At 65.8% G+C, this 112,730-nt stretch carries 118 protein-coding genes, 3 pseudogenes and 1 riboswitch (2 of these 122 only partly in view); of the genes and pseudogenes, 43 read left to right on the forward strand and 78 right to left on the reverse strand.

Annotation, left to right across the window (positions count from 1 at the left end; all coding sequences use genetic code 11):
* Nucleotides 1–14: the 3' end of an amino acid ABC transporter permease gene (locus ACIA48_RS06160; RefSeq protein ID WP_396728755.1), read on the forward strand. 886 nt of this gene lie to the left of the window's left edge; the window shows 14 of its 900 coding nt (coding positions 887–900); its start codon lies beyond the left edge, outside the window; its stop codon occupies nt 12–14.
* 8 nt (nt 15–22) lie between these two features.
* On the opposite strand, the gene ACIA48_RS06165 is transcribed toward ACIA48_RS06160, so the two are convergent.
* From ACIA48_RS06165 to recA, 3 genes are read right to left on the reverse strand one after another with little or no spacing between them, the layout of a single operon-like run.
* Nucleotides 23–847 carry a TIGR03560 family F420-dependent LLM class oxidoreductase gene (locus ACIA48_RS06165; protein ID WP_396728757.1) on the reverse strand — a complete coding sequence of 275 codons (825 nt, stop codon included), beginning with the start codon at nt 845–847 and terminating at the stop codon, nt 23–25.
* Between the two features lie 39 nt (nt 848–886).
* Nucleotides 887–1,411, reverse strand: coding sequence for a recombination regulator RecX (gene recX, locus ACIA48_RS06170; RefSeq protein ID WP_396728759.1), 525 nt, complete (start codon nt 1,409–1,411; stop codon nt 887–889).
* Complete coding sequence (recA, locus tag ACIA48_RS06175; protein WP_396728762.1) at nt 1,377–2,432, reverse strand: recombinase RecA; 1,056 nt, start codon at nt 2,430–2,432, stop codon at nt 1,377–1,379. Before recA ends, recX begins: the two co-directional genes overlap by 35 nt.
* A gap of 265 nt (nt 2,433–2,697) precedes the next feature.
* On the opposite strand from recA, the gene ACIA48_RS06180 reads away from it, so the two are divergent.
* From ACIA48_RS06180 to ACIA48_RS06255, 16 genes are all read left to right on the forward strand, one after another.
* Nucleotides 2,698–3,027: a hydrogenase maturation nickel metallochaperone HypA gene (locus ACIA48_RS06180; RefSeq protein WP_396728764.1), complete on the forward strand. Its 330-nt coding sequence runs from the start codon at nt 2,698–2,700 to the stop codon at nt 3,025–3,027.
* A 2-nt stretch (nt 3,028–3,029) separates the two neighbouring features.
* Nucleotides 3,030–3,839, forward strand: a complete 810-nt coding sequence (hypB, locus tag ACIA48_RS06185; protein ID WP_396728766.1) for a hydrogenase nickel incorporation protein HypB — start codon at nt 3,030–3,032, stop codon at nt 3,837–3,839.
* Between the two features lie 111 nt (nt 3,840–3,950).
* Complete coding sequence (locus ACIA48_RS06190) at nt 3,951–5,006, forward strand: hydrogenase expression protein HypE (protein WP_396728768.1); 1,056 nt, start codon at nt 3,951–3,953, stop codon at nt 5,004–5,006.
* Nucleotides 5,007–5,036: 30 nt separating this feature from the next.
* Entirely contained in the window at nt 5,037–6,833 is a 1,797-nt protein-coding gene (locus ACIA48_RS06195; protein WP_396728770.1) for a nickel-dependent hydrogenase large subunit, read from the forward strand.
* Nucleotides 6,834–6,836: 3 nt separating this feature from the next.
* Nucleotides 6,837–7,793: a NifU family protein gene (locus ACIA48_RS06200; RefSeq protein WP_396728772.1), complete on the forward strand. Its 957-nt coding sequence runs from the start codon at nt 6,837–6,839 to the stop codon at nt 7,791–7,793.
* Nucleotides 7,793–8,443: a DUF5947 family protein gene (locus tag ACIA48_RS06205; protein ID WP_396728774.1), complete on the forward strand. Its 651-nt coding sequence runs from the start codon at nt 7,793–7,795 to the stop codon at nt 8,441–8,443. The genes ACIA48_RS06200 and ACIA48_RS06205 overlap by 1 nt, the downstream gene beginning before the upstream one ends.
* Entirely contained in the window at nt 8,440–9,108 is a 669-nt protein-coding gene (locus ACIA48_RS06210; RefSeq protein ID WP_396728776.1) for a DUF6084 family protein, read from the forward strand. The genes ACIA48_RS06205 and ACIA48_RS06210 overlap by 4 nt, the downstream gene beginning before the upstream one ends.
* Nucleotides 9,105–10,493 carry a hypothetical protein gene (locus tag ACIA48_RS06215; protein WP_396728778.1) on the forward strand — a complete coding sequence of 463 codons (1,389 nt, stop codon included), beginning with the start codon at nt 9,105–9,107 and terminating at the stop codon, nt 10,491–10,493. The genes ACIA48_RS06210 and ACIA48_RS06215 overlap by 4 nt, the downstream gene beginning before the upstream one ends.
* Nucleotides 10,490–10,612, forward strand: coding sequence for a DUF6893 family small protein (locus ACIA48_RS06220; protein WP_396728780.1), 123 nt, complete (start codon nt 10,490–10,492; stop codon nt 10,610–10,612). Before ACIA48_RS06215 ends, ACIA48_RS06220 begins: the two co-directional genes overlap by 4 nt.
* A 19-nt stretch (nt 10,613–10,631) precedes the next feature.
* Nucleotides 10,632–11,123 (forward strand): hydrogenase maturation protease, encoded by a 492-nt coding sequence (locus ACIA48_RS06225; protein WP_396728782.1) that lies wholly within the window; start codon nt 10,632–10,634, stop codon nt 11,121–11,123.
* Nucleotides 11,124–11,126: 3 nt separating this feature from the next.
* On the forward strand, nt 11,127–11,405 hold the full coding sequence (locus ACIA48_RS06230) for a HypC/HybG/HupF family hydrogenase formation chaperone (RefSeq protein ID WP_396728784.1): 279 nt from the start codon (nt 11,127–11,129) through the stop codon (nt 11,403–11,405).
* Nucleotides 11,402–13,717: a carbamoyltransferase HypF gene (hypF, locus tag ACIA48_RS06235; RefSeq protein WP_396728786.1), complete on the forward strand. Its 2,316-nt coding sequence runs from the start codon at nt 11,402–11,404 to the stop codon at nt 13,715–13,717. Before ACIA48_RS06230 ends, hypF begins: the two co-directional genes overlap by 4 nt.
* Nucleotides 13,718–13,733: 16 nt before the next feature.
* Nucleotides 13,734–14,048 (forward strand): HypC/HybG/HupF family hydrogenase formation chaperone, encoded by a 315-nt coding sequence (locus ACIA48_RS06240; protein ID WP_396728788.1) that lies wholly within the window; start codon nt 13,734–13,736, stop codon nt 14,046–14,048.
* 4 nt (nt 14,049–14,052) lie between these two features.
* Nucleotides 14,053–15,153 carry a hydrogenase formation protein HypD gene (hypD, locus tag ACIA48_RS06245; RefSeq protein ID WP_396728790.1) on the forward strand — a complete coding sequence of 367 codons (1,101 nt, stop codon included), beginning with the start codon at nt 14,053–14,055 and terminating at the stop codon, nt 15,151–15,153.
* Complete coding sequence (gene hypE / locus ACIA48_RS06250; protein WP_396728792.1) at nt 15,146–16,225, forward strand: hydrogenase expression/formation protein HypE; 1,080 nt, start codon at nt 15,146–15,148, stop codon at nt 16,223–16,225. The genes hypD and hypE overlap by 8 nt, the downstream gene beginning before the upstream one ends.
* A complete protein-coding gene (locus ACIA48_RS06255; RefSeq protein ID WP_396728794.1) occupies nt 16,226–16,924 on the forward strand; it encodes a DUF6390 family protein in 699 nt (232 codons plus the stop codon).
* Nucleotides 16,925–16,942: 18 nt separating this feature from the next.
* Here the strand turns inward: ACIA48_RS06255 and ACIA48_RS06260 are convergent, their stop codons facing one another.
* Together ACIA48_RS06260 and ACIA48_RS06265 are read right to left on the reverse strand one after the other, a co-directional pair.
* Entirely contained in the window at nt 16,943–17,137 is a 195-nt protein-coding gene (locus ACIA48_RS06260) for a DUF3046 domain-containing protein (RefSeq protein ID WP_396728796.1), read from the reverse strand.
* Nucleotides 17,138–17,146: 9 nt separating this feature from the next.
* Nucleotides 17,147–18,319, reverse strand: coding sequence for a glycosyltransferase (locus ACIA48_RS06265; protein ID WP_396728798.1), 1,173 nt, complete (start codon nt 18,317–18,319; stop codon nt 17,147–17,149).
* Between the two features lie 41 nt (nt 18,320–18,360).
* Between ACIA48_RS06265 and ACIA48_RS06270 the strand changes: the two genes are divergently transcribed.
* Together ACIA48_RS06270 and ACIA48_RS06275 are read left to right on the forward strand one after the other, a co-directional pair.
* Nucleotides 18,361–18,801: a limonene-1,2-epoxide hydrolase family protein gene (locus tag ACIA48_RS06270; RefSeq protein ID WP_396728800.1), complete on the forward strand. Its 441-nt coding sequence runs from the start codon at nt 18,361–18,363 to the stop codon at nt 18,799–18,801.
* A 30-nt stretch (nt 18,802–18,831) separates the two neighbouring features.
* Nucleotides 18,832–19,248: a DUF5313 domain-containing protein gene (locus ACIA48_RS06275; protein ID WP_396728802.1), complete on the forward strand. Its 417-nt coding sequence runs from the start codon at nt 18,832–18,834 to the stop codon at nt 19,246–19,248.
* Here ACIA48_RS06275 and ACIA48_RS06280 read toward each other — a convergent pair.
* The 4 genes from ACIA48_RS06280 to pgsA form a co-directional block, all read right to left on the reverse strand.
* Nucleotides 19,245–20,009, reverse strand: coding sequence for a hypothetical protein (locus ACIA48_RS06280; protein ID WP_396730643.1), 765 nt, complete (start codon nt 20,007–20,009; stop codon nt 19,245–19,247). The two genes, ACIA48_RS06275 and ACIA48_RS06280, sit on opposite strands and share 4 nt — an antisense overlap.
* Before the next feature lie 72 nt (nt 20,010–20,081).
* A complete protein-coding gene (pspA, locus tag ACIA48_RS06285) occupies nt 20,082–20,900 on the reverse strand; it encodes a phage shock protein PspA (RefSeq protein ID WP_396728804.1) in 819 nt (272 codons plus the stop codon).
* Between the two features lie 128 nt (nt 20,901–21,028).
* On the reverse strand, nt 21,029–21,361 hold the full coding sequence (gene clgR / locus ACIA48_RS06290; protein WP_396728806.1) for a transcriptional regulator ClgR: 333 nt from the start codon (nt 21,359–21,361) through the stop codon (nt 21,029–21,031).
* Nucleotides 21,362–21,489: 128 nt separating this feature from the next.
* Complete coding sequence (pgsA, locus tag ACIA48_RS06295; RefSeq protein ID WP_396728808.1) at nt 21,490–22,086, reverse strand: CDP-diacylglycerol--glycerol-3-phosphate 3-phosphatidyltransferase; 597 nt, start codon at nt 22,084–22,086, stop codon at nt 21,490–21,492.
* Between the two features lie 41 nt (nt 22,087–22,127).
* Here pgsA and ACIA48_RS06300 point away from each other — a divergent pair, with 41 nt between their 5' ends.
* A complete protein-coding gene (locus tag ACIA48_RS06300) occupies nt 22,128–22,637 on the forward strand; it encodes an amino-acid N-acetyltransferase (RefSeq protein WP_396728810.1) in 510 nt (169 codons plus the stop codon).
* Here the strand turns inward: ACIA48_RS06300 and ACIA48_RS06305 are convergent.
* A complete protein-coding gene (locus ACIA48_RS06305; protein WP_396728811.1) occupies nt 22,634–25,093 on the reverse strand; it encodes a DNA translocase FtsK 4TM domain-containing protein in 2,460 nt (819 codons plus the stop codon). The genes ACIA48_RS06300 and ACIA48_RS06305 overlap by 4 nt on opposite strands.
* A gap of 98 nt (nt 25,094–25,191) precedes the next feature.
* On the opposite strand from ACIA48_RS06305, the gene ACIA48_RS06310 reads away from it, so the two are divergent.
* From ACIA48_RS06310 to ACIA48_RS06320, 3 genes are all read left to right on the forward strand, one after another.
* A complete protein-coding gene (locus ACIA48_RS06310; RefSeq protein WP_396728813.1) occupies nt 25,192–25,641 on the forward strand; it encodes a DUF2834 domain-containing protein in 450 nt (149 codons plus the stop codon).
* A gap of 81 nt (nt 25,642–25,722) precedes the next feature.
* On the forward strand, nt 25,723–26,037 hold the full coding sequence (locus ACIA48_RS06315; protein ID WP_396728815.1) for a putative quinol monooxygenase: 315 nt from the start codon (nt 25,723–25,725) through the stop codon (nt 26,035–26,037).
* The gene (locus ACIA48_RS06320) at nt 26,037–26,849 is read left to right on the forward strand and encodes a mycofactocin-coupled SDR family oxidoreductase (protein ID WP_396728817.1); all 813 of its coding nucleotides are present in this window, start codon (nt 26,037–26,039) and stop codon (nt 26,847–26,849) included. Before ACIA48_RS06315 ends, ACIA48_RS06320 begins: the two co-directional genes overlap by 1 nt.
* A 72-nt stretch (nt 26,850–26,921) precedes the next feature.
* Here ACIA48_RS06320 and ACIA48_RS06325 read toward each other — a convergent pair whose 3' ends face one another.
* The 3 genes from ACIA48_RS06325 to thyX are packed head-to-tail and all read right to left on the reverse strand — an operon-like array spanning nt 26,922 to nt 30,281.
* Nucleotides 26,922–28,601 carry a ribonuclease J gene (locus ACIA48_RS06325; RefSeq protein WP_396728819.1) on the reverse strand — a complete coding sequence of 560 codons (1,680 nt, stop codon included), beginning with the start codon at nt 28,599–28,601 and terminating at the stop codon, nt 26,922–26,924.
* Nucleotides 28,601–29,503 (reverse strand): 4-hydroxy-tetrahydrodipicolinate synthase, encoded by a 903-nt coding sequence (gene dapA, locus ACIA48_RS06330; protein WP_396728821.1) that lies wholly within the window; start codon nt 29,501–29,503, stop codon nt 28,601–28,603. The genes ACIA48_RS06325 and dapA overlap by 1 nt, the downstream gene beginning before the upstream one ends.
* 25 nt (nt 29,504–29,528) lie before the next feature.
* Nucleotides 29,529–30,281 (reverse strand): FAD-dependent thymidylate synthase, encoded by a 753-nt coding sequence (thyX, locus tag ACIA48_RS06335; RefSeq protein ID WP_396728823.1) that lies wholly within the window; start codon nt 30,279–30,281, stop codon nt 29,529–29,531.
* 130 nt (nt 30,282–30,411) lie between these two features.
* On the opposite strand from thyX, the gene ACIA48_RS06340 reads away from it, so the two are divergent.
* Both ACIA48_RS06340 and ACIA48_RS06345 read left to right on the forward strand, forming a co-directional pair.
* A complete protein-coding gene (locus ACIA48_RS06340; protein ID WP_396728825.1) occupies nt 30,412–30,711 on the forward strand; it encodes a DUF4193 domain-containing protein in 300 nt (99 codons plus the stop codon).
* 35 nt (nt 30,712–30,746) lie between these two features.
* Nucleotides 30,747–31,334, forward strand: a complete 588-nt coding sequence (locus ACIA48_RS06345) for a nucleoside deaminase (protein WP_396728827.1) — start codon at nt 30,747–30,749, stop codon at nt 31,332–31,334.
* Here the strand turns inward: ACIA48_RS06345 and ACIA48_RS06350 are convergent.
* From ACIA48_RS06350 to ACIA48_RS06365, 4 genes are read right to left on the reverse strand one after another with little or no spacing between them, the layout of a single operon-like run.
* Complete coding sequence (locus tag ACIA48_RS06350) at nt 31,327–32,076, reverse strand: alpha/beta hydrolase (protein WP_396728829.1); 750 nt, start codon at nt 32,074–32,076, stop codon at nt 31,327–31,329. The two genes, ACIA48_RS06345 and ACIA48_RS06350, sit on opposite strands and share 8 nt — an antisense overlap.
* Before the next feature lie 54 nt (nt 32,077–32,130).
* Nucleotides 32,131–33,342, reverse strand: a complete 1,212-nt coding sequence (locus ACIA48_RS06355) for a winged helix-turn-helix domain-containing protein (RefSeq protein ID WP_396730644.1) — start codon at nt 33,340–33,342, stop codon at nt 32,131–32,133.
* Nucleotides 33,343–33,373: 31 nt separating this feature from the next.
* Nucleotides 33,374–33,859 (reverse strand): dihydrofolate reductase, encoded by a 486-nt coding sequence (locus ACIA48_RS06360; protein WP_396728831.1) that lies wholly within the window; start codon nt 33,857–33,859, stop codon nt 33,374–33,376.
* 7 nt (nt 33,860–33,866) lie between these two features.
* Entirely contained in the window at nt 33,867–34,667 is an 801-nt protein-coding gene (locus tag ACIA48_RS06365) for a thymidylate synthase (protein ID WP_396728833.1), read from the reverse strand.
* A gap of 42 nt (nt 34,668–34,709) precedes the next feature.
* Between ACIA48_RS06365 and ACIA48_RS06370 the strand changes: the two genes are divergently transcribed.
* From ACIA48_RS06370 to ACIA48_RS06380, 3 genes are all read left to right on the forward strand, one after another.
* Entirely contained in the window at nt 34,710–35,447 is a 738-nt protein-coding gene (locus ACIA48_RS06370; protein WP_396728835.1) for a dienelactone hydrolase family protein, read from the forward strand.
* 42 nt (nt 35,448–35,489) lie between these two features.
* The gene (locus ACIA48_RS06375) at nt 35,490–36,407 is read left to right on the forward strand and encodes an HpcH/HpaI aldolase/citrate lyase family protein (protein WP_396728837.1); all 918 of its coding nucleotides are present in this window, start codon (nt 35,490–35,492) and stop codon (nt 36,405–36,407) included.
* Between the two features lie 68 nt (nt 36,408–36,475).
* Nucleotides 36,476–37,762, forward strand: a complete 1,287-nt coding sequence (locus ACIA48_RS06380) for an HNH endonuclease signature motif containing protein (RefSeq protein WP_396728839.1) — start codon at nt 36,476–36,478, stop codon at nt 37,760–37,762.
* Nucleotides 37,763–37,825: 63 nt separating this feature from the next.
* Here ACIA48_RS06380 and ACIA48_RS06385 read toward each other — a convergent pair whose 3' ends face one another.
* From ACIA48_RS06385 to ACIA48_RS06410, 6 genes are all read right to left on the reverse strand, one after another.
* Complete coding sequence (locus tag ACIA48_RS06385; protein WP_396728841.1) at nt 37,826–38,290, reverse strand: hypothetical protein; 465 nt, start codon at nt 38,288–38,290, stop codon at nt 37,826–37,828.
* Between the two features lie 58 nt (nt 38,291–38,348).
* Entirely contained in the window at nt 38,349–38,831 is a 483-nt protein-coding gene (locus ACIA48_RS06390) for a nitroreductase/quinone reductase family protein (protein ID WP_396728843.1), read from the reverse strand.
* 30 nt (nt 38,832–38,861) lie between these two features.
* Nucleotides 38,862–39,269, reverse strand: coding sequence for a flavodoxin family protein (locus tag ACIA48_RS06395; protein WP_396730646.1), 408 nt, complete (start codon nt 39,267–39,269; stop codon nt 38,862–38,864).
* A gap of 62 nt (nt 39,270–39,331) precedes the next feature.
* A complete protein-coding gene (locus ACIA48_RS06400; protein WP_396728845.1) occupies nt 39,332–39,796 on the reverse strand; it encodes a hypothetical protein in 465 nt (154 codons plus the stop codon).
* A complete protein-coding gene (dapB, locus tag ACIA48_RS06405) occupies nt 39,796–40,530 on the reverse strand; it encodes a 4-hydroxy-tetrahydrodipicolinate reductase (RefSeq protein WP_396728847.1) in 735 nt (244 codons plus the stop codon). The genes ACIA48_RS06400 and dapB overlap by 1 nt, the downstream gene beginning before the upstream one ends.
* 21 nt (nt 40,531–40,551) lie before the next feature.
* Complete coding sequence (locus ACIA48_RS06410) at nt 40,552–41,067, reverse strand: Lrp/AsnC family transcriptional regulator (RefSeq protein ID WP_396728849.1); 516 nt, start codon at nt 41,065–41,067, stop codon at nt 40,552–40,554.
* Between the two features lie 90 nt (nt 41,068–41,157).
* Here ACIA48_RS06410 and ald point away from each other — a divergent pair, with 90 nt between their 5' ends.
* Nucleotides 41,158–42,273 (forward strand): alanine dehydrogenase, encoded by a 1,116-nt coding sequence (ald, locus tag ACIA48_RS06415; protein ID WP_396728851.1) that lies wholly within the window; start codon nt 41,158–41,160, stop codon nt 42,271–42,273.
* A gap of 5 nt (nt 42,274–42,278) precedes the next feature.
* Here the strand turns inward: ald and ACIA48_RS06420 are convergent, their stop codons facing one another.
* From ACIA48_RS06420 to ACIA48_RS06450, 7 genes are all read right to left on the reverse strand, one after another.
* Nucleotides 42,279–42,692, reverse strand: a complete 414-nt coding sequence (locus ACIA48_RS06420) for a YchJ family protein (protein WP_396728853.1) — start codon at nt 42,690–42,692, stop codon at nt 42,279–42,281.
* A 199-nt stretch (nt 42,693–42,891) separates the two neighbouring features.
* On the reverse strand, nt 42,892–43,698 hold the full coding sequence (bla, locus tag ACIA48_RS06425; RefSeq protein WP_396730648.1) for a class A beta-lactamase: 807 nt from the start codon (nt 43,696–43,698) through the stop codon (nt 42,892–42,894).
* A gap of 99 nt (nt 43,699–43,797) precedes the next feature.
* Nucleotides 43,798–45,138, reverse strand: a complete 1,341-nt coding sequence (locus tag ACIA48_RS06430) for a M16 family metallopeptidase (RefSeq protein ID WP_396728855.1) — start codon at nt 45,136–45,138, stop codon at nt 43,798–43,800.
* Nucleotides 45,116–47,410 carry a polyribonucleotide nucleotidyltransferase gene (locus ACIA48_RS06435; protein ID WP_396728857.1) on the reverse strand — a complete coding sequence of 765 codons (2,295 nt, stop codon included), beginning with the start codon at nt 47,408–47,410 and terminating at the stop codon, nt 45,116–45,118. Before ACIA48_RS06435 ends, ACIA48_RS06430 begins: the two co-directional genes overlap by 23 nt.
* Nucleotides 47,411–47,729: 319 nt before the next feature.
* Entirely contained in the window at nt 47,730–48,221 is a 492-nt protein-coding gene (locus ACIA48_RS06440) for a hypothetical protein (RefSeq protein WP_396728859.1), read from the reverse strand.
* 10 nt (nt 48,222–48,231) lie between these two features.
* Nucleotides 48,232–48,501 (reverse strand): 30S ribosomal protein S15, encoded by a 270-nt coding sequence (gene rpsO / locus ACIA48_RS06445; RefSeq protein WP_396728860.1) that lies wholly within the window; start codon nt 48,499–48,501, stop codon nt 48,232–48,234.
* 158 nt (nt 48,502–48,659) lie between these two features.
* Nucleotides 48,660–49,640 carry a bifunctional riboflavin kinase/FAD synthetase gene (locus ACIA48_RS06450; protein WP_396728862.1) on the reverse strand — a complete coding sequence of 327 codons (981 nt, stop codon included), beginning with the start codon at nt 49,638–49,640 and terminating at the stop codon, nt 48,660–48,662.
* A 107-nt stretch (nt 49,641–49,747) separates the two neighbouring features.
* On the opposite strand from ACIA48_RS06450, the gene mntR reads away from it, so the two are divergent.
* A complete protein-coding gene (gene mntR, locus ACIA48_RS06455; protein WP_396730650.1) occupies nt 49,748–50,419 on the forward strand; it encodes a manganese-binding transcriptional regulator MntR in 672 nt (223 codons plus the stop codon).
* A 4-nt stretch (nt 50,420–50,423) separates the two neighbouring features.
* Here mntR and ACIA48_RS06460 read toward each other — a convergent pair whose 3' ends face one another.
* The 6 genes and pseudogenes from ACIA48_RS06460 to ACIA48_RS06485 form a co-directional block, all read right to left on the reverse strand.
* Nucleotides 50,424–51,359, reverse strand: coding sequence for an alpha/beta hydrolase (locus ACIA48_RS06460; protein WP_396728864.1), 936 nt, complete (start codon nt 51,357–51,359; stop codon nt 50,424–50,426).
* 47 nt (nt 51,360–51,406) lie between these two features.
* A pseudogene (locus tag ACIA48_RS06465) lies at nt 51,407–51,490 on the reverse strand (hypothetical protein); the annotation flags it as partial.
* An 8-nt stretch (nt 51,491–51,498) separates the two neighbouring features.
* Nucleotides 51,499–51,897 (reverse strand): DUF6632 domain-containing protein, encoded by a 399-nt coding sequence (locus ACIA48_RS06470; protein ID WP_396728866.1) that lies wholly within the window; start codon nt 51,895–51,897, stop codon nt 51,499–51,501.
* 67 nt (nt 51,898–51,964) lie between these two features.
* Complete coding sequence (gene truB / locus ACIA48_RS06475) at nt 51,965–52,846, reverse strand: tRNA pseudouridine(55) synthase TruB (RefSeq protein ID WP_396728868.1); 882 nt, start codon at nt 52,844–52,846, stop codon at nt 51,965–51,967.
* Nucleotides 52,843–53,523 (reverse strand): 4'-phosphopantetheinyl transferase, encoded by a 681-nt coding sequence (locus tag ACIA48_RS06480; RefSeq protein WP_396728870.1) that lies wholly within the window; start codon nt 53,521–53,523, stop codon nt 52,843–52,845. The genes truB and ACIA48_RS06480 overlap by 4 nt, the downstream gene beginning before the upstream one ends.
* The gene (locus ACIA48_RS06485) at nt 53,520–54,470 is read right to left on the reverse strand and encodes a metallophosphoesterase family protein (RefSeq protein WP_396728872.1); all 951 of its coding nucleotides are present in this window, start codon (nt 54,468–54,470) and stop codon (nt 53,520–53,522) included. The genes ACIA48_RS06480 and ACIA48_RS06485 overlap by 4 nt, the downstream gene beginning before the upstream one ends.
* Before the next feature lie 156 nt (nt 54,471–54,626).
* On the opposite strand from ACIA48_RS06485, the gene ACIA48_RS06490 reads away from it, so the two are divergent.
* On the forward strand, nt 54,627–55,214 hold the full coding sequence (locus ACIA48_RS06490) for a DUF3558 domain-containing protein (protein WP_396728874.1): 588 nt from the start codon (nt 54,627–54,629) through the stop codon (nt 55,212–55,214).
* Here ACIA48_RS06490 and ACIA48_RS06495 read toward each other — a convergent pair.
* Nucleotides 55,204–56,265: a hypothetical protein gene (locus tag ACIA48_RS06495; RefSeq protein ID WP_396728876.1), complete on the reverse strand. Its 1,062-nt coding sequence runs from the start codon at nt 56,263–56,265 to the stop codon at nt 55,204–55,206. The two genes, ACIA48_RS06490 and ACIA48_RS06495, sit on opposite strands and share 11 nt — an antisense overlap.
* Complete coding sequence (locus ACIA48_RS06500; protein ID WP_396728878.1) at nt 56,255–57,388, reverse strand: sulfotransferase family protein; 1,134 nt, start codon at nt 57,386–57,388, stop codon at nt 56,255–56,257. The genes ACIA48_RS06495 and ACIA48_RS06500 overlap by 11 nt, the downstream gene beginning before the upstream one ends.
* Nucleotides 57,389–57,431: 43 nt before the next feature.
* Between ACIA48_RS06500 and ACIA48_RS06505 the strand changes: the two genes are divergently transcribed.
* Both ACIA48_RS06505 and ACIA48_RS06510 read left to right on the forward strand, forming a co-directional pair.
* Nucleotides 57,432–58,046 (forward strand): TetR/AcrR family transcriptional regulator, encoded by a 615-nt coding sequence (locus ACIA48_RS06505; RefSeq protein ID WP_396728880.1) that lies wholly within the window; start codon nt 57,432–57,434, stop codon nt 58,044–58,046.
* 10 nt (nt 58,047–58,056) lie between these two features.
* Nucleotides 58,057–59,735 (forward strand): annotated as a pseudogene (locus tag ACIA48_RS06510) (CocE/NonD family hydrolase).
* 124 nt (nt 59,736–59,859) lie between these two features.
* Here ACIA48_RS06510 and ACIA48_RS06515 read toward each other — a convergent pair.
* From ACIA48_RS06515 to ACIA48_RS06525, 3 genes are all read right to left on the reverse strand, one after another.
* Nucleotides 59,860–60,093, reverse strand: a complete 234-nt coding sequence (locus tag ACIA48_RS06515) for a hypothetical protein (protein ID WP_396728882.1) — start codon at nt 60,091–60,093, stop codon at nt 59,860–59,862.
* A 136-nt stretch (nt 60,094–60,229) separates the two neighbouring features.
* The gene (locus ACIA48_RS06520; RefSeq protein WP_396730652.1) at nt 60,230–60,781 is read right to left on the reverse strand and encodes a DUF1802 family protein; all 552 of its coding nucleotides are present in this window, start codon (nt 60,779–60,781) and stop codon (nt 60,230–60,232) included.
* Between the two features lie 8 nt (nt 60,782–60,789).
* The gene (locus ACIA48_RS06525) at nt 60,790–61,071 is read right to left on the reverse strand and encodes a DUF2277 domain-containing protein (protein WP_396728884.1); all 282 of its coding nucleotides are present in this window, start codon (nt 61,069–61,071) and stop codon (nt 60,790–60,792) included.
* A gap of 22 nt (nt 61,072–61,093) precedes the next feature.
* Between ACIA48_RS06525 and ACIA48_RS06530 the strand changes: the two genes are divergently transcribed.
* Nucleotides 61,094–61,861, forward strand: coding sequence for an enoyl-CoA hydratase (locus tag ACIA48_RS06530; protein WP_396728886.1), 768 nt, complete (start codon nt 61,094–61,096; stop codon nt 61,859–61,861).
* Nucleotides 61,858–62,424 carry a class I SAM-dependent methyltransferase gene (locus ACIA48_RS06535; protein WP_396728888.1) on the forward strand — a complete coding sequence of 189 codons (567 nt, stop codon included), beginning with the start codon at nt 61,858–61,860 and terminating at the stop codon, nt 62,422–62,424. Before ACIA48_RS06530 ends, ACIA48_RS06535 begins: the two co-directional genes overlap by 4 nt.
* A gap of 1 nt (nt 62,425) precedes the next feature.
* Here the strand turns inward: ACIA48_RS06535 and ACIA48_RS06540 are convergent, their stop codons facing one another.
* The 8 genes from ACIA48_RS06540 to rimP all read right to left on the reverse strand — a co-directional run bounded on the left by ACIA48_RS06540 (nt 62,426) and on the right by rimP (nt 70,533).
* Nucleotides 62,426–62,878 carry a hypothetical protein gene (locus ACIA48_RS06540; protein WP_396728890.1) on the reverse strand — a complete coding sequence of 151 codons (453 nt, stop codon included), beginning with the start codon at nt 62,876–62,878 and terminating at the stop codon, nt 62,426–62,428.
* A gap of 10 nt (nt 62,879–62,888) precedes the next feature.
* The gene (locus tag ACIA48_RS06545) at nt 62,889–64,220 is read right to left on the reverse strand and encodes an MATE family efflux transporter (RefSeq protein WP_396730654.1); all 1,332 of its coding nucleotides are present in this window, start codon (nt 64,218–64,220) and stop codon (nt 62,889–62,891) included.
* Nucleotides 64,217–65,215, reverse strand: coding sequence for a bifunctional oligoribonuclease/PAP phosphatase NrnA (locus ACIA48_RS06550; protein ID WP_396728892.1), 999 nt, complete (start codon nt 65,213–65,215; stop codon nt 64,217–64,219). Before ACIA48_RS06550 ends, ACIA48_RS06545 begins: the two co-directional genes overlap by 4 nt.
* The gene (rbfA, locus tag ACIA48_RS06555) at nt 65,190–65,696 is read right to left on the reverse strand and encodes a 30S ribosome-binding factor RbfA (RefSeq protein ID WP_396728894.1); all 507 of its coding nucleotides are present in this window, start codon (nt 65,694–65,696) and stop codon (nt 65,190–65,192) included. Before rbfA ends, ACIA48_RS06550 begins: the two co-directional genes overlap by 26 nt.
* Nucleotides 65,697–65,730: 34 nt before the next feature.
* Nucleotides 65,731–68,472: a translation initiation factor IF-2 gene (gene infB / locus ACIA48_RS06560; protein ID WP_396728896.1), complete on the reverse strand. Its 2,742-nt coding sequence runs from the start codon at nt 68,470–68,472 to the stop codon at nt 65,731–65,733.
* Nucleotides 68,473–68,539: 67 nt separating this feature from the next.
* Entirely contained in the window at nt 68,540–68,920 is a 381-nt protein-coding gene (locus ACIA48_RS06565; RefSeq protein WP_396728898.1) for a YlxR family protein, read from the reverse strand.
* Nucleotides 68,921–68,995: 75 nt separating this feature from the next.
* Nucleotides 68,996–69,997, reverse strand: coding sequence for a transcription termination factor NusA (gene nusA, locus ACIA48_RS06570; protein ID WP_396728900.1), 1,002 nt, complete (start codon nt 69,995–69,997; stop codon nt 68,996–68,998).
* A complete protein-coding gene (rimP, locus tag ACIA48_RS06575; RefSeq protein ID WP_396728902.1) occupies nt 69,994–70,533 on the reverse strand; it encodes a ribosome maturation factor RimP in 540 nt (179 codons plus the stop codon). The genes nusA and rimP overlap by 4 nt, the downstream gene beginning before the upstream one ends.
* 166 nt (nt 70,534–70,699) lie before the next feature.
* Here rimP and ACIA48_RS06580 point away from each other — a divergent pair, with 166 nt between their 5' ends.
* Together ACIA48_RS06580 and ACIA48_RS06585 are read left to right on the forward strand one after the other, a co-directional pair.
* On the forward strand, nt 70,700–71,209 hold the full coding sequence (locus ACIA48_RS06580) for a hypothetical protein (protein WP_396728904.1): 510 nt from the start codon (nt 70,700–70,702) through the stop codon (nt 71,207–71,209).
* Complete coding sequence (locus tag ACIA48_RS06585) at nt 71,206–71,715, forward strand: ferritin-like domain-containing protein (protein ID WP_396728906.1); 510 nt, start codon at nt 71,206–71,208, stop codon at nt 71,713–71,715. The genes ACIA48_RS06580 and ACIA48_RS06585 overlap by 4 nt, the downstream gene beginning before the upstream one ends.
* Before the next feature lie 34 nt (nt 71,716–71,749).
* On the opposite strand, the gene ACIA48_RS06590 is transcribed toward ACIA48_RS06585, so the two are convergent.
* The 8 genes from ACIA48_RS06590 to ACIA48_RS06625 form a co-directional block, all read right to left on the reverse strand.
* Entirely contained in the window at nt 71,750–73,504 is a 1,755-nt protein-coding gene (locus tag ACIA48_RS06590; protein WP_396728908.1) for a proline--tRNA ligase, read from the reverse strand.
* A 27-nt stretch (nt 73,505–73,531) separates the two neighbouring features.
* Entirely contained in the window at nt 73,532–75,010 is a 1,479-nt protein-coding gene (locus ACIA48_RS06595) for an MFS transporter (protein ID WP_396730656.1), read from the reverse strand.
* Between the two features lie 137 nt (nt 75,011–75,147).
* Nucleotides 75,148–76,728 carry an MFS transporter gene (locus tag ACIA48_RS06600; RefSeq protein WP_396728910.1) on the reverse strand — a complete coding sequence of 527 codons (1,581 nt, stop codon included), beginning with the start codon at nt 76,726–76,728 and terminating at the stop codon, nt 75,148–75,150.
* Between the two features lie 33 nt (nt 76,729–76,761).
* On the reverse strand, nt 76,762–77,958 hold the full coding sequence (cobA, locus tag ACIA48_RS06605; RefSeq protein WP_396728913.1) for a uroporphyrinogen-III C-methyltransferase: 1,197 nt from the start codon (nt 77,956–77,958) through the stop codon (nt 76,762–76,764).
* 9 nt (nt 77,959–77,967) lie between these two features.
* On the reverse strand, nt 77,968–79,347 hold the full coding sequence (locus ACIA48_RS06610) for a cobyrinate a,c-diamide synthase (protein ID WP_396728915.1): 1,380 nt from the start codon (nt 79,345–79,347) through the stop codon (nt 77,968–77,970).
* Nucleotides 79,348–79,573: 226 nt separating this feature from the next.
* Entirely contained in the window at nt 79,574–80,188 is a 615-nt protein-coding gene (gene cobO / locus ACIA48_RS06615) for a cob(I)yrinic acid a,c-diamide adenosyltransferase (RefSeq protein WP_396728918.1), read from the reverse strand.
* A 32-nt stretch (nt 80,189–80,220) separates the two neighbouring features.
* The gene (locus ACIA48_RS06620) at nt 80,221–82,062 is read right to left on the reverse strand and encodes a magnesium chelatase subunit D family protein (RefSeq protein ID WP_396728920.1); all 1,842 of its coding nucleotides are present in this window, start codon (nt 82,060–82,062) and stop codon (nt 80,221–80,223) included.
* A complete protein-coding gene (locus ACIA48_RS06625) occupies nt 82,059–82,505 on the reverse strand; it encodes a GNAT family N-acetyltransferase (protein WP_396728923.1) in 447 nt (148 codons plus the stop codon). Before ACIA48_RS06625 ends, ACIA48_RS06620 begins: the two co-directional genes overlap by 4 nt.
* A 181-nt stretch (nt 82,506–82,686) precedes the next feature.
* Here ACIA48_RS06625 and ACIA48_RS06630 point away from each other — a divergent pair, with 181 nt between their 5' ends.
* The 3 genes from ACIA48_RS06630 to ACIA48_RS06640 are packed head-to-tail and all read left to right on the forward strand — an operon-like array spanning nt 82,687 to nt 85,933.
* Nucleotides 82,687–83,700 (forward strand): alpha/beta hydrolase, encoded by a 1,014-nt coding sequence (locus ACIA48_RS06630; protein ID WP_396728925.1) that lies wholly within the window; start codon nt 82,687–82,689, stop codon nt 83,698–83,700.
* The gene (mtr, locus tag ACIA48_RS06635) at nt 83,697–85,112 is read left to right on the forward strand and encodes a mycothione reductase (protein WP_396728927.1); all 1,416 of its coding nucleotides are present in this window, start codon (nt 83,697–83,699) and stop codon (nt 85,110–85,112) included. Before ACIA48_RS06630 ends, mtr begins: the two co-directional genes overlap by 4 nt.
* A complete protein-coding gene (locus ACIA48_RS06640) occupies nt 85,109–85,933 on the forward strand; it encodes a siderophore-interacting protein (protein WP_396728929.1) in 825 nt (274 codons plus the stop codon). Before mtr ends, ACIA48_RS06640 begins: the two co-directional genes overlap by 4 nt.
* A gap of 1 nt (nt 85,934) precedes the next feature.
* On the opposite strand, the gene ACIA48_RS06645 is transcribed toward ACIA48_RS06640, so the two are convergent.
* The 17 genes and pseudogenes from ACIA48_RS06645 to ACIA48_RS06725 form a co-directional block, all read right to left on the reverse strand.
* On the reverse strand, nt 85,935–86,204 hold the full coding sequence (locus ACIA48_RS06645) for a hypothetical protein (protein ID WP_396728931.1): 270 nt from the start codon (nt 86,202–86,204) through the stop codon (nt 85,935–85,937).
* 36 nt (nt 86,205–86,240) lie between these two features.
* A riboswitch (cobalamin riboswitch) is annotated at nt 86,241–86,389 on the reverse strand.
* Nucleotides 86,389–87,123, reverse strand: a complete 735-nt coding sequence (locus ACIA48_RS06650; protein ID WP_396728933.1) for an energy-coupling factor ABC transporter ATP-binding protein — start codon at nt 87,121–87,123, stop codon at nt 86,389–86,391. (Overlaps the previous riboswitch by 1 nt.)
* Entirely contained in the window at nt 87,120–87,893 is a 774-nt protein-coding gene (gene cbiQ, locus ACIA48_RS06655) for a cobalt ECF transporter T component CbiQ (protein ID WP_396728936.1), read from the reverse strand. Before cbiQ ends, ACIA48_RS06650 begins: the two co-directional genes overlap by 4 nt.
* A 2-nt stretch (nt 87,894–87,895) precedes the next feature.
* Nucleotides 87,896–88,243 carry a PDGLE domain-containing protein gene (locus ACIA48_RS06660; RefSeq protein WP_396728938.1) on the reverse strand — a complete coding sequence of 116 codons (348 nt, stop codon included), beginning with the start codon at nt 88,241–88,243 and terminating at the stop codon, nt 87,896–87,898.
* Nucleotides 88,240–88,920, reverse strand: coding sequence for an energy-coupling factor ABC transporter permease (locus tag ACIA48_RS06665; protein WP_396730657.1), 681 nt, complete (start codon nt 88,918–88,920; stop codon nt 88,240–88,242). Before ACIA48_RS06665 ends, ACIA48_RS06660 begins: the two co-directional genes overlap by 4 nt.
* Nucleotides 88,921–89,012: 92 nt before the next feature.
* Complete coding sequence (locus ACIA48_RS06670; RefSeq protein WP_396728940.1) at nt 89,013–89,849, reverse strand: class I SAM-dependent methyltransferase; 837 nt, start codon at nt 89,847–89,849, stop codon at nt 89,013–89,015.
* 88 nt (nt 89,850–89,937) lie between these two features.
* Nucleotides 89,938–90,207 carry a hypothetical protein gene (locus ACIA48_RS06675; protein WP_396728943.1) on the reverse strand — a complete coding sequence of 90 codons (270 nt, stop codon included), beginning with the start codon at nt 90,205–90,207 and terminating at the stop codon, nt 89,938–89,940.
* Between the two features lie 136 nt (nt 90,208–90,343).
* A complete protein-coding gene (locus ACIA48_RS06680) occupies nt 90,344–93,220 on the reverse strand; it encodes a BTAD domain-containing putative transcriptional regulator (RefSeq protein WP_396728946.1) in 2,877 nt (958 codons plus the stop codon).
* 386 nt (nt 93,221–93,606) lie between these two features.
* Nucleotides 93,607–94,308: pseudogene (locus tag ACIA48_RS06685) on the reverse strand (PGRS repeat-containing protein); the annotation flags it as partial.
* A 639-nt stretch (nt 94,309–94,947) separates the two neighbouring features.
* The gene (locus tag ACIA48_RS06690) at nt 94,948–97,395 is read right to left on the reverse strand and encodes an FAD-dependent oxidoreductase (RefSeq protein ID WP_396728948.1); all 2,448 of its coding nucleotides are present in this window, start codon (nt 97,393–97,395) and stop codon (nt 94,948–94,950) included.
* A complete protein-coding gene (locus tag ACIA48_RS06695; RefSeq protein ID WP_396728950.1) occupies nt 97,395–98,318 on the reverse strand; it encodes a phosphotransferase in 924 nt (307 codons plus the stop codon). The genes ACIA48_RS06690 and ACIA48_RS06695 overlap by 1 nt, the downstream gene beginning before the upstream one ends.
* 10 nt (nt 98,319–98,328) lie before the next feature.
* Nucleotides 98,329–98,670, reverse strand: coding sequence for an ArsR/SmtB family transcription factor (locus ACIA48_RS06700; RefSeq protein WP_396728952.1), 342 nt, complete (start codon nt 98,668–98,670; stop codon nt 98,329–98,331).
* A 74-nt stretch (nt 98,671–98,744) separates the two neighbouring features.
* On the reverse strand, nt 98,745–99,467 hold the full coding sequence (locus tag ACIA48_RS06705; RefSeq protein WP_396728954.1) for a FadR/GntR family transcriptional regulator: 723 nt from the start codon (nt 99,465–99,467) through the stop codon (nt 98,745–98,747).
* A gap of 5 nt (nt 99,468–99,472) precedes the next feature.
* A complete protein-coding gene (locus tag ACIA48_RS06710) occupies nt 99,473–100,249 on the reverse strand; it encodes a 3-oxoacyl-ACP reductase (protein ID WP_396728956.1) in 777 nt (258 codons plus the stop codon).
* Nucleotides 100,246–101,610, reverse strand: a complete 1,365-nt coding sequence (locus tag ACIA48_RS06715; RefSeq protein WP_396728958.1) for an aldehyde dehydrogenase family protein — start codon at nt 101,608–101,610, stop codon at nt 100,246–100,248. The genes ACIA48_RS06710 and ACIA48_RS06715 overlap by 4 nt, the downstream gene beginning before the upstream one ends.
* On the reverse strand, nt 101,607–102,353 hold the full coding sequence (locus ACIA48_RS06720) for a gamma-glutamyl-gamma-aminobutyrate hydrolase family protein (protein WP_396728960.1): 747 nt from the start codon (nt 102,351–102,353) through the stop codon (nt 101,607–101,609). The genes ACIA48_RS06715 and ACIA48_RS06720 overlap by 4 nt, the downstream gene beginning before the upstream one ends.
* The gene (locus tag ACIA48_RS06725; protein WP_396728962.1) at nt 102,340–103,707 is read right to left on the reverse strand and encodes a glutamine synthetase family protein; all 1,368 of its coding nucleotides are present in this window, start codon (nt 103,705–103,707) and stop codon (nt 102,340–102,342) included. The genes ACIA48_RS06720 and ACIA48_RS06725 overlap by 14 nt, the downstream gene beginning before the upstream one ends.
* 202 nt (nt 103,708–103,909) lie before the next feature.
* Here ACIA48_RS06725 and ACIA48_RS06730 point away from each other — a divergent pair, with 202 nt between their 5' ends.
* From ACIA48_RS06730 to ngg, 3 genes are all read left to right on the forward strand, one after another.
* Nucleotides 103,910–105,478, forward strand: a complete 1,569-nt coding sequence (locus ACIA48_RS06730; RefSeq protein WP_396728963.1) for an amino acid permease — start codon at nt 103,910–103,912, stop codon at nt 105,476–105,478.
* A 73-nt stretch (nt 105,479–105,551) separates the two neighbouring features.
* Nucleotides 105,552–107,354: an N-acetylglutaminylglutamine amidotransferase gene (locus ACIA48_RS06735; protein ID WP_396730659.1), complete on the forward strand. Its 1,803-nt coding sequence runs from the start codon at nt 105,552–105,554 to the stop codon at nt 107,352–107,354.
* The gene (ngg, locus tag ACIA48_RS06740) at nt 107,351–109,117 is read left to right on the forward strand and encodes an N-acetylglutaminylglutamine synthetase (RefSeq protein ID WP_396728965.1); all 1,767 of its coding nucleotides are present in this window, start codon (nt 107,351–107,353) and stop codon (nt 109,115–109,117) included. Before ACIA48_RS06735 ends, ngg begins: the two co-directional genes overlap by 4 nt.
* Before the next feature lie 2 nt (nt 109,118–109,119).
* Here ngg and ACIA48_RS06745 read toward each other — a convergent pair whose 3' ends face one another.
* The 4 genes from ACIA48_RS06745 to map all read right to left on the reverse strand — a co-directional run.
* The gene (locus ACIA48_RS06745; RefSeq protein WP_396728968.1) at nt 109,120–109,683 is read right to left on the reverse strand and encodes an alpha/beta fold hydrolase; all 564 of its coding nucleotides are present in this window, start codon (nt 109,681–109,683) and stop codon (nt 109,120–109,122) included.
* Between the two features lie 62 nt (nt 109,684–109,745).
* Nucleotides 109,746–110,408, reverse strand: coding sequence for a hypothetical protein (locus ACIA48_RS06750; protein ID WP_396728970.1), 663 nt, complete (start codon nt 110,406–110,408; stop codon nt 109,746–109,748).
* On the reverse strand, nt 110,405–111,898 hold the full coding sequence (locus ACIA48_RS06755; protein ID WP_396728972.1) for a cobyric acid synthase: 1,494 nt from the start codon (nt 111,896–111,898) through the stop codon (nt 110,405–110,407). The genes ACIA48_RS06750 and ACIA48_RS06755 overlap by 4 nt, the downstream gene beginning before the upstream one ends.
* On the reverse strand, nt 111,895–112,730 hold the 3' portion of the coding sequence (map, locus tag ACIA48_RS06760; protein ID WP_396728974.1) for a type I methionyl aminopeptidase. The gene runs 22 nt beyond the window's last position; 836 of the gene's 858 nt are visible here — the last part of the coding sequence; its start codon lies off the right edge, out of view; it ends in the stop codon at nt 111,895–111,897. The genes ACIA48_RS06755 and map overlap by 4 nt, the downstream gene beginning before the upstream one ends.

Here is a 112,730-nt window from a genome sequence, read left to right on the forward strand (position 1 = left end):
AACCCGGCCAATAAATCTTTGCCTAGATCAATTCTGCGCAGCGCTCCATCTGTGCCGCCGTCGGCGGCTGGTAGAACGACAGCACCACGTGGTCGCAGCCGAGGCTGTCCAGCTCCGGCAGCCGGGCCAGCTGCTCTTCGACATGACCGTCCTTGGCGGGCAGGACGAACAGTTGTATCGAGCGTCGGATCCCGGCGGGATCGCGGCCGACCTCAGCGCAGGCCTCGTCGAGAAGTGCGCTGGTTTTCACCCAGGCCTCGACATCACCGTGACTGGGAACATTCCATTCGTCGGCGTGACGGGCGATGACGCGCAACATCTTCGGCTTCTCGCCGCCGACGACGATCGGCGGATGGGGCTTCTGCAGCGGTTTCGGATTGGCCAAAGCCTCCTGCAAGCGATAATGGCGGCCCTCGAAGCTGACGGTGTCCTCGGTCCACAGTCGCCGGATGACGGTCAGTGCCTCGTCGAGCATCTCCACCCGCACGCCCGCACTCGGGAACTCGAGACCGTATCCGCGGTGTTCCTCTTCATGCCAGCCCGCACCGAGCCCGAAATCCAGTCTGCCGCCACTGATGTGGTCGACTGTCACCGCCATTTTCGCGAGGATCGCGGGGTTGCGGTAGGTCACGCCGGAGACCATGCAGCCGACGCGGGCCCGCGACACCACGCCGGCCATTGCCGCCAGCGACGTCCACCCCTCGTACGTCGGGTCTGATAGATCGGCCAGCCCGTAAAAGTGATCGTAGTTGGCGACGGAGTGGAACCCCAGCTTGTCGGCGCGCGCCCAGAACTCGTGGAGCACCGGATAGTCGAATGTCGGGGCGATCTTCGCCGATAACAGCATGTGCGCAACGTACCCCGCGCCGCACGCCGTGCTCGACGACTACACCCGCCGCCGCTCCCGTTCGCTGGCCAACTCAACGCTGACCACGTCGAACGCCATCGACTGGTGATAACCGCGACGGGCCAGCATCCCGACCAGCCTGCGCGTCAGCTTGGCGTGATCATCGTCGCCGAACTTCTCGCGGCGCAGCTTGTCACGGACCAACTGCTCGGCGCGCTGACGTTCGGCACCCGCGTCGACGTCGGCCAGCGCGGCGGTGATCACCTCGTCGTCCACACCTTTGTTACGCAACTCGGCGGCCAAGGCACGCTTGCCTTTTCCGGCGTTGACGCGTCGCGATCGGACCCACTGTTCGGCGAAGTCCACGTCATCGACCAACCCGACGTGCGCCAGCCGGTCGAGCACCGCGGTGCTGACGTCGGCGGGGTAACCCCGCTTGGTCAGTTGAGCCTCGAGCTCAGCGCGGGTGCGTGCCCTCGCGGTGAGCAGACGCAGACACAATGCCCGCGCCTGCTCCTCGCGAGAGACCTCAGAAGTCGACGGGGGCGGGCAGGATTTCGTCATCGGACGGAGCTGCTGCGGTCACGTCGGCACCGATGCCGAGCTTTTCCTTGATCTTTTTCTCGATCTCGTTGGCGACGTCGGGGTTCTCCAACAGGAAGTTGCGCGCGTTCTCCTTGCCCTGGCCCAATTGCTCACCCTCGTAGGTGAACCAGGAACCGGACTTGCGGATGAAGCCCTGCTCCACACCCATGTCGATGAGCGAGCCTTCCTTGCTGATGCCCTTGCCGTAGAGGATGTCGAACTCGGCCTGCTTGAACGGCGGAGACACCTTGTTCTTGACGACCTTCACCCGGGTGCGGTTACCCACCGCGTCCGTGCCGTCCTTGAGGGTCTCGATTCGCCTGACGTCCAGCCGGACCGAGGCATAAAACTTCAACGCTTTTCCGCCCGTTGTCGTTTCGGGCGAACCGAACATCACGCCGATCTTCTCGCGAAGCTGGTTGATGAAGATCGCGGTGGTGCCCGAGTTGTTCAGGGCGCCGGTCATCTTCCGCAGCGCCTGGCTCATCAAGCGGGCCTGCAGGCCGACGTGACTGTCGCCCATCTCGCCTTCGATTTCCGCTCGCGGCACCAGCGCGGCCACCGAGTCGATGACCAGAATGTCCAGTGCGCCGGAGCGGATCAGCATGTCGGCGATCTCCAGCGCCTGTTCACCGGTGTCGGGCTGGGACACCAGGAGCGAGTCGGTGTCCACACCCAGCTTCTGGGCATAGTCCGGGTCCAGTGCGTGCTCGGCATCGATGAACGCCGCGATGCCGCCCGCGGCCTGGGCGTTGGCGACCGCGTGCAACGCGACGGTTGTCTTACCCGAGGATTCCGGACCGTAGATCTCGATGACACGGCCGCGCGGCAGCCCGCCGATGCCGAGCGCCACGTCCAGGGCGATCGAGCCGGTGGGAATGACCGAGATCGGCGGGCGAACATCTTCCCCGAGCCGCATCACCGAGCCTTTACCGAAGTTCTTGTCGATCTGTGCGAGCGCCAGTTCGAGGGCTTTCTCGCGGTCAGGTGCCTGTGGCATGGGTTGTCTCCATCCTCGTGCGTGATCGGTTCTCGATCGGTTGGCCGTGACGCTAGAGGTCGGTACCGACAAGTCGGCGTGACCAGTGTCCCGCGCTGTCATCAGCGTAGACGAACACCTGTTCGATTCAAGTCTGACACGCCGTGCGCTCTGACGAGTCGGGTCCATGGGCATGGATCGGCGCCCCGAAGGGATTCTGCTTCCACTCGCCCGGAGCAGGATCCCGCGCCTATGGTGGGTTGATACCGCCCAGATTGGGGCAAACGTGCACGAGATGGCGCTGACACAAAGTGTTGTCGAGGCGGTGTGCGAACACGCCGCAGGGCGTCGCGTGCACAGCGTCAGGCTGGAAATCGGCGCGCTGTGCGCAGTCATCCCCGATGCGATGACGTTTTGCTTCGAACTCGCGACCGAGGGCACTGTCGCTGATCACGCCAGCCTCGAGGTTGACTTGCGACCCGGTCAAGCATGCTGTCGCAGCTGCGGCGCCGACTTCGAGCTGGACGACTTGATCCTGCTATGCCCCTGCGGCAGTGCCGATGTCGAGGTGACCGCCGGCCGTGACGTGAAGATTCTTTCGATGGAAGTGAGTTGATCATGTGTGCGACCTGTGGCTGCGGCGACGACGGAGCAACCATCACGGTGCCCGGCCATACCAACCCGCACGACCACGATCACCCGCACCACCACGATCGCCCGCACGATCACGACCACGATCACGACCACCCGCACACCGAGACCATCTCCTTGGAGCAGAAGGTTCTCGCGAAGAACGATGTGCTGGCCGAACAGAATCGGCAGTGGCTGGCCGACCGCGGAATCCTGGCGTTCAACATCACCAGTTCACCCGGCGCAGGCAAGACGACGCTGCTCGAGCGCACCATCCGTCATCTCGGCTCGCAACGCCACGTTTCGGTGATCGAAGGCGATCAAGAGACCCTGCTCGACGCCGATCGGATCACCGCCGCAGGGGCACGCGCAGTTCAGGTCAACACGGGCGCGGGCTGCCACCTCGACGCGGACATGATCGCGCGCGCAATGCACACCCTGGATCCTGAACGCGCCTCGCTGCTGTTCATCGAGAACGTCGGAAACCTCGTCTGCCCCGCGCTATTCGACCTTGGCGAGCACAGCAAGGTCGTTGTCATCTCGGTGACCGAAGGAACCGACAAGCCGCTGAAGTATCCACACATGTTCGCCGCGGCAGGACTGGTGCTCATCAACAAGATCGACCTGTTGCCCTATGTCGATTTCGACCTCGAACTCTGCGCGCAGCACGCGCGTTCGGTCAATCCCCACGTCGAGATCATTCCCGTCTCAGCTACCAAAGGTGACGGGATGCATATCTGGCATCAATGGATTGACGCGCGCGCACGTGAACAGTTTGCGGCTATCGCCGAAGTGTGATTGACAACACACTTTTGCGGGAGTAGACCGAAACTTAGCGACGCGCAAGTGGGCCGAAGGGCGACTCCTGCGCCGCCAGGGACTGCAGCCCGGTCCCGGAAAGCCGCAAGCATGTTGACTGATGCTGCCAAAAAAGCGGAAGAAACCTTGATCCATGTTCTGTGGATCAACGCCGGACTCAGTTGCGACGGCGATTCCGTGGCGTTGACAGGCGCTACCCAACCAAGCATCGAGGAGATCGCGCTCGGGGCACTTCCCGGTTTGCCTCAAATCGCAGTGCACTGGCCGTTGATCGACTTCGAATGCGGACCGGCGGGTGGCGCGGACGACTTCCTCGAGTGGTTCTTCAAAGCCGATCGCGGTGAGCTTGAACCATTCGTGCTGGTCGTCGAGGGATCGATCCCCAACGAAGACCTCCATCAGGAAGGGTATTGGTGCGGGTTCGGCAACGACCCGGCGACCGACCAGCCGATCACGACCAGTGAATGGCTCGACCGGCTGGCCCCGAAGGCGACCGCGATCGTGGCTGTCGGCACGTGCGCGACGTACGGCGGCATTCACGCGATGGCAGGCAACCCGACCGGCGCAATGGGACTGCCGGATTACCTCGGCTGGAAGTGGCAGAGCAAGGCGGGCATTCCCATCGTGTGCGTACCGGGCTGTCCGATCCAAGGCGACAACCTCTCCGAGACGTTGACCTACCTCCTGTACATGGCCACCGGGCAAGCGCCGATGATTCCGCTCGATGACGCATTGCGACCCCAATGGTTGTTCGGCAACACCGTGCACGAGGGGTGCGACCGGGCCGGCTATTACGAGCAAGGTGATTTCGCGACCGAGTACGGATCACCGAAATGCATTGTCAAGCTTGGTTGTTGGGGCCCGGTCGTGAAGTGCAACGTGCCCAAGCGTGGCTGGATCAACGGCGTCGGCGGCTGCCCGAACGTCGGCGGAATCTGCATTGGATGCACGATGCCGGGCTTCCCCGACAAATTCATGCCCTTCATGGACGAACCTCCGGGCGGAAAGATCTCGACGACCGCCTCCGGCCTCTACGGCTCGGTGATTCGCAATCTGCGACACATCACCGGAAGAACCGTTGACAAGGAGCCGAGTTGGCGGCGTCCGGGCAAGGAACTGACCACAGGAGCGGTGCGCACCTGGTAGGTGGGCACCGCATAGAAAGGCAAAGAGCCAATGACAACCACAGTTCCCGGACCCCAGCACACCAAGAAGGACCCGAGCACGCTCGTCGAGATGTCGTGGGATCCGATCACCCGAATCGTCGGCAGCCTCGGCATCTACACCAAGATCGACTTCGAGAACCGCGAGGTCGCCGAGTGCCACAGCACGTCGTCGATCTTCCGCGGTTATTCGATCTTCATGAAAGGCAAGGATCCCCGCGACGCGCACTTCATCACCAGTCGCATCTGCGGAATCTGCGGCGACAACCACGCCACCTGCTCCTGTTACACACAGAACATGGCGTACGGCGTCAAACCACCCAACCTCGGCGAGTGGATCGTCAATCTGGGCGAGGCCGCGGAATACATGTTCGACCACAACATTTTTCAAGAGAATCTGGTAGGCGTCGACTACTGCGAGAAGATGGTCTCCGAAACCAATCCGGGTGTCCTGGCCAAGGCCGAGAACACACTTGCCCCGAATTCGGACGCACACGGGTACCGCACGATTGCCGACATCATGCGAGCGCTGAACCCGTTCACCGGTGAGTTCTACCGTGAGGCCCTGGTCGTCAGCCGCTGGACGCGCGAGATGTTCTGCCTCATGGAGGGCAAGCACGTCCATCCCTCGACGCTGTACCCAGGTGGCGTAGGCACTGTGGCCACCATTCAGCTGATGACCGACTACATGAGCCGTCTGATGCGCTACGTCGAGTTCATGAAGAAGGTCGTTCCGATGCACGACGATCTTTTCGACTTCTTCTACGAAGCGCTGCCCGGCTACGAGCAGGTCGGCCTGCGCCGCACCCTGCTCGGATGCTGGGGTTCGTTCCAGGATCCGGAGGTCTGCAACTTCGCCTACAAGGACATGGAGCGCTGGGGTGACGCGATGTTCGTGACGCCCGGTGTCGTCGTCGACGGCAAGCTCGTCACCCACTCCCTGGTGGACATCAACCTCGGTATCCGAATCCTTTTGGGCAGTTCGTATTACGACGATTGGACCGACCAGGAGATGTTCGTGAAGAACGATCCGCTCGGTAATCCGATCGATCGGCGGCACCCATGGAATCAGCACACCAACCCGAGGCCGCAGAAGCGCGACATGGACGACAAATACAGCTGGGTCATGTCGCCGCGATGGTTCGACGGCAAGGATCATTTGGCACTGGACACCGGCGGCGGTCCGCTGGCGCGGTTGTGGAGCACCGCGCTGGCCGGGCTCGTCGATATCGGCTATGTGAAGTCCACCGGCGGCAGCGTGCAGATCAACCTGCCCAAGACTGCGCTCAAAGGCCCGGTGTCGCTGGAGTGGAAGATCCCCAAACACGGCAGCAACACGCTCGAACGCAACCGGGCGCGGACCTACTTCCAGGCGTACGCGGCGGCCTGCGCGCTGCACTTTGCCGAGCAGGCGCTGGTGGAAATCAGGGCGGGACGCACCAAGACGTGGGAGAAGTTCACGGTGCCGGACGAGGCCATCGGCTGCGGTTTCACCGAGGCGGTACGTGGTGTGCTCTCCCATCACATGGTGATCCGGGACGGCAAGATCGCGAACTACCACCCCTATCCCCCGACACCGTGGAATGCCAACCCGCGCGACAGCTACGGCACTCCCGGACCGTATGAGGATGCCGTTCAAGGACAACCGATCTTCGAGGAGAATGATCGGGATAACTTCAAGGGCATCGACATCATGCGCACGGTGCGCAGCTTCGACCCATGCCTGCCATGCGGAGTGCACATGTACCTCGGCGACGGCAAGACACTCGAGAAACTGCATTCACCGACACAGTCCGTCACCGGAGAGTGACCCATGGCCTCGGCAGGTCGACAGAACCCGGAGGCGCACGAGGACGAAACGCGATGGCGTTCAGCAGGTGATCGAATCCAGACACTGCTGGACGCCAGCGCGGGCAGTGGAACGGTTGTGCACGAGCGGACCGTGCAACTCGCCGCCGAATTGACCGAGCTCTACGGCGCCGCGCTGGACCGGATCATCGCGGTCACCGCCGAGGCGGCCCCCGATCTGGTCGATCAATTCGCCGCCGACGAACTCGTGGCCAGTCTCATGCTGGTGCACGGTCTGCACCCGCACAGCATGGAGCGCAGGATCGAGGACGCGCTGGACAGTGTCCGGCCCTATCTCGGCTCCCACGGCGGCGATGTCGCGCTGCTCGAGGTGGCAGATACCGAGGCCGGCCCGGCGGTTCGCCTGCAATTCGCGGGCAGTTGCAAGAGTTGCCCGTCATCGGCTGTGACCCTCGAATTCGCCGTCGAGGATGCGATTCGTGCCGCGGCACCGGAGATCACGTCGATCGAAGTCGTGGCGGCACAACCGGACTCGACAGCATCGCCCAGCCTCATCTCGGTGGACTCGGTGATGAGCCGGGTTCGCGACGGGGCCGGTGCGGCGTGGCATCCCATCCCGGACATCAGCGATCTCCGACAGGGCGAGGTGGCCGGGTTCCTGATCGCCGGAGTGCCGATTCTGGCCTGTCGCATCGGTGACGACCTGTTCGCCTACCACGATCGGTGCGGTCGATGCCACGACTCGATGGCGGGCGCGGCGCTACACCGCCCGCTCGGTGCACCCATTGGTCAGGCGGTCCTCCGGTGCCCGCGCTGCCAAGCGCATTTCGACGTCGTGCACGCCGGCGCCGGCCTTGACGACGACGCCGCAACGGCGATGCACCTGGACCCAATTCCGCTGCTGCACCGCGACGGTGTGCTCTGTGTCGCAGTGCTTTCCGAAACGTCCGGAGTGGCGTGATGACAGGCGCCTACGACGTACTCGCACGGATCCGGGCTCAGAAACCGCCCGTACAGCAACCCGGCGAGCGCTGCGAGATGTGCGCCGAACCGATCGCCGACGAGCACCAGCACATCGTCAATGTCGCAGCGCGTCAACTGATGTGCACATGCCGCGGCTGCTACCTGCTGTTCACCGATCCACACGCCAAGCTCCGATACCGGGCCGTTCCGGATCGCTACCTCACGTTCCCCGACTTCACCCTGGACCGTCGCGCCTGGGAAGCGCTCCAGATCCCCGTCGGACTGGCGTTCTTCTTCCACAACTCCGACCTCGACAAGACCGTGGCTTTCTATCCTGGTCCGGCGGGAGCCACCGAGTCCGAGCTGGATCTCGACGCATGGACGACGATCAGCGGCGCCGACAACCAACTGGACCTGCTCGCAGACGACGTCGAAGCCCTGCTGGTGCGCGTTCCCGATCGAGACCACGCGGATCCAGCACTCGACGCATCCGTGGAGTGCTATCTGGTCCCCATCGACGCCTGCTACGAGTTCGTGGGCCGATTGCGAATGTTGTGGCGTGGCTTTGACGGTGGCCAGGAGGTCCGCGATTTCATCGACGAGTTCTTCGAGCGGATCAAGGCGCGCAGCAAGGTGGCGTCAGCGTGAACGATCTGGCCTTCACCGTCGTCGACGTCGCCGCGGAACAGTTCTCGGTCACGCCGCGACTGACCGCGCGCATCGCCATCACAGCCGGTGAGGACGAACCGATTCATGCGATCGCGCTGCGCTGCCAGATCCGCTTCGAACCGCTGCGGCGGCCCTACTCCGACGAAGAGGCCGTCGGTTTGGTCGACCTGTTCGGGCCACGCGCGCGGTGGGCCGAGACCCAACGGACCTTCCTATGGCAGCACAGCGGCGCGATGGTCCAGGGCTTCACCGAAGCCACCGAGATCTCGCTGCCACTGGAATGCACCTATGACTTCGAAGTCGCAGCGTCGAAGTATCTCCACGCATTGCGCGACGGCGCGGTTCCGCTGCTGTTTCTCTTCAGCGGAACCGTGTTCGTTCACGGCGAGCGTGGCTTCTCGGTCCGCCAGGTGTCGTGGGAATGCGAAGCCAGGCACGAGATGCCGGTGTCGGTGTGGAACGAGCTCGTTCGGATCCACTATCCGAACGCCGGCTGGGTACGACTCGGGCACGACACCATATCCGCGCTGGCCGAATACAAGTCGGCCCGCGGGATGCTCGACTTCGAGGATGCGGTGACCACCCTGCTCACGGAGGCACCCCGCGTCACCGAGCGGATCTGTGCGCCCGAGGAGGTCCGATGAAACCCTCCTGGGATCGAGCACGCGCCATCGCTGACGCTGTGCTCTACGAGGGATACCTGCTCTACCCCTACCGAGCGACGTCCAGCAAGAACCAATCCCGCTGGCAGTTCGGGGTAGTCGGACCACCGGGGGCGTGCGACGCGGGCATCGGCGAGAGCGACAGTCTGACGGCGCAATTCCTGGTCGACGGTGACAGCGAACTGACGCTCGTCGTGCGCTTCCTGCAACTACAACACCGCCGCGCCGAACGCGATATCGGCGACGGCACATTCGAACCCGTCGACAAGGTGACAAGCGGTTTGCAGTCCTGGGTCACCTGGGACGAGGCGGTGGAGCGCGAGCTCTCGTTCGGCCCTTTCGGACTCACTGACCTCGTTCAGCCGCGCACGTTGAGCATCGAGGTGGGCGAGGGCAGCGAGACCGAGGCCGTCGACGGTGGTCGACTCATCCGCACCAGATCCGCGATCCGGGCCGACCTCACCGTCGCCGTCGAGCATGAAGCGGCTGACCTCCACCGGGTCAGCACAGCGGTCCGCAATGTCGGCGAGGCTGCAGCGGACAAGGACGAGGCCATCGCCACATCGTTGATCGGCACCCACATCATCGCTGAAGTCGTTGGCGGAGAGTTCATCTCACTGCTCGATCCACCGGACTCGGCGAGGGCGACGGTGTCGCACCTTGTCCAGCACCGATGCTTCCCCGTGCTCGCCGGCCGACCGGGCGAACATGATCTGCTGTTGATTTCGCCGATCATCCTCTACGACCATCCAGAGATTGCCGAACAGAGCGAGGGCGCGCTCTACGACTCCACCGAGATCGACGAGATCCTCACGCTCCGCGTGATGACGATGACCGATGAAGAGAAGGCACAAGCGCGCGCCACTGATCCGTTGGCGGCGGCCATCATCGACAGATGCGATTCGATGTCACCCGAGGCCATGCAGCAGTTGCACGGCATTCTGCGCAACCCGCACGCATCAGGGTATGACGACCCGAGACTCGATGCGTTGGACGGGCAGATGAGGTCGGCGGGACTCATCCCGGAGATCCCGGACGGTGTCGACTGGTGGGATCCGGTGGCCGACACCGCCGTCCGTCCCGACGTCGACGCCGTACTGGTCAACGGCGTCCGGGTATCCGCGGGCAGCAGAGTTCGCCTGCGGCCGTCCCGCCGCGCCGACGCACAGGACATCTTCTTCGCGGGCAAGAGCGCCCGCGTCATCTCCGTTCATGAGGACGTCGATGGCCAGCAGTACGTGGGCGTGATCGTCGAAGACGATCCGGACGTCGAGATGCCCGACTCCTACGGCCGATATCTGTACTTTGCGCCGGATGAGGTCGAACCGATCGATGCACAAGTAGTCAGCCCAGAGAGGAGTTCATGATGGATGTAATTGGTTGGGTAGCAACCGGTGTCGTCGCCGTGGTGGTATTGGGCGGGATCGCGGTCGGGCTCCGCTCCATTCCAGACGTACGGCGGTACATGAAGATCCGCAACATGTAGATCGGAGTTCGACAACCAGATGACAGCCCGCATTCTGGTCGCCGGAATCGGCAACATCTTCCTCGGAGACGACGGATTCGGACCCGAGGTGATTCGCAATGCCGCCACGCAGACTGTCGGCGACGACATCAACGTAGTGGACTATGGCATCAGGGGCATGCACCTGGCCTACGATCTCCTCGAGCAGTGGCGGGCACTTGTCCTCGTCGATGCCCTGCCCAATCGCGGGGCACCCGGCACACTTCATATTTTCGAGGCTGACCACGAAACCCTCTCGCCGACTGCCGGTCTCGAAGCACACAGCATGGACCCGGCCGCTGTGTTCGCGACACTCAAGGCACTGGGCGGGACCGCTCCCCGGACGATCGTCGTCGGCTGCGAAGTCGAAAGCGTCGAGGACGGAATTGGTTTGTCTGATCCGGTCATCGCGGCGGTGCCTGCGGCGGTCACGGCGATCAACGATGTACTGGTTGACCTGGTCGCCTCCGCGACAGCACCTGCGGAGGGCTGACTGATGTGTCTGGGAATCCCGGGGCAGGTCGTCAGGATGCTGGAGGGTTACGGCGATCAGCTGGCTCTGGTCGACGTCGCGGGCGAGAACCGCAAGGTGAACATCGGCATGCTGCCCGAGGAGACGTTCGACGCGGGCGACTGGGTCATCATCCACATGGGCTTCGTCGTCGAGAAGACCGACAAGGCTGGTGCCGACGCCGCAATGGCGGGCCTGGAGTTGATGGGCAGGGGCCCCGAACCCCGAGGTGAGTCGGGTCAAGTTCCTGAGGCGTTCCCATGACCGCCAGGCGCAGGCTCCGTGTCATCGTGCAGGGCGTCGTTCAGGGGGTGGGATTCCGGCCCTTCGTCTACGCGAGTGCCGTGGCATCGGGCCTGTCCGGATCCGTGCGCAACGACAGTTCCGGCGCCGTCATCGAGGTCGAGGGTGATCCCCGCCAGATCGACCACTTCCTCACGCGTCTGCACGACGATCCGCCGCCCCTGGCCGTCGTGGAATCGATCGAGACCCGAGACATCGCCGTGGTCGGCGGTACCGGTTTCACCATCGGGGATTCGTCACGATCAGCGGGGAGTCGCACGCTGGCCTCCCCCGACGTGGCCATGTGTGTCGAATGTGCCGCCGAGCAGTGTGATCCGACGAACAGGAGGTACCGGCACGCATTCATCAACTGCACGAATTGCGGCCCGCGGTTCACCATCATCGCCTCACTACCTTATGACCGCGCATCAACGGCGATGGCGGCCTTCACGATGTGCGCTGAGTGCGCCGCCGAGTACCACGACCCCGCCGATCGGCGATTCCACGCCCAACCCGTGTGCTGTCAGCAATGCGGCCCCACGGTGCGCTACCGAGACCGTGACGGCCGATCGAGCGATTCGGAAGCTGCAGTACAGCGGGCACGGCGACTACTGAGCAATGGCGGCATCATCGCAGTCAAGGGCGTCGGTGGGTACCACCTCGCGTGCGATGCCGCCAACGAGCAGGCGGTGGCAGAACTACGCGCGCGAAAGCGGCGCGGCGACAAGCCCTTCGCGGTCATGGTGGCGGACCTCACGACTGCGCGCACCATCGCCGAGATAGACGAGGGGTCGGCACGCCTGCTGTCGGGTGCTCAGCGGCCAATCGTGCTGATGCCTCGGCGGGAGCCTGCCGCGCTGGCGCAGGCCGTGGCCCCGCACAATCCGGACCTCGGGGTCATGCTCGCGTACACACCTCTGCACGCGCTGCTGTTCGGGCTACCGGGAGACGAGCCCGGGCCTGCCGCACTGGTGATGACCTCCGGCAACCTCGGCGGAGAGCCGATCTGCTTCACAGACAGCGATGCACAGGAACGACTTTCGCAACTGGCCGATGCCTGGCTGCTGCACGACCGGGAGATCCTGGTCCCGTGCGACGACTCCGTGGTGCGGGTCGTGTGCGTCGGCGGTTCCGACAGTGAAGTCCACTACAGCGAACTACCGATCAGGCGCTCCCGCGGATACGCTCCGCTACCCGTCGCGCTACCGGTGGCCCTGCCGCCAACCCTGGCAGTCGGCGCCGACCTCAAGAACACGCTGGCCGTTGCCGAAGGAAAGTACGCCTGGCTCAGTCAGCACATCGGAGACATGGATGACATGTCCACGTTATCGGCGTTCGACGCGGCGCGACATCACCTGCAGTCGCTCACCGGAGTGGAACCGGACGTGCTGATCGCCGATGCCCATCCGCTGTACCGGTCGACGGCCTGGGCGCACCGAAACGCCGCAGGCCGGCCGGTGCGGACGGTTCAGCACCACCACGCTCATATCGCCTCGGTCATGGCCGAGAACGGTTTGGACGGATCACAGCCGGTACTCGGATTCGCCTTCGACGGAACCGGTTACGGGCCCGACGATGCCGTGTGGGGTGGCGAGGTGCTGCTCGCCGACTACAAGGGATATCGGCGACTTGCGCACCTCAAGTACGTGTCGTTGCCCGGCGGCGACGTCAGTGTGCTGCGACCGTATCGCATGGCGCTGGCGCATATGTGGGCCGCGGGATTGGCCTGGGATCCGGATCTGGCACCCGTGCGTGCGTGCCCAAACGACGAGCAACGCGTGCTGGCCCACCAACTCGAGACCGGCCTCGGTTGCGCGCCGACGTCCAGCATGGGACGGCTGTTCGACTCGGTCGCGGCGTTGCTCGATGTCCGCCAGGTCGTCGCGTACGAGGCGCAGGCGGCCATCGAGCTCGAGGGGCTGTCGCGTGATATCGCCTGTGGCACAGCCACTTACCAATTCGACATCGACCTCGACCACGTGCCGGCATCGATCGACACGGCACCGGTCGTCGCCGCCGTCATCACCGACGTTCGATCCGGCGTCGCAACAGGTGTGATCGGCGCCCGATTCCATCAGGCGGTGGCGGATCTGATCGTTCGACTGGCCACCACCGTGGTGACCGAAGCGCCGATAGTCGCGTTGTCGGGCGGCGTGTTTCAAAACGCTTTTCTGCTGCGCCTGACTATACGCGGCTTGCAGGACAAGGGATTCGACGCGATCACCCACCGCTTCGTGCCACCGAACGACGGCGGCGTCGCACTGGGCCAACTGCTGGTGGGGAACTCGTCATGAGGAAAGGAGACCGCAGATGTGCTTAGCGGTACCGGGGAGAATTGTGAGCATCGAAGATCGAGACGGCACCCTGATGTCCGTCGTCGATTTCGGCGGCATCAAGAAGGATGTCTGCCTCGAGTACATCCCTGACGCGGAAGTCGGCCAATACGTCGTCGTCCATGTCGGTTTCGCGCTCCAGCGACTCGATGAGGAATCCGCTCAGCGGACGCTCGCCGAATTCGAACACCTCGGGGTCCTCAAGGAGGAGTTCACCGACGGCTTCGAACTCGCCGCCCAGCAGGCCGGCCTCGACAACCCCGCCAAGACCAACGGAACTTCAGAGAGGTGAGGTCATGAAATATCTGGATGAGTTCAGCGATCCACAACTCGCCCGCCATCTGGTCGACGAGATCAAGGCCGCTACCAGTCAGCGGTGGTCGATCATGGAAGTATGCGGCGGACAGACACATTCGATCATCCGACACGGAATAGACCAGCTATTGCCGGATACCATCGAGATGATCCACGGGCCAGGATGCCCGGTATGCGTAACACCATTGGAGATCATCGACAAAGCGCTGGAGATCGCGTCACGCCCCGATGTGATCTTCTGTTCGTTCGGCGACATGTTGCGGGTTCCGGGCAGTGAGATTGACCTGTTTCAGGTCAAGAGCCGCGGAGGCGACGTGCGGGTGGTGTACTCCCCACTGGACGCGCTCAAGGTCGCGAAGGAAAATCCCGCCAAGCAGGTGGTGTTCTTCGGCATCGGCTTCGAGACCACCGCGCCCGCCAATGCGATGACCGTATATCAGGCCAAACGACTTGCCATCGAGAACTTCTCACTGTTGGTATCCCATGTTCTCGTGCCACCGGCGATCTCGGCGATCATGGAATCGCCGACGTGCCGGGTGCAGGCTTTCCTGGCCGCCGGGCACGTCTGCACCGTCATGGGGACCGAGGAGTATCCGCCGCTGTGCGACAAGTACGACATTCCGATTGTCGTCACAGGGTTCGAACCGCTCGACATTCTCGAAGGCATTCGGCGCACCGTGCTGCAGCTGGAATCGGGTCGTCATGAACTGGAGAATGCCTACCCACGGGCAGTGCAGGCAACAGGAAATTCCGCGGCCAAGGCGATGCTGCTCGATGTCTTCGAGGTGACCGACCGCGGATGGCGCGGCATCGGCGTGATCCCGAACAGCGGCTGGCGGCTCTCTAACGCGTACCGCGATTACGATGCCGAGCACCGCTTTTCCGTCACCGATATTCACACCGAGGAGTCATCGGTGTGCCGATCCGGCGAGGTGCTCCAGGGGCAGATCAAGCCGCACGAGTGCGCAGCGTTCGGCACGCTGTGTACGCCCCGCAATCCGCTCGGCGCCACGATGGTGTCCTCGGAGGGGGCGTGCGCCGCCTACTACCAATACCGGCGCCTGGAGCTGTCGAATGCCTGAGACCCCCGCCGAGGCCACCACCGGCATCGACTTGGAAACCTGGGTTTGTCCTGCTCCCCTGCGCAATTCACCGAACGTCGTGATGGGGCACGGCGGTGGTGGGGCGATGTCGGCCGAACTCATCGAGCACCTCTTCCTGCCCGCGTTCGGTCCCGCAGCCGACGCGGGTATGGGCGATTCCGCGGTGGTGAAGGTCGGCAATGTGCGGCTGGCGTTCTCGACTGATTCGTTCGTGGTCAAACCGCTGATGTTCCCGGGTGGCACGATCGGCGATCTCGCGGTGAACGGCACCGTCAACGATCTGGCGATGGCCGGCGCGCGGCCACTGGTGCTGTCGACGGCCTTCATACTCGAGGAGGGCACCCCACTCGATGAGCTCGCGCACGTCGCCCACACCATGGGAACCGCGGCGATGGCAGCAGGCATCAAGTTGGTGACGGGCGATACCAAGGTGGTCGATGCCGGCCACGGCGACGGTGTTTACATCAACACCGCCGGCATCGGGCTCGTCGACGAACGCGCCGATATCCGGCCGGTACGAGCCACCGAGGGCGATGTGGTGATCGTCAGCGGCGACATCGGGGTGCACGGTGTGGCGGTGATGAGCTGCCGAGAGGGATTGGAGTTCGGCACCACTGTCGCGAGCGACACCGCGCCGCTGCACGGACTTGTCGCCGCAATGATCGACACCGGTGCTGATATCCACATGCTGCGCGATCCGACCAGAGGTGGGGTCGCCGCAACTGTCAACGAGATCGCCAAGGCGGCCGGCGTCGGAATCTCGTTGGACGAATTGGCATTCCCGATACCCCCTGAAGTCCGCGACGCCTGCGGCCTTCTGGGCCTGGACCCGCTCTACGTAGCCAACGAAGGCAAGCTGCTGGCGTTCGTCCCACCCGCGGACGCCGACCGGGTTCTCGCTGCCATGCGCGCGCACCCGCTCGGCGCTCATGCGGCGGTCATCGGCCACTGCGTCAGCGAGAACCCCGGCATGGTGTCCGCGAAGACCGCGCTTGGCGGTACCCGTGTCGTCGATCTGCCCATCGGCGAACAACTACCACGGATCTGCTGAATGAGCGGGCACGAGACTTTCGCCTGCTATGCCTTCCCGCCGAACGAACTGGGCTATTGCGGACCCGCCGATGTTGCTCACACGGAACTCGCATCGCATGCGCGTGAGTTCGATGGCGCGTGGCCGTATCTGCAGATCATCGCCGATGCCGCCGGGGTTTCGGACCCGCTTGACGAGGACGTCGTGCGCAACTACTGGGTCGGAGGCCCACTGCTGGAAAAGGTCGACCCAACCGAACTGTTATCTCGACTGCGTCGCGCGTTCACCGGCCAGGTCACCGGACTGCTGGGCGATTTGACGGGCTCGGCGCACCCGTTGGCGCACCACAGTTTTCACGTCTTCGTCGTCTACCCGTGGATCCGGTTCCTGGATCGTGATCCGACGACGCCACTACGGGTCATGCAAGACTGCCGGATTCGTTGGGGCACAGTCTCCTCCGTCACGGGCGACCACGCCGAGATCGTGTCTCGCCCGCTGTCGTTGGATGCCGGCGTGTTGGTGCTGGGAGGTCCGCGCGCCGAAACCGTGCGGTGGGCCAAGAACGGTCAGTCGCTGGCTTCGCCGCCAAGAGTCGGGGAAACGGTATCGGCGCACTGGGACTGGGTGTGCGGATCCCTGAGCGATGCGGAATCAAGTGCCCTCGCCGAGGCGACGCAGGCGACACTCGACCTGGTGAACGCCGTCAGAAGCCGGGACTGAGTCCCCGAGGCCAGAACCTCACCACTGATCGCGTGGGACGTCGAAGTCAGCGCACAACGCCCGCCAGACTTCCCGCGGATCGACGCCGTCCTCGATGGCCTGCAGGGACGTGCGCCCACCGAGGCGTGTGAGCACATGGTCGACGAGCAGCGACCCGCCACGCACCGACCCGAACTGGCCCTCGACGAGCTCGTTGAATTCCGTCAACCGCACGAGCCCAACCTACGCTGACGCCGCCAACGCTTCATGGCACACCCGTACCGGATCGTCGACACCCGCCACGGAGGCGCCTGCTTGCCGCGCCGCCTCCCGGTAGCTCGGAGACGACAGCACCTCACGCGCCGCCGCCCCCAGCGCCGCCCCGGTCAACGGGCGCACCAGTGCGGCACTGCCCTGGCGCACAACGCGATTGGAAATTTCCCATTGATCTCCACCGCCGGGCACCACCACCAGCGGTACGCCCGCCAGCAGCGACTTGGACACAATGCCATGTCCGCCACCGCAGATCACCACGTCGGCGTTCGACAGCAGTACATCCTGACGGCCGAGCCCGACCGCCGCCCACGGTGGAACCGGACCGTCAAGACTTCCCAGCTGCGACACCACGACGCGCGACCCCTCTGGCAGCACCTCCCCCGGCGTCAGCGTCTCCAGGGCGAGCTCGGCGAGGCCGCGGGCACCCGTCGTCGCCGTGGAGGGCGCGACCACCACGACGGGACCGGAGCCCGGCGGAATCGCCAGCTCAGACGACGTCGGCTCGAAGTGCAGCGGCCCGACGATAACGGCCTCGGGCGGCCAGTCCGGACGCGGCATCTCGAGCGCGGGCAGCGTGGCGATCAGCCGTCGTCGCGGACCGGGATCGGCTGCAGGCAAACCGATTTCGACTCGGGCCGCCTCGCGCTGCCGCAGCCCCTGCCGCCACGACCGGGCCGACATCGCGCGCAGCACGGCATCGCGGACCTTGCCGCGGATTCCCACGCCTGGCGCCAGCCCGCTGCCGATCGGCGGAAGTCCCTTCGACGGCCGATACAGCGGCTGAGGGTTGAGTTCGACCCACGGTAGCCCCTGCAGCTCGGCCGCGAACGCGCCTGCGACGGTGATCACGTCGGACACCACCAGGTCCACGGCGAGATCTGTCAGTTGCGGCCCGTTGAGCACCGCCATCCGCGCAGCGCGCTGATTGATCTTGGCCCCGGCATCGGCGTCGTCGTCACCCTCGACCACGTCCAGGCCGAGGAGTTCGACCGCATCGACCCCAGCCTCGTGCGCCGTCGCCAGCCACCTGGTGCCGGTCAAAAGGGTTGGTGAATCTCCGTTGGCCAGAAAGCGAAGGCACAGCGCAAGGGCTGGAAAGGCGTGCCCGGGATCGGGTCCGGCAATGACCGCGACGCGCATTGGGCCTACCATGCCACAGCGCCGCCCCATAGGCTGAGGGCATGACCGACCAGGCTTCGCCAGTGAGATCTGACCTTGACAATGTCCGCGCGGTGGAGACGTTCCTCTACGCCATGCAGGACGAGGACTTCGACACCGTCGACCGCTTGATGGCCGACAACATCGAATGGCAGAACGTCGGGTTTCCCACCATCCGTGGCCGCGAGCGAATCGTCGGCATGATGCGCCGGGGCGAAGGCCGCCTGGGCTTCGAGGTGAAGATTCACCGGATCGCCGCCGAGGGCAATGCGGTGCTCACCGAGCGTACCGACGCCCTGGTCTTCGGACCCGTGCGCATTCAGTTCTGGGTGTGCGGAACGTTCGAGGTGCACGCGGGCCGAATCACCCTGTGGCGGGACTACTTCGATTCGCTGGACTTCCTGAAGGGGACGGTCCGCGGGATCGCCGCGACGGTGTTCCCGTCCCTACGCGCGACGATGTAGCCTGCGCGATTGCTACCATTCGGGCGCGATATGAGCACCGAATCCGCACGCACCCGGCCGAACATCGTCGAATACATCGGCTACTGCTACGGCCGGGCGCTCCCCGCCTCAATGCACGACTGGGTGCACAACGACCTGGCGGGCAAGGGCGCGACGGTGCGCATGATGATCCGCGTCTTCATTCCGGCGTTCGTGATCCTGATCCCGTTCTGGTTCATCCCGACCACCCTGGACGTGCACCTGTCGATGACGCTGCCGATCCTGATCCCGTTCGTGTTTTTCTCTCACGCACTCAACAAGGTCTGGCGCAGGCACATGCTGCGCAAACACGGTCTGGATCCGAACCTGGTCGACGCGCTCTCCCGGCAGAAGAACGCCCACGTCCACGAGGCATACATCGAGCGCTATGGCCCCCGGTCAGGGCCGTCGAGTTCGCACGACGTCTAGGCGCGGCGCAGGTGTCCGAGTTCGTCGAAGGCCTGCGCCCAGCCGAGGAGTCGATCGGTCGCGTTCGACAACTCGTTGCGGTAGCGCTGCTGCGTCATCGGTGAGCTCGACATCGATCCGGTGTTGGCCGCCGACACCAATTGCGCTGCCGCGGTCACCATCTCGTTGTACTGGCGGGCGCCCTGGTCCAGCTGTGCGGTGAACGCCTGAATCGTCGGGACCAAATGCGCCCGCGATTGCGGCGCCGAACTGATCGTGCGCTCCATCGATATCACCTCGTTGGCGGTCGCGGTCATCGTGGCGGCGGTTTGGTTGGCCGCGGCGGTCAGCTCGCGAAGCTCGTCGGCAGGCAGCATCCGGCCGCGCTCCATCACTCCGAGCAGCGAGAACAGGCCGCGTTCAGAGGCCGCCAGCGCGGCCATCGGCTGGCGTGCCGCCGAACCCCACGCCGGAAGCCGGCGGGCTGTGCGAGATCGCTGAGGCGGCAACGGTTCACCGCGTAGCCAGCGGTAGCGCAGGAACGACAGCGTCGCTAGGAACGCGGCGCCGACCGCGATCGGGGCCGGGATGAACAGTGCCCAAAACGGCGTGTCCCACGCCGATAGCAGGCCGGTGACACCGATCCAGAACACCGACGACACCGTGAAGAACACGGCGAGGCGCAGAGCCCACCGTCGCTTGCGCAACAATTTCGCGCGCGGATCCGCAGCGGCGTTGAGCTTTTCGGCCAGCACATCGGACCACTCCGCTGCGGTATCCATACCGCGCTGCGCCAACGAACGCCAGGCCTCCGGTCCACTCGCTCGCGAATTCACACCTATACCTCACAGAAGTTACTGCGACAGCGGATTTTCCGGTGTCGCCTGGGGATTGGTGGCCGGTGCCGCAGGAGTGGTGGGCGCGGCGGCGGCACCACCGGCGGGCAGCTGCTCACCGCGCATCGACGCGCGGATCTGCTCGAGCCGGGAGTGCCCTGCCATCTGCACGCTGGCCGACTGCACCTCCATCATCCGGCCTTGCACCGAGTTCTGCGCCAGCTCGGCCGAACCGATGGCGTTGGCGTAGCGGCGTTCGATCTTGTCGCGGACCTCGTCGAGACTTGGCGTGCTGCCGGGCGCGGCCAGTTCGCTCATCGACCGCAACGACGCGCTGACCTGCTCCTGCATCTTGGCCTGCTCGAGTTGGCTCAGCAGCTTGGTGCGCTCCGCGATTTTCTGCTGCAGCATCATCGCGTTCTGTTCGACGGCCTTCTTCGCCTGGCCGGCAGCCTGCAGGGCCTGATCGTGCAGAGACTTGAGGTCCTCGACACTCTGCTCCGAGGTCACCAGTTGCGCGGCGAACGCCTCGGCGGCATTGGTGTACTCGGTGGCCTTGGCGGCATCGCCGGCGGCGGTTGCCTGATCCGCGAGTGTCAACGCCTGACGGACATTGACCTGGAGCTTCTCTATGTCGGCAAGCTGACGGTTGAGCCGCATCTCCAGCTGACGCTGGTTGCCGATGACCTGGGCCGCCTGCTGCGTCAACGCCTGGTGCTGGCGCTGGGCCTCCTCGATGGCCTGCTGGATCTGCACCTTTGGGTCGGCGTACTCATCAACCTTGGAGCTGAACAGCGCCATCAGGTACTTCCACGCCTTGGTGAACGGATTGGCCATCGGTTCGTTCCGCCTTCGTGTGTGTCGTTGTCTCGGCTCTGGAGTCTCGGCCTTGGGCCGCCGGCTAGCCGTGCAGCCCAATCTATCGGGTCGGCGACCCTTGTCGCACCTACACCGACGCCAGCTTTCTAGGCCACGGCCATCGACACAACCTGCGGAATGACGACCTTGGTCGAGGCGTCGATGTTCGCCGCGCCGATCGATTCGCGCTCGAACGCGGCGAGTTCCTTGCGGCCCATCTCGTCGCCTGCCTCGAAGAGCACCCGCGACAGCGGCACGTCCAGCGCGCTGCAGATGGCGCTGAGCAACTCGCTCGAGGCTTCCTTGCGGCCACGTTCCACCTCGGACAGATAACCGAGGCTCACGCGGGCGGAATCGGACACCTCGCGCAGGGTGCGGCCCTGCTCGGTGCGGGCACGGCGCAGCACGTCGCCGATCACCTCGCGCAGCAATGCCGTCATGCGTGCTCCCCTTTCGAGAGGTCCGTCGCTGGGCTTTGTATTAGGGCAACGCCGCAGGCATCCGGGTGGTTCCCGGTTTGCGCAGATCTCTGTCATCGACGGCGAAACCGCAGGAAGGGGGCTTGAACTCAGGTGGTGGCGAGGCGTGCGCGCGAATCCCGGATGGCCGAAATGACGTAGTCGATTCCGGTGAGCACAGTCAGGATCACGGCCGCCCACATCACCACCCAGGCCCCGGTGAGCCAGGGGCCCGACAGCGGCAACACGAACAGACCGATGGCCACACCCTGGACGAGGGTCTTCAGCTTTCCGCCGCGGCTGGCCGGGATGACACCGTGGCGCAGGACCGCGAAGCGAAGCACAGTGATGCCGATCTCGCGCGTCATGATCACCACGGTCACCCACCACGGCATCTCGCCGAGCATCGAGAGACCGATCAAAGCCGCGCCGATGAGGGCCTTGTCGGCGATCGGATCGATCAGCGTGCCGAATTCGGTGACCATCCCGTAGCTGCGGGCAAGCGCGCCGTCGAACCGGTCCGTGATCACCGCAACCGTGAACACGATGAATGCGGCTATCCGCCAGAACGTTTCGTGTCCGTCAGCGACGAACAGGACCACCAGGAACACCGGAACCAACGCCAGTCGGATACCGGTGAGCACGTTCGCGATGTTCGCCACCCGGGCACGCGGCACCACAGGATCGGTCGTGTGTTCGCCCGGCACCGCAACAGAATATCGGTTGCTCTGACCGATACTCTCCACGTGTGAGCGCAGATCCCGCACAGGTCGCCATTCGGCGCGCCAGAACGTCGGATGTGCCCGCCATGAAGGCTCTCGTCGACATCTACTCGGGCAAGATCCTTCTGGAGAAGAACCTGGTGACGCTCTACGAGGCCGTCCAGGAATTCTGGGTGGCCGAACTCGACGGCGAACTGATCGGTTGCGGCGCGTTGCACGTGCTGTGGTCAGACCTGGGTGAAGTGCGCACCGTGGCGGTACATCCGAAGGTCAGAGGTCAAGGGGTCGGGCACGCGATCGTCGACCGCCTCCTCGACGTGGCCAGGGACCTGCATCTGCAACGCATCTTCGTGCTGACGTTCGAGGTCTCGTTCTTCAGCCGCCACGGCTTCAAGGAGATCGACGGAACCCCGGTCACGGCCGAGGTCTACGAGGAAATGTGCCGCTCGTATGACACCGGCGTGGCCGAGTTCCTCGACTTGTCGTACGTCAAGCCGAACATTCTGGGTAACACCCGAATGCTGTTGACGCTCTAGAAATCCGGTTCGTCGTCGTCTCCCGCGTCGCCGCCGCGAATCAGCATCAGCGTGCCGGCCAGCTCGTCGGGCTTGACCAACACCTCGCGCGCCTTGGACCCTTCGCTGGGGCCGACGATGTTGCGCGTCTCCATCAGGTCCATCAGCCGGCCGGCCTTCGCGAAGCCCACCCGCAGCTTGCGCTGCAGCATCGACGTCGAACCGAATTGGCTGGACACCACCAGCTCGACCGCCTGTAGGAACACGTCCATGTCGTCGCCGATGTCCGGGTCGACGTCGGTGCGCTCACTGGTGGTCTTCGCAGCGGTGACGCCTTCGGTGTATTCCGGCTCTGCCTGGGACTTCGTTGCCTCGACGACCGCGTGGATCTCCTCGTCGGTGATGAACGCACCCTGCAGGCGGAGCGGCTTGTTCGCACCCATCGGCAGGAACAGCCCGTCACCCATACCGATCAGCTTCTCGGCACCCTGTTGGTCGAGGATGACGCGGCTGTCTGTCAGCGACGAGGTCGCGAACGCCAACCGCGACGGCACGTTGGTCTTGATCAGACCGGTGACGACGTCCACCGAGGGCCGCTGCGTGGCCAGCACCAGGTGGATACCTGCGGCGCGGGCCTTCTGCGTGATGCGCACGATGGCGTCCTCGACGTCGCGGGGCGCCGTCATCATCAGGTCGGCGAGCTCGTCGACGATCGCGAGGATGTAGGGATAGGGCTTGTACTCGCGCTGGCTCCCCAGCGGAGCGGTGATCTCCCCGGACCGGACCTTCTTGTTGAAGTCGTCGATGTGGCGCACGCGCGACGCCTGCATGTCCTGGTAACGCTGCTCCATCTCCTCGACCAGCCACGCCAGCGCCGCCGCTGCCTTCTTCGGCTGCGTGATGATTGGGGTGATCAGATGCGGAATGCCTTCATAGGGCGTCAGTTCCACCATCTTCGGATCGATCAGGATCATCCTGACCTCTTCGGGAGTCGCACGCGCCAGCAGCGACACGAGCATCGAGTTGACGAAGCTCGACTTACCCGAGCCGGTCGAACCGGCCACCAGCAGGTGCGGCATCTTGGCGAGGTTCGCCGAGATGTACTCGCCCTCGATGTCCTTTCCGAGGCCGATCACCAAGGGGTGGTGGTCGCTACGGGTGCCCGGATCGGTCAAAACATCTGCCAGCCGGACCATTTCACGATCGGTGTTGGGCACCTCGATGCCGACGGCGGACTTGCCAGGGATCGGCGCGAGCATCCGGACGCTCTCGGTGGCGACCGCGTAAGCGATATTGCGTTGCAACGCAGTGATTTTCTCGACCTTGACGCCGGGGCCGAGCTCGACCTCGTAACGCGTGACCGTCGGGCCGCGCGTGCAGCCGGTCACTGAGGCGTTCACCTTGAACTGCTCGAGCACCTCGGAGATCGCCTCGATCATTCGGTCGTTGCCCGCGCTGCGCCGCTTTGGCGGATCGCCCGCGATCAGCAGGTCCAGGGAGGGCAACGTGTACGGACCATCCACGACGCGGTCGACGATCTTTGGCTTGGCCGCCTTCTTCTTGCGCGTCCTGGCGGTGGGCTCGGGAATCGTCGGCGTCTCGTCCTCGATCGGATAGTTCTCCATCGGGGTACCGGAAGGCCAGACCGTCGCCTGGTCGTCGCCGTATCCCGCGGGGTCGTCGTAGTAGCCGTCGGAGAAGTCGTCGGAGTCGGCGGCGACGGCGGGTTCCTCGTCGTCGTAATACTCGTCATCGTCGTAGTACTCGCCGCGGAATGAGCGGGTGGACCACATGCTCCGCACGGTGTCGGGCACCTCGCGGATCGTCGTGCCGGTCACCAGTAGCAAGCCGAACAGCGCGCCGATCACCAGCAGCGGCATCGCGATCCATGCCGTCAGACCGTCGGAGAGCGGACCACCGATGGCGAAGCCGATGAAGCCCGCGGCATGCTGGCGCGCGACGGGGTCAGCCGGCGATCCCGCCCACAGATGCCACAGTCCGAGGACGGGCAGCACGATCATCGTCGTGCCGAGGATCAGCCGTGGCCGGGCTTCGGGGTCGGGTTCTGTGCGCATCAGCACGACGGCGGCGGCAGCCATCCCGATCGGCAACAGCGCGACCGAGGAACCGATGAGCACCCGCAAGAACGTGTCGATCCACGCACCGACGGGCCGCGCCGCGTCGAACCAGGAGCTGGCGGCGATCACCACAGCGATGCCGAGCAGCGCCAGAGCGATGCCGTCGCGGCGGTGGCCGGGCTCGAGCTCGCGGGCCCGGCCCACGGACCGGGCCGTCGACCCGGCGCCCTTCGCCAGCATCAGCCAGCCCGCACGCACGCCACGACCCACGGTGGCGCCCGCCGACGAGACCGGCGAGGGCCCGCGCCGCGGTGCCGGCTTCCGCTTCTGGGGAGCCCGCGCGCCGGACTTTGACCTGCTAGAACGGCTGCCGGAACGCGCGGCGGTCTTACTAGGCATGCCTGTAAGACTAGTCGCAATAGCCCCATAATCACCATCAGCCACACGGGTCACAGAAAGGTATCAATCACGGACCCGGCACGTCATACCGTGCCCGCATGAGTGAAACGACCCAGGTCGGGGGGCTTCCGACCACTAGCAAAGTGCTCTGCGGCGTATATGCCCTGGTCGCGGTCGGTGCCCTGGTCGCCACCTGGAGCCAGAATCTGGCGTATGTCGACAGCGAGAACTTCCTTCTGGCGTTCGCCAACGACCTCAGGGTCACGCCGGCGTCGCGGTCGATCACCGTCGATCTGTTCCTTCTGGGCGTGCCCCTGGCAATCCTGATGGTGGCGGAAGCGAGAAAGCACGGCGTGAGATTCGTGTGGCTTTACTTGGCGGCGAGCGCAGTGACAGCCATCAGCGTCACTTTCCCGTTGTTCCTACTCGCCCGCGAACTGCGCATCGCCAAGACGGATCCGACACAACTGCGGACCGGTGATGCGATTGGCCTGACGGTCGTTTCCGTAGTGATGGCGGCGATCGTCGTGTGGGTCGATGTGGCCTGAGCGCCGGGTAGCCGAAATTTAGTTAGGTTCGCTGAGTAGGGTGTTCACGTCCGGCCAGCACTCACCGAGGAGTTCACGCCCATGCCCATCGTCGTCGTCGCAACCATGAAGGCAAAACCCGAGTCGGTGGACGCCGTCCGGGACGCGTGCAAGCAGGCCATCGAGGCGGTGCATTCCGAACCCGGCTGTGACCTCTACGCACTGCACGAGTCCGACGGCACCTTCGTCTTCGTCGAGCAGTGGGCCGACGCCGACGCGTTGACGGCCCACAGCCAGGCCCCGGCCGTCGCCACGCTGTTCGGCACCGTCGGCGAACTCCTCGACGGCGCACCGGACATCAAGATGCTGCAGCCGGTCGTCGGCGGCGATCCCTCGAAGGGTGCACTGCGTCCCTGATGGGCGTCCTCGACGGCAAGGTCGCGTTCATCACTGGCGCTGCCCGCGGTCAGGGTCGCGCCGAGGCGGTCAGGCTGGCCGCCGACGGCGCGAGCATCATTGCCGTGGACATCTGCGATCAGATCGCATCGGTGCCCTATCCCCTGGCGACGCCTGACGATCTCGCGCTGACCGTCAAGCTCGTCGAAGACACCGGCGCGCGAATCGTCGCGCAGCAGGCCGATGTTCGCGATCTGGACGCGCTGAAGAGTGCGCTGCGGGCCGCAATCGACGAACTCGGTCGCCTCGACATCGTGGTCGCCAACGCCGGTATCGCACCCATGCAATCGGGGCCGGAGGGCTGGCAGGACGTCATCGACGTCAACCTCACCGGCGTGTACCACACGGTCGAAGCGGCCAAGGCGATCCTGATCGAGCAGGGTGACGGCGGGTCGATCGTGCTCACCAGTTCCGTGGTGGGTCTGGTCGGGATGGGCAGCGAGGACCCCGGCGCCGTCGGGTACGTCGCTGCCAAGCACGGGATCGTCGGGCTGATGAGGCTCTACGCCAACCTGCTTGCCCAGCACAGCATTCGGGTCAACTCGGTGCATCCCGCTGGTGTCGACACCCCGATGATCAACAACGAGGCCACCCGGCAGTGGCTGGGCAGCATCGCCGAGAAGAGCCCGCAGGAGATGGGCAACGCGCTGCCGGTTCAGGTGCTGCAGCCAGAGGACATCGCGAACGCGGTGGCGTGGCTGGTTTCCGACGATGCGCGCTACATCACCGGCGTCGCGCTGCCCGTGGACGCCGGGTCGGTCAACAAACGCTGATCGATTCCGTGCCCCAAGCAGGGTGATCGCGTGCACCCAGTGCCGGGAATCAACCCGTCACGTGCGATGAGACTAGATCTCGATGACTGTGGGCACGATCATCGGCTGGCGGCGATAGGTCTCGCCGACCCACTTGCCGACCGCCCGACGAACCGCCTGGGCGATGCGGGTGACGTCGGTCACCTGTTCCGCGGCAAGGGCTTCCAGCGCTTCCTCGACCTTGCGCATGGCGGGCTCCAGCGACTTCGGATCCTCGGAGAAACCGCGCGAGTGCAGGTGCGCCGGAGCCGCCAACTTGCCGGTGCCACTTCGCAGCACCACCGTCACCCCGATGAAACCCGAAGACAGCGTGAGCCGTTCGCCGACGACCGTCTCGCCGACATCACCGGAGACAAGTCCATCGACGAACATCTTGCCCGTCGGCACCGCGCCGGAAACCGACGCCCGGCCGGCCACCAGATCGACACTGACACCGTTCTCGGCCAGCACAATGTTCTCCTCAGGCACCCCGGTGCGTGTCGCCAGCGCGGCGTTGGCACGTAGCATCCGCCAGGTGCCGTGCACCGGCATCACGTTGCGTGGCCGCACGCCGTTGTAGAGGAAGAGCAGTTCCCCGGCGTAGGCGTGTCCCGTGACATGCACGCGCACATGGGCGTTTGTCACCACACGGGCACCGATCTTGGCCAAGGCATCCAGGACTCCGAAGATCGCTTCCTCGTTGCCGGGTATCTGTGACGACGACATGATGATGAGATCGCCGGGCGTCAGCGTGATGCTGCGATGCTCACCGCGCGACATCCGCGACAGCGCCGCCATCGTTTCGCCCTGGGTACCCGTCGTCACGAGCACCACGCGCTCGGGCGCCATCATCTCCGCCGCACCGATGTCGATGATGTCGTCGTCGTTGGCGAGCGTCAGATAGCCCAGCTCTTTGGCGATCCCCATATTGCGGACCATCGACCGGCCGACGAACGACACCTTGCGACCCAGCGCGACCGCGGCATCGATGATCTGTTGCACGCGACCGACATTGGAGGCGAAGCAGGCCACGATGACCCGTCCTTGCGCCCCCCGCATCAGCCTGTGGATGTTCGGGCCGATCTCGCTCTCCGAGGGCCCGACGCCGGGGATTTCGGCGTTGGTCGAGTCGCACAGAAACAGGTCGACTCCGGAATCACCGAGCCGCGACATGCCCGGTAGATCGGTCGGCTTGCCGTCGGGCGGTGACTGGTCGAGCTTGATATCACCGGTGTGCAGCACGGTGCCAGCACCGGTGTGGATCGCGATGGCCAAACAACCCGGAATGGAGTGGTTGACGGCGAAGTACTCGCATTCGAAGACGCCGTGCGTCGAACTCTGGCCCTCGTCGACCTCCTCGAACACCGGCTTGATGCGGTGTTCGCGGCATTTCTCGTTCACCAGCGCCAGCGTGAACTTCGATCCGACCACCGGAATATCGGGACGCAGCTTGAGCAGGAACGGGATCGCCCCGATGTGGTCCTCGTGTGCGTGGGTGAGCACCAAGGCCTCCACGTCTTCGAGACGATCCTGGATGAGCCGAAGATCGGGCAGGATCAGATCGACGCCGGGCTCGTCGTGCGTGGGGAACAAGACACCGCAGTCGACAATCAGCAGTCGGCCCAGATGCTCGAATATCGTCATGTTGCGGCCGATTTCGCTGATCCCGCCCAGCGCGGTTACCCGCAGACCCCCTGGGGCCAGCGGCCCCGGCGGCGCGAGTTCTTCGTTCACTAGCGCAGCACCGTGGCAGCCCGCATATCCGCGGCCAGCGCCTCGATCTGATCCGGCGTGGCCGGCACTTGCGGCAGCCGCGGATTGCCGGCCTCGAAGCCCTGCAATCTCAGCCCCTCCTTGGCGAACGTCACGCCGCCCAGCCGCGCCTGTGCGTCGGCCAGCGGGCCGAGTGCGACGTTGATCTTGCGCGCAGTCGCGACATCGCCGGAGTTGAACGCCGACAACATGTCCCGCAGCTGGCTCGCCGCCACATGCCCCCACACGCTGATGAAGCCGACGGCGCCCATCGCCAGCCACGGCAGGTTCAGCGCATCATCACCCGAGTAGTACGCCAGCCCCGTCTCGGCGATGATCTGCCCACCGCCGTGCAGGTCGCCCTTGGCGTCCTTGATCGCCACGATGTTGGGATGGGTGGCCAGCGTGCGGATGGTGTCCCATTCGATCGGGATCGCCGACCGTGGCGGAATGTCGTAGAGCACCACGGGCAGTGGCGTGGCGTCCGCAACCGCGGTGAAGTGCGCGACCAGCCCGGCCTGCGGCGGACGCGAGTAATACGGCGTCACCACCAGCAGGCCGTGGGCGCCCTCGCCGTGGCACGCCCTCGCCAGCTCGATGCTGTGCTCGGTGTCGTAGGTCCCCGCGCCGGCGATGATGCGGGCGCGGTCCCCGACCGCCTCGAGCACCGCCCGCAGCAGCGTCAGCTTCTCGCCGTCTGTCGTCGTCGGCGACTCACCGGTGGTGCCGGACAGCACCAGGCCGTCGCAACCCGCGTCGACCAGGTGGGCCGCCAGCCGGACCGCGGTATCGGTGTCCAGGGTGCCGTCGGGCTTGAACGGCGTAGCCATCGCGGTCAGCACGGTGCCCAACTGGGCTGTCACGTCGAATCCGCCGGTACTCACGAACAGTGAGATTACTCGCTCGGCCTCACGCTTCTGTGGCTAGCGGGCTGGTTGCCACCTCTGTGCCGTCAGCCAGCGCATAGATCTCGAAGTCGGAGAACGCCTGCGGTGCGACGTCGATCAGTCGGCGCAGGCATTCGATGGCCAGCCGGCGAATCTCGATATCGGCGTGCTCGCTGGCGCGCATCGCGATGAAATGCCGCCATGCGCGGTAATTGCCGGTGACGACGATGCGCGTCTCGGTGGCGTTGGGCAGCACCGCCCGGGCGGCCTGCCTGGCCTGCTTACGTCGCAGCACAGCGTTGGGTTCATCGGCGAACTTCGCCTCCAGCCGGCCGAGCAGTTCCGTGTACGCGGCGCGGCCGGCGTCGGCGGCGGCTCTGAAGATCTCTTCAAGCTCGGGATCGTGTTCCATGCCTGGTGGCAGCACGACCTGGGAGTCGTGCTCGGGGACATAGCGCTGCGACAGTTGCGAAAAGGAGAAGTGGCGGTGCCGGATCAACTCGTGCGTGCAGGACCGCGAGATCCCGGTGATGTAGAAGGACACCGACGCGTGCTCGAGCACCGAAAAGTGCCCGACATCGATGATGTGCCGCAGATACGAGGCGTTGGTCGCGGTTCGCGGATTGGGCTTTGACCAGCTCTGATAGCACGCACGCCCGGCGAACTCGACCAGCGCGGGACCGCCGTCGGCATCCGTGCTCCACGGCACGTCAGACGGCGCGACGAACTCCGTCTTGGCGATCAGCTGTACGCGCAGCGGCGCGATCTCGGCCACGGCTCACCCTAACGTGAGCACCTCGTCGCAGTTGCGACTGACGTGCGCGTTTGGGCTTTGCGTCGGAGGGGAATTATGCGGTCCTCGGTTGGCGTTTAACGCAGCACCGGACTTGGAGGGAGAGTGGCGAATGCCCACTGACTACGACGCACCTCGGACGCAGAACACCGACGAAGGCGACCAGTCTCTGGAGGACATCGCCGCCCGTCGGCGTGACAAGGCCGATGTGGCGGTGCTCGATGTCGACGACGGCGATGCCGTCGACGCGATCGATCTGCCCGATGCCGATCTGTCGGGTGAAGAGCTCACCGTTCGGGTGATACCGAAGCAGGCCAACGAATTCACCTGCTCCAGTTGCTTCCTGGTGCACCACCGCAACCGGCTTGCGCTGCAGTCCGGTGACAGATTGGTCTGCGCCGACTGCGTCTGACCTTTTGTCGCCGACTTCGGCGCTAGGGTGACGCCATGGCAGGGCCGACCGTGGCATCGCGTCTTCTCGACGTCATGGAACGCGACATCCTGCCGATGACCGAGCGCGGTGTCGCGGCGGGCAACAAGGTGTTCGGCGCGGCGCTGCTTCGTAAATCGGATATGTCGCTCGTCCTGTGCGGCACCAATAGCGAAACCGACAACCCGCTGTTGCACGGCGAGATCAGCACCCTCAACCAGTTCTACGAAACGCCCGACCGGTCGCCCACCCGCGACCTCGTGTTTCTGTCGACCCATGAACCCTGCCCGCTGTGCCTGTCGGCCATCACGTGGGCGGGGTTCGACAATTTCTACTACTTCTTCACCTACGAGGATTCGCGCGACGCGTTCGGTATCCCCCACGACCTGAAAATCCTCGACGAAGTGTTCGGCGTCGAGGACGGAAACTACCGGCGCACCAATGCGTTCTGGACATGTCATTCGATCCGCGACCTCGTCGAGGCCGAGCCCGAACCGCTGCGCAGCCAGCTGCTCGACCAAGACCGGCGGATCCGCGACGTCTACGCCGGCCTGTCGCAGCAGTATCAGGACTCGAAGGCGGACAACGACATTCCGTTCAACTGACCGATTCGGTGACCCGCGCTTCGATCCACGCCATCACCGGCGGGGCCACCTGCGGCAGCGCCGAGTTCGCGACGATCCAGTGCGGCAGGTTCGGGTGGTGGTGCTCCTGGGCCGAGTAGCGGCGCGCGATACGACGAGAGATCCACGTGGCGACGTTGCGGTCGGCACCGCCGCTGACGCACAACACGGGGCACCGCACAGCTCGGGCGTCGACGCGGGTGTCGCGGCTGCCCAGGCTCATCGACCGGAAAACGTGCGCGGAGTCTGGGACAAATCCGTCGATGATGTCCTGCTGCTCTGGGGCGGGAAGCCCGAACAGCGGGACTGCGCGGAAGGTCTCGTCGGACGGCCGCACAGGTCGACCCTTGATGAGGTCCGGCATCAGCCGGAACAGGTGGGGTAACGACTTCAGCTGAGGCCACAGCACACCGGGCGGGACCGCCGCTAGCAGGACCAGGGCGTTCGGGTTGCGCGCTGCCGCGATGTGTTGCGCGATCAGACCCCCGATACTGTGACCGATCACGATCGGCGTTTCGTCCAACTCGTCGTATGCCGCGAGCGCGTGAGCGACGTAATCGGACAGCGTGACGCGGGACAGCAAGGCCATGTCGACCGGATCGTGCCCGGGCATCGCCGGGGTGTGGACGCGGTAGCCCGCGGATTCGAGCGTGCTCACCCAACCCGACAGCATGCCGGGGGTGCTGAAAAAGCTGTGCAGAAGGAGGATCGGCGGTTTCGACATGTCTTCATACTGACGGTGTTTGCGCGTCGAATCGATTACCCGCGAGGTAATGAATCAGTGGGCGAGCGCCCGCCGCAGCGGCGTTGCGAGGTCGCCCCGCTTGCCCACTGTCACGTCGGCCAGCCCCAGCCACGACGCCATGCTCTGCAACTGCAATGCCAGCTCCGGCGCCACCCGTGCCGGCTGCTCCCCCGCTTCGGTGAACGCCCCGACGACGTTCAGTGTCCCCTTCGCGCGATCGGCCTTCAGGTCGACACGTCCGACGAGCCTGCCGTCGAGCAGAAACGGCCACACGTAGTAGCCGAACTGGCGCTTGGGCGCGGGTGTGTAAATCTCTATGCGGTAATGGAATTGCCAAATGCGCTCCACCCGCGGCCGGAAGAAGATCAGCGGATCGAATGGGCATAGCAGTGCCGTGCCGCGGTCATTGCGAGGAATCTTCTGACCCGCAGGCATGTACGCCGGCGCACCCCAGCCGTCGACCTCGACCTCGTCCAGTTCCCCGTCGGCGACGAGCTTGGCGATCGCCGGTTTGGACAGTTTGGGCGACAACCGGAAATAGTCGCGAATGTCGGTCTCCGTCCCGATGCCGAGCGCACCGGCGGCGCGCAGCGTCAGCTCCCGCACCGCCTCGTCGTCGTCGACCTCCCTGGCGACCACCTCCGGCGGCAACACCCGATCGGTGAGGTCGTAGTGACGGGCGAACCCGATGCGGGTGGCGGTCGTCAACACGCCTGCCGACCACAACGCTTCGGTGACCCACTTCGTGTCGCTGCGGTCCCACCAGGGCCCCTTCTTGCCGGGACGTTCCTCGCCGACGTAGGTCTCGATCTGTCCCGCCGTCGACGGGCCGTGCCTGGCCACTGCGGCGACGATGTCATCGGCCAACCGCCGCCGCTTCTGCACGACCTCCGTCCGCCATCGGCCGTGTTGGTACTCGCGCATGCGCCACCGCATCAGCGGCCAGTCGTCGACCGCCATCAGCGCGGCCTCATGCGCCCAGTACTCGACGAGCAGCCGCGGCGAGCGTGCGCTGTGACTCCACGCCGCACGTTCGAGCACCTCACGGTCGTAGGGCCCGAGCCGGCTGAACACCGGCGCGTAGTGGGCCCGCACCGCGACCGATACCGAATCCAGTTGCAGCACTTGGATCCGCGAGACTAGCCGGCGCAAGTGTGCTCGCGTCACCGCCCCCGTCGGTCGTGGCTCGGCGAAACCTTGCGCCGCGACGGCAATCCGACGGGCTTGCGCGGGCGTCAGCACAATCTGCTCTTCGCGCAAGCGCTCATCGCCGCGCTCACGGCTTCACGTAGCTGAAGAACCGGTAGCGCAAACCGGAGGAGCTGGTCTGCCACTCCCCTTCGGTGCCTATCCACTGTTCATCCAGCGTGGGTGCCACCACGTCGCCGTCGTCGCGGGGCAGGTCGATCTCGACCTCGGTGACTTCGCATCGCGTCGCGAGCGGCAGCGCCAGCGCGTAGATCTGTGCACCGCCGATCACCCAGGTGATGTCGTCGATCAGAGCGTCCTGAAGCAGGGGAACCACGTGCGCGCCGTCGGCCATGTAGTCAGCTTGCCGGGTCACTACGACATTTTTTCGCCCCGGCAGCGGCCGCACCTTCGCCGGCAGTGACTCCCAGGTCAGCCGCCCCATCACGACGGTGCGTCCCATCGTGAGCTCTTTGAAGCGCGCCTGATCCTCGGGCACCCGCCACGGGATACCGCCGTCACGGCCGATGACACCAGTGGTCGACTGGGCCCAGATCAGCCCTACCCCGGACATGGCACAGTCATACAGCCACAGGCGCCTTGATCGCCGGATGCGGGTCGTAATTCTTGATCACGACGTCGTCGTAGGTGTAGTCGAAGATCGAATCACGCGGTGCGAGAACAAGTTCCGGATAGGGCCGCGCCTCGCGGCTCAGCTGTTCGGTGACCTGGTCGACGTGATTGTCGTAGATGTGGCAATCGCCGCCGGTCCAAATGAAGTCGCCCACCTCGAGGCCAGCTTGGGCGGCCATCATGTGGGTGAGCAGCGCATAGCTGGCGATGTTGAACGGCACCCCGAGGAACAGGTCGGCGCTTCGCTGATAGAGCTGGCAGCTGAGCCTGCCGTCGGCCACGTAGAACTGGAAGAACGCGTGGCACGGCGGCAGCGCCATCTGCGGGATCTCCCCGACGTTCCACGCCGAGACGATGTTGCGCCGCGAATCCGGATCCGACTTGAGAAGCTCGAGTGCGGCGCTGATCTGGTCGATGTGCTGGCCCGACGGAGTGGGCCACGATCGCCACTGCACACCGTAAACCGGGCCCAGATCGCCTGTCGGAGAGGCCCATTCGTCCCAGATCGTGACACCGTGCTCCTGCAGCCAGCGCACGTTCGAGTCGCCGCGCAGAAACCAGAGAAGTTCGTAGACGATCGACTTGGTGTGCACCTTCTTGGTGGTGAGCAGCGGAAATCCGGCCGCCAGGTCGTAGCGCATCTGGTGGCCGAAAAGGCTGCGGGTGCCGGTGCCGGTGCGGTCCGATTTCGGCGTCCCGCGCTCGAAGACCAGGCGAAGAAGGTCCTCATACGGGGTCGCGACCGGCACTCGGTCAGCTTACGTCCAGAGCGCAGGAGTAGAACCGAAGGCATGCCGACAATCACCGACTCCATCACGACCGCCGACGGGACCTCCCCGGTCACGCTGCACACCCCCGACGGCGATGGGCCGTGGCCCGGGATCGTCATGTACCCCGACGCCGGCGGTGTGCGCCAGACCTTCCGCGAGATGGGCGACCAGATGGCCGCCTATGGCTACGCCGTGCTGGTACCCGACGTCTACTACCGCGACGGCGACTGGGCCCCGTTCGAGATGGCGACGGTGTTCAGCGACGAGGACGAACGCAAGCGGCTGTTCTCGATGATCTCCAAGGTGACGCCGGACATCATGACCACCGACGCGGGCGCCTTCTTCGACTACCTGTCCGCGCGGCCGGAGGTCAGCGGCGAGGCGTTCGGTACCACGGGCTACTGCATGGGTGGGCGGACGTCGCTGGTGGTCGCGGGCCGCGTCCCGGAGCGGGTCGCCGCGGCGATGTCCTTCCACGGCGGCGGTCTGGCGGCCGACGATCCAGGGAGCCCGCACCTGCTCGCCGATCGGATGAAAGCGGCCGTCTACGTCGGCGGCGCGGAGAACGACGCGTCTTTCACCACCGACGCAGCCGAAACCCTGGACAAGGCGCTCACGGCGGCCGACGTCGAGCACACGATCGAGTGGTACGCCGCTGGCCACGGCTTCGCCGTACCGGACAACGGCCCCTATGACCAGGCGGCGGCCAAACGTCACTGGGACGCCATGGAATCGTTCTTCGGGACGCACCTGGGCTGACCCCCGTAGCGCCGGTGGGGCCGGGTGCGCCACGATAAGCGCATGGATCAGGCCACCGCAGAGCACCCGGATTCCGGCGAGGGATCGCGTATCGACCCGGTACTCGCGCGCAGTTGGCTGCTGGTCAACGGCGCGCAGTACGACCGCTTCGCGCCCGCGGCGGCGTCGCGCGCGGACATCGTCGTCCTCGACATCGAGGACGCGGTCGCCCCGAAGGACAAGCTGAGCGCCCGCGACAACGTGATCCGGTGGCTGAGCGAGGGCAACAGCGACTGGGTCCGCGTCAACGGGTTCGGCACGCCGTGGTGGGCCGACGATCTCGAGGCGCTGGGCAAGTTGTCGCCCGGCGGGGTGATGCTCGCGATGGTCGAGTCGGTCGACCACGTGACCGAAACGGCCAAGCGGCTGCCGAACGTACCGATCGTGGCGTTGGTGGAGACGGCGCGCGGACTCGAACGCATCACCGAGATCGCCGCCACCAAGGGCACGTTCCGGTTGGCGTTCGGCATCGGTGACTTCCGACGCGATACCGGCTTCGGAGACAACCCCACGACGCTGGCGTATGCGCGTTCGCGGTTCACGATCGCGGCCAAGGCGGCGCATCTCCCCAGCGCGATCGACGGCCCGACGGTCGGTTCGAGTGCACTGAAGCTCAGCGAGGCGACGGCGGTGTCCGCCGAGTTCGGGATGACGGGCAAGATCTGCCTGACGCCCGATCAATGCCCGACGGTGAACGAGGGACTTTCACCGTCGGCGGAGGAAATCAGTTGGGCCAAAGAGTTTTTCACCGAGTTCGAACGCGACGGCGGCGAGATCCGCAATGGCTCCGATCTGCCACGTATCGCGCGGGCCAACAAGATACTCGACCTCGCCCGCTCCTATGGCATCCACGAATCAACGTTCGATGACGTTGATGACCCGGCGCACATCCCCGCGCCGTCGGACACCTACCATTACTGAGCTTTTTCGTCCTTCGCGTCGTTCCTGTACGGCCGAAACTTGTCGGACCCTTTAGTTTTGATGGGGTCATGGCCGCTGTCCCATTGACCGACGCTCCGGTGATGGGTCCGAAGGACCGGCTGGCGGAGTGTTTCGAGGAACTGGGCGAGTTGATGGGCCAGCGCAATGTCATCGACGCCCGCATAGTCGAGGTTGTCGCGGAGATGGACCACGGCAGAATGTTGGGCATCACCGGGTGTCGCTCGATGTCGGCACTGGTGGCGTGGAAGACCGGCTCGACGTCGGCTCACGCTCAGACCATCGCCGCTATCGCGCATCGGCTGCCGGAGTTTCCGCGTTGTGTGCAAGGGATGCGCGAAGGGCGGCTGTCGCTGGATCAGGTCGGGGCCATCGCCAAGAAAGCCGCCACCGGATCCGATGAGCACTACGCCAAACTGGCCGAAGTCGCCACCGTCAGCCAACTCAACACCGCCCTCAAACTCGAACCACCCCTGCCCCCTGAACCCGACCCCTACCGCGAACCCGACCCCGCACCCAAACCCGAGCCCGAACTGCCGCCCCAGCTCACCAAAACCCACAGCGACGACCAGTACGTCTACTGGAAGATCAAACTGTCGCACCTCGATGCCGCGACGTTCGACGCCGCCGTGGCCTCCCAACTCGATGCCGCGATCGCCCAGTGGAAACGCGACCACGAAGACGGTGACCTGCTGCCGCAGCATCGGCCGCCGTTTCCCACCAAAGGTTCGGCGTTCATGGCGCTCGTCGAATCCGGCGCCGACGCCGACGCCGCGCGCCGCCCGCACGGCCAACACACCACCGTCGTGGTGCACCTCGATCTCAAAGACCAGATCGCGCAGCTACATTTGGGGCCGCTGCTCTCGCCGTCTGATCGCCAATACCTGACCTGTGACGCGACGTGTGAGGTGTGGTTCGAACGTGACGGCCAACCCCTCGGCGCCGGACGCACCACCCGCACCATCAGCCGGCGGCTGCGCCGCGCCCTGGAATACCGCCACCCCACGTGCGCGGTGCCCGGCTGCGCGGCCACCCGCGGACTGCACGCCCACCACATCCAGCACTGGGAAGACGGCGGGCACACCGAACTCGACAACCTCGTGCTGCTGTGCCCCTACCACCACCGCGCACACCACCGCGGCGAGATCACCGTCACCGGACCCGCACCCAACATCACCGTCACCGACACCCGCGGACGCACACTGACCTCCCAATCACTTGCCCGACCACCCAACCGACCCCCACCCGACGCACCGCCCTACCGCGGCCCCATCGGCGAACGCGCCCAATGGAAGTGGTACGACCCCTACGAACCCCAACCACCAACCACCAACTAGCCGCTCAAACCGGTAGGGCCATCGAAAGGGTCGTACGCAACCGTCGGCACCGCGGGACACCCACTACTTCTGTCCTTTTTCGTCGTCCCTGTGTAGATAGCTGCTGACCGCGCGGGCTATCCCCCGGCCTGCGTAGATGGCTGCGACCACCGACAAGATGATCATCGCGATGAACATCACCAGCCAGTTCGACCGGCTGTGGCTGACGTTCCACCAGATGATCGTGAACAGGACCGCGCAGATGAACACCACGATGTCGCGCCAGTTCCCACCGTAGGACGCCGCGGCTTCGCGGATCGCGCGCGACCGCTCTGTGCCCGCAACGAGGTCGGCGATGCGCTCGTTGATGCTCGCTTTCAGGCGGGCTTTCAACTCGGGCTCATCATCGGGAATGCGCTCCAGCAGATCCATGTCTTTGGCGATCATGCCGCGCACATCAGGCCCCTTGAAGGTGCCGGCCGCGGCGCCCAGCAGGGCACCACCGGCGATCGGCGCTGCGCCCAAAGCGAGTTCGGCGATTCCTGGCATGCGTCTACCTCCGTGTCGAGGGGCAATAGTAGTTCGCCCCGACGGCAACCGGATTGTTTCAGGACGTGACCGGAGTCAGGATGACGACCGGAATCTCCCGATCCGTCCGTCCTTCGTAATCCCTGAAGTACGGGTACATCTGAACCAGCCGAAACCATAATTCCGGTCTCGCGTCCGAACTCGCCTGGGAAGCCTCGACGGTGACGGTTGAATCCAGCACCTGCAGTTCGGCCCGCGGATTGGTCCGCAAGTTGAGCCACCATGCCGGGTCGGTGTCGCTGCCCGAGTAGGCGGCGGCTATCACGAATCGTTCGCCATCCTTGACGTAGATCAACGGAACGGTGCGCGGCCTGCCGGTCTTGCGCCCAGTGACGGTCAACAGCATGGTCGGATATTTTGGGTTCTGGGCTTTTCCGGAGGTAGCTCGGTAGGCCAAGGCGTGCAGAGCGCTGACCGTGCGCGTGACGACGCGCATCGACGGGCGTCGCAAAATGTCGCTGACGGCGTTGAAGAACCGCGACGTCGAACCGGCTGTCACCACAATTTGCCTCCGTCCGTGCTGACCAAACGGTTACGGAGTACCCATCAACGTCGCGGCAACCGTGGCGCCGAGCTCCCAGCAGGCCTCGAGGTCGGCCTTGCTCGGCTTGCCCGAGACGACAACGTATTCGGCGGCCTTAGTCCAGCCCAGACCCGTCGTGATGGCAGTGACTCCGTTTTCGGCGCCCTCAGTCCCCTCGTTTCCGTGAAGGTACAGACCGAAGGGACGTCCACGCGTCGCGTCCAGGCACGGATAGTAGACGACATCGAACGCGTGCTTGAGTGCCCCGCTCATGTAGCCGAGGTTTGCCGGGCTGCCGAGCAGATAGCCGTCGGCTTCGAGCACGTCGTGTGCCGAGACGGTCAGCGCCGGCCGCCGCACTACCTCGACGCCCTCGATCTCGGGGTCGCTGGCGCCGGCGACGACGGCCTCGAACATCTCGTGTGTATGCGGCGACGGAGTGTGATGGACGATCAGCAGGGTCTTATTCGATGGATTGCTCACTTACGCTCCTCCATCTCGACGGCTTTCTTCATGGCTTCGCGGGCACGGCTGCGATCACCCGCGTAGTCGTAGGCGCGCGCCAGCCGATACCAGCGTCGCCAGTTGTCCGGATCCTGCTCCAGTTCGTCGCGCACCGTCGCGAAAAGCGCGTCGGCAGCCCCGCGCTCGATTCGTCCCGACGCCATCCGCGGTAGCGAGCTGACGTCGAGTTCCATGCCCTCGTCCTTGACGATCCTGCCCAGCCGCTGATGCGTGAACCCCGCCCGCAGCGTGCTCACCAGAACCCAGATGCCGATCAACGGCATGATCAACAGCGCGAAACCCAGCCCGAGCGCGGCGGGTTCACCAGAGGTGATGAACGCCAACGCGATTCGGCCGAGCAAAAAGAAATAGACGACGAGCGCGACGCACATGAAGCCGATCAGCAGCTGAATGCGAAGAGCCCGCGATTTCTCACTCATCAGAGGTCGAGCAGCGGCTCGATACCCACGGTGAGGCCTGGACGCTCGGCCACCTTGCGGACTGCGAGCAGCACCCCGGGCACGAACGACGTGCGGTCGATGCTGTCGTGCCGGATCGTCAACGTCTCGCCCTGCGTGCCGAACAGCACCTCCTGGTGCGCGACGAGGCCCGCGAGTCGCACCGAGTGCACCGGGATTCCGTCGACGTCGGCACCGCGCGCCCCCTCGAGCCCGGTGCTCGTCGCGTCGGGGTTGGGCGGAAGGCCTTTTCGCGCCTCTGCGATCAGCCGGGCCGTGCGGGCGGCCGTGCCCGAGGGCGCATCGGCCTTGTGCGGGTGATGCAGTTCGATGACTTCGACGGACTCGAAGAACTTTGCGGCCTGCTGCGCGAAATGCATCGACAGCACGGCGCCGATCGCGAAGTTCGGCGCGATGATTACCGCGACATCCGGCTTGGCGGCCAGCCACTCCTGCACCTGGCTGATCCGATCGTCGGTGAATCCGGTCGTGCCGACGACCGCGTGGATTCCGTTGTCGATCACGAATTTCAGGTTGTCCATCACGACGTCGGGATGCGTGAAATCGATGACGGCGTCGGTGCGCGAGTCGACCAATTGACTCAGCGGATCGTCGGCGTCGACCCCCACGGTGAACGTCAGGTCCGCGGCGTCCACGACCGCCGTCACCATCGTCTCGCCGACCTTGCCCTTGGCTCCCAGCACCGCCACTCGCATGGGGCAACCCTAGTTGGTCACTTACAGCGGGGAGGCGCCGCGCAAGTGCTCGAAGATGAGCGATGTCTGCGTGCCTGCCACGTCGGCGTCGGCGTTGAGGTTCTCCACCACGAACGAGCGCAGGTCGTCGGTGTCGCGCGCGGCGACGTGCAAGATGAAATCTTCCGCGCCGGCGAGAAAGTAGACGTCCATCACCTGGGGCTTGAGCCTGATCTGGTGGATGAAGCTGTGGATCTTGCCGCGGGCATTGGACTGCAGGCTCACCGAGATCATCGCCTGCAGAGTCAGACCGATGGCAGCCGGATCGATGTCGGTGTAGAAGCCCCGGATGACCCCGAGGTCCTGCAACCGTCGCAAACGCGCGTGACACGTCGACGGGGCGATGCCGACGGCGTCGGCCAAGGCACTGTTGGAGATGCGGGCATCGCCGTGCAGCGTGAGAAGGATCCGCCGGTCGACGTCGTCGAGCTCGACAGCCCGAACATCCTTCGGCGAACGCGGTAGGCGCGCAGTCCGCACCGATGTTTCTTCACTCATTAGCGGATTCTATCGAATAATAGGCGGAGATATTGCCATTACATCGAATGTTCTTCACACTTAAGCAGTAAATCGACTATAGGAGCGATCATGCGCGTCGGTGTCCCGACCGAGATCAAGAACAACGAATTCCGCGTTGCCATCACCCCGGCAGGTGTCGCCGAGCTGGTCCATCGGGGCCATGAGGTCCTCATCCATGCCGGCGCGGGCGAGGGCTCCGCGATCTCCGACGCCGACTTCAAACGGGCGGGCGCCCAAATGATCACCAGCGTCGACGAGGTCTGGGAAGAGGCTGACCTACTGCTCAAGGTGAAGGAGCCGATCGAGGCCGAGTACTCGCGCTTGCGCGAGGGGCAGACGCTGTTCACCTACCTGCACCTGGCCGCTTCCAAGCCGTGCACCGACGCGTTGTTGTCCTCGGGCACCACGTCCATCGCCTATGAAACCGTCCAGTTGGCGGACGGGTCTCTGCCGTTGCTCGCTCCGATGAGCGAGGTCGCGGGACGACTGGCTGCCCAGGTCGGCGCGTATCACCTGATGCGCACCCACGGCGGGCGCGGCGTCCTCATGGGTGGTGTCCCCGGCGTAGCGCCTGCCGACGTCGTGGTGATCGGCGGCGGAATGGCCGGCGACAACGCCGCCGCCGTCGCCAAGGGCATGGGCGCCCGCGTCACCGTCTTCGACCTGAACATCAACACCCTTCGCAAGATCGACGCCGAGTACGGCGGCAGCATCGAGACCCGCTACTCGTCGCGCCTCGACCTCGAAGACGCGGTCAAAGACGCGGATCTCGTGATCGGTGCGGTCCTGGTCCCGGGCGCCAAGGCCCCGAAACTCGTCACGAATTCGACTGTCGCACATATGAAGCCCGGTGCGGTGCTCGTCGACATCGCGATCGATCAGGGTGGTTGCTTCGAGGATTCGCGGCCCACCACGCACGACGACCCGACCTTCGCGGTCCATGACACCGTCTTTTACTGCGTGGCCAACATGCCGGGCGCCGTGCCGCGTACGTCGACCTACGCGCTGACCAACGCCACGATGCCGTATGTGCTCAAGCTCGCCGACCGAGGGTGGAAGTCTGCATGCCAGGCCGATTCCGCTCTCGCCAAGGGCCTGTCGACACACGAAGGGTCGCTGCTCTCCGAGCAGGTCGCGACGGACCTCGATCTGCCTTTCACTGATCCGGCAGCACTGCTGGCCTAGATCGTTCAGAACAACTCCCCGTCCACGTACAACCACCGACGGGCTCTCACGGCGAAGCGGGACCGCTCATGCAGGGTTCCCCCCGCGACAACAGGAGCAGATTGACCTGAGCGTCGGTTGTGTCGGTAGTGCGCGCGGAATTCGACCTCACCCGAGTCGTCGCCGGGGCGGCCGGCGACGGTGTCGACGATCTCCAGTCCGGTCCACGTCAAACCGGTCTCAGGCGTCAGCTCCGAGGGCCGTGTTCTCGGATGCCATGTCTGCCAGACGTAATCGAGGTTCTGAACGGCATATGCGCTATAGCGCGACCGCATCAATTGTTCGGCCGTCTCGGCCTGACGGTCGCCCAGGTGCAATGGCAGACAACAGCGGCCGAACGGCTGGGCCGACCCGCATGGACACAGTGCGGTCGGATCCACAGTCACAGTGTGCCAAAGGCGCAGTTTGCTGCGACATAGGGTCATTCCTAGGGGATCGGTAGGGATTCACCCGATTCCTCACACCGGCGTCTGCCATACCGTTGAGTACGGCGGCAGATGCTCGTCGCACGACCGGGGGACGTCTGACCGGGCACACCCGACTTACAGGGGGATCGGGTGTGTCTGGTTGGCAGACTCGTCACGCAAGCAGCGACGGCATCACAACTGTCGTAATCTCCCCGATGAGCGGCCGCAGATTCTCCGCCTTCGGATCATTTGCCTGTGATCGCGTCAAGATCGCGAGCAGCACGCGTTGTCCGTCGGGCCCGTACGCGATTCCCACGTCGTTCGTGGTGCCGTAATCCCCGCTGCCGGTCTTGTCGGCGCTGGTCCAGCCCGGCGGCAGCCCCGCCCGCATGCTCGACGTCTGGTTGGCGCGCATCCAGTCCTCGAGCAACCGTCGCTGCACCGGTGCGAGGACATCTCCGTCGAGCAACGCCCGGAATCCCCCACCCAGCGCCTCGGGCGTGCTGGTGTCGCGGAGATCGCCCGGGATCGCCGAGTTCAGCTCGATCTCCCAGCGGTCCAGCCGCGTCTGCCGGTCGCCGATACTGCGCGCGAACGCGGTGATCGCCTGCGGGCCGCCGATCCTGGTCAGCAGCAGGTTGGCCGCGGCGTTGTCGCTCTGCTGCAGCGCAGCCTGGCAGAGCTCGGCCAGCGTCATGTCCCCGCCGGCACGCGGTCCGGTGACGGGCGAATTCGGCAGGATCTGAGCCGGATCGACGAACATCGGATCGTCGAGCGACAGCTCGCCGTGCTGGGCCATCTGTAAGACCCGCGCCGAGGCGTACGCCTTGAACGTCGAGCACATCGCGAAGGGATCCTGCGCGCGATGGGCAACGGTCTTGTCGGACACCAGGTTTGTCGCGTAGAGGCCGATGGAGGCGTTGTGCCTCTGCTCCAATTCCTGGATGGAAGCTTCGATGGACGACGGCGGCTGCGCCATCGCGGGGTGCTGAGCGGATGCGGCCACTGCGGCGAGCGTCAAGCCGCCGAGCAGTACGTGCCGTCGGGATAGTTGAGTCATCGCCCCCAGCGTAGGCGGTCAGCGCGTGATCGCCCGAAGCGGCTGCGGCAACATTCTTTTCGAAGTTTGCGGTCCGAGAACAGCGCCACCGTACTGTCGGGTCAGCAGTTTGCGCGCAACGGAGTTCACCTCGTCGAGCGTCACGGCTTCGATCCTGGAGAGGGTGTCGGCGATGGTGCGATGCGCGCCGTAGTTCAGCTCGCTGCGGCCGATCCTGTGCATCCGGGAACCCGAATCCTCCAGGCCGAGCACCAGTCCGCCGCGAAGTGAGCCTTTCGCGATCCGGTATTCAGTCTCGGTGATACCGTCGCGGGCCACCGTCTGCAACACATCGGCGGTCACCCGGACCACCTCCGGAAAACGCTCTGGGAGACACGCGGCGTAGATCGACAGCGCGCCACTGTCGGCGAAAGTATCCACCGTCGAGTAGACCGAGTATGCCAGCCCGCGCGTTTCCCGAATCTGTTGGAACAAACGGGAACTCAGTCCGCCACCCAGGGCTGTGTTGAGCACGGACAGCGCCCACCGATGCTCCCAGTGCCGACCCGGTGTCCGGACGCCCAGCGAAAGATGGGTCTGCTCGGCGTCCTTGTTGACGATCTCCAGCGTCGGCCGGCCTGTGACGCGGCCGGTGCCCTTGCGCGGAGCCACCGGCTTGCGGCCACGCACCAGCCGAGGCCCGAAGTGCTCGCGCACCAACGACACCACTTCGTCGTGATCCACATTGCCCGCGACGGCAACGACCATCCGCTCCGGCGTGTAGCGCCGCATATGGAACGAATGCAGTTGTGCCCGGGTCATGGACGCAATCGACTGTGCGCTGCCGATCACCGGCCGCCCGACGGGATGCGCGCCGAACATCGCCGCCAGGAACACATCACCGAGGGTGTCCTCAGGGTCGTCGTCACGCATTGCGATCTCTTCGAGCACGACGTCACGCTCGATCTCGACATCGTCTGCGGCACAACGCCCCCGCAGCACGACGTCGGCCACCAGGTCGACAGCCAATTCGAGATCGGTGTCGAGGACGTGCGCGTAGTAGCACGTGTGCTCACGGGCGGTGAACGCGTTCAGCTCACCGCCGACGGCGTCAACCGCCTGCGCGATGTCGACCGCGGAGCGCGTCGGCGTCGACTTGAACAGCAGGTGTTCCAGGAAGTGCGCCGCACCGGCCACCGTCGGTCCCTCGTCACGAGAGCCGACGTCGACCCACACCCCGACCGATGCCGAATGCACCGACGGGACGTACTCGGTGACCACTCGCAGGCCACCGGGTAATACGGTGCGCCGCACCGCCGCAGATGATTCAGCGCCGCGTGTGCCGCGACGCAACGCCCTAGCTCGAGGCCGCTGCGGCATCTGCTGGTGCAGACTCCGAGGGGGCCTCCGCTGCGTCATCCTCTGCGACGAGGACCAGCGAGATCTTGCCGCGGTTGTCGATATCCGCGATCTCGACGCGCAGCTTGTCGCCGACCTTCACCACGTCCTCGACCTTGGCGATCCGCTTGCCACGGCCCAGCTTGGAGATGTGCACCAAGCCGTCCCGACCCGGCAGCAGCGACACGAACGCACCGAAATCGGTTGTCTTGACGACGGTTCCGAGGAACCGTTCACCGATCTTGGGCAGCTGCGGATTGGCGATCGCGTTGATCTTGTCGATAGCAGCCTGCGCCGCCTCACCATTGGATGCGCCGACGAACACGGTGCCGTCGTCCTCGATCGAGATCGACGCGCCGGTCTCCTCGGTGATCGAGTTGATCATCTTGCCCTTGGGCCCGATGACCTCACCGATCTTGTCAACCGGCACCTTGATCGTGGTGATCCGCGGTGCGTACGGGCTCATCTCGTCAGGCGTGTCAATGGCCTCGGCCATCACCTCGAGAATCGTCAGGCGCGCGTCCTTGGCCTGTGCCAGCGCTCCTGCCAGCACCTGCGACGGGATGCCGTCGAGTTTGGTGTCGAGCTGCAGCGCGGTGACGAAGTCCTTGGTGCCTGCGCACTTGAAGTCCATGTCGCCGAAGGCATCCTCGGCGCCGAGGATGTCGGTGAGGGTGACGAAGCGGCGTTCGGTTCCGCCACCGTCCACCTCGACGTCATCGGACACCAGACCCATCGCGATACCGGCGACCGGCGCCTTCAGCGGGACACCGGCGTTCAGCAGGGACAGGGTCGACGCACACACAGAACCCATCGACGTCGAGCCATTGGAGCCCAGCGCCTCAGACACCTGGCGGATGGCGTACGGGAACTCCTCGACGCTCGGCAGCACGGGCATCAGGGCCCGTTCTGCCAGCGCACCGTGGCCGATCTCGCGCCGCTTGGGCGAACCGACGCGGCCGGTCTCACCGGTCGAATACGGCGGGAAGTTGTAGTGGTGCATGTACCGCTTGCTGGTCTCGGGTCCCAGCGAGTCGATCTGCTGCGCCATCTTGACCATGTCCAGCGTGGTGACACCCATGATCTGGGTCTCGCCGCGTTCGAACAAGGCACTGCCGTGCGCCCGCGGGATCACAGCCACCTCGGCCGACAGCGCGCGGATATCGGTGATCCCGCGGCCGTCGATGCGGAAGTGGTCGGTCAGGATGCGCTGGCGCACAAGCTTCTTGGTGAGCGATCGGAATGCTGCGCCGATCTCCTTCTCACGGCCGGCGTACTGCTCACCCAACCGATCGAGCACCTCGCCCTTGATCTCGTTGGTGCGATCGTCGCGCTCTTCCTTGCCCGCGATGGTCAGCGCCTTGGACAGCTCGTCGGTGGCGACCGAGGACACCGCGAAGAACACGTCGTCCTGGTAGTCGGGGAACACCGGATAGTCGGCCGTCGGCTTGGCGGCCTTCTCGGCGAGCGCCTCCTGTGCGGTGCACAGCGCGGCGATGAACGGCTTGGCTGCCTCGAGACCCTCGGCGACGACGGACTCGGTGGGGGCGCCCGCGCCACCGGCGACGAGCTCGATGACTTTGTCAGTCGCTTCTGCCTCGACCATCATGATCGCGACGTCGGCCGAATCCCCCTGGCCGACCTTGCGGCCCGCGACGACCATGTCGAACACGGCTCCCTCGAGCTGCTCGATGGTCGGGAACGCGACCCACTGGCCACCGCCGGCGGTGCCGGCAGTCGGACTGGGGATCAGCGCGACGCGCACGCCACCGACCGGGCCGGCGAACGGCAGGCCGGAAATCTGGGTCGACGCCGATGCGGCGTTGATCGCCAGCACGTCGTACAGATCCTTGGGATCCAGGCTCATCACGGTGACGACGACCTGGATTTCGTTGCGCAGACCCGAGACGAACGTGGGGCGCAGCGGCCGGTCGATGAGGCGGCAGGTCAGGATCGCGTCCGTCGACGGCCGGCCTTCGCGGCGGAAGAACGAACCGGGGATGCGACCCGCGGCGTACATCCGCTCCTCGACGTCGATGGTCAAGGGGAAGAAGTCGAAGTGGTCTTTGGGCTGCTTGCTGGCGGTGGTGGCCGACAGCAGCATGGTCTCGTCGTCGAGGTACGCGACGACAGAGCCGGCAGCCTGCTTGGCAAGCCGGCCGGTCTCGAAACGGATGGTGCGGGTGCCGAAGCTCCCGTTGTCGATGACGGCGGTGGATTCGTACACGCCGTCTTCAAGTTCAACTACAGACATGGGTGTCCGTATGGCCTCTCTTGTTCACAGTCTTCACTGTTCAACTGTTTTCGCGTTGTCACAGGGTGTGAATCATCGGCCTCGACTAGGCCACGGCCATCGATCGAAGCTGTCGGGTATCGGACCCGGCAGCCACTACCGAAGACCGTGCGATCGGGCATGTCGTTGATTCAGCACAGTCCGATATGACACGCGGGAACGGCGCTCGCGGAACTGCGATCACCGCACCCAAACATTCGAGCCGAAACCGGCTGTCGAACTCAGCCATCCTACATTGCAGCAGGTACGGCCCGAAATCCACTGGGGTCTCGCGCACCTCTCAAGCCACATCCTCCACACAAACGGTGAAGTTGCGCTCGTCGTAGGCGTACCCGACGCCGCTGGCGCACTGGTCGACGTTGGCGACGTCCCCCAGGATCTCAGTGGCACGCTGCCGGTTGGGCACCGAGGAGTCGTCGCAGCCCACCCGCAGCGGATCCTTGTCGTTGGTCGGATCGATGCTCATGCAGTCTCCGACGACCCAGTCGATATCCATGCAGATCGTGGTGCTGGTATCGGAGAACGTGCTGCGCATCGAGTAATACGTGTCGACGTCCGCCGGGCATTGGTCGCTGTTCTCGACGGTGGCGGCGACCTTGAAATTGGAGTCTGGACTACCGCATTCGACCCTGGTGACTTCCGGCCGCTCCGGGGTACCACCCGTCTTCAGACAGTCCCCCACCGCGAGATTCGCGGCGGACGAGGACGAACACCCCGTCAAACCCCCCAATACAACGATCGCCGCTATGGCGATCGCGGGCAGGTTCTGCACCTGCGTCGCGTCAGCGACGCAGCCCGAGGCGCTCGATCAACGAGCGGTAGCGCGCGACGTCGACCTGCGCGATGTACTTGAGCAGCCGGCGCCTGCGGCCGACCAGCAGCAGCAGACCACGTCGGGAGTGGTGATCGTGCTTGTGCATCTTCAGGTGCTCGGTCAGATCGGCGATGCGCTTGGTCAGCAGCGCGACCTGGGCCTCCGGCGAACCGGTATCGGTGCCGTGCAGGCCGTATTCGCCAAGAATGGTCTTTTTCTGTTCGGCAGTGAGCGCCACGAAACAACTCCATCTTTTCAGTCCGCGAACATGGGGCGCTGAGCCCCGAAATAAGCGCAGCCACCGCGAACTGCAGCACACGCTCGGTCGGCGAGGAGTCTACAGCGCACCCGCGGCGAGCCGCGAATTCGGCAGCGGTCGAGCCGCGAAATCGCAGGCTATTGCGCCGCCAGGATGGTCCGCGCGCGCTCGGTGTCGGCGCCCATCGCGGTGACCAGCTCCTCGACCTTGGCGAATTTCTCCTGCCCCCGAATGCGCGCGACGAAATCCACCGCAACGTGCTGGCCGTACAGATCGGCCGACGTATCGAGCACGAACGCCTCCACGGTGCGGGTGCGCCCGGAGAACGTCGGGTTGGTGCCGACCGAGACGGCTGCCTGATAGCGCTCACCTGGGACAACGGCTCCCGCGATGGGGCCGTGGCCGAGCACGGTGAACCACGCTGCGTAGACGCCGTCGGCCGGAATGGCCGAGTACATCGGCGGTGCGACGTTGGCCGTCGGAAAGCCCAGGACCTTGCCGCGTCCGTCGCCGCGCACGACGACGCCCTCGACGCGGTGCGGGCGCCCGAGCGCCTCGGTGGCGGCGACAACGTCACCGGCGTCGACGCAGGACCGGATGTAAGTCGACGAGAACGTGACAGTCTCGTCGCGGTTGGTGGCGGCCTCGGATACCAAAGACATGCCCTCGACCGCGAAACCGAACCGATCGCCTGCCTTGCGAAGCAGGTTGACGTTGCCGGCCGCTTTCTTCCCGAAGGTGAAGTTCTCTCCGACCACCACCTCGACGACGTGCAGGCGCTCGACGAGCAGTTCGTGGACGTAGCGCTCGGGCGTGAGCTTCATGAAATCCGAGGTGAATGGCATGACCAGGAAGACATCGATGCCCATGTCCTCGACCAACTCGGCGCGTCTAGTCAGTGTCGTGAGCTGGGCGGGATGGCTGCCCGGGAAGACGACCTCCATCGGATGCGGATCGAAGGTCATCAGGACCGTCGGCACGCCACGGGATCGACCCGCCTTCACGGCGTGGTTGATCAGCTCCTGATGGCCTCGATGAACACCGTCGAACACGCCGATGGTGACGACACATCGGCCCCAGTCCGTCGGGATCTCTTCCTGTCCCCGCCAGCGCTGCACAGCGCCAGCCTACGGCGCACGCGTCCCTACGGCCTCGCTAGATCGCCAGATCAGGTGACGATTGCCTAAACTTCGTAAGCGTGAACGGTGATCCGCGCGACTTGACGATGGTCGCCCAGGATTACCTGAAGGTGATCTGGACTGCTCAGGAGTGGTCGCACGAGAAGGTCAGCACCAAGATGCTGGCCGAACGGCTCGGCGTATCCGCCAGCACGGCCTCGGAGTCGGTGCGCAAACTTTCCGACCAGGGTCTCGTCGATCACGAGAAGTACGGCGCCGTCACGCTGACCGAAGCCGGCCGCGCTGCCGCGCTCGCGATGGTTCGCAGGCACCGGCTCATGGAGACCTTCCTCGTCCGCGAACTCGGCTACAGCTGGGACGAGGTGCACGACGAAGCCGAGGTGCTCGAGCACGCGGTGTCCGAGCGGATGCTCGAGCGTATCGACGCCAAGCTCGGCCATCCGACACGCGACCCGCACGGTGACCCCATCCCTGCGTCAGATGGTCGGGTCCCGACCCCGGACGCCCGCCAGCTGTCGGTCTGCCGAGACGGCGATACCGGGACCGTCGCGCGGATCTCGGATTCCGACCCGGAGATGCTGCGGTATTTCGACAGCGTCGGTATCAGCCTGGACTCGCGGCTTCTGGTGCTGGCCCGCCGTGACTTCGCGGGCATGATTTCAGTCGCCGTTAAGTCTGCCGACGCGGACGAGCACGAGAAGGGGACGACCGTGGAGTTGGGAAACCCTGCGGCAGAAGCTATCTGGGTGGTCGGCTAGTCGGTCACGCGACGGCCGCCCCGAGGAACTGTCCGGCCGTCATCAGACTTGTCAGTCCTCGGCGTTCGTCGAGCGGCCGCAGCCAGTACCCGTGCATCAGTCCCGGCCACATCCGAGTATCGCAATGCCCGCCGGCAGCGATCACCTTGGCGGCGAACGCCTCTGCGTCAGCGCGCATCAGTTCCCTTGAGCCGTAGTGCAGGTCGATAGGCGGTAGCTCGGAGAGATCCGCGTTCAGGAGACACAGGCGAGGGTCGTCGACGTCGTGGCCGCCGACATAGATGGCCAGTGCACGCGCCGCGAGTTTGGGATGCAGGGGTTGCTTACGGCTGCGCGGATCGGCGCTGGAGGCGCGAAATGCGGGGTCGATCAGCGGGCCGAACAGCGAAAGCGCCGCAGGGCCGGGAACACCTTCTCGCTTGGCGCGCAACGCGACCGCCACCGCGAGGTGCCCGCCCGCGGAGTCGCCCGCGATCACGACCTTGGCCGGATCGTATCCACGGTCGAGCAGCCATCGGTAGGCCGCAAAGGAGTCGTCTTCGGCTGCCGGAAAAGGACTCTCGGGCGCGAGCCGATAGTTGACCGTGAGCGCGAGGATGCCCGAGTGCGTCGACAGGTGGGACGCAAACCCGCGATGAGTTCGCGCCGAGCAGGCGACGTATCCGCTGCCGTGCAGGACCAGAATCACCGGACCCTCGCCGCGAACCGGAACCCCGACGCCGGGACCGCGAACCCATTCGCCGCCAAGCGGCAGGCGGGCGGGCACGATCTCGGTGCCCGGCACGACCGGACTCATCCGGGCGATCGCCGCGTCGAGGCTCGGCCGCAGCCGCACCAGCAGCGAGGGGTTCGCCACCGCGAATCCGAGCAGGGCTGAGAATCCGGCCCCTGAGGCGCGCCTCGAGGCAGAACGGCCGATCGCTGGTACCGAACGCGTCATCCAGACAACAACCCCTTGGCAGCACGGGCAAGCTGCTCGACACGCTACTCGGATACGTACCCATTTCCGCCGAACAACTGAACTGCGTCCGCGGCCGCGTCGGTCGCGCCTTCCGAGGTGTACGACTTGACCGTGAGTGTCAGCCTGCCGCGACTCGCTCCTTGAGACCCGCGGCACGGACGAGCACTGCCAGAACCACGGCCGCCAGAAGCAATGCGGGCACATCGCCCCACAGATGCCCCATGTGATGGCCGTGCCCGAATGACTGCACCGCCATGATCACGGCGTGCACCAATGAAGACCACACGAAGAACCAGATGAAGCTCAGGTTCGCTTCGGGCTTGCGCGCGGCATTGAGCAGAAAGACCCCGATGGTGAGGTAAATGCCGACGATCATCATGAAGTACTGGGACTCATACGGAGCCCCGGCATGCCATGCCCATCCCGACGGCCAAACGACCGACAGCGGGTAGAGCAGCAGTGCGACGACCCCGAATACGGCAAGGGCGAGCTGCAGCAGTTTGTACGGATTCGTCATGCGGGCCCCTATCCGAGAAGCGAAAACCAGTATGCGCCGCGGACCGTTCGCAGTGGCGCGAAACTACTCACAACGTGGCAGGACGCAGCACGACAACAGATTTCGTGCGCATGCCCTCGTCGTGCAGCAGCGCGAGGACGTGGCCGTCGGGAGCCGTGGCGGCGTAAACACCCTCGATGTCCGCGCGCTCGAGCGCGCGCCCGTGGCGGGTGTCCTCGGCCTCGCCGGCCGACAGGTCGCGGCGCGGGAACGTCTGTAGACACGCCTCATCGAGCGTGTACGACAGGCGCGGCCGCTCGGCGAGTTCCTCCAAACCGGCGGCCTGATCCAGTCCGAACGGGCCGACCCGGGTCCGGCGCAGCGCGGTGAGGTGTCCGCCGACGGCGAGCGCGGCGCCGACGTCACGGGCCAGCGCGCGAATGTAGGTACCACTGGAACAGTCCACATCGACATCCACGTCGACGAATTCACCCTCCCGCCGGACGGACAGCACGTCGAACCGCTCGATGCGAACGCTGCGCGCTTTGAGTTCGACGGTTTGCCCCTCGCGCGCGAGCTTGTAAGCCCGCTGGCCGTCCACCTTGATGGCGCTCACGGCCGACGGAATCTGATCGATCTCGCCGCGCAGCGCGGCTACGGCGGCCTCAATCTGCGCCTCGGTGACTCCGTCCGCTGAAACCGTCTGCAGCACTTCACCTTCGGCATCTTCGGTCGACGTCGTCTGACCCAACCGAATCGTCGCGGCGTACGACTTGTCGGTCAGTGTCAGCATGCCGAGGATCTTGGTAGCCCGCTCGATGCCGATGACCAATACGCCGGTTGCCATGGGGTCGAGGGTGCCTGCATGACCGACCTTCCGGGTGCCGAAGATCCTCCTGCAGCGGCCGACAACGTCGTGGCTGGTCATTCCCGCCGGCTTGTCCACGACGACAAGGCCAGCGTCGCTCATAAGACGATCGCCGTCAGCGCCAGACCGTCGCGCACCGACCACCGGCCCGAAAGCGTCTGCAGCGGTGGACCCGACGGCGCGGACGGGTCGATGAGTATCCGCGATTGGAACTCGCCCGCAGTACGGGTGCCGTCGACGTCGAAGGTGATGTGTGCGTCCTCGAATCCGAGCCAGCGGTGCGTCACCGGGAACCACGCCTTGTAGGTAGCCTCCTTGGCGCAGAACAGGATTCGATCCCAGTGCAGTCCGGTCGGCAGTGCTTGTAATTCGCTGCGCTCACCCGGGAGGCTGATCGCGTCGAGCACGCCCTTGGGGAGCACGTCGTGCGGCTCGGCGTCGATACCGACGGACCTGATCGCGTCGCGCCGGGCCACGGCGGCGCCACGGTAGCCCTCGCAATGGGTGAGGCTGCCGACGATGCCGTCGGGCCAGCGCGGTTCGCCCTTCTCCCCCTTGAGGATCGGCACCGGCGCGATTCCGAGCTCGCCAAGCGCCTCGCGCGCGCAGTACCGCACGGTGATGAACTCGTTGCGCCGCTTGGCCACCGACTTCGCGATGAGCGTCTCTTCCTCGGGTAGCGGCGCGAGTTCCGGCGGGTCGGTGTACATCTCGGCGGCGGCCAGCCCCTGTCCCCTGTCGGGCAGCACGACGGAGAGCAGTGTCGCCATCACAGTCATGATTGCCTGGCCTTGATGCGCTGCTGCATCTTCTGGGCGTGCTCGCGCATCTCGTCGGTGATTTCGAAGTGCCCACCGAATTCGTTGAGATACCCGGGCGCATATTTCGGGTCAGGCAGAATCTGCCGCAGCCATCGATATGGCTTGCGGCGCCGCCACTCCCGCGGATATCCGACTGACACCTCTTCGTGGCGAACCCCGTCGTACCAGGTGGTGCGCGGGATGTGCAGGTGGCCGTACACCGAACACAATGCGTTGTATCGGGTGTGCCAGTCGGCGGTCGCTGTGGTGCCACACCACAGCGAAAACTCCGGATAGAACATCGCATCGCAAGGTTCGCGGACCAACGGGAAGTGATTCACCAGCACGTTGGGCGTCATCCAATCGAGGTCCTCGAGCCGCTTGCGGGTCAGGGCGACCCGGTCACGGCACCAGGCGTCCCGGGTGGAGTACGGCTCGGCAGACAGCAGGTACTCGTCGGTGCCCACGATGTTGCGCTCGCGGGCGATGGCCAGACCCTCAGCCTTGGTCGCCGCTCCCTGCGGCAGGAACGTGTAGTCGTACAGCAGGAACATCGGCACGATGGTCGCCGGGCCGCCCTCCTCGGTCCACACGGGAAACGGGTGCTCCGGAGTGATGACGCCCATCTGGTCGCAGACGTCGACGAGGTAGTCGTAACGAGCCTTGCCGAAGATCTGCATCGGATCGCGGTTGGTGGTCCACAGCTCGTGATTGCCGGGCACCCAGATCACCTTGGCGAAGCGTTTCCGCAGCAGATCCAGTGCCCAGTGGATCTCGTCGGTCCGTTCGCCGACATCGCCCGCCACGATCAGCCAGTCGTCGGGAGTGGAGGGGTAGAGCGACTCGGTGATGGGCTTGTTGCCCGTGTGACCGGTGTGGAGGTCGCTGATCGCCCAGAGAGTGGGCTGCCTGCCGTCGCGTGTCACAGCCCACCAGCCTACGTGCGGGCGGCGAACACTCTCGCACCCCGACTAGAACAGGTTCTCGTTTCCGCTTCGGGCCCTGACCCGAGGCCGCTACACTCCCCGGGCAGGATCGGACTAGAGGCCGGCGGCCCCGCCGCCACGACAGCAGGGGGTGTAATGATCGCCAAGCTGCGCATTCTCGCAGTGCTGTGTGCGCTCGTCGCAGCGGTGATCGTGATAGGCCAGTCCAATCCCGACGAACCCTTGCAGGTGCGTGCGACGGACATTCCGATGACGAACGTCACAACGAGCATCAAATACCCGGTCATCGATATCACCGATCCGGATCCGTTCAACCCGTGCCGCGACCTCCCCCTCGACGTGATGGGATCCCTCGGTCTCGCCTTCACGCCACCGATCCCCGAGGAGGGGATGCGGTGCAAGTACGACGCGGGCAACTATCAGATGACCGTTGAGGCGTTCGTGTGGAAGACGTACGAAGAGGCCCTCCCCGCGGACGCCATCCAGCTCGACATCGACGGACACCGTGCCGCGCAGTGGTGGGTCATGAAGCCGACCGACTGGAACAACCGCTGGTGGGTCACCTGCGCCATTGGCTTGGACACCGATTATGGCCTGATCCAGCAGACGATCTTCTTCTCGACGATTTACTCCAACCCGCCGCCGGACTGCATGCAGACCAATCTGCAGCGCGCCCACGAGTTGATCCCGCACTACATTTTCCAGGGCCCCTCTAACGAGTGATCTTGTCCATCGGGCTCGAGCGCTCGAGCATCCCGATGGTTTCTTCACCGTCCCACCGGTAACGCACGCCTGCCTGCTGCAGCCCCGGAAACGTCCAGTTCGCCATCTTCTCGAGCATTTCTGCGGGCACCTCGCTGGGATCGGTGATGTCATGTGTCGACACCACCGTCTCGCCCTCGATGCGGACGGTGCCGCGCTCGGTTTCGAGCACGACCGAGACGTCCTCCCCTCCTGCCTGCAGCCGTGTCAGCCACGGCGCCGCGACCGCGCGCGCCGGGATCAGCTCGCCGTCTCCGTCAAACAGGTAGCCCTCGTTGAACGCGGGCTCTCCGTCGGGCCGCGGTGGGTAGGCGATGTAGCCGAACGCTCGTCCGCCGGGAAACAGCGCCGACTGCCAGCAGTGGCCCCAGAAGCCCTCCAGGCGGCGTACGCCCTGGCGACGGATTCGTAGACCAGTTCCCGTGAACGCGTGTTGCTCGCCTGCCACATGTACCGAGCCGGTCGCGCGGAACAGCTGCTCGTAGCGGGGTCCGCCCATCAGATCGCCCACGATCGAGGTCTTCAGCTGTGTATCCGCATCGGCCTGCAGAGCGCCTTGTACCCATGGCGGTACGACCATCGTCGCCTCAACCTGGAACCGCAGGTCCACCGACGGCCCGTCCTTGCGGCCCGCGATCAGGCTCGTCGACGACGTCGCGTCGGCCTGTCCGTCGAACGTCATCGTCCAGACGTCGAACGGCTTGACGCACGTGAACGTGAGCGGACCGGCGCCCAGCACCGACGGTTTACCGTCCGGCCCGATGGACGGCAGGCTCTTGCCCTCGTCGCGCAGTCGGTACACCCGCCCGTCGGCGAATGCGACGTTCACCTGGACGCCGTGCGCCTCCCAGTTCGCCGCGACCGCTTCGACACCGATGCGCGGCAATCCCACGACGCCGCGATCGTCGACGACCCAGAAACTCACCGAGTCCCGCATCTCCGGGTTGTCCGGTCGCTCGGCGAACATGTATTCGCGCTGCGGGTCGATGCCACCGGTCAGATCAACTGCCATGAATACTCCCCAGGTAGGTGTCCACATAGGTGGCGAACAGCGGCCGAATTGCGTTGAAGTCCATACCGAATGCCTGTGGGTCGGCCTTCGGATGCGGTTCACGATTCTCGGCGTTCTCGGCCCACCAGGCGCGCATACCGTCCTCGAACTCGGGGGTGATGGGCGCGTCGAGCCAGGCGTACAGCCGGCGCACCTCACCGATCGGGTCATCCTGCATCGCGCGAAAGTCGATGTCGTAGAAGCGATCATCGGCACCACCCATGCGGAACGCCAATGCGCGGTCCATGCCCGTCGACCATTGTTTGACGTTGAGGTCGCCCAGATACCGGCGATCGACGTCGTCGCTGAACCCGGACACGATGTCGGCGTAAACGTCGGCCACAGAGAGCATCACGTCGGTCGGGTCGCGGTGCGTCATCACGAAGCGGGCGTCGGGAAACACCCGGTCGAGGTAGTCCAGGGAGATCACGTGCGCCGGCGATTTCAACCGCCAGGGCCGCCGCGGCTGACCCCACTGGAGCAGCTTCAGGACGCGGCGCTCGTAGCGGTAGGTCGAGGTGAAGTCGGCCCGGTCCAGCAGCCAGTCGGAGTATGACGGAATCTGCGCGAACGCCTGGAACATCTGCGATTTGAAGTCGAGCGCCATCAGATCGAGGCATTCCATCGGCCCCGCGATGTCGTTGGGCACGTGGTGCCTGGTGCCGACGACGACTGGACGCGCTTCCGGCGGGATTCTCGGGTCGTCACCTTCCACCGTCGACGGCGGCGGACACGGCCGCGTCGACTCCCAACTGCGTAGATAACGAACGTGCGGATCGCGGGCCAGCAGGAACGACAGCGCCGTCGACCCGGTGCGCGGCAGACCGAGCCCGAACAAGGGCGCGACGATCGGCTCGTCGTCGATCTCGGGATGACGTCGGTACCAGTCCTCGACCTGCAATCGCTGGCACAGGTGCAGTCCGATGCGATCGTGGATGAACGCTTCACCGCGGGCGTTCAGCCGTGCCTCATTGGCGAGGGCACGCACCAGAATTTCCAGGCCCTCGCGGAAGGAGTCGTCGCCGAAATCGTCAAGCCCGGTGCGTTCGACCGCCGCGGCGGTCAACTCGTCGCACGATGCCACGGTGCACCTCCCAAGACTTTGGTGACAGTACACTGTCACTATTATGAGCGACTCGTCAATAGCGCGGCGCACCTATGACAACCGGATGCGTCAGCAGAAGGCGGCCCAGACGCGGGAGCGCATCGTCGCGGCGGGCAGCGACCTGGTGCGCTCCTTTGACTCCTGGAACTGGCGGGACCTGACGTTCAAGGCGGTGGCCGAGCGCGCGGGCGTGGGCGAACGGACGGTCTACCGGCACTTCCCCACCGAACGACATCTGCACGACGCGGTCATGCAACGCCTGGAGTCCGACGCGGGCATCTCGTACGAGGACGTCGACCTGACCAACATCGACGACGTGACGGCCAAAGTATTCGCGTCGCTGCAACGGTTCTCTGTACGCAAATCGGTGGAGACACCCGAGGATCCGACGTTCGTCGGCGTCGACGTCCGCAGGCGCGAAGCGCTCATGCGTGCGGTGTCGGCGGCCGCACCCGGATGGTCAGCCGGTGAACAACAGATGGTGGCGGGCCTGCTCGACGTGCTGTGGAACGTGCCCAGCTATGAGCGGCTGGTCGGGGTGTGGGGCATCGACGGGACCGGTGCGACGCGTGCGATCGGATGGTTGATGGCCATGGTCGTCAAGGCAATCGAAAATGACGATGCACCACCCCGGTAGCCTGCCTGAGATGACCGCGGTCTCCGACGATGCCACCGCCACTCAAACCAAATTAGGGACATTGCGTGACCGGACCCTGACCCGACTGCTCCACCTTCCGCCGCGGACGACCGAGTACACGGTGCACCGCGTGCGGGTGCCGATGCGCGACGGTGTCGAACTGCTCGCCGACCACTACGAGCCGGCCCTCAACCCGATCGGCACACTGTTGGTGCGCTGCCCATACGGCCGGGGCTTCCCGTTCTCCACGATTTTCGCCGGCGTGTACGCCGCCCGCGGCTACCACGTTGTGCTCCAAAGCGTGCGAGGCACATTCGGCTCCGGGGGCGAGTTCGACCCGATGGTCAACGAGAAGGCCGACGGCGCCGACACCGTCGTATGGCTGCGGCGCCAGCCATGGTTCACCGGTTCGTTCGCCACCATCGGCCTGTCGTATCTGGGCTTCACCCAGTGGTGCCTGCTCGCCGACCCGCCGCCGGAGATGAAAGCTGCCGTCATCACCGTGGGTGTGCACGACCCCAGCGGCCCCCGCTGGGGCGCCGGATCATTCGGCCTGAACGACTTTCTCGGCTGGAGCGACCTGATCGTCCACCAGGAGGGCCCGAGACTGCGCTCGGCGATCCGCCAGGTTCGCGCCAGGCGTGCGCTGAGCCGGGCGACAAGCGGTCTGCCCACGGGAGAGGCGGGCCGGACGCTGCTCGGCAAGGGTGCGACGTGGTGGGAGGAATGGCTCGACCACCCCGAAGCCGACGACCCATTCTGGGCTGAGCGGAGCGCCTGGGATGCGTTGCAGCGCACTGATATTCCGGTGCTGCTGATCGGCGGCTGGCAGGACCTGTTTCTGGAGCAGACGCTCGCCCAGTACGACGCGCTGAAGCGGCGCGGGGTCGACGTCGCCATGACCGTCGGCTCATGGACGCACACCCAGGTCATGTACAAGGGCGCAGCGACGGTGGTTCGCGAGTCGCTGGGCTGGTTCGACGCACACCTCGGCGGCAAGGGAACGGCGCGCGCGCCCGTTCGCATCGAGGTGAACGGTAAGGGCTGGACCGAGTTGCCGGAGTGGCCGCCCGCGATGCCAGAACGGGTGCTCTACCTACAACCCACGGGCCGCCTGGGCGAAGCGGTGCCGCCCGACACCGCGCCCCCGACGCGATTCACCTACAACCCGGTTGATCCGACGCCCACTGTGGGCGGCCGAATGCTCGCACCCGGGGGCGGCTACCGCAAGGACGCGAAACTCGCCGAACGACCAGATGTGCTGTGTTTCACCGGCGATCGGCTGCCGCCGATCTGTACGTCGTCGGTACGCCGGTCATCGAGCTGACGCATTCCTGTGACAACCCGTATCACGATGTGTTCGTCCGGGTCAGCGAAGTCGACGCCAAGGGCGTCTCCCGCAACGTGAGCGACGGATACCGCCGCAGCGCAACGCGTTCGGGCGAGCCAGGCACCGTTCGGATCGAGCTGGATGCGACCGCGCACCGGTTCCGTGCCGGATCGCGAATCCGGGTGCTCATCGCGGGGGGTTCGCACCCGCGGTTCGTCCGCAATCTCGGTACCAGCGAGCCGTTGGTCAGCGGGCGCGAGCTCATGGTGTCAACACATACCGTGCACCTCGGTGAAGGTGGTGTGTCGCGGCTCCTCCTCCCCGCCGGACCAGAATCGCCGCCAGGTCACAGCAAATAGAATTTACCCGGCTAACCGCAAATTCTACGAACTGCAAGTAATTCATATGAAACGCATATCCCAACGACAAAAGGTGGCAGGTAAATAGGCCCTGAAGCCCTTTCACCTGCCACCTTTATTGTGGTCAGTCACCCAGGACATACAGGGGCGATGAGTGGGACCCCCACACCTTCGGCAGCGACACCAGCGGCGGCGTCGTATGGATCGACACGTGGCCAGGACGCTGGATAGTCGTGTTGCCACCCGAGTCGTGCGTGCTCGTCACGGTTGCCGCCGCGGCGCCGGGCGCTGACGCGATCGCGGCAGCGACAGCGCCGGCACCGATGAACATTGCGAAAGTTCGCGGGTTGATGCTCATTTGCGTTTCTCCCTTATCTATTATTGCTGCGGTGTTTTCCGCACAACATTCAATTTAGGGAGAGATCACGCGCATGTCGCGTTCTTCATAGCTAATTCAAATAGACGTCCGTCGTAGCTTTTGCGACAAACCGACCTCAGCCGACGGCTCGGCGGACTCGCGCGGCCACATCCTCGAGCGCCTCGTCGGAATGCACCGGCGGCGCCCAGGTCGGATCGACGGGCAGCGGCACCCAACTCTTGCAGCCCGCGTACTCGGGCGTACGCGGCAGATGGACCGGCTCCCGCAGGGCGCTGGCTTGCACCACCAACACGGTGAGGCGGTGTTTGGGACGGAAGTCCAGTCGATCGGCCCGCACCGATGCGGCGGTCCAGATGTGCAACGACTCGATCTCGTCGAGCGCGTCAGGCCTGGCGACCTCGATGGCGGCGACGACCTGCGCGCCGGCCCGCAGGACGACCTCATCGTCGGTGCTGTCGGCTGCCGCTGCGTCAACCAGGTCGCTGTGTTCGGGCCGTACCCGTTCGGCATGGCTATGGGCGACGGTCGGGAAGAACAGGAAGCGGGATGCGTTGAGCGCGAACCGCTTCTCGTGAATGCCGCCCTTGCGCAGCAGCACGGTCTGCCTGCCATCGAGCAGGCCGTGCACCGCCGCACTCCACTCCTTGAGCGCGGGCTGGGTAAGGATCTGCGCGGTCACCCGGTGCCGGCGGCTCGGGCCTCGATGCGCGCCCGAACCTCGGGACGCCGCAGCGGTGGAATGGTCTTGGGTGGTTGACGTCGCGGCGCAAGCCCGTCGAGCAGCCTCGTCGTGATGGCGGTGACTTCGGCGACCGCCTCCTCGAAGGCCTCGACGTTTGGGCCGGACGGCCGCGTGATGCCGCTGACCTTACGGACGTACTGACGTGAGGCCGCCTCGATTTCCTCCGCGGTGGCCGCCGGCTCCAAGCCGCGTAGCTCGGTGATGTTTCGGCACATGAGTCCACGATAGGTTCGAGCCATGACAGAGCCCAACAACACCGACATCCTGCTGATCGACACCCAGGATCGGGTGCGGACGCTGACGCTGAACCGTCCACAGGCGCGCAACGCCCTATCGGCGGCGCTGCGCACCCGGTTCTTCCAGGCGCTGCGGGATGCGGAGAGCGCTGACGACGTCGACGTGGTCATCTTCACCGGTACCGATCCGGTGTTCTGTGCGGGACTGGACCTGAAAGAACTCGGCGACACCACCGAACTGCCCGATATCTCGCCGAAGTGGCCGTCGATGACCAAGCCGGTCATCGGCGCGATCAACGGCGCCGCGGTGACGGGCGGGCTGGAGCTCGCGCTGTACTGCGACATCCTGATCGCCTCGGAGAACGCCCGGTTCGCCGACACTCATGCCCGCGTCGGTCTGCTGCCGACGTGGGGCTTGTCGGTGCGGCTACCGCAGAAAGTCGGTGTCGGGATGGCCCGACGCATGAGCATGACCGGTGACTATCTCTCGGCCGCCGAGGCCCTCCGGGCCGGACTGGTCACCGAGGTCGTGCCGCACGACGAGCTGATCCCCACCGCACGCCGGATCGCGGCGTCGATCGTCGGCAACAACCAGAAGTCGGTGCGCGCGCTGCTGGCGTCGTATCACCGCATCGACGACGCGGGCACGGCCGAGGGTCTGGCGATCGAGGCCGAGTCGGCGATCGAATGGATGCGCTCGGCCAGCGGCGACGACATCGCCGCCAACCGCGCCGCCGTCTTCGAACGCGGACGGGCGCAGGTTCGGTGAACGAGGCGCACGAGCGTTGCGGCAGCGACGAGTGGCGCCAAATGATTCGCGAGGTCATCTTGCCGTGGGCGCTAGGCGAAACCGACTTGGGTGACGACGTTTTGGAGATCGGCCCCGGGTACGGGGCCACCACCGACGTGCTCAGCGAAACCGTGCCGCGACTGACGTCGGTGGAGATCGACGAGCAACTGGCGACGATGCTGACCGACCGCTTCGCCGCCAAGCCCGGTGTCCAGATCGTGCGTGGCGACGCGACAGCGTTGACGTACGAGAACGGACGCTTCACCGGCGCAGCGTGTTTCACGATGCTGCATCACGTTCCGACCATCGAGTTGCAGGACCGGCTCTTCACCGAAGTCGCCCGTGTGCTGCGGCCCGGCGCCGCGCTGGTGGCCAGCGACAGTCTGGCCAGCGACGAGCTCGAGGCGCATCACGAAGGCGACACCTACAACCCCGTCGACCCGTCGACGCTGGAATCCCGTTTGGTCACAGCGGGTTTCGAACGCATCGAGATACGCACCAATCCGTACGGCTGGTCCGCGATCGCGCGCGTAGCAGAATGATTCAGGGGCTGGGTGGGACGTCGATGTCGACCTTGACCACCTGTTCGATTCCCGGCTGATATGTGACGGGCTCGGACGAAGTGGGGCCGAAGGTCGGACTCAGCTCGCCAGCGGGACCCGAGAACTGGACGTTGAACGACGGCAGGACCGGAGCGCTGGTGATGTACAGCGCTTCGCAGATGTCGTCCCGCAGGCGCGAGCGGAAGAACTGACCGACCGCGACCTTGGGTGGGTCGATCGCGGTAGCACCGTCGGAGAGCACCACCGACGATCCGCGGCGAACGGGCCCGAGCGCTGCCGTGCCGACGCACTGGTCGTCGCCGTCGACCTGCTCGAACGACTGGCGGATCTGCACGTAGACGGCGGTTCCGACGGTCGCCTGCGCCGTCGATGGCGGCGCCGCGACGAGGCTTGCCGAGGCCACGACGGCGATGCCGAACGCGAGCCGTTTCATGGCAGGGAGTTTAGCCAGTGCCCGGCACGAGCCAACGCCCGGAGAACGCCCGCCAACCGACGAACACGAGTCGCAGCACCATGAACGTCGACAAACCCGCCCAGATACCGAGCAGACCCCAGCCGAATCCCAACGACAGCCAGATCAACGGCAGGAATCCGACCAGCGCGCTGACCAACGTGGCGTTGCGCATGAACTTGGCATCACCGGCCCCCAGCAGCACACCGTCCAGTGCGAAAACGATGCCGGCAATCGGCAATTGGGCGACCATGAACCACCACGGGACGCCGATCGCGTCGAGCACCGAACGGTCACTGGTGAAGATGCTCGGGAAGACCGACGCGCCGACCGCGAACACACCGGCCAGCACCGCGGACGCGAGCGTCGAGAAGATGGTGACCCGCCACGCCACCGACTTCGCATGCGCCAGCTGACCCGCGCCCAACGCGGCACCCACCAGCGACTGCGCGGCGATGGCGAGTGAGTCCAGCACCAGGGCAAGAAAATTCCACAGCTGCAGGACCACCTGATGCGCCGCGACCGCCGCGGCACCGAACCTGGCCGCGACGGCACCCGCGGACACGAAGCAGGCCTGAAAAGCCAAGGTGCGCAACAGCAGATCGCGTCCCAGCACGACCTGCGCCCGCAGGATCGCCGGGTCGATCCGCAACGACACCCGCTCGACGATCAGGGCGCGCAGGAAAAGCAGCGCCGCGAGCCACTGCCCAACGACGTTCGCTACAGCGGATCCCTCGAGTTCGAGCCGCGGCATGCCGAGCCAGCCGTACACCAGCAGCGGGCAGAGCACCGCGGATAGCGCGAACCCTGTCACGACGTAGCGCAGCGGCCGCACCGTATCCTGCACGCCACGCATCCACCCGTTACCCGCCGCCGAGATGAGGATCGCGGGCACTCCGAAAATCGCGATGCGAACCCATGGCAGGGCTTCGTCGGCGATCTCACCGCCTGCCGCGAGCGCCGAGACGAGTGGTACGGCGGCGACCTGAACCACCGCGACGATCAGCCAGCCCAGCGCTAATGCCAGCCAGGTCGCTTGGAGGCCCTCGCCGAGCGCCGCCCGGCGATCACCTGCCCCGAAGAACCGTGCCGAGCGTGCGGTGGTGCCGTAGGACAGAAACGTCATCTGGGAGCTGAGCGTGGCCAGGATCAGTCCGCCGATCGCCAAACCGGCCAGCGGCAGGACGCCCAGCCGGCCGACGATGGCGATATCGAACAGCAGATAGATCGGCTCCGCGGCCAGCACGCCAAGTGCGGGTAGCGCGAGACCGGCGATACGGCGGCCGGTGGCAGTCGGTACAGCTGGGGGTTCGGGCGAGGTCAGCGAAGAGCCTCGCGCAGCGCAAGGACGACGTCGTCAGCAGAACCAATCGCCGAATAACCGGCCGCCTGCCGATGCCCACCGCCACCGAACGTGCTGGCCAGGGTCGCCAAGTCGTAGGACTTCGAGCGCATCGACACCGACCAGTGCCCTGGCTCGATCTCCTTGAAGACAGCCGCCACCTCGGCCTGCTGGGTGGTGCGCACAATATCGACGATGCTCTCGACTTCCTCCGGCCGTGCGTTCTCCCATTCCGGGTGTCCCACAACGGCATACACCAGGCCACGACCGTCTGCGGCGTCGGGCAACAGCTGCGCCGACGACAGCACGCGCGACAGCATCGGCAGCCACGCGAACGGGTGGGTGTCGAGTAGCGCCCGGCTGATGGAGGCGTTGTCGACGCCGAGCTCGACGAGCCGGGCGGCCAGCCGGTGCGCGCGGGCGCTGGCCCAGCGGAATGAACCGGTGTCGGTGGTCAGGCCTGCGTACAGACAGTGCGCAACACCGAGGTCGATCGGCTTGCCCCAGGCGTCGAGGAGTTCGGCCACCAGCATCGTGGTGGAATCGGCCGAGGGGTCGACGAAGTTGGCGGTGCCGAACATCAGATTGGAGGCGTGGTGGTCGATCACCAGAACCTCGCGATCGGAGTCCGCCAGTTCACGCAGTGCGCCGAGCCGGTTGATGCTGGGGATGTCGACGGTGACCACCAGATCGGCGTCACGGCGCATCGCGTCGGGCTCGACGAGCAGGTGGGCACCGGGCAGCGATTGAAGTGATTCCGGCAGCTCAGCCGGTGCCGCGAAGCTGACCTCAACGGCCTTGCCCGCATTGTCGAGAACCAGCGCGAGCGCCAGCCCGGCACCCAACGTGTCGGCGTCTGGATACACATGACAGACCACACTGACGCTGTGCGCAGCGGCCAGCAGGTCGGCTGCGCCGCGGGCATCTACACGGTCGCCCGTGGTGGGTACGTCAGTCGATTTGTCGATCGCGGTCACCGGTGTCCTCAGCGTCGAACTCGTCGTCTCGGTCCCCACCGCTTCCCAGCGCCCCTTCTACACGGTACGGGTCCGCATCCCCGGCGTGCTGGGCACCTTCACGAACTCTCGCCAAATCCTCATCCGCGGCGCGGGCGCGAGCGAGCAGTTCTTCCATCCGGTTGGCCGCATCGGGCACGGTGTCCCGCGCGAACGCCAAGGTGGGGGTGAAGCGCACGCCGAGCGCCGCCCCCACCTTGCTGCGCAGCACACCCGTCGCCTTCGACAGGCCGGCCTCCACGCCTGCGTAGTCGGGCTCCTCCTCCAGCGAGTTGCCCAGCACCGTGTAGTAGAGCGTGGCGTCGTGCAGGTCGTTCGTCACCTTGGAGTCGGTGATCGTCACGCCGGCCAGCCGGGGATCCTTGATCTCGTACTCGATTGCCGTTGCGACGATCTCGGATATGCGCTTGGCCAGCCGGCGCGCTCGTGCCGGATCGGCCATACTCAGGTCCTCTGTTCTTCGCCTGAGCGGCTCATCACGCCCGTTCCTTCTCGACAAGTTCGTACGCCTCGATGACGTCGCCTTCCTTGATGTCGGAATACGTCAGCGTGAGACCACACTCGTATCCATCGCGCACCTCGGTGACGTCGTCCTTCTCCCGTCGCAGCGACGAGATCGTGACGGTCTCGGCCACCACGACGTTGTCGCGAAGCAGTCGCGCCTTCGCGTTGCGTCGGATGAGCCCGGAGGTGACAAGGCAACCGGCGATATTGCCGACCTTCGACGAACGGAAGATCGCGCGGATCTCGGCGCGGCCGAGTTCCTTCTCCTCGTAGACCGGCTTGAGCATGCCCTTGAGCGCGCTCTGGATCTCGTCGATGGCCTGGTAGATCACCGAGTAGTACCGGATATCGACACCCTCGCGGTTGGCCAGCTCGGTGGCCTTGCCCTCCGCACGAACGTTGAAACCGATGATGATCGCGTCCGAAGCCGACGCCAGGTTGACGTTGGTCTCGGTGACACCGCCGACGCCGCGGTCGATGACACGCAGCTCGACCTCGTCGTCGATCTCGATCCCCAGCAGGGCCTCTTCCAGCGCCTCCACGGTGCCGGAGTTGTCGCCCTTGAGGATCAAGTTCAGCTGCGACGTCTCCTTCAACGCTGCATCGAGATCGTCCAGGCTGATCCGCTTGCGCGTACGCGCGGCCAGTGCGTTGCGCTTGCGCGCGCTGCGCCGGTCGGCGATCTGTCGGGCGATGCGGTCCTCGTCGACGACGAGCAGGTTGTCACCGGCGCCGGGCACCGACGTGAACCCGACGACCTGCACCGGGCGTGACGGCAGTGCCTCTTCGACGTCTTCGCCGTGCTCGTCGACCATGCGACGAACGCGGCCATACGCGTCGCCGGCCACGATCGAGTCACCGACGCGCAGCGTGCCGCGCTGGATGAGCACGGTGGCTACCGGTCCGCGGCCGCGGTCCAGATGCGCCTCGATGGCCACACCCTGGGCTTCCATATCGGGGTTCGCCCGCAGGTCGAGTGCGGCGTCTGCGGTCAGCAGCACCGCCTCGAGCAACGCCTGGATGTTGGTGCCCTGCTTGGCCGAGATGTCGACGAACATGGTGTCGCCGCCGAAGTCCTCAGCCACCAGGTTGTACTCGGTGAGCTGGGCCCGGATCTTGGACGGGTCGGCGCCCTCCTTGTCGATCTTGTTGACCGCCACCACAATTGGCACGTCGGCCGCCTGTGCGTGGTTGATGGCCTCCACCGTCTGCGGCATGACGCCGTCATCGGCCGCAACCACGAGGATCGCGATGTCGGTGGCCTTCGCGCCACGGGCACGCATGGCGGTGAACGCCTCGTGGCCCGGGGTGTCGATGAAGGTGATCGGCCGCTCGCTGCCGTCGTGCTCGACGGCGACCTGGTAGGCACCGATGTGCTGGGTGATGCCACCGGCCTCGCCCTCACGCACGCTGGCGTTACGGATGGTGTCGAGCAGTCGGGTCTTGCCGTGGTCGACGTGACCCATGACCGTGACGACCGGCGGCCGGACCTCGAGATCGTCCTCGCCGCCCTCGTCCTCGCCGTAGGTGAGGTCGAACGACTCCAGCAGTTCGCGGTCCTCGTCCTCTGGGGACACGACCTGCACGACGTAGTTCATCTCGTTACCGAGCAGTTCGAGGGTGTCATCGCCGACGGACTGCGTCGCGGTGACCATCTCGCCGAGGTTGAACAGCGCCTGCACCAGCGAGGCCGGGTTGGCGTCGATCTTCTCGGCGAAGTCCACCAGCGATGCGCCGCGGGCCAGCCGGATGACCTCGCCGTTGCCGTGCGGCAGCCGCACGCCACCGACGACGGGGGCCTGCATGTTCTCGTATTCGGCGCGTTTCGCCCTCTTCGACTTGCGTCCGCGCTTGGGCGCGCCGCCGGGACGTCCGAACGCACCTGCCGCACCACCGCGCTGGCCGGGACGACCGCCGCCACCGGGGCGACCGCGGAAACCGCCGCCGCCACCTGCGGGAGCGCCGCCACCACCGCCGGCGCCACCGCCGCGGTAATTACCGCCGCCGCCGCCTCCGCCGGGGCCACCTGGACGACCACCGCCGCCACCGGGACCACGACCACCGGGACCGGGCCGCGGCCCGCCTGGGCGACCGCCGCCGGCGCCGACACCCGGCCGGGGTCCGGCCGGACGCGGGGGCATGTTGCCCGGCGACATGCCGGGCCGCGGAGCTCCTGGCCGCGGGGCGCCCGGACGGGGGGCCTGCGGACGTGGAGCCGGTCGCTCGACCGGCGTCTGGGACGAGAACGGGTTGTTGCCGACGCGCGGTGCCCTCGCGGCAGGCTTGGGCGCCGGGCCGGGCCGCGGACCTGGCGTCGCACCTGGAGTGGGACCAGGCTGGGCCGGGGGCGCTGGCGGCGGTGCCGCAGGTTGCGGCGGCGCAGCGGCTGCCGGGGGTGGCGCAGGCGCGGCGGGCGGGGCGGGCGCGGGCGGAGGCGCAGGCGCCGCCGGCTTGGGTGCGCCGGGCTTCGCGGTCGTCTTCGCGGCAGGCTTGGCCGGCGAACTGGCCGGAGAACCATTGCCGGCTGCCGGAACCTTGTCCGCAGCGGGCTTGCCGCCACCGAACGATTCGCGCAACCGGCGCGCGACGGGGGCCTCCACAGTGGAGGACGCGGATTTGACGAATTCGCCCTGATCGCTCAGGCGGGCGAGAACTTCCTTACTGGTGACACCGAGTTCTTTGGCCAACTCGTGTACACGGGCCTTACCTGCCACTACATCTCCTGTCTAGGAGGCGACAGCGGTGGTAGGCGCCGCGCCTCGGGTTAGCTATGACGCATGGTCATCGAGACTTCACGGTGTGCTCATGTTCTTCGCTACCTGTTCTGTTGCCTTGGTGCGCGGCCACTTCAGCGCCTCTAACTGCGCTCAAGTGCTCTTGCACCGCGGTGGTGTCCGGTGAACCGGTGATCCGTAACGCTCGGACGAATGCTCGCCGCCGGATTGCTGCGTCTAGACACTGCGGATCGAGATGCAACCAGGCACCCCGCCCCGGCAGTTTTCTCGCCGTGTCAACGGTCACGGCGCACTCGCCATTCCCGCGGTCCACAGCCACTACACGAAGCAGTTCGACGGCCAGCTCTCGCTTCCGGCAGCCGACGCACGTACGGACCGGTCCTTCTGGTCGTTTGTGCGGCGAGGTCGGAGTCTCGCGCTGGATCACGGTTCAGTCTAGCCATACCTGGTCGATGCACCTAAATGGCCATCCGCGTCGATAAGTCGCGGAGCCACCAGCGGGTCATCCAGCCGGTACAGCCTCCGCGTCGCTGCGAATGTCGATACGCCAGCCCGTGAGCCGGGCCGCGAGCCGGGCGTTCTGCCCTTCCTTGCCGATCGCGAGCGACAGCTGAAAGTCCGGCACGACGACACGGGCGGCGCGGGCAGCCTCGTCGATCACGCTCACCGACACCACCTTGGCCGGCGACAACGCGTTGGCCACGAACTTCGCCGGATCGGGGTCGAAGTCGATGATGTCGATCTTCTCTCCGGACAGCTCGCTCATCACGTTGCGCACCCGCTGGCCCATCGGACCGATGCAGGCGCCCTTGGCGTTGAGCCCGGGCACCCTTGACGTCACCGCGATCTTGGACCGATGGCCGGCCTCGCGGGCGACCGCGACGATCTCCACCGACCCTTCGGCGATCTCGGGGACTTCCAGCGAGAACAGCTTGCGCACCAGATTGGGGTGGGTACGCGACAAGGTGATCAACGGTTCGCGAGCGCCGCGGGTGACGCCGACGACGTAGCAGCGCAGGCGGTCGCCGTGTTCGTAGCGCTCCCCCGGCACCTGCTCGGCCGAGGGGATGACTCCTTCGGATCCCTTGGTCTCGCTGCCCATCCGCACGACGACGAGGCCCCGCGCGTTGGCGCGGGCATCGCGCTGGATGACACCGGCCACGATGTCGCCTTCACGGGCGGAGAACTCGCCGTAGTTCTTCTCGTTCTCGGCGTCGCGCAACCGCTGCAGGATCACCTGACGCGCAGTGGTCGCTGCGATACGGCCGAAACCCTCTGGTGTGTCGTCCCATTCGGAGATGACGTTGCCGTCCTCATCGGTTTCCCGCGCCATCACCTGGACCACGCCGGTCTTCCGGTCGATCTCGATGCGCGCGTCAGCCTCGTGCCCCTCGGTGTGGCGGTACGCCGTCAGCAACGCTGACTTGATGGTTTCGACGACAACGTCTACCGAAATCCCTTTGTCAGCCTCAATAGCGTGCAATGCCGCCATGTCGATGTTCACCGCGGGGCCCCCTTCCCAGATTGTCCGGCCAGCTCCAACTCGTGCTTATTCGGAGGTGAAAACTCAACCTGTACAACCGCTTTGGTGATCTGATCGATCGGTAGCTCACGGACCGACAGTTCGGTGCCGCGCCCTTTACGTACCACCAATGCCACGGTGCCATCTCTGGTTTCACCCAATCTGCCAGTCAATTGGGCGCCATCGGACAGCGTCAGCTCGACCTTGCGCCCGCGGGCGCGCCGAAAGTGCTTCTCCGTGGTCAGCGGCCGGTCCACGCCTGGCGAGGTGACCTCGAGAACATAGGGCGTCGCGTCGGCGTCGACACGGTCCAACAGCTCGGATGCCGATCGGGACAGTGCGGCGGCCGAATCCAGATCCAGTCCGTCGTCTCCGTCGGCCACCACCGTGATGCGGGGCGGACGTGCGGTCGCGTCGATGATGACGTCTTCGATGTCGTAGCCTGCGCGCGCGAACTCACCATCAAGTAGCTCGACGACCTGTTTCTGCGAAGGTAATCCCGCAGACCGCTCCGTCACGGCGAGCTCCTCATCTTGAATTGTTCGGGCACAGGTTCGGCATGTCTTCGATCCGACATCGCATCAGATCTTCCAAGACACTGAAACCGTCTATCAACGATACGCCAGCGCCGCGGCGGTAACCGGCAAAAGCGCGGTGGGTGTGGGTGCTCACTGCAATGGCAAGATGTTGCACGTGCCGAACCCGAACCCGACCGTCAGCAGGCGGCGAGTCCTGGTCGGAACAGCGGCGTTGGCCCTGCTCGGTGTGTCGGTGGCTGCGTGTGGGTCATCGACACCGCCCCCGGATGTCGACGAGCTGGCCGCCCAACTCGAACGGGCACGCGCCGACAGCCAATTGGCAACCGACGCCGCGGCCGCCGCGAAGGGCAGCATCGTCGAGGCGCTGAACGCTGTTGCGTCGGAGCGGTCGGCACATGCCCAGGCTTTGATCGACGAGCTGGTCAGAATGCGCGGGACGGATGCGCCCACCGCCACGCCGACCAGCACGACGGCGGCGCCCGCCGCGGCCCCGACCGTGAAAGACGTCATCGCCGCGCTGACGCAGTCCGCGAACAGCGCAACCGAACTGGCAGCCAAGATGTCGGGTTACCATGCCGGCCTGCTGGGCTCGATCGCCGCGGCATGCACCGCCGCCTACAAAGTTGCGTTGGTTCCGTCGGGGAGCGCGCAATGACGTCACCCGAACCCACGCCCACGACCACGACCTCGTCGCGGGCCGCCGAACCGACCAGCCCGTCGCGGCCACAGGATGCCGCCGATGCCGCCATGTTCGACGCAATCGCCGTGTCGCAGGCATCGATATACGGCTATGGCATCGTGTCGGCGCATTCCATCCCCGACCTGAACTACCTGGTGTCGTCGTCGATGGCCGCGCACCGAAAGCAGCGCGAGCAGGCGCTGGCGATGCTGCAGGCCCGCACGGTGGACGCGCCACTGCCCGCGGCCGGTTACCAGTTGCCGATGGAGGTGGACAACCCCACCGATGCGGCGAATCTCGCGGTGCGCATGGAAGAGGACAGCGCCGTCGCGTGGCGCGCCGTCGTCGAACAGGCCACCGTCGAAGAGGAGCGCGCGTTCGCGGTCGGCGCGCTGACGGATTGTGCGGTCCGGGCGGCGCGGTGGACCCGCGTGCTGGGGACGACGCCGATCACGGTCGCGTTCCCCGGCGGCTCCGAATAGCGCGGCTCGCTCCTCCGCGAGCTGGGCCCACGCGTCAGGAACTCAGCGCCGCCTTGATGTCGGTTGCTGTGCTCTCCAGGCCGCCGACGATCGGGATTTCCCGGCTTTCACCGGTGAACCGGTTGCGCAGCTCCACCTTGCCGTCGGTCCAGCCGCGGCCGACGACGACGATCCACGGGACACCGAGCAGCTCGGCGTCCTTGAACTTGATCCCGGGTGAGGCCTTGCGGTCATCGAGCAGCAGCTCTAGGCCTTGTGCGTTCAACGCCGCGGCCAACTCCTCCGCACCGGCGCGGGCGGCGTCGTCCTTGTTGGCGATGACGACGTGGACGTCGAACGGCGACACCGACGCCGGCCAGCACAGCCCGAGCTCGTCGTGGTGCTGCTCGGCGATCACGGCCACCAGTCGCGACACTCCGATGCCGTAGGACCCCATGGTCAGCCGCACCGGCTTGCCGTTCTCGCCGAGCACATCCGCCTCGAACGCGTCGGTGTACTTGCGGCCCAACTGGAAGATATGCCCGATCTCGATGCCGCGCGCCGACACCAGGGGGCCTGCGCCGTCGGGTGACGGATCGCCGTCACGCACCTCGGCCGCCTCAATGGTGCCGTCGGCGACGAAATCCCGACCGGCGACCAGGCCGACCACGTGCTTACCCGGCTCGTCGGCGCCGGTGATCCACGACGTACCGTCGACCACCCGCGGATCGACGAGAAAGCGAACCTTGTTGGCCAACAACGCCTTCGGGCCGATATAGCCCTTCGTCAGGAACGGGTGCTTGGCGAAATCCGCGTCATCCAGCATCGCGTACTCGGCCGGTTCCAAAGCGGCACCCAGCCGCTTGTCGTCGACCTCGCGATCGCCAGGCACGCCGACGGCCAACAGCTCCCACTCACCACCGGGGACGCGAGTTTTCAGCAGCACGTTCTTCAGCGTGTCCGCAGCGGTCACCTCACGGTCCAGCGCCGAATTGGCCCAGTCGACGAGCGTGGCGATCGTCGGGGTGTCCGGGGTGTCATACACCGTCGCCTCGGGCTGACCCTCGATCGGCAGCGCCTGCGGCGCAGCTGTCGTGACCGCCTCGACGTTGGCGGCATAGCCCGATTCGTCACAGCGGACGAACGTGTCCTCGCCAATGTCGCTTTCGGCCAGGAACTCCTCGGACGCACTGCCGCCCATCGCTCCGGACACCGCCGACACGATCACGTACTCGACGCCCAGTGTGTCGAAGATGCGCTGATACGCAGCGCGGTGCGCCTGGTACTGCGCCCGCAGTCCATCGTCGTCGACATCGAACGAATACGAGTCCTTCATGACGAACTCGCGCCCGCGCAGGATGCCCGCCCGCGGGCGGGCCTCGTCGCGGTACTTCGTCTGGATTTGGAACAGCAGCAGCGGGAAATCCTTGTAGCTGCTGTACTCCCCCTTCACCGTCATCGTGAAGAACTCTTCGTGGGTGGGCCCCAGCATGTAGTCGTTCCGCCGACGGTCCTGGAGCCGAAAGACGCTGTCGCCATATTCGGTCCAGCGATTCGAGACCTCGTACGGCGCCTTGGGCAGCAGCGCCGGGAACAGGATTTCCTGACCGCCGATGCTGTTCATCTCGGCGCGGACGACGGCCTCGATTTTGCGCAGCACCCGCAGCCCGAGGGGCAGCCAGCTGTACAGCCCCGGGCCGATCGGACGGACGTAACCTGCGCGGATCAGCAACTTGTGGCTGGCTACCTCGGCGTCGGCCGGATCTTCACGCAGGGTGCGCAGGAACAGCTCGGACATGCGGGTGATCACGAGCGACAACCTTACTTACCGGGCGCGCTACAGCTCGCCCGCCTCCACCGCCTCGCGGGTGTGCTGCGCGGCCGCGATCTGGCGCGCCGAGAAACCGATCCAGAAGGCCGTGACGCCCACGATCACCGCGATCCCGGCGACCCAGAGCAGTGAGTACGTATAGCCGTAGCCCAGTGCGTCGAGCTGCGCGGGAGTCATGTCCTTGACCGGACCCGTCGTGCCGCCGAGGTACAGCGTGCGCGACGTCTGCACCGCCTGGATGACAACCAGCACCACTGGGCCGCCCAGGTTCTGCACCATCAGCGTGATCGACGACACCGGACCGATCTCCCGCGGGCCCACCTCGGCGACCGCACACAACGGCAGGATCACCGCGATCGCGCCGATGCCGAAACCACCAACGACGATGGGTCCGAACAGATCAGGGAAATACGGGATATCGCGCGTCAACGTCGAACCGAACAGCATCGCGCCGACCACGAACAGGCCCGCGCCGATGAGCAGCCAGCGTGGCGCCACGTGCGGGGCGAGTTTGGCCGCCACGATGCTGCCGACGCCGAACGCAACCGCGAACGGCAGGAACGCGATGCCCGCCTTCAGCGCCGAGTAACCCAGCACGTCCTGGACGAGCAGCCCGATCATCACCGTCAGCGTCAACATGACGCCGCCGGCGAGGAATAGCGAGATGAACGTCATCACCCGGTTGCGGTTGTCGAACACCGAAAACGGCACGATCGGGTGGTCCGCGGTGCGCTCGACGATCAGGAACGCGACGAAGAAGACCGCCGACGCGACGCCCGCACCGATCACCCACGGATCGACCCAGCCGCGCGGTGGGCCCTGCGTGAAAACCAGCACCGCCGACGTGCAGCCCAAAGTGGCCAGGATGGCGCCGGTGACGTCGAGTTTCAGGCGTTCATGGTGGGTCTCGTTGATCTTCAATACCGCGACGATGATGATCACGATCCCGATCGGGATGTTGATCAGGAACGCCAATCGCCACGAGATGACGGTCAAGGCGCCGCCGAGCACCAACCCCAGGACCGATCCGACGCCCTGCATGGCCGCCGACACGGCCATGGCGCGGTTACGGGCATGCCCGACCGCATACGTCGTCGCAATCAGGGCGAGACCCGTCGGCGCGGCGATCGCGGCACCCGTGCCCTGCACCGCCCGGGCGATGATCAGCGTGACGCCTTCGGTGGCCAGCCCGCACACCAGCGATGCGATCGTGAATACGCCGACACCGGACAGGAATGCGCGCTTGTGGCCGATGGCATCGCCGATGCGACCGCCGAGCAGCAGCAACCCACCGAACGCGAGCACATACGCGGTGATGACCCAGCTTTTGCCAGGGTCGGAGAGGCCGAGGTCGGCCTGCATCCGCGGAAGCGCGACGATGACGATCGTGCCGTCGAGGGTCGACATCAGCTGCATGCCGGTGATCGCGATGATCGCCGGCCCCAGCACCGATGACGACAGCGGTTTGGTGGCCCGGTCCGACATTCCCTGGTTAGACCCTGAGGAACCGCCGACCGCAGACATGGATTGCCAGCCTACCGAGTGCGATTACGGCGTGGTGGGAACCGCTGTGGGTGACCGATCGCGCCGAAGATGAAAGCTCACTCCGGCCCGATGTCGAGCTAAAGCTCTCCTTGGTCGATCGCGTCCTTGACTTCCTGCGCGTGCGCCACCTGCGCGGCGGTGTAGCCGATGAACAGAGAGACGACGCCGACGATCACCGCGACCGCGGCGACCCACAGCAGGCCGTACGTATAGCCCTGGTCGAGGGCGTGCAGCTGCGCGGCGTCCATGTCCTTGACCGGCCCGTTGGTGCCGCCCAGATACAGCGTGCGCGACGTGATGACCGCCTGGATCACCGCGAGTACGACCGGGCCGCCGAGGTTTTGCAGCATCAGCGCGATCGCCGATACCGGACCGATCTGATCGAATCCGACGCCGGCGATCGCCGACACGGTGAGCGGGACGACGATCATGCCGATGCCGAAGCCGCCGACGGTGATCGGGATGACCAGGTTCGGGAAGTACGGGATGTTGGCGTCCAGCGTGGAGCCGTAGATCATCGCGCCGAGCACCAGCACACCGCCGGCGATCACCAGCACTCGCGGCGGGAACAACGACACCAGCGCCGACGACACACCCAGGCCGATGCCCAGGGCGATCACGAACGGGATGAAGCCCACACCGGCGCGTAATGCGCTGTAGCCCATCACGTCCTGGACGTACAGACCGATCAGCACGGTCAGCGTGAACATGACACCGCCGGCCAGGAACACCGCCGCGAACGTCGCGACGCGGTTGCGGTCCTTGAACAGGTCCAGCGGCATCACGGGGTTCTCGGCGGTGCGCTCGACGTAGACGAACGCCAGCAGGAACGCGCAGGCGGCCAGGCCGGAACCGATGGTCACCGGCGATACCCAGCCCTGCTCCGGCCCCATCGAGAACGCGAACACCGCCGCGGTGCAACCCAGGGTGGCCAGGATGGCGCCCGTGGCGTCCAGCTTCAGGCGCTCGCGGTGCGTCTCCCGCAGCGTCCTGCGGGCCAGGTGGATCATCAACAAGCCGATCGGAATGTTGATCAGGAACGCCCAGCGCCACGACACCTCGGTCAGCGCGCCGCCCACGATCAGACCCATGACCGATCCGATGCCCGTCATCGCGGCGAAGATCGCCGTCGCGGCGTTGCGCGCGGGTCCCTTCGGGAACGTGGTCGCGATCAGCGCCAGCGCGGTCGGCGACGCGATCGCCGCGCCTACGCCCTGCAGCAGTCGGGCCGTGACCAGCGTCGCCTCGTTCCACGCGAGACCGCACAGGACCGAGGCGATGGTGAAGAGCGCGACACCGACGATGAAGGTGCGCTTGCGCCCGATGACATCGCCAAGGCGACCACCGAGCAGCATGAGCCCGCCGAAGGTCAGGACATAGGCGGTGATAACCCAGCTGCGACCTGCATCGGAGAGGCTTAGCTCGTCTTGAATCTTAGGAAGCGCGACGATCGCGACGGTGCTGTCCATGGTGGCGAGCAGCTGCATGCCGCCGATCGCGATCACGGCGGCGATGAACCGCCGCGACGGTAGCCAAGCCGGGTACCTGCCGGTTCGCCCCTTCACCGCGTCGCCCACGTGCACCGGCGCCGACCAGTTTGCCCCGCCTTCGGCGTCGCGGTACATGGCAGCCCGCTCTGCGTCATTGAGAGCCGTCATAACGGGTTACCTTACAGTAATCTTAAGAATCCTTTAACCGCCGAAGGCCGCCACGGGGCCGATCACGATGATCGCCGGGGGCCGAACGCCGTCTGCACGGATCCGGTCGGAAGCGTCGCCGAGCGTGGCTCGCAGCGTGCGCTGCGCTGCGGTGGTGCCGTGTTGCACGACCAGGACGGGCGTTTCCGCAGGTCGACCGCCTTCCAACAACACCTTCGCGAACTGCTCGATGCGCTCGACGGCCATCAGCAGCACGATCGTGCCGGACATCGCGGCCAGCGCATTCCAATTCACTAACGATTCCGGATGGTCAGGTGCAACGTGGCCGCTGACCACCACGAACTCGTGTGTGACGCCGCGATGGGTGACGGGAACGCCCGCCAGCGCGGGCACAGCTATGGCACTTGTCACACCCGGCACAACTGTGACGGGAATCCCAGCGTCGGCGCACGCGATCACCTCTTCGTAGCCGCGCGCGAACACGAACGGATCGCCGCCCTTGAGGCGCACGACGAACTTGCCCGCCTTGGCCCGGTCGACGAGCACCTCGTTGATGGCGTCCTGGGCCATGGCACGCCCGTACGGGATCTTGGCGGCGTCGATGACCTCGACGTGCGGGGCGAGTTCGGCCAGCAGTTCCGGCGGTGCGAGGCGGTCGGCGACGACGACGTCGGCCTGGGCCAGCATGCGCCTGCCGCGCACGGTGATCAGTTCGGGATCGCCGGGTCCGCCGCCGACCAGCGCCACCCCGCCGGGTACGACGCCGGGTGTCTCGCCCGCGATGAGCCCCTGCTGCAGGGCCTCGTAAATGGCCGACCGGATCGCCGCCGACCGGCGGTGGTCGCCTGCGGCGAGCACGCCGACGGCCAGGCCTTCGTACTCGAACGACGCGGGGGTCACCGCGGTGCCCTCGACCGCCACGTCGGCCCGCACGCAGAAGATCCGATTGCGTTCGGCCTCGGCGACGACGGCGGCGTTGACGGCCGGATCGTCGGTCGCCGCGATTGCGTACCAGGCGCCGTCGAGATCGCCGTCACGAAACTCTCTGAGCTCCAACGTGATTCCGTCCATAGCCTCGACCGCCGGAGTGGCGCTGCGGGAGATGACGTGCACGTCGGCGCCATTGGCCACCAGCAGCGGGAGTCGCCGCTGCGCCACGGTGCCGCCCCCGACGACGACGACCTTCCTGCCGTCAAGGCGCAGGCCGACGAGGTAGGCGTTCTCAGTCACCTGCCGAGCTTAGAGGTTGCGGTGGCTCGAGTAGAAACTCGACTCCGCCGCGGCGACGAAGCGGGATATCGCCTGCGGGTGTCCGGCCGGATGGGTGTGCAGGTAGCTCGCGTGCACCCCGGAGTGCACCGCACCGTCCTTGGTCCTGTTGGCGGAGGAGTCACCGAACACCCAGGCGGGCGCATAGCCTTCGGCGAATTTCACTGCGGTGCGGTGGAACTCGTGACCCACGGTACGGTCGCCGATTTCGTACAGTGGCGATTCGGTCACCGCGACCGCGTTGCGGTAACCCAGCGTCAGGCGGTCGGTGAAGTGTGCCGATCCGGACAGGGCGCCACACATCGGATGCCCGTCGAGATCGTCGACCAGATACGCCAGACCCGCACATTCGGCGTGCACCGGTGCGCCGGATTCGGCGAGGCTCTTGATCTGTTGCCGCACAACTTCATTGCCCGACAGGTCGGTGCCGAACTGTTCGGGGAAACCGCCGGGCAGGACGAGCGCGGCCGTATTCGGTGGCAACGGTTCGGTGAGCGGGTCGAATTCCACGACGTCGGCGCCGGCCCCCAGCAGTAGTTCACGGTGTTCGGCGTAGCCGAAGCTGAACGCCTTACCCGCGGCAAGCGCCACCGTCACGCCGTCGGCGACAGGGCCGCCTGCCGCCGGATCCCATGGTTCGTCGGTCACTCGGCTGGCCGCGATCTGGGTGATGCCGGCGAGGTCGACGTGCCGGCCGACGTGGCCGACCATCGCCTCCACCGCGGCGCGGGCCTGGGCGCCGTGTTCGACGGCGGTCACGAGGCCGAGATGTCTTGACGGAACCGATAACTCATCCACTCGCGGGATGGCGCCGAAGACCGTCAGCCCGGCGTGCTCACACGCCTGCCGCAGCACCTCCTCGTGGCGCGGCGATCCGACGCGGTTGAGGATGACGCCGGCGACGCGGATCTTCGCGTCGAACGTTGAGAAGCCGTGCAGCAGAGCCGCCGCACTGTGACTCTGCCCACGGCCGTCGACCACCAGGACCACAGGTGCGCCAAGTAGGGCGGCGACGTGCGCGGTGGATCCTTCGGCAATTCCGGTGAAACCATCGGCGATCCGGCCGTCGAACAAACCCATCACGCCCTCGACGACCGCGATGTCGGCGCCGGCGCTGCCGTGCCGGTACAACGGGCCGATCCTATGTTCGCCGACTAGCACCGGGTCGAGGTTGCGGCCTGGGCGCTGCGCGGCCAGTGCGTGATATCCGGGATCGATGAAGTCCGGGCCGACTTTGAAGGGCGCCACCGTGTTACCCGCTTGACGCAGGGCGCCCATCAAACCCGTTGCCACGGTGGTCTTTCCGCCGCCCGATGCCGGTGCGGCAATGACGACAGCGGGCGTACTCACCATTCGAGATTCTCGCGAGCGTGCGTGTCTGTGGGCAACACGCCGGGCAATAGTGGGAGTTTGCGCACGCTCACGGGTGGGGCGTACGCGATGGACGAGATCGCCGAGGTCTCGTTCTGGCGAGCTGAAATGTTCGGGAGCGTGCGCAAAGTCGGGGAACGAAGCGGCGCGTCGCCCTCAGACACGCACGTCCGCAGCTGACGCGTGGGCCCACGCGCAATGAGGCTCACCATTCGATGCCTTTTTGGCCTTTGCGGCCGGCGTCCATCGGGTGTTTGACCTTGGTCATCTCGGTGACGAGGTCAGCCGCGTCGAGCAGCGCCTGCGGGGCATCGCGTCCGGTGATGACGACGTGCTGGGTGCCTGGCCGTCCCGCCAGCACCGAGATCACCTCGTCGACGTCCACCCAGCCCCACTTCAGCGGATAGGTGAACTCATCGAGCACATAGAAGTCGTGACGTTCGTCGGCGAGCCGTCTGGTGATCTCCGCCCAGCCGTCCGCCGCAGCGGCGGCATGGTCGTCCTCGTTGCCGTGCTTACGCGACCATGACCAACCCGCACCCATCTTGTGCCATTCGACGGGGCCGCCGACGCCGTGCTCGTCGTGCAGCCGGCCCAGCTGACCGAACGCCGCCTCTTCGCCGACCTTCCACTTCGCACTCTTGACGAACTGGAACACCGCGACGGAAAAGCCCTGATTCCATGCCCGCAACGCCATCCCGAACGCGGCGGTCGACTTACCCTTACCCGCCCCGGTGTGCACCGCGAGCAGCGGGGCGTTGCGGCGAACGCGGGTGGTCAGCCCGTCGTTGGGGACGGTGGCCGGTTGACCCTGAGGCATAGCTCACTCCTCCTAACTTCGTTGTGGGCCCATCAGGCGGCGGTGCGGACAACGTCGGTCAAGCTCTCCGCGCGAAGCTGCGCCAGACGCACAGTGGGAGCCCCCAGATGGCCGGCTAGCTGCTCGGCCAAATCCAGTCGCACATAGGAAGTCTCGCAGTCGATCACCACTGCGGCCGCACCCTCGGCCACCAGTCGAGCGGCCGCTTCTCGGGTGCGTCCCAGCGGATCCGGCCCGCCGGTGGCGCGGCCGTCGGTCAGCACCACGACCAAACTGCGGCGCGCCCGGTCCCGTGCCTTCTCCCGGACCACCACATCGCGGGCGGCCAGGAGACCTTTAGCCAGTGGCGTTTTGCCGCCGGTGTCGAAGCGGGCCAGCCGGCGACTCGCGATGTGCGCCGACGTGGTCGGCGGCAGCAGCAGCCGTGCATCGGATTGACGGAACGTGATCACGGCGACCTTGTCGCGCCGTTGATACGCATCGCGCAGCAGTGACAACGCGGCACCGCTGACCGCCGACATCCGGTCGCGCGCGGCCATCGACCCTGACGCGTCGACGACAAAAATCACCAAATTGCCTTCGCGTCCTTCGCGAACGGCGTGGCGCACGTCGTCCACACTCGGCCGTGGCCGCCCCGGCACTCGCTGGCGTTCGGCCGCGGCAAGCAGCGTCCCGAATACGTGAAGTCCGTGACCCTCGCCGGCGTGGGTGGTCGACGAGATAACCGTTCCGGTGCGGTTGCGTGCCCGTGACCTGCGTCCCGGCGCCCCGTCACCCACCCCGGGAACCACCAGTGCGCGGGTACGAAACACCGGTGACGGCGGCGCACTTTGGCGGGTGGTCGAGTTCGAATTGCGCTGTGTCACAGGCTGGTCAGAGGAGTCGCTGGGCGGAAGTTCGCCACCACCCGGCGGGTCTGGGTCTGGGTCTGGGTCTGGGTCTGGGTCTGGGTCAGCGGACTCCCCCGCCTGTTGCATCGCCTCGTCGAGTCGTTCGGGATCCAGACCTGGATCGTCGAATGGATCGCGGCGTCTCCGGTGCGGCAACGCGAGTTCGGCCGCCACCCGAACATCTTCCTCGGCGACCGTATCGGCGCCACGCCACGCGGCGTGCGCTACTGCCGTCCTTGCAACGACCAGATCAGCACGCATACCGTCGACGTCGAACGCCGCGCAAAGGGCCGCTATCCGCCGTAATTCGCTGTCCGGCAACGACACCGAGCTCACTTGATCGCGCGCCGCGGTGATGCGGTCGACCAGTTCGGCGTCGGCCGCGGCGTAGCGTTCGGCGAATCCGGCCGGGTCCGCCTCGAATGCCATCCGCTGGCGGACAACCTCGACCCGCACGTCGACATCGCGGGATGCGTGCACGTCGACGGTCAGCCCGAAGCGGTCGAGCAACTGTGGGCGTAGTTCGCCCTCTTCGGGATTCATGGTCCCGACGAGCACGAAACGGGCATCGTGGCTGTGCGAGATGCCGTCACGCTCGACGTGTACACGGCCCATCGCAGCCGCGTCAAGAAGTACGTCGACGAGGTGGTCGTGCAGCAGATTGACCTCGTCGACATAGAGCACGCCGCCGTGCGCGCGAGCCAGCAGCCCGGGCGAGAACGCGTGCTCACCGTCGCGCAGCACCTTCTGTAGATCAATCGAGCCGACGACACGATCCTCGGTCGCACCAATGGGCAACTCGACCAGCGCGGCACCGTCCACCGCGGCGAGCACCTTGGCCAGTCCGCGCACCGCGGTCGACTTCGCCGTGCCCTTCTCGCCGCGGATCAGCACACCCCCGATCTCGGGGCGCACTGCGCACAACAGCAGCGCCAGGCGCAGGCGGTCGTGGCCGACGAGCGCGCTGAACGGATAGGTCGTCATGACTTGACCATCGGGACGTGCGGGACTCCGTCGTCGAGGAATTCCGCTCCGTCGCGGACAAATCCGTGATGGGCGTACATCTCCTCGAGGTAGGTCTGCGCGTCGATGCGGCAGGGATAATCGCCGACCTCGGCGAGTGCCGCCTGCAGCAATCGGGTGGTGTGCCCCTGGCCGCGCGCCTCGCGTTTGGTGCAGACGCGACCGATGCGAAAGCCCTTCTGGCCCCCCGGATGTTCTTCCATCAGCCGCAGCGTGCAGATGACCTCGCCGTCTGATCCCTCGAGCCAGAAATGACGTGTCTCGGTCAGCAGATCCCGCCCGTCCAGTTCGGGATAGGGGGTGGCCTGTTCGACGACGAACACCTCGACGCGCAGTTTGAGCAGCTCGTACAGCGTCGCGGCGTCCAGGTCCTTGGCCCAGCTTCGGCGTAGCGCGACCGTCATCGGGCGCTCACCGGCCCAACTCGGTCCTCAATTATTGCGGACTCGGCAACCTGCGAATCAGCCACCCGATCGATCATCCTCTGCGCTCGGTTCGTGTCTTCTCGGTGCATTTCAGGTTATCCCGCGGGTCTGTGCCTACGTTGGCCCAGGTGGGCCGCAAGCCACGACTAAGCTCGCTGGGGTGACCGAGTGGACGCCGGATGTGCTGGCTGGTTACCGGCAGCAGACGTTCGAGTTGGGGCCCGACCCCGACGGCGAAGGCCAGCTTGTCGCCACGCTGGTGCGCCGCGGCGAGGCCAACCCCTCGGCCACTCGTGCCGTACTGGTGGTGCATGGATTCACCGACTACTTCTTCCACACCGAGCTGGCGGATCACTTCGCCGATCGGGGTTTCGCCTTCTACGCGCTCGATCTGCACAAATGTGGACGATCGTGGCGTGAAGGCCAGACGCCGCACTTCACCACCGACCTGACCCGCTACGACCATGAGCTCAGCCACGCGCTCGACGTGATCAACACCGAGACGTCGGCCGACGTGCTCGTCTACGGGCACTCCGCGGGCGGCCTCGTCGTGTCCTTGTTCCTCGACCGCATCCGCAGTCACGGCCTGACACCGCGCAAACGCATCAAGGGCCTGGTGCTGAACAGCCCCTGGCTGGATCTGCAGGGCCCGGCCTTCCTGCGCGCGGCTCCCACCGGTGCGGCAATCGCGGCGCTGTCACGAGTACGCAAGATGACTGTGGTGCGTACGCCGGTGCCCGAGGGTGGTTACGGCTCGACGCTGCACCGGGACTACTCGGGCGAATTCGACTACGACCTCAAATGGAAACCCATCGGCGGGTTTCCCGTCACGTTCGGCTGGATCCACGCGATCCGGCGCGGGCACGCCAAACTGCACCGCGGGCTCGACGTCGGCGTGCCCAACCTGATTCTGCGTTCGGATCACAGCGTGCGCGAGGTTGCCGACCCCGACGTCATCCAGCGGGGCGATGCCGTGCTGAACGTAGATCAGATCGCCCGCTGGGCCGGATGTATCGGCAACCGGAGCACCATCGTGCCGATCACCGACGCCAAGCACGATGTGTTCCTGTCCGTTCCGGAGGCGCGCCAAGCGGCGTACGACGAATTGGATCGTTGGCTGGACACCCACATCGCCGGCTCGACAACGCAACCCGAACGAGGAATGACGAGATGACTCACTTCGACATCGCGATCATCGGAACCGGCTCGGGCAATTCGATTCTCGATGAGCGGTACAGCGACAAGAGGGTGGCCATCTGCGAGCAGAGCGTGTTCGGAGGAACCTGCCTCAATGTCGGCTGCATCCCGACGAAGATGTTCGTCTACTCCGCCGGTGTCGCCCAACAGATAAGGGAGTCTTCACGATACGGCGTCGACTCTCACCTCGACGGGGTGCGCTGGGCAGACATCGTGTCTCGCGTGTTCGGCCGCATCGATCCGATCGCAGAAGGTGGCGAGAACTACCGACGGTCCTCGCCGAACGTGGAGGTGTTCGGAAGCCACACACGCTTCGCCCCGACGAAACCCGACGGCCGCTATGCGCTGCGCACCGATGACGGCGACGAATTCACGGCAGATCAAGTGGTGATCGCGGCGGGCTCACGGGCCATCGCGCCTGAAGCCGTCACCGCGTGCGGGGTGGATTACCACACCAGCGACACGATCATGCGGATCGCGGACGTGCCCGAGCATTTGATCATCATCGGCGGCGGCTTCATCGCCTGCGAGTTCGCCCACATCTTCTCGTCGCTCGGCAGCCATGTGACGCTCTTGATCCGCGGCAGCACTCTGCTGCGTGGCCACGACGACGATATCGCCATGCGATTCACCGACATCGCGTCAAGGAAGTGGGAGGTGCGTAACCACCATGAGCTGGCCGACGCGCACAACGTCGGTGACGGTGTCGAGATCACGTGCACGGACGGCACGAAGGTGCGGGGCGACACACTGCTGGTCGCGACCGGGCGCGTCCCCAACGGTGACCGGCTCGACGCGGAATTAGCCGGTGTCAAGGTCAATTCCAGCGGACAGGTCGTCGTCGACGAGTTCCAGCGCACCACCGCACGAAACGTGTTCGCACTCGGGGACGTGTCGTCGGATTATCAGCTCAAGCACGTGGCCAACCACGAAGCGCGTCGGGTGAAGCACAACCTCCTGCAGGACTGGGACGACACCGACGCGCTCATGCCATCCGACCATCGCAACGTACCTTCGGCCGTGTTCACCGATCCCCAGATCGCCAGCGTCGGTCTGACCGAGAACGAGGCGCGGGCAAAAGGTTTGAACATCAGGGTCAAGATTCAGGACTTCGGCGACGTCGCGTACGGCTGGGCCATGGAGGACACGACAGGGATCGCGAAGATCATCGTCGACGACGACAGCGGCCTGATTGTCGGCGCGCACATCATGGGACACCAGGCTTCGTCGCTGATTCAGCCGTTGATCCAGGCCATGAACTTCGACTTGGGAGCACAGGACATGGCGCGCGGCCAGTACTGGATCCATCCCGCGCTGCCCGAAGTGATCGAGAACGCGCTGCTGGCGCTCTGTGGCGAACCTCCCTGGCCCCCGTCCAAGCGGCATTGACCGCCCCGGTCACCGCCGGCTTCGTGGTGACGTCGGCACCACTTGGGCGCAATATGCAGCGGGTGGTCATCCATGCGCCCGAACTGGACCTCTTGCAGTTGCCCCGGTTCGGCGACGCAGCGATCGGAATCTACTTCGCCGCAACCGATGCGGCCGCTCCGACGGCACGGACCTACACGGTCCGTGAACACGATCCCTCGGGCCGTCGCATCACCGTGGACGTCGTCCTGCACGGCGATGCGCCGGGGACACGATGGGCAACCGGCATCGCGACCGGCGACGCTGTCGAGCTCGCCCACGCCAAGTCCTGGTTTCGGCCCCCGCGTGACGCCGATCGACACGTTCTCGTCGCCGATGTCGCCGGGCTGCCCGCGCTGGCACGGCTCATCGAACAGCATGCGCACAGCGACACCGTCGCAATCGTGGAGTTACCCCACGAGGACGACTTTGACTACCTACCAAAGCATCCCGCGGTACGACTCGTCACCTCGTTCGGAACCGGAAACGGTCTGACCGACAGTGTTCTGGCGCGTTTAGTCGCGCAGAATTGTCCGCCGACCGGACTGGGATACTGCTGGTTCGCCGGCGAGGCATCCGAGGCGCGCCAGGTCCGCAAGTTGCTGCGCCACGAATATGGCTGGACACCAGATCGATTGGATGTGGTGGGCTACTGGCGACGGGGCGCGCAGGAGTGGTCGGAACGCTTCGCGCCCCACGGCCCCCGGATGTACTCGATCTACGAGCAGGCCATCGCCGATGGGAAGAGCGAGAAGGTCGCGCTCGAGGAGTTCGATGACGCGCTGGAGCAGCTGGGGCTGTGACTCACAGCGTCACTTTGGCCGCATCCTGAAGGATTTCCCGCACGTCGCAACCGGTTACAGCCTGCAGTTGCAGCAACAGGATGGCAGACAAGTTGATGAACCCCACCGTCAGTGTCATCGCGCCGTCGGCTTCGGCACCGACGTATGCCGCCACACGGTCAGCGGCGAACTTCCTACCGTCGGACTGTTCCGACCATGCCGTCATCACGTCAATGGCCCGTCTGGTCCATTCGCCCGATGTCGCCGAAGGCCCCTGCATGGATATCGCCATTGAAGCGTCCCCTTTCGGGGATTTCGCGTCCCCGGTCGTGTGCGAGTACGCGCGGGGCAGTATCTGACTCACACACCCTCGGGTGTGACCACAGTGGCGCGACCGTCCTGGATTTCGACCAGGTTCCTGCACACCGCACGCGCTTTCGACCGTAAGGATCGTGGCCCCGTGGGTCAACTGTTCTTCAGCGGCCTCGGACGGAGAAGCCCCACGGCAGTTCGAGCCGATGCGCGGCAAGCAAATCCGGATCCGAGAGGAGGTCGGTGATCGCGCCGTCCGCGACGATGACACCACCGTCCATCACCACGGCCCGGTCGCACAGCTGCGCCGCGTAGGGCAGGTCATGGGTGACGATCAACATGGTGGCGTTCAGACCGGACAGTGTTTCGGCCAGTTCGCGTCGCGCGACGGGGTCCAGGTTGGCCGATGGTTCATCGAGCACCAGGATGTCGGGCTGACAGGCAAGCACGGTGGCCAATGCGGCTCTGCGCCGTTGACCCGCGGACAGATGGGTGGGGCTGCGTTCGGCGTCCTCGGTCAGCGACACCAGCTCTAGCGCGTTAGCCACCCGCGCGGCGAGTTCCTCACCGCGCAGTCCGAAGTTCGCGGGCCCGAAGGCGACGTCCTGAGCGACCGTCGACATGAACAGCTGATCGTCGGGGTCCTGGAAAACCAGCCCGACGCGCCTGCGGATGTCGTGAAGGCTCCTGCGCTCCAACTCAATTCCACTGATCTGCACAGACCCGGTGGTCGCCGTCAGGACGCCGTTGAGGTGCAGCATCAACGTCGTCTTGCCTGCCCCGTTGGGGCCCAGCACAGCAACCCGCTCGCCCGCAGCGACTTCGAGGTCTACGCCGTCCAGCGCCACGTGCCCATCCGGGTAGACGTGGCGGAGCCGCTCGACCCTGATCGCCGTCACAGCGTCACCCACGCCGCCGCCGACACCGCGACCGCAGCGGCAGCTGGGAGCATAGCCACCACCCACTGCCGAGCGACAGCTTTAGGTGGGGCGCCGATCACAGCGAGATCTGGTGCCCTACCGTCGAATCCACGCGACAGCATCGCCGCATACACCCGCTCGCCGCGTTCGTAGGAGCGCAAGAACAGAGCACCGATGCCAGTCGCGATCGCGCGAGCCTGATGCAGTGCGCGCGGTGAGTCACCCCGGGCGATCCGCGCCATCCGCATCCGGCTCACCTCGGCCGCCAGCAGATCGATGTAGCGGATCATCAACACGAGCACCGACGTCACGACTGCGGGTACCGCCAACCGGCTCAGCGCCGCGGGAAGTTCGGTCGCCGAGGTGGTGGCGGCCAGCGTCAGCGCGGCCGCGACGCCCAGGGTGCCCTTGACGACGATGCCCCACGCCGCCCACAGGCCGGCCAACGAAAGGTGCAGTCCCGCAACCTCGACGCGCTGCCCGCCCTCGGCGAACGGCAGCAGGACCGCAAGCACCAGAAACGGCGCTTCGATCAGCATGCGCGGCAACACCCACCGCAGAGTTATCCGTGCGAGCTGCCATATCGCGACGATGATCGCGGCGTAGATCGCGAACGGCCAGAACATCTCTCGCGGCGTCGCGACGACGGCAAGCACGAACACCAGCAGACAGACGATCTTCACCTCGGCGGGAGTCCGGTGTACGGGTGACTCGTCGTGGCGGTAGAACGGATGCGCGCCTGCGCCCATTGTCAGGTCTGCTTGTCGGCGGATCGGCGACTTCTCGCGATGAGCCAGAACGCCGAGCCGGCCACCACGACGGTGACAAGGACGCCGATGACGCCCGCGATCCCGCCAGTGCCGTCTTGTCCGCCGATCGCGTAATCGGCCAGCGGCGAGGTGGACATGGCGTGCTCAGAGGCGTGCTGTGCGATGCAATCGCCGGTCAGCTCTTCACCGTCTGCGGTCTCGACGACCTGGCAACCCTGGAGCGTCGCGGAGTCCAGGCCGTCGGGGCTCGAGCTCGCGAAGTACGACACGACGCCGGCGATCAACAAAGTGGCGGCCGCGAACGCGATCCAGAACGACCATCGCTTCACGCGGGCACCTCCGCCCGTGCCCCGCGCATCAGATAGACCAGGTCAGGTCGCGAGCGAGCCACGGCCATCACGGTGACGGCGGTGATAACTCCCTCCCCGACTCCGATCAGCGCGTGGGTGCCGAACATGTAGGCGGTTACCGCGCCGAGCGACGTGACCCCGGCGCCCCCGATGGCATACTCGACGACAAATGCCATTGCCGCACAGACGGTTCCGATCAGCGCGGCGATGAACGAGATGACGCCGAGCCCAGCCACGGGAACGTCGGGTGCCCGCCGTCGCGCGACCGCGTACAGCCCCACCGCCGTCGCATACGCCGCGGCGACGCCGACGACGGACATGTTGGTGATGTTCATGCCGAGCGCAGTGATGCCGCCGTCGGCGAACAACAGCGATTGCACGATCAGCACGATCGCGATGCACAGCGCGCCGGTGTACGGGCCGACCAGGATCGCAGCCAGGGCGCCGCCGAGCAGGTGCCCACTCACGCCGGGAAGGATCGGGAAGTTGACCATCTGCACGGCGAAGATGAACGCCGCGACGAGGCCGGCTAGCGGTACCGTGCGCTCGTCGAGTTCGGTGCGCGCCTTCACGGCGCACAACCCGATCGCGGCGATGGCGATGACCCCGAAGATCACCGATGTCGGCGCGTTGACGATGCCGTCGCTCATGTGCATGGCGACCGAGTTCACAACCACATGGCGAGCCTAGAACCCACACCGAACACCTGTCTAGCTGAACAGATGTTCATGTGTGGGATCCTGGCGTCCTAACGCTTGGTGGCGGTGACCAACAAGTACTCGGCCTCCCACCGCGCGCGTTCACCTTCGCCCCGGTTCCAGCTGGTGAGGAACTCCAGGAAGTCGGCGTCCAGCGCTGCGACCTTCTCCGGCGCGTCGGCGTTGAACTTATACGCGGCGATCGTCGGCCCGTAATTTCGCTTCCAATACTCGCGGAACTCAGTTGGCTCCGTGCAGTGGTCGAGCACCACGGTCTGCCGCCACATCGTCAGATCGCTCACACGATCTCCGAACAACTCGCGCACGTGATCCTCCGAACCCCATAACGGGGCGGGGCTCGCGCCGGGCGGAGGCGGCGGTGCGTACGGCTTCATCGTCTTGAGCAGGTTGCCGATGAACCCCTCGGGGGTCCAGCTGAGCAAGGCGATCGTCCCGCCGCGGCGGGTCACCCGTACCAACTCGTCGGCCGCCGCCTGGTGGTGCGGCGCGAACATCACGCCGACACAAGACATCACAACGTCGAAGCTGTTGTCGGCGAACGGTAGTGCCTCCGCGTCGGCCTCGGCCCATTCCAGGTCGACTCCTCGTTGCGCGGCAATACTGCGGCCGGCGTCGAACAGCTCCGGTGTCAGGTCGCTGGCCGTGACGATCGCACCGGCCGCGGCAGCGGGAATGGCGGCGTTACCCGAGCCCGCGGCCACGTCCAGGACATGGTCGCCCTGTTTCACGCCGCTCGCGCGAACCAGTTCGGGTCCCAGCGCGGGAATGAGTTCGGCGGCAACGGCCGCGTAATCACCGGACGCCCACAACGCCCGATGCTTTGCTTTCAATTCACGATCGAAATCTCTGTCCACGATGTTGGTCATAATTCCTTCTCCTTTGATGATTTGGGTATGAAACGGCAATTGGGACCGAACCAGGCGGGCCCCGACATAACCCGCCCGGCTCAGCGGCTTACCCCAGGCAATGCCTGTTGTAATTCGCCTTTGCCCGGCCGGCAAGCGTCATCCATTCGCGATATGCCTTGTCGTCGCCCTGCTGCCGTGCCACCCTGGCCGCGCTCATGCTGCTTTCAAACGAATGCAGCATGCCTGCACAGTTGGGGCTCTCAATGGGCCGGGCAGCGGCCGTACCTGCGGTGAGCCCGAGAACTGCCGGCGTCGCGACCGTCGCCGACAGCAGTGCAGTGGCGATCGCTCGCTTGAGCATTGTGTGATTTCCCATCATGTTTCTCCTGTGCTTGTTCGCCCGCCGGCTTGTTCCGGCGAACTCTTGACGGCACAACCCTTGCGCCCGCCATTTCGGCATGCGTTCGAGAAACGTGAAATGCCCTGTTCAAGGGCAAAAAACGTGGCGGCGACTAAGCCGCAGCCGAGGCGAAGCGGGCAAGGCTCGTGCGCGCCCGCGCCACCGCCTCGGCTGGAGTCAACGGCTCCTGATGAGGCTCACCGATCGCGGAAACCTGGTCCGGCTCGAGTGGCGAGAGCCTGCCCGCGGCGACCAACGCGTGATGAAGTGCGACCGCATCGTCGTCGGCACCCATCCTGGACAGAAAGCGCGCAACGTAGCGCACGTTGAGCCATTGCTGACTCCAATCGCCCACCCGGTCCCAATGGTCGAGCACCTCGAGGAGGGCGCACGCTGCGCTCGCCGGGTCGCGGTGCACCGAGCGTGTGGCCGCCGCCTCCATCAGGGCGATGCCGTGCCACCAGAAGTTCTGCACCGACGCCGCGAGCTCGGCGGCGTCGTCGAACAATGCCAGCGCCCGGTCGGGATCAGACTTCTTCAACACGAGACCCAGCGCATAACGCGCCATGGACCGCGCCGTCGGGTTCGCCGTGTTCTCTGCCACCCGCAGCGACTCCTCGGCCGCGTCGATGCCGTCCTCCGGTCGACGCGTCGCGGCCTGGCAAATCGAGACGTAGAACAACGCCCACACCAATCGGATCGGGTCGTCGTCACGGCGCGCGCGTGCTACCTCGCTTTCGTAATGCGCTAGTGCCCTGGCCGCATCGCCGCGGTACAACGACACGTCGGCGAGGACATCCCCCGGATACGCGACACGTCCGTTGCCTCGCCCAGGGACGCGACCCTGCGCGAGAGTGGCCATCGCCTCGGCCGCGACGAAGTCACTGCGATTCCACGCACCGCGTGCCGCAAATCCGACGGCCGCCACGAACAGCGGGTGGTCACTGTCGGCCTCCGCGACGACCCGCTCTGCCCAGCCAGAAGATTCGTAACCTATTCGAAGATGGACGAATTCGGGCAAAGATGTGACCAGCCGAAGTGCCGTATCGATGTCGGACACCGCCATCAGATGTTCGAACGCCACGCGCAGATTGTCATAGTCGGGCAGCATCCGCTCGACCCACGCCTGCTCGTCAGTGCCCTGCGTGCCCACCGCGGCACGTTCCGCGAGCAAAGTGAAGTAGGCCGCGTGGCGCTGCGCGTATGTATCGTCAAGGCCGTTCTCCCGCAGACGATCCCGACCGTAGGCGCGAAGCGTCTCCAGAATGCTGTACCGCGACATGCGGGTACCGCCGCGGGCGATGACCATCGACTTGTCGATGAGGCCCGTGAGCAGTTCCAGTGTGTCGTCTTCCTCGGCGTTCTCGTCACCACACACACCGTGGGCGGCATCGATGTCGAAACCGCCGGCGAATACGGAAAGCCGGGCGAATAGCGCCTGTTCCGGCTCGGAGAGCAGCTGATAGGACCAATCGATGGTCGCCGACAGGCTCTGGTGACGCGGATGGGCGCCGCGTGTCCCACCCGCGAGGAGCCGTAGCCGGTCCAGCCGACGGGCCACATCGAGACTGCTCATCGCACGCATCCGCGCCGCTGCCAACTCGATCGCCAGCGGCAGCCCATCGAGCCTGCGGCAGATCTCGGCCACGGCGCCGACCGGCTCGCGAGCGAGATCGAAATCGGACCGGGTCGCCTTCGCCCGGTCGGCGAACAACGCTGCCGCGTCATCGTCAGACAGGGGCTCGACAGGCACGATGCGCTCCCCCGCGATTCCGAGCGCTTCCCTGCTGGTCGCCAGGAGTGTGACGCCGGAACACTGAGTGACAATCCCGTCGAGCAGCAGCGCCGCATCGTCGAGGACGTGCTCGCAGTTGTCGACGACCAGGAGCAACTCACGGGTGCGCAGGTATTCGATCACGGTGTCCTCGATGCCGAGCCCCTGCCGCTGTTGCAGTCGCAGCGCAGCCGCGACGGCGTGTGTCACCGCCGCACCGTCCTCGACGGGCGCCAGTTCGCAGATCGACACACCGTCGGCGAAGCGTGCCTGTTCCCGATCGGCCGTCTCCAAGGCCAGCCGCGTCTTACCAACTCCGCCGACACCGGTCAGCGTCACCAATGCCCCACGCACCAGTGCGGCGCCGACCCCGATCAGGTCGTGTTCGCGACCGACGAAACTCGTGACACGTCGCGGCAGCCCCGCCGATCGTCGGGTCTCGACACGTGCGGACTGGGTCGGCGGCGCCTTCACCGACGGCGCCGCCTCACCGTCGAGGATCTGCTGGTGCACCGCCTGCAGCAATGGACTGGGATCGACACCGAGTTCGTCGACTAGCCGGTCCCGCGTCTTGCGGTACGTCTCAAGGGCTTCGGCCTGTCGGCCGCTGCGGTACTGCGCGAGCATCAGCTGTCCAGCCAACCGCTCGTCTAGCGGATGCGCCTGAACGGCCGCGGTCAGATCGCCGAGCAGTTCCGTATGCCGTCCGGCACGCAATGCGGCGTCGTTGCGGTCCAGGGTCACCGAAAATCGTTCCAGCAGAAGCGAGTCCCGGATGTCATTTATCCACGGCGTATCGAGTGCGGTGAACGGTTCGCCTCGCCAGAGTTTCAGGGCTGTGTCGAACGCAGCCGCGGATTCGCCGGGCTCCGCCAGTGCACGGGCGGCCTCGACGGACCGCCGAAAGCGGTGCAGGTCGACGGCCATCGGGTCGGCCTGAAGCGTGTATCCACCGGGGCTTCGCACGATCACCGCCTCGTCGGTGCCGGCGAACGACTGGCGCAACCGCGACACGTACGCGGCCAGCGCATTACGGGACTTGTACGGAGTCTCGTTCGCCCACACCCGGTCGATGAGTTGATCCGCGGTGACGGCGTGGTTGAGGTCGACGAGGAGGGCGACGAGTACGCAGCGCTGCCTGGCATGCCCAATGTCGAGCCGCTGCCCGTCGAGCCGGACCTCGACATCGCCGAGGAGCCCGAATTCGGCTGTCATCGTGGATCACCCGTGTTCACCGTCTTCAATCTCACCACAGCACACGCTGTGCGCGGCGGAATCCGCATATGAGGAGGCCGTGCCGCACGAAAGCGCGGCACGGCCTATGCAACCCCGAACTATCCGTTGGGACCGTCCTGCCCGCTGGAACCCGTGCTGCTGGTGCCGGTCCCACCGGATCCGCCCTTGCCGCCGACTCCGCCCCGGCCGCCACCGCCACCGTTACCACCGCCGCCGCCGTAGCCGTTGCCGGTGGTCGCCGTGCCGGTGCCGCCTTGTCCTCCGGAACCTCCCGCCGAATTGAGACCACCCTTACCGCCTCCGCCTCCGGTCCCGCCGTACGCGCCGCCGGCTTTCGTATTGGAGGTTCCGCCCTTACCGCCGGCGCCGCCCGCGCCACCGAAGGTTCCGCCGTTGCCACCCCTACCACCGGATCCACCGAACACCTGATCCTTGGCGCCGCTTGCGTTTCCGCCCGTGCCGCCCGCTCCTCCGCTGCCCGAGCCGCTGCTGTTGCCACCCGCGCCACCCGAACCCGCCACCGCTCCGCCCTGATTGCTTGTTCCGTCGCCGCCTTTACCTCCGCCGCCGGCCGAACCGTTCACCGAATCGCCTCCCTTGCCGCCCTGGCCGCCGAAGCCACTGCCGAAGTTGCCTGCGCCACCCCCGCCGTTTCCGCCCGCACCACCGGTGCCACCGAAAAGTCCGGACGTACCGCCGTTTCCACCGTTCCCGCCGTGGGCGGACCCCTGCGCGGAGGATGCATAACCGCCCCGGCCCCCAGCACCGCCGTTGCCGCGAAGCAATCCGCCGTTGCCACCGTCACCACCATTGGCCGCGTTGGCAACGTCGGTTCCACTCGTCACCACGCCGCCGCCGTCGCCGCCCGCGCCGCCGTTGCCGATCAGACCAGCAGCGCCGCCCTTACCGCCCGCCTGGCCGTCAAGGCCGTTGCCGCCCTTACCTCCGTTGCCCATGAGGAGTCCGCCGCGGCCGCCGTTCTGTCCGGGGCCACCGTCGGCGCCATTGCCGATCAACAGGCCGCCGTCCTCACCTGGTTCGTCACCGTCGCCGATGAGTCGGCCCATGAGATCGCCAGCCCCCGCCGCTCCCGGTTGCAGACCGACGCGAGGGGCAGACGCGGCGACTGACCCCGCGGCACGACCATCTCGCACAGATGCATCCCCTACGCCGGGGGTGCGCAACAGCACAGGGATTGTCGAGCCTCGTCGGGTTCGTACCTCTGAGGCACTAAAAATACTGCCCGGCAATGAGATTCGTTCGAGATCGAACTCTGCCTCTTTCGTATCGTCATGGCCCGTGCTGAAAGCCAGGACCGGCGCCGGAATGGGGGCCACCGCGTATACCGGCGCGGAGCGGGTTGCCGTCGAATTCGGCGCGTACACAGGTGCGGGGTGCGACGCCGACGGCGTCGCCGGCACCACAGCCGCGGCTGGCGCGGCGACAAGCCGAACACTCCAACCTGCAACGCTGGGGACGTCCATCGCAAGGGGTGCGATCACAGCACCCACGCCGAGAGCAACGGCGAGGGCTCCGATGCGTCCGATGCAGTGGAATTCGGTCATGTTTTCATCTCCTGATTTCGATTCGCGGCTCAGCCGATTGACAGGTCAACCGTCATCGGCGGACGTTCGAATTCCCTGACGAGGAGATGAAATTTGCAGGTCAGAGCAACGGATGCGCTGCGTAACCCGCGCCTGAACCTGTTACGGGCGGATCCGCGCGTTGGTCGGGTCGTACAGCGGACGAAGCGATACCGAGATCGGGTACAACCGGCCACCGACGTTGACCTGATAGCTCCCGCTCTTCACCCAATCGGTGTCGACGACGCCGCCATCGGGTTTCCGTACGTACGCCAACCCGACGCAGGCACCGGTGGTCTCACCCCACGCCGCCGACGTAACCTGGCCCGCCACGACCCCGTCGCGCCGGATCGGCTCGCCACCCCACAGCATCGCGTCGGGGTCGTCGACCTGGAATCCGACCAGCCGCTTGTGCGGCCCCTCGGCCTTGGCCTTCTCGACGGCCTCCCGTCCGAGGAATCCGATGTCGGTCTTGAGCTTGCACGCGAACAGCAGACCCGCCTCGACCGGGTTTTCGCTCGGTGTCAATTCCCGTCCGAACGCGCGATAGCCCTTCTCCAGTCGCAGCGATTCGATCGCGTAGTACCCGCCGCGCGCGACCCCGAACGGCGCTGATATCAGATCTTGGTAGACCCCCACCGCGAACTCGGCGGGAACATAGAGTTCCCAACCCAATTCACCGACGTAGGTGATGCGTGTCGCGCGGACCGTCGCGTATCCCAGCGAGATCAGCGCGCTGGTGCCGAATCCGAACGCCGCATCGGAGAGGTCGGCTGTCGTGAGGCTGGCTAGCAGGTCGCGGGAATTGGGACCCATGACGCCGAACACCGCATAGGCCGACGTCACGTCGACCAGCGATGCATTGGCACCACGCAGGTTCGCGCGGATGTGGTCCTTGTCGCGTTCGGTGGTGGCCGCGCTGCTGACGATCAGGAATTCCTCCGCGCCGGCTCTGGTGACCGTCACGTCCGACTCGTAGGTGCCCCGTTCGTTGAGCATCCCGGTGTACACCGATCGGCCGACCGGCACTGCGACATCGGCTGTGCAGAGCCACTGCAGCGCCGCCTCGGCATCCGCACCCACCAGAAGGTATTTCGAGAATGACGTCTGGTCGAACACTGTGACGTTGTTCCGTGTGCTGGACTGCTCTGCGGCCGACCACGGCAGCCAGTTCGGCTTACCCCACGTGTATTCGATGCTCGGCTCGGCCCCGGAGGGCGCGAAGAAGTTGACCCGCTCCCACCCCATCTTGCTGCCGAAGTTGGCGTTCGCCGCCACCAACAAGTGATGCACGGGCGATCGGCGGAACGGCCTGGCGGTGGTCAACTCTCGATTGGGCCAGGGGATCTCGTAATGAACGCCGAGGACTTCGGCCACCCGGTCGTGCAACCACCGCCGATTGCCATTGAACGGTGCGAAGCGGCGAATGTCGACTCCCGTCAGGTCCCCGGTCGGGGCGCCGTTGACGATCCACTCGGCGAGAGCGCGACCCGCACCCCCGGCGGTGGCGATGCCGACGGAGTTGAATCCCGCTCCGACGTACAAGTTTTCGATTTCAGGTGCCGCGCCGAGGATGAACTGGTTGTCGGGGGTGAAGCTCTCTGGACCGTTGTAGAACTTCTTGATACCCGTCTCTTCGAGCGCCGGGATGCGCAGCAGCGCGTTATTCATCAGGATCTCGAAGTGTTCCCAATCCTCGTCCAGCAGCTGGAACTCGAACGGGTACGGGATCTCATCCGGTGACACCCACGGCTTGGCCTCGGGTTCGAAGCCACCGATGACGAGTCCGCCGACCTCCTCCTTGAAATAGGTGTAACCGTCGGGGTCACGCAGGATCGGCAGGTCCGGATGGACACCTTCGATGCGCTCGGAGACGACGTAGAAGTGCTCGGCCGAGTGCAGCGGAACGTTCACGCCCGCCATGGCACCGATCTGTTTCGCCCATTGCCCCGCACAATTGACGAAAATCTCGGCCTCGATGTCCCCGCCGTCGGTGCGCACGCCGGTCACTCGGCCGGCGTCAGTGAGAACGTCGAGCACCCTGATCTTCTCGTGAATTCGGGCGCCGCGCATTCGCGCGCCCTTGGCCAGCGCGAACGTCAGGTCGGTCGGGTTGGCCTTCCCGTCACCGGGCAACCAGATGGCGCCCACGAGGTCGTCGACGCGCATCACCGGGTAGTGCTCGAGAGCCTGCTCGGGGCTGAGCAGTTCGCACTCCATATCGAAGGCCTCGGCGCTGGCGGCGGTGCGGCGCAGCTGGACCATCCGGTCTTCTGTGCGGGCGACCGTGACTCCCCCGCAGCGCTTGTAGCCCGCCGAGAGTCCGGTCTCGTCTTCAAGCTCCGCATAGAGCTGAGTCGAGTACTGCACCAGTCGCGTCAGGCTCTCCGAGGCACGCAGCTGGCCCACCAGCCCCGCGGCGTGCCACGTCGTGCCGCTCGATAGCTGCCCTTGTTCGAGCAATACGACATCGGTGAGGCCGAGTTTGGTCAGATGGTAGGCAACGCTGGTGCCGATGACGCCGCCGCCGATGATGACCGCCTTGGCACGGTCGGGAAGTTCAGGCGGCATCAGTCGGTAGCCTGCGCATCATCGAGCAGCCGCGCCAAATTCGGCCCCTTGAACTCGGCCACCGCACCCTCATACCGTTCCATCGCCCATCTCCAGAAGTCGAAATCGATTGCGCTAGAACCATTCTGAATACAGCCCCAGAGCGTCCATCCGTACTTCCCGACGATGCCCTGCAGGTGCGCACGCGCGACCTTGTTGCGCAGCCGCCGCCCGTAATACGCGGTGACGAACTCGTCGAGTTGTTCGGTGGACAAACCGCACTCGGCCCAGGTATTGCCCAGCTCGAAGCACGGATCGTTGTTGCCGGAGTATTCGTAGTCGATCAGCCAGATCCGGTGACCGTCCTCGATGAAGTTGCCGGCCAGCAGATCGTTGTTGCACGGCACCGTCTCCTCATCGGTCACCGCCAGCACCGTGGCGATCTCGTCGAAGGTGTCCGCATGGTCTAGATAGTCGTCGGGTATCCGGAATCCTTTGTCCAGCACTGTTTTCAGATAAGCCGGCTGACGTTCGAACATGTCGAAGCGACCGCGGAACCGCGGCCCACCGTGCAGTGCCCGTATCGCCGCGGCCGCTTTGGCTATCACACCGGGCCGTTGAAAGTCCTCGTTGGACAGTGTCTTTCCCTCGAGATATCCGAGCAGCAGGATGCCGAGGTCGGGGCGGTAGTCGATGACCGGCGCGCCTACCCCTGCCTGTTCGGCGGCGCGGGTGTTGTGGCACTCGCGGTCCCGGTCGATTCCCAGCATGCCCGACGACGCGTCGGTGCAGCGCGCTACGTAGACGGCGTCGGCTGTCGTGATCTTGATATTGCGATTGGTCAGCCCGCCGGGCAGTTCATCGAGGTGACGCGGACGGCCGGCCAACACCGGAATCTGGTCGAACATCTCGTTGAGTTGTTCATCTGTCAGAGTCAGCGGCATGTGCTGGCCTTCAGCCGTGCCGGGCGCCGATCCAATGCAGCAGGTCGTGCACGATCTCGTCCTCGAGGCGGTAACTGACAGCACGGCCGACCCTGGTTGAGCTCACCCAGCCCTGCTGCCGCAACACGCGCAGTGCCTGCGACACCGCGTTCTCCGACCGTCCCAGCACCGAGGCCAGATCTCCGACGTTGATTCCGGGTGCGCGATGCAGGACCAGCAGGATCTCCAGGCGATGCGGGTCGGACAGGAGGTCGAACCGCTGCGCCCAGCCGCTGGTGTCGACGTCGGCAAGCGCCGACGACGCCCGTCGCACCACCGCCTCGACGCCCGCGTGGCCACCTGCTTCCGCCATCCGTCAAATCTAGCCCTCCAGACAGCCGGATTGGCTGCGATGACGTCCGTGTTTGCGCAGGCATCGGGTCCATCTCAGTCCAGGAATCCATGAAGCAGGGTGGCCGAACCCTCGACATGGGCACGCATGGCCGATGCCGCACCGTCACTGTCGCCTGCGAGGATCGCCATCACGATCGCCTCGTGTTGCTCGTCGGAGTGCGCGATGTTGCGCTGCAGCAGCGGGATCTGATCCAGCAGGCCGTTGAGGCGCATCCTGTTCTCCGCGACCAACGGCACCAGCGACGGCGATCCCGCCGCCTCGGCGATGGCAAGGTGCAGCCTCGAATCCAGTCGTCGGTAGGCATCGGGCGCGGCTCCGCGAACATCGCGCAGGCGCGCCCACAGCTCCTCCCTTTCCGACGCGGTCAGGGTACGGTTTGCGGCCATCCGCGCGGCGCCGACCTCGAGGATCTCCCGCAGGCGCAAGGCGTCGTCGATTTCGGCGCGGGTCACCGCGTCGGTGGACTCGGTGTGCCGCGGTAGTTCCTCGGCAAGGAAGGTGCCTCCGTAGCGCCCGCGCCGCGACACCAGATAGCCGGCGTCGGCCAGCGACTTGATCGCCTCGCGCACGGTGTCGCGACTGACACCAAGTCGCGCCGCCAGCTCCCGCTCCGGCGGCAACGATTCGCCCGGAGCGAGCACGCCGAGCCGAATGGTCTGCAGGAGCCGGCCCACGGTGTCCTCGAACGCGTTCCCGGGCCGCACTGGGCGCAGCAGAGCTTCACTCGCCAGCGGTACGTCCGGGTCGACAGTCATGATTCCTACAGCGGTGTCACGTACGCCGAGCTGATGCCGCCGTCGACCAAGAAGCTCGACCCGGTGATGAACGACGAGTCGTCACTTGCCAGAAATGCGACCGCGGCGGCCAATTCCTCCGGCTCGGCGAACCGGCCCACGGGGATGTGGACCAGGCGGCGCGCGGCGCGTTCGGGGTCCTTGGCGAAGAGTTCCTGCAGCAGCGGTGTGTTCACCGGACCGGGGCACAGCGCGTTGACGCGAATCCCCTGACGGGCAAACTGCACTCCTAATTCACGCGACATCGCGAGCACACCGCCCTTTGAGGCGGTGTAGGAGATCTGCGACGTCGCCGACCCCATCACCGCAACGAATGACGCGGTGTTGATGATCGAACCCTTCTGCTGCGGAACCATATGGCGCAGCGCCGCTTTGGAGCAGAAGAAGACCGACTTCAAATTGATGTCCTGCACCCGCTGCCACGCGTCGATGCCGGTGTTCTCGATGAGGTCGTCCTCGGGCGGGCTGATGCCGGCGTTGTTGAAGGCGATGTCGACGGATCCGTATGTCTCGGCCGCGGCGTCGAACAGGGCATCCACGGCTGCCTGGTCCGAAACGTCTACCTGGACAAAGGTTCCGTTGAGGTCGTCCGCGACGGACTTGCCGGTGGTCGGATCGATATCACCGATGACGATGGTGGCACCCTCGGCGCGCATACGCTTAGCGCTCGCCAGCCCGATTCCGCTGGCGCCGCCGGTGATCACGGCGACCTTGCCCGCGAGTCGTTGGGTCAGATCCATCACTGATCTCCGATCGCATAGAAGACGTTCTTGGTTTCCGTGAATGCCAGCGGTGCATCGGGTCCGAGCTCACGTCCCAGACCGGACTGCTTGAACCCACCGAACGGTGTGTTGTACCGCACCGACGAATGCGAGTTGACGGAAAGGTTGCCGGCTTCCACCGCACGCGACACCCGGACGGCGCGCGACAGATTGTCCGTCCAGATCGACCCGGACAGGCCGTAGGGGGTGTCGTTGGCCAGCGCGATGGCGTCGGACTCGTCGTCGAACGGCAGCACCGCAACGACCGGTCCGAAGATCTCCTCGCGCACGGTGCGATCCGAGCGCTGCGGCGTCAGCACGGTCGGCGGGAACCAGTAGCCCGGCCCCGATGGTGCGTCACCGCGGAAAGCGACCGGTGCGTCATCGGGTACGTAGGACAACACGCTCTGCCAGTGCGACTTCGAAACCAGCGGACCCATCTCGGTGTCCTTGGACGCTGGATCGCCGACCGCGACACCCTTGACCGCTGGCTCGAGCAACTCCATGAAACGGTCGTACACATTGCGCTGCACCAAGATTCGGCTACGGGCACAGCAGTCCTGACCGGCATTGTCGAACACCCCGTACGGCGCGGTCGCCGCGGCCTTCTCCAGATCGCAGTCGTCGAACACTATGTTGGCGCTCTTGCCGCCCAGCTCGAGGGTGACTCTCTTGACCTGAGCCGCCGCGCCCGCCATCACGTGGGTGCCCACCTCGGTGGAACCGGTGAAGACGAGCTTGCGTACGTCGGGATGGGTGACGAACCGCTCGCCGACCACCGACCCTTTGCCCGGCAGCACCTGGAACAGGTCCGCGGGCAAGCCGGCCTCGACCGCGAGCTCGCCGATCCGGATGGTGGTCAGCGGTGTCCATTCCGCGGGTTTGACTAGAACCGCATTTCCCGCGGCCAAGGCCGGTGCGAATCCCCACACCGCGATCGGCATCGGGAAGTTCCACGGCGTGATCACGCCGATGACGCCGAGCGGTTCGTTGAAGGTGACGTCCAGACCACCGGCCACCGGAATCTGCTTGCCCGACAGCCGCTCCGGCGTCGCCGAGTAGAATTGCAGGACATCGCGGACGTGACCGGCCTCCCATGTCGCGTTGCCGATCGGATGCCCGGAGTTGGCGACCTCCAGCGCCGCCAACTCGTCGACGTGCGCGTCGACCGCGGCGGCGAATGACCGCAGTCCCGCGGCGCGGTCGCCCGGTGCAAGTCGCGCCCAATCGCGTTGTGCCGCCTTGGCACGTGCCACCGCGTCGTCGACGCCCTCGAGACTGGTCTGTTCGACGGTGCGCAGCAGTTCCTCGGTCGCGGGGTTGATCAGCTCACTGGCCGTCACGCGGTCACCTTTTCTCTCGAATACGCCGCGGCCGCTTCGACCAATGCGGCGAACAACCGCAGATCGTCCAGCCGTTCCTCGGGATGCCATTGCACAGCCAAAAGAAAGTGATCATCGGGGATCTCGATGGCCTCGATGACGCCGTCATCGTCCTGCGCGCTGACGATCAAACCTTCACCGAGCCGGTCGAGGGCCTGATGGTGGTAGCACTGTGCATCCGACGTCTCTCCGATCAGCGCCGCCAATCGAGTGCCGGGCACGGTGCGCACCGACGACGTCGAGAACACCGCGTTGCCCTTCTGGTGGCGGCTGTGCCCGAGTACGTCGGGCAGATGCTGATGCAGGGTGCCGCCGAGGGCGACGTTGACAACCTGTGCACCGCGGCAGATTCCGAGAACGGGTAGACCGCGCCGGATGGCTCCTCGCAGGAGTTCGAATTCCCACGCATCGCGCAGGCAGTTGTCTTCGTTGGCCTCATCGGTGGCGGGATGCGGATCCTGGCCGTAGGCGGCCGGGTCGACGTCGCGGCCACCGGTGATGATCAGCCCGTCGAGCCCGTCGAGCACCCGGTCGGCGATCGCGGCGTCCACATGTTGCGGCGGCAACAGCATCGAAATTCCGCCGGCCAGCCCGACGCCCTCGAAGTAGATGGCCGGCAGGAAGCTGGCGCGCACATCCCACACCCCCGTTTGGGACTGCTGCAGATACGTGGTCAGGCCGACGACAGGTCTAGAGCCGCTCAAAGCCCCGCACCTTCTCCCAGTCCGTCACGGCCGCGTCGTAAGCCTTGAGTTCGATACGTGCGTTGTTGAGATAGTGCTCGACGACGGCGTCCCCGAATGCCGCACGGGCGACCTCGGATTCACCGAACAGCTTGGCGGCCTCGCTCAGCGTCGTCGGCAAGGATTCGGCGCCACTGGTGTAAGCGTTGCCCTCCAGGGCCTCCGGCAGTTCCAGCTCCTGCTCGATACCGTGCAGACCACCGGCGATCAGCGCCGACACCGCGAGGTACTGGTTGACGTCGCCGCCCGGCGCGCGACATTCCACCCTCATCCCGTGACCGTGACCGACCACCCGTAGCGCGCAGGTGCGGTTGTCCATCCCCCACGCGATGGCGGTCGGAGCGAAGCTGCCCTCGACGAATCGCTTGTAGGAGTTGATGTTCGGCGCATAGAACAACGTCAGCTCGCGCAGCGTAGCCAGCTGACCGGCGATGAAGCTGCGGAACATCGCCGACATGCCCAGCTCGTCGTCGGCGTCGGCGAACACCGCGCTGCCGTCGTCGCCGCGAAGCGAGATGTGGATATGACAGCTGTTGCCTTCGCGCTCATCGAATTTCGCCATGAAGGTCAAGCTCTTACCGTGCTTGTCGGCAATCTCTTTGGCGCCGTTCTTGTAGATCGTGTGGTTGTCACACGTCACCCTGGCGTGGTCGTAGCGGAAGGCGATCTCCTGCTGGCCGAGGTTGCACTCGCCCTTCACGCCCTCGCAGTACATGCCAGCACCGGTCATGCCGAGCCGGATGTCGCGCAGCAACGGCTCCATCCGCGTCGACGCGAGCATCGCGTAGTCGATGTTGTAGTCGGTCGCCGGCGTCAGCTGCCGGTAGCCCTTCGCCCAGGCCTCACGGTAGGAGTCGTCAAAGACCATGAACTCGAGCTCGGTCCCCACGTAGGGCACCAGACCACGCTCCACCAGCTTGTCGATCTGACGGTTGAGGATGCTGCGGGGCGCGACCATCACCGGGTCGCCGTCGACCCGCGACAGGTCGGCCATCACCAGCGCAGTTCCCGGCAGCCACGGCAGGAGTCGCAGCGTCGAGAAGTCGGGCTTCATCACCATGTCGCCGTAGCCGGTCTCCCAACTCGACACCGCGTATCCCTCGACGGTGTTCATGTCGACGTCGACGGCCAACAGATAGTTGCAGCACTCCGCGCCATGCTCAGCAACGTCTTCGACGAACAGTCGCGCCGACACCCGCTTACCGGTGAGCCGTCCCTGCATGTCGCAGAAGGCCAGGATCACCGTGTCGATGTCACCGGCAGCCACCAGTTTCTCGAGATCGGCGTGCGACAACATGCCGGGGTTTTGGCTCACTGCGGAACCTCTCTCTCGAAACCGACGGAAACCGATTTACAACGATGATGACGGGAAGCCAACCATTGGAGTTTGCTCGGCGGGGCCTTCTCGGGAATTCCTTTACAGAAATGTCATTCCAAAGGTAGGACAGCCGACCAATGGCACTCTATTGTCCCTACTCAGTGAGCGCGAGTCCCGCCGCCGCAAAAGGAGAACCGCCGTGCCAGAAGGTCACGAACACCTCGACGACGACGAAAAGCATCTAGCCAGCCTCGGCTACACACAGGAGCTGAACCGCACCTGGTCGGGCTTCAGCAATTTCGCGATCTCGTTCTCGATCATCTCGATCCTGGCGGGCTGCTTCACCTCGTTCGGGCTCGGCTGGAACAACGGCGGACCGGCGGCGATCGCGTGGGGCTGGCCACTGGTGTCGGTGTTCATCCTGATCATCGGCCTCTGTATGTCCGAGTTGGTGTCTGCGTTCCCCACATCCGGCGGAATCTATTGGTGGGCAGCCAGACTCGGCGGCCCCAAGGCCGGCTTCTACACCGGCTGGCTGAACCTGATCGGCCTCGTCGCGATCCTCGCCTCGGTGTCCTACGGGTGTGCGACCTTCCTCGACCTCACCCTCGGCACCTTCAGTGAGGGCTGGCTCGCCGGCTACAGCCTCACCAGGACATTCCTCTTGTTCGTGGTGATCCTTGCGGTCTCGGCGCTCATCAACATCTTCTCGTCACACCTGCTCGCGGTGATCAACAACATCTCAGTGTGGTGGCACGTAGCGGGCGCGGTAGCGGTGATCGCGATCCTGTGGCTGATTCCGGAGCAGCATGCGAGCTTCAGCGACGTGTTCGCGCAGACCATCAACAACAGCGGCATGTTCGGCGGCGAGAAGGGCTGGGGCTTCCTGCTGTTCGTGCTGCCGATCGCAGCGATCCTGACCCAGTACACGATCACCGGGTACGACGCCTCGGCGCACCTGTCCGAAGAGACCAAGAGTGCGGCCGACGGCGCCGCGAAGGGCATTTGGCGGTCCATCTTCTATTCGGCCATCGGCGGCTGGATCCTGCTGCTGACGTTCCTGTTCGCTGTCCAGGACGCGGACGCCGTGTCCGCGGGTGGCGGCGCGGTCGTCGGCATCTTCAACCAGGCGATGGACTCCAAGTGGGTGGCCATCGTGCTGCTGATCTCGACTGCGGGACAGTTCTTCTGCACCACCGCCTGCCAGACCAGCGCGTCGCGCATGCTTTTCGCGTTCAGCCGCGACCGCGCTGTCCCCGGGCACCAGTTGTGGGCGAAGGTCAACTCGAGCCGGGTCCCGGCCAACGGAGTGATCATCACGGCGGTATTCGCGGCCCTCATCACGCTGCCCGCGCTCGTCGAGGTCGACATCAACGGCGCACCGGTGCCAATCGCGTTCTTCGCGGTGGTGTCCATCGGCGTCGTCGGCCTGTACCTCTGCTTCGCGGTGCCGATCTACTACCGCTGGAAGATGGGCGACGACTTCCAGGTGGGCCGCTGGAACCTGCGCGGCCACCACAAATGGATGGCGCCGGTCGCGATCATCGAAATCATCATCACCTCGGCGATCGCGATGTTCCCGACCTCGTCCGGCGGGGTCTTCTGGGGCGACACGTTCGAGTGGAAATACGTCAACTACACGCCGATTTTGGTCGGCAGCGTGCTGATTCTGTTGTGGATCTACTGGCACGCGTCGGTGAAGAAGTGGTTCACCGGGCCTGTGCGTCAGATCGATGAGACCGGCGAGCAGTTGGAGGGCGTCTCCTAGCTCCGCAGAACATGTCGAGCGTCACACCTGAAAGAGGGTTTTCCCAGGCGTCAGGGTGGGTACTGGCAATGCCGTGTGTGGTGCCACCGGTGAAGTGCGACTCGATGGCCTAACTCCGGATGTCAGTGCCGTCGCGGCCATGGCCGAGGCGATGACACCGCGGGGTCCGGATGCGGCAGGTGTGTGGTCTCAGGGCAGGGTGGCGTTGGGCCACCGACGCCTGAAGATCATTGATCTGTCCGAAGCAGGCGCGCAGCCGATGGTCGACTCCGACCTCGGGCTGTCGATCGCGTGGAACGGCTGCATCTACAACTACAAGCAGCTGCGCCGCGAGCTGAGCGAACAACACGGGTACCGGTTCTTCTCGCACAGCGACACCGAAGTGCTGATCAAGGCTTATCACCACTGGGGTGACCGCTTCGTCGACCGCCTCTACGGCATGTTCGCGTTCGCGATCGTCGAACGCGACAGCGGGCGGGTGCTGCTCGGGCGCGATCGGCTGGGCATCAAACCGCTGTACCTCACCGAGGACGCGTCGCGTATCCGGTTCGCGTCGTCACTGCCCGCACTGCTCGCCGGCGGCGGCGTCGACACCCGCATCGATCCGTTCGCGCTGCATCACTATCTGTCGTTCCACTCCGTCGTCCCGCCGCCGCGCACGATCCTGCGCGGCGTGAGCAAGGTGCCGCCGGCGACGCTGGTCGCGATCGAGCCCGACGGCACCCGCAAGGACACGACGTACTGGGAGCCCGACTTCACCCCGAACGCCGGTCGCGCCGACTGGTCCGAACGTGACTGGGAGGACGCGGTTCTGGAGTCACTGCGCGTCGCGGTCGACCGTCGACTGGTCGCCGATGTGCCCGTCGGTTGTCTGCTGTCTGGTGGGGTCGACTCGAGCCTGATCGTCGGACTGCTCGCGGAAGCCGGTCAGCATGGGCTGGCTACCTTCTCCATCGGTTTCGAGTCGGTGGGCGGCGTCAAGGGCGACGAGTTCAAGTACTCCGACATCATCGCCAAACACTTTGGCACCGGCCACCATCAGATCCGCATCGGCACCGACCGGATGCTGCCCGCACTCGACGGCGCGATCGGCGCCATGAGCGAACCGATGGTCAGCCACGACTGCGTCGCGTTCTATCTGCTCAGCCAGGAAGTCGCCAAGCACGTCAAGGTGGTGCAGTCCGGCCAGGGCGCCGACGAGGTGTTCGCGGGTTACCACTGGTACCCGCCGATGGCCGAAGCGACATCGCTGGACAGCGCCGTCGCGAGCTACCGCGGAGCATTCTTCGACCGCGACACCGACGGCGTCGCCGCGCTCGTCAACCCGGACTACCTCGTCGAGAGCGACCCGAGCGGGCAATTCGTCACCGACCACTTCGCGAACCGTGGCGCCGAAAGCGGAATCGACCGCGCGCTGCGGCTCGACACCACGGTGATGCTGGTCGACGATCCGGTGAAGCGTGTCGACAACATGACGATGGCCTGGGGTCTGGAGGGCAGGGTGCCGTTCCTGGACCACGAACTCGTCGAGCTGGCCGCGACCTGCCCCCCTGCCCTGAAGATCGCGCATGAAGGCAAGGGCGTGCTCAAACAGGCCGCCCGGCGCGTAATCCCCGCCGACGTCATCGACCGACCCAAGGGGTACTTCCCGGTGCCGGCGCTCACCCATCTGGAGGGGCCGTACCTGGATCTGGTGCGCGACGCGCTCTACGCGCCCGTCGCCAAGGAGCGCGGATTGTTCCGGCCCGACGCGGTCGACCGGCTGCTCGCCGATCCGAATGGTCGGCTGACACCGCTGCGCGGCAACGAACTCTGGCAACTCGCACTGCTCGAGCTGTGGTTACAGCGGCACGGAATCAACGGGATGGCGGCGTGACCACCTTGAACACCGACCACACCGAGGCGATCACACTCGGCCTGCACGATGCATCGCCGCAGCATCTGGTGGATGCGATGGCTGACGATGTCGCGATCGAAATGGGTTGGGGCCGGCTGATATTCGGGCAGACCTTCGCCGATCCGGCGAAGCTCGCCGAAGTACTTCGGCACGAGGGCCACGGGCGTCGCGATATCTGCATGTACGCCCGTGAACCGCACGTCCTCGTCGCGTTGTCACCCGCCGAGCTGTTCATCGATCCCAGTCACACATATCGGCTGAGGTTCTCCGATGACAGCGCGTCGCCGGCGGCTCCCACCGGGTTCACCGTCCGCACCTTGGCGCGACGCGAGGAAGCCGAGGAGATCAACCGCGTCTACATGCGTTGCGGGATGGTGCCCGCACCCGTTGAGGTGTTGTGGGACAACAGCGAAGACCGCGAAGCGCTCGATTATCTCGTGGCGATCCGCGACGATGACGGATCGCTGGTGGGCACGGTGACGGGCGTCGACCACAAGCGGTTGTTCGACGATCCGGAGAACGGTTCCAGCCTGTGGACGCTGGCCGTCGATCCGACCACCAGCCTGCCCGGCGTCGGAGCCGCACTCACCCGCGCACTGGCCGCGCTGTACCGCGAGCGCGGTCGGGCCTACATGGATCTGTCGGTGGCCCACGACAACGAAGCCGCTATCGGACTGTACGAGAAGCTGGGCTTCGAACGCGTTCCGGTCATGGCCGTCAAACGCAAGAACGCGATCAACGAACCACTGTTCACCCACCCCCCCGAGACGGTCGACGATCTGAACCCGTATGCGCGGATCATCGCCGACGAGGCGATGCGCCGTGGCATCTGGGTCGAGATTCTCGACGCGGGCGCCGGCGAGATGCGGCTGTCGCACGGCGGCCGTAGCGTCATAACCCGGGAGTCGTTGTCGGAGTACACCTCCGCGGTCGCGATGGCGCGCTGCGACGACAAGCGGCTGACCCGCCGCCTGGTGTCCGAAGCCGGCATCAAAGTTCCCAAAGGCCGGCTGGCCACGTTCGACGAACACGACCACGCGTTCCTGGAGGAAGTCGGCGACGTCGTCGTCAAACCCACCCGCGGTGAACAGGGCAAGGGCATCACCGTCGGGGTCAACAGCCCCGAAGAGTTGGACGCGGCGCTGGCGCGGGCGCGGGAAGAGCACCCCAACGTGCTGATCGAGCAGCGCGCACCCGGCGACGATCTACGCCTGGTCGTGATCGACGGCAAAGTCGTCGCCGCCGCGCTGCGCAAGCCCGCCGAAATCATCGGCACCGGCCACCACAAGATTCTTGAACTCATCGAGGCCCAGAGCCGTCGTCGCGCGGCCGCCACCGGCGGCGAATCACGAATCCCCATCGACGACGTCACCGAGGCGACGGTTGCCGAGGCCGGCTTCTCGTTCGACGACATCCTGCCCGAGGGGCGAACCCTGCGCGTCCGCCGAACGGCCAACCTCCACCAGGGCGGCACGATTCACGATGTGACGTCAAAGGTGAACCCACACCTGAGCGAGGTCGGCGTGAAAGCGGCCGACGCGATCGGTATCCCCGTGACCGGCATCGACCTATTGGTTCCCGACGTCACCGCGCCGGATTACGTATTCATCGAAGCCAACGAGCGTCCCGGGCTGGCCAACCACGAGCCCCAGCCCACCGCAAAGGCTTTCGTCGACTTCCTCTTCCCCGGCAGTCCAGCGTTGCCGCAGGCCTGGACGCCCGACGAGGTGCCAGTCAGCTAGACCTACCAGGTGCTGGTGCGCATCACGATCTCGGCGGCGAGCTGCGCCGTGGACTCCTGGGCGTTACGCCTGCCCAGTAGGTCGACCATCCGGTACTCGCCGTACACGTAGCGCTGGCTGGCTTTGGCAACAGCGCGCGCCGCGGACGTGCTGACCAGCGCAGTGGTGTTCATCTCGACGGGCGGGCAATGGTCGTCGCGGACTACGCCGGTGGGGTCGGCGACGCGCGGGTGACCGCGGTCGATCACGACCAGCCCGATGAATCGGTCCAGCCGCGTCGCGGCAAGCTCCCACGCCAGTTCGCCGCCGATGCGGTCGCCGACCAACAATGCCCACTTCACGTCGAGCGCATCGAGGATGCCGATCACCGACTTGGCGGTCAGCCGTGGGTCCGGTGCGATGACGACGGTCCGCAGGGATGCAGTGTGCAACCGTTGGCATACCGGTTCATACGCGGCGGGTGCATGGTGCGCGGCGCCGAGGACCACGACGACGGACCCTTTGTCGGGGCCGGCCACGTCGACGGACACGCCGAACCCGTCGACGGTGACTGTGGTGGACGGCATTTGGCCACGCTACAGGCGGTCACCTGAGCGCGGGTCGTTTTCGCCTTGAGCTAACAGAGTCTTCATGCAGTTTGCGCGCGCTCAGCCTGCTTTGCGGTGATTTCCAGAAACGTTTGCGGCAGCGAACCTTTGACGGGGATCGACGGATTGGGCGTAGGGAAAGCGATTCCGTACACCGCGGTGTTTCCGATGTTCTCGAACGAGAAGTAAACGCTGTCGCGTTCCCCGCTCAAATGCAAGGTTTGCTCGTACACAAGCGCGTCGGTGCGCGGCGTGTGTAGTCGCGTGGTGGTCATCGGAATGCCGGGTGCCGACCGATCGAAGAACGTCTCGTACTTCGCACACCGATCTGCGACCGCCGCCAACTTCTCTAGGTCCAGGCGCCACGTCAACACCGTCATGACTATCCGTGCGCCGTCGTAGGCAACGATGTACTCCGCTGCGCTGCCCGGCCCGCGCTCAGCCGAGTCGGAGATCGCCCGGGTGAGCCCCTCCGAACAGCCTTCGGGACGCGAGAGCATTGCGGGCGGCGCGCCCGCGCCATCCGCCCGGCCGGGTTCGCGTGTGATGCGTTCGTATGGCACACCCTTGGGAAAGTCCGCGGGGGTGAGCAGTACATGCTCTAGCCGGGCGCCGGGCCAGGTTGCCGTGCCCGCGATCGGTTGGGCGCAGCCCCCCACCAACAGCGCCGCGACGACAAGGACCAGCACATTGCGGCAGGTCATGGTGTCAGCCTAGTGACGATCGTCGGCAGCCTCGGTGCGCCGTGCTCCAGCAGGGCGAACACGGCGTCGACGTCAACGTGGCTGGTGACGAGGTCGGCCATCACGTCGAGTTGGGCGTCACGGCGCGCGCGGACGTCGACGTCGTCGGCCACCACGAATCCGCTTCGGCCAGCGGCGGCCGCCGCCGCGGTGAGCCACTCCCGGCGCACGGTGTCATTGTCTAGCAGGCCGTGCCAATGCGTGCCGTAGACGGCGCCGTGGCGAATCCCCACGCCCAGCCAATCGTCTTCGGCGCAGCGGCTGACGAGACCGTGGTGAATTTCGTAGCCGTGCAGAGGCGCTTCGTGGTGGCGCAGCGTCTTCTCGGGCGCGAATTCGATGTCGGCGTCGAGCAGCGCGAGCCCGTCGACCTGTCCGGCACCCGATTCGACCGCGTCGTCGATGCGCCGGCAGAGCATCTGGAATCCCCCGCACACACCGAGTACGGGCTTTCCGAGTCGGACGTGCGCGACGATGGCGTCGGCCAGGCCGCGCTCCCGCAACCAGGCCAGGTCGGCGACGGTGGCTTTGCTGCCCGGGATGACGATGACGTCGGCGTCGGCCACGTCGGCGGGATCACCGGCCCAGCGCACCAGCACACCGGGCTCGCAGGCCAGAGCCTCGACATCGGTCGAGTTGGAGATGCGTGGCAGCCGGACGGCGGCGATGCGCAGCCACTCCTGTCCGCGGGGGCTCTGCGGATCGCCGACCACGCGATGGCTGAGTACGGAGACAGAATCCTCGGCGTCGAGCCATAACCCGTCGCTGTACGGGATCACGCCATACGTCGGTCGCCCGGTCAGGTTCTGCAGCTGTGTCAGGCCCGGCGCAAGCAACGCGGGGTCGCCGCGGAATTTGTTGACGAGAAAACCGCAGATGAGTCGCTGATCGTCGGGTTCGAGCACCGCGACCGTGCCGTACAGGTGGGCCAGCAGGCCGCCGCGGTCGATGTCGCCGACAATGACGACGGGCAGCTCCGCGGCACGCGCCAGCCCCATGTTGGCGATGTCGGTTGCGCGCAGATTGATCTCAGCGGGTGAACCGGCGCCCTCAACGATGACGGCGTCGAATTCTTTTCTCAGGGAATGCAATTCGCCGGCCACGACTGTGGCTAACTGCTCACGGTGGGTGAAGTAGTCCCTGGCGCCGACGGTGTCCACCACTTGGCCGCGGACCACCAGTTGCGAGGTGCGGTCGCTGCCCGGTTTGAGCAGGACAGGGTTGAAGCGCACGCTCGGCGCCAAACCCGCGGCGCGGGCCTGCATCGCCTGGGCCCGGCCGATCTCTCCGCCCTCGACCGTGACCGCGGAGTTGTTCGACATGTTCTGCGCCTTGAACGGCGCGACGCGAATCCCCTTGCGGGCCAACAGTCGGCACAGCCCCGCAACGACCATGGACTTGCCGGCATCGGAGGTGGTGCCGGCGACGAGCAGCGCCCCTGCGGTGGTCACACCTGCGTCAGGATTTCGGCGCCGTCGTCGGTGACCACCAGCGTGTGCTCGAACTGCGCGGTCCACTTCTTGTCCCGGGTGGCGACGGTCCAGTCGTCGTCCCAGATCTCGTAGTCCAGCGCACCGAGGTTGATCATCGGCTCGATCGTGAACGTCATGCCCGGTTCCAGCACCGTCTGCACCGCGGGCTGGTCGTAGTGCAGCACCACCAGCCCGTTGTGGAAAGTGGTGCCGATGCCGTGACCGGTGAAGTCGCGAACCACGTTGTAGCCGAACCGGTTTGCGTACGCCTCGATGACGCGGCCGACGACCGACAGGGCACGGCCGGGCTTGACTGCCTTGATCGCGCGCATGGTGGCCTCGTGGGTGCGCTCGACGAGCAGCCGGTGCTCCTCGGACACGTCGCCGGCCAGGAAGGTGGCGTTGGTGTCGCCGTGCACACCGTCGATGTAGGCGGTGACGTCGATGTTGACGATGTCGCCGTCCTCGATCACGGTCGAGTCGGGGATGCCGTGGCAGATGATCTCGTTCAGCGAGGTGCAGCAGGACTTCGGGTAGCCCTTGTATCCCAGGGTCGACGGGTAGGCCCCGTGGTCGATCATGTACTCGTGCGCGATGCGGTCGAGCTCGTCGGTCGTGACGCCCGGTGCGACGGCCTTACCCGCTTCGGCCAGCGCCGCCGCGGCGATGCGTCCAGCGACGCGCATCTTCGCGATCACCTCGGGCGTCTGAACCCACGGCTCGCTGCCCTCCTGCGCGGTCGCCTTGCCGACGTATTCGGGGCGCACGATCGAGCGGGGCACCGGCAGCGTCGGTGACACCACGCCGGGAC

It is taken from the genome of Mycobacterium sp. NPDC051804, from assembly GCF_044452905.1.
GTDB lineage: Bacteria > Actinomycetota > Actinomycetes > Mycobacteriales > Mycobacteriaceae > Mycobacterium.

What these genes read in the sequence shown, in the direction of transcription:
- ACIA48_RS06165 (WP_396728757.1), bottom strand. Translation starts at nt 847, where the DNA reads ATGCTGTTATCGGCGAAGATCGCCCCGACATTCGACTATCCGGTGCTC.
- recX (WP_396728759.1), bottom strand. Translation starts at nt 1,411, where the DNA reads ATGACGAAATCCTGCCCGCCCCCGTCGACTTCTGAGGTCTCTCGCGAG.
- recA (WP_396728762.1), bottom strand. Translation starts at nt 2,432, where the DNA reads ATGCCACAGGCACCTGACCGCGAGAAAGCCCTCGAACTGGCGCTCGCA.
- hypB (WP_396728766.1), top strand. Translation starts at nt 3,030, where the DNA reads ATGTGTGCGACCTGTGGCTGCGGCGACGACGGAGCAACCATCACGGTG.
- ACIA48_RS06190 (WP_396728768.1), top strand. Translation starts at nt 3,951, where the DNA reads ATGTTGACTGATGCTGCCAAAAAAGCGGAAGAAACCTTGATCCATGTT.
- ACIA48_RS06195 (WP_396728770.1), top strand. Translation starts at nt 5,037, where the DNA reads ATGACAACCACAGTTCCCGGACCCCAGCACACCAAGAAGGACCCGAGC.
- ACIA48_RS06200 (WP_396728772.1), top strand. Translation starts at nt 6,837, where the DNA reads ATGGCCTCGGCAGGTCGACAGAACCCGGAGGCGCACGAGGACGAAACG.
- ACIA48_RS06205 (WP_396728774.1), top strand. Translation starts at nt 7,793, where the DNA reads ATGACAGGCGCCTACGACGTACTCGCACGGATCCGGGCTCAGAAACCG.
- ACIA48_RS06215 (WP_396728778.1), top strand. Translation starts at nt 9,105, where the DNA reads ATGAAACCCTCCTGGGATCGAGCACGCGCCATCGCTGACGCTGTGCTC.
- ACIA48_RS06220 (WP_396728780.1), top strand. Translation starts at nt 10,490, where the DNA reads ATGATGGATGTAATTGGTTGGGTAGCAACCGGTGTCGTCGCCGTGGTG.
- ACIA48_RS06225 (WP_396728782.1), top strand. Translation starts at nt 10,632, where the DNA reads ATGACAGCCCGCATTCTGGTCGCCGGAATCGGCAACATCTTCCTCGGA.
- ACIA48_RS06230 (WP_396728784.1), top strand. Translation starts at nt 11,127, where the DNA reads ATGTGTCTGGGAATCCCGGGGCAGGTCGTCAGGATGCTGGAGGGTTAC.
- hypF (WP_396728786.1), top strand. Translation starts at nt 11,402, where the DNA reads ATGACCGCCAGGCGCAGGCTCCGTGTCATCGTGCAGGGCGTCGTTCAG.
- ACIA48_RS06240 (WP_396728788.1), top strand. Translation starts at nt 13,734, where the DNA reads ATGTGCTTAGCGGTACCGGGGAGAATTGTGAGCATCGAAGATCGAGAC.
- hypD (WP_396728790.1), top strand. Translation starts at nt 14,053, where the DNA reads ATGAAATATCTGGATGAGTTCAGCGATCCACAACTCGCCCGCCATCTG.
- hypE (WP_396728792.1), top strand. Translation starts at nt 15,146, where the DNA reads ATGCCTGAGACCCCCGCCGAGGCCACCACCGGCATCGACTTGGAAACC.
- ACIA48_RS06255 (WP_396728794.1), top strand. Translation starts at nt 16,226, where the DNA reads ATGAGCGGGCACGAGACTTTCGCCTGCTATGCCTTCCCGCCGAACGAA.
- ACIA48_RS06265 (WP_396728798.1), bottom strand. Translation starts at nt 18,319, where the DNA reads ATGCGCGTCGCGGTCATTGCCGGACCCGATCCCGGGCACGCCTTTCCA.
- ACIA48_RS06270 (WP_396728800.1), top strand. Translation starts at nt 18,361, where the DNA reads ATGACCGACCAGGCTTCGCCAGTGAGATCTGACCTTGACAATGTCCGC.
- ACIA48_RS06275 (WP_396728802.1), top strand. Translation starts at nt 18,832, where the DNA reads ATGAGCACCGAATCCGCACGCACCCGGCCGAACATCGTCGAATACATC.
- ACIA48_RS06280 (WP_396730643.1), bottom strand. Translation starts at nt 20,009, where the DNA reads ATGGATACCGCAGCGGAGTGGTCCGATGTGCTGGCCGAAAAGCTCAAC.
- pspA (WP_396728804.1), bottom strand. Translation starts at nt 20,900, where the DNA reads ATGGCCAATCCGTTCACCAAGGCGTGGAAGTACCTGATGGCGCTGTTC.
- clgR (WP_396728806.1), bottom strand. Translation starts at nt 21,361, where the DNA reads ATGACGGCATTGCTGCGCGAGGTGATCGGCGACGTGCTGCGCCGTGCC.
- ACIA48_RS06305 (WP_396728811.1), bottom strand. Translation starts at nt 25,093, where the DNA reads ATGCCTAGTAAGACCGCCGCGCGTTCCGGCAGCCGTTCTAGCAGGTCA.
- ACIA48_RS06310 (WP_396728813.1), top strand. Translation starts at nt 25,192, where the DNA reads ATGAGTGAAACGACCCAGGTCGGGGGGCTTCCGACCACTAGCAAAGTG.
- ACIA48_RS06315 (WP_396728815.1), top strand. Translation starts at nt 25,723, where the DNA reads ATGCCCATCGTCGTCGTCGCAACCATGAAGGCAAAACCCGAGTCGGTG.
- ACIA48_RS06320 (WP_396728817.1), top strand. Translation starts at nt 26,037, where the DNA reads ATGGGCGTCCTCGACGGCAAGGTCGCGTTCATCACTGGCGCTGCCCGC.
- ACIA48_RS06340 (WP_396728825.1), top strand. Translation starts at nt 30,412, where the DNA reads ATGCCCACTGACTACGACGCACCTCGGACGCAGAACACCGACGAAGGC.
- ACIA48_RS06345 (WP_396728827.1), top strand. Translation starts at nt 30,747, where the DNA reads ATGGCAGGGCCGACCGTGGCATCGCGTCTTCTCGACGTCATGGAACGC.
- ACIA48_RS06350 (WP_396728829.1), bottom strand. Translation starts at nt 32,076, where the DNA reads ATGTCGAAACCGCCGATCCTCCTTCTGCACAGCTTTTTCAGCACCCCC.
- ACIA48_RS06360 (WP_396728831.1), bottom strand. Translation starts at nt 33,859, where the DNA reads ATGTCCGGGGTAGGGCTGATCTGGGCCCAGTCGACCACTGGTGTCATC.
- ACIA48_RS06370 (WP_396728835.1), top strand. Translation starts at nt 34,710, where the DNA reads ATGCCGACAATCACCGACTCCATCACGACCGCCGACGGGACCTCCCCG.
- ACIA48_RS06375 (WP_396728837.1), top strand. Translation starts at nt 35,490, where the DNA reads ATGGATCAGGCCACCGCAGAGCACCCGGATTCCGGCGAGGGATCGCGT.
- ACIA48_RS06380 (WP_396728839.1), top strand. Translation starts at nt 36,476, where the DNA reads ATGGCCGCTGTCCCATTGACCGACGCTCCGGTGATGGGTCCGAAGGAC.
- ACIA48_RS06385 (WP_396728841.1), bottom strand. Translation starts at nt 38,290, where the DNA reads ATGCCAGGAATCGCCGAACTCGCTTTGGGCGCAGCGCCGATCGCCGGT.
- ACIA48_RS06395 (WP_396730646.1), bottom strand. Translation starts at nt 39,269, where the DNA reads ATGTTCGAGGCCGTCGTCGCCGGCGCCAGCGACCCCGAGATCGAGGGC.
- ACIA48_RS06400 (WP_396728845.1), bottom strand. Translation starts at nt 39,796, where the DNA reads ATGAGTGAGAAATCGCGGGCTCTTCGCATTCAGCTGCTGATCGGCTTC.
- dapB (WP_396728847.1), bottom strand. Translation starts at nt 40,530, where the DNA reads ATGCGAGTGGCGGTGCTGGGAGCCAAGGGCAAGGTCGGCGAGACGATG.
- ACIA48_RS06410 (WP_396728849.1), bottom strand. Translation starts at nt 41,067, where the DNA reads ATGAGTGAAGAAACATCGGTGCGGACTGCGCGCCTACCGCGTTCGCCG.
- ald (WP_396728851.1), top strand. Translation starts at nt 41,158, where the DNA reads ATGCGCGTCGGTGTCCCGACCGAGATCAAGAACAACGAATTCCGCGTT.
- bla (WP_396730648.1), bottom strand. Translation starts at nt 43,698, where the DNA reads ATGGCGCAGCCGCCGTCGTCCATCGAAGCTTCCATCCAGGAATTGGAG.
- ACIA48_RS06430 (WP_396728855.1), bottom strand. Translation starts at nt 45,138, where the DNA reads ATGCCGCAGCGGCCTCGAGCTAGGGCGTTGCGTCGCGGCACACGCGGC.
- ACIA48_RS06435 (WP_396728857.1), bottom strand. Translation starts at nt 47,410, where the DNA reads ATGTCTGTAGTTGAACTTGAAGACGGCGTGTACGAATCCACCGCCGTC.
- mntR (WP_396730650.1), top strand. Translation starts at nt 49,748, where the DNA reads ATGGTCGCCCAGGATTACCTGAAGGTGATCTGGACTGCTCAGGAGTGG.
- ACIA48_RS06460 (WP_396728864.1), bottom strand. Translation starts at nt 51,359, where the DNA reads ATGACGCGTTCGGTACCAGCGATCGGCCGTTCTGCCTCGAGGCGCGCC.
- ACIA48_RS06470 (WP_396728866.1), bottom strand. Translation starts at nt 51,897, where the DNA reads ATGACGAATCCGTACAAACTGCTGCAGCTCGCCCTTGCCGTATTCGGG.
- truB (WP_396728868.1), bottom strand. Translation starts at nt 52,846, where the DNA reads ATGAGCGACGCTGGCCTTGTCGTCGTGGACAAGCCGGCGGGAATGACC.
- ACIA48_RS06480 (WP_396728870.1), bottom strand. Translation starts at nt 53,523, where the DNA reads ATGACTGTGATGGCGACACTGCTCTCCGTCGTGCTGCCCGACAGGGGA.
- ACIA48_RS06490 (WP_396728874.1), top strand. Translation starts at nt 54,627, where the DNA reads ATGATCGCCAAGCTGCGCATTCTCGCAGTGCTGTGTGCGCTCGTCGCA.
- ACIA48_RS06495 (WP_396728876.1), bottom strand. Translation starts at nt 56,265, where the DNA reads ATGGCAGTTGATCTGACCGGTGGCATCGACCCGCAGCGCGAATACATG.
- ACIA48_RS06505 (WP_396728880.1), top strand. Translation starts at nt 57,432, where the DNA reads ATGAGCGACTCGTCAATAGCGCGGCGCACCTATGACAACCGGATGCGT.
- ACIA48_RS06515 (WP_396728882.1), bottom strand. Translation starts at nt 60,093, where the DNA reads ATGAGCATCAACCCGCGAACTTTCGCAATGTTCATCGGTGCCGGCGCT.
- ACIA48_RS06525 (WP_396728884.1), bottom strand. Translation starts at nt 61,071, where the DNA reads ATGTGCCGAAACATCACCGAGCTACGCGGCTTGGAGCCGGCGGCCACC.
- ACIA48_RS06530 (WP_396728886.1), top strand. Translation starts at nt 61,094, where the DNA reads ATGACAGAGCCCAACAACACCGACATCCTGCTGATCGACACCCAGGAT.
- ACIA48_RS06540 (WP_396728890.1), bottom strand. Translation starts at nt 62,878, where the DNA reads ATGAAACGGCTCGCGTTCGGCATCGCCGTCGTGGCCTCGGCAAGCCTC.
- rbfA (WP_396728894.1), bottom strand. Translation starts at nt 65,696, where the DNA reads ATGGCCGATCCGGCACGAGCGCGCCGGCTGGCCAAGCGCATATCCGAG.
- ACIA48_RS06580 (WP_396728904.1), top strand. Translation starts at nt 70,700, where the DNA reads ATGTTGCACGTGCCGAACCCGAACCCGACCGTCAGCAGGCGGCGAGTC.
- ACIA48_RS06585 (WP_396728906.1), top strand. Translation starts at nt 71,206, where the DNA reads ATGACGTCACCCGAACCCACGCCCACGACCACGACCTCGTCGCGGGCC.
- ACIA48_RS06595 (WP_396730656.1), bottom strand. Translation starts at nt 75,010, where the DNA reads ATGTCGGACCGGGCCACCAAACCGCTGTCGTCATCGGTGCTGGGGCCG.
- ACIA48_RS06600 (WP_396728910.1), bottom strand. Translation starts at nt 76,728, where the DNA reads ATGACGGCTCTCAATGACGCAGAGCGGGCTGCCATGTACCGCGACGCC.
- cobO (WP_396728918.1), bottom strand. Translation starts at nt 80,188, where the DNA reads ATGCCTCAGGGTCAACCGGCCACCGTCCCCAACGACGGGCTGACCACC.
- ACIA48_RS06620 (WP_396728920.1), bottom strand. Translation starts at nt 82,062, where the DNA reads ATGACGACCTATCCGTTCAGCGCGCTCGTCGGCCACGACCGCCTGCGC.
- ACIA48_RS06625 (WP_396728923.1), bottom strand. Translation starts at nt 82,505, where the DNA reads ATGACGGTCGCGCTACGCCGAAGCTGGGCCAAGGACCTGGACGCCGCG.
- mtr (WP_396728927.1), top strand. Translation starts at nt 83,697, where the DNA reads ATGACTCACTTCGACATCGCGATCATCGGAACCGGCTCGGGCAATTCG.
- ACIA48_RS06645 (WP_396728931.1), bottom strand. Translation starts at nt 86,204, where the DNA reads ATGGCGATATCCATGCAGGGGCCTTCGGCGACATCGGGCGAATGGACC.
- cbiQ (WP_396728936.1), bottom strand. Translation starts at nt 87,893, where the DNA reads ATGGGCGCAGGCGCGCATCCGTTCTACCGCCACGACGAGTCACCCGTA.
- ACIA48_RS06665 (WP_396730657.1), bottom strand. Translation starts at nt 88,920, where the DNA reads ATGCACATGAGCGACGGCATCGTCAACGCGCCGACATCGGTGATCTTC.
- ACIA48_RS06670 (WP_396728940.1), bottom strand. Translation starts at nt 89,849, where the DNA reads ATGACCAACATCGTGGACAGAGATTTCGATCGTGAATTGAAAGCAAAG.
- ACIA48_RS06675 (WP_396728943.1), bottom strand. Translation starts at nt 90,207, where the DNA reads ATGGGAAATCACACAATGCTCAAGCGAGCGATCGCCACTGCACTGCTG.
- ACIA48_RS06680 (WP_396728946.1), bottom strand. Translation starts at nt 93,220, where the DNA reads ATGACAGCCGAATTCGGGCTCCTCGGCGATGTCGAGGTCCGGCTCGAC.
- ACIA48_RS06690 (WP_396728948.1), bottom strand. Translation starts at nt 97,395, where the DNA reads ATGCCGCCTGAACTTCCCGACCGTGCCAAGGCGGTCATCATCGGCGGC.
- ACIA48_RS06695 (WP_396728950.1), bottom strand. Translation starts at nt 98,318, where the DNA reads ATGCCGCTGACTCTGACAGATGAACAACTCAACGAGATGTTCGACCAG.
- ACIA48_RS06700 (WP_396728952.1), bottom strand. Translation starts at nt 98,670, where the DNA reads ATGGCGGAAGCAGGTGGCCACGCGGGCGTCGAGGCGGTGGTGCGACGG.
- ACIA48_RS06705 (WP_396728954.1), bottom strand. Translation starts at nt 99,467, where the DNA reads ATGACTGTCGACCCGGACGTACCGCTGGCGAGTGAAGCTCTGCTGCGC.
- ACIA48_RS06745 (WP_396728968.1), bottom strand. Translation starts at nt 109,683, where the DNA reads ATGCCGTCCACCACAGTCACCGTCGACGGGTTCGGCGTGTCCGTCGAC.
- ACIA48_RS06750 (WP_396728970.1), bottom strand. Translation starts at nt 110,408, where the DNA reads ATGACCTGCCGCAATGTGCTGGTCCTTGTCGTCGCGGCGCTGTTGGTG.